This is a genomic window from Elioraea rosea, from assembly GCF_007644105.1.
GTDB classification, from domain to species: domain Bacteria; phylum Pseudomonadota; class Alphaproteobacteria; order Acetobacterales; family Acetobacteraceae; genus Elioraea_A; species Elioraea_A rosea.
This window is the reverse complement of sequence record NZ_VFAC01000017.1, coordinates 1-87291: the sequence shown is the minus strand read 5'-3', so window position 1 is coordinate 87291 and position 87291 is coordinate 1. Positions and strand designations below refer to the sequence as shown.

The window sequence follows — 87291 nt, the reverse complement described above, 5'->3', positions numbered from 1 at the left end:
GGCGGCGGCAGCGGCTCCTCGCGGCGCGGGGCGATTCGGGCTGGCTTCTCCTCCGCGACGCGCGGTGTGGAGGCAGGCTGGGCCGGCGGGGCCGCGGCGGCGGCCGGCGGCGGCGTGGCCTCCGCCAGCGCCGTCGTGCCATGCGGCTGGGCCTCGGGAAGGGCCGCGATCACCTGCGGCTGCACGAGCTGGGCGGGGCGAACCGGCACGAGGTCGAGATGCCGCGTCGCGAGCGCACGAAGCCTGTCAGGCTCGTTCAGCAGCGACCATTCCGCATGCAGCACATGGATGCGCTCATGCGTCGCGGCGATGGCGCGGTTGGTTCGCGCCAGATGCTGCTCCAGCCCCTGCACCTCATGCTTGACGTTGTAGAGAAGCAGCCCGACGGCGACGGCGAGCGCAAGCCAGAACAGGGTTGCGAGGCGCAGCATCAGGCGGCCTCCGCGAGGCGCTCTGCCGCACGCAGCCTTGCCGAGCGTGCGCGTGGGTTGGCCCCTATTTCCGCCTCCGACGGCATCACCGCGCGCGGCGTGAGGAGCCGGAAACCTGGCCGCGAGGGCGCTGCTGCGAGCGCCGCGGGGTCGTGCCGCGAGGGGTTTCCGGCTCGGCCGGACACCTCAGCGAGCCGGCGCTTCACGATCCGGTCCTCGAGCGAATGGAACGACACGGCAACGAGACGCCCGGCCGGGGAGAGAAGCGACAGCGCCGCCTCGAGCCCGCGCGTGAGCTCGCCGAGCTCGTCGTTCACCGCGATGCGAAGCCCCTGAAAGCTGCGCGTCGCGGGGTCGATTCCGTCGCGCGCGGGCGGCACGGCGGAGCGCACGATGGCGGCGAGCCGCGCGGTCGTCTCGATCGGCGCTTCGGCGCGGGCGCGCAGGATGGCGCGGGCGACGCGGCGTGCGTGCCGCTCCTCGCCGAACTCGAGAAGCAGCTCCGCGAGCGGGCGCTCCTCGAGCGTGTTCACGAGATCGGCCGCCGTCGGGCCGGCCCGGCCCATGCGCATGTCGAGCGGGCCTTCCGCGCGGAAGGAGAACCCGCGCCCCGCCTCGTCGAGCTGGAAGGAGGAGACGCCGAGATCGAACACGACGCCGTCGAGCGCCGTGACGCCTTCGGCCTCGAGCAGCGACACCATGTCGCCGAACCGGCCCTCGATGAGGTGCAGCCTGCCCGGGTGGCGCGCGGCGAGGCTCGCGCCGCGGGCGATCGCATCGGGGTCGCGGTCGAGCGCGAACACGGTGCAGGGCGCGGCCTCGAGGATGGCGCGGGTGTAGCCGCCGCCGCCGAAGGTCGCGTCGAGATAGGTGCGGCCCTCGCGTGGCGCGAGATAGGCGAGCACCTCGGCGAGCATCGCCGGGAGATGCCCTCCGCTCATGCCGGGCCTCCGGCGCGGCCGCGCGGCACGGTGAGCCGCCGCTCGAGCGAGCGGGTGCGTGCATCGGCGACGAACTCGTCCCCGGCATCGGGGCGCCAGAGCTGGAAGCTGTTCCCCATGCCGACGAAGGAGACGAGGTCGGACAGCCCGGCATGGGCGATCAGCCGCTCGGGAAGCATGATCCGCCCTTCGCCGTCGGGCATTGCGGAGGTGGAGCGGGCGAACAGCGTGGCGGCGAGGTCGTCATGGTCGTCGGAGAACACGTCGAGCGTGTCGAGGGCGGAGGCGATCTGGCGGAACACGAGGTCGGGCCTCGCGTCTATGCAGGGGCGCTTGTGGTTCGGCGAGAGGATCAGGTCGCCGGCATTCATCCGCTCGAGCGCCGCGCGGAAGGGGGCAGGGACCGAGACGCGGCCCTTCTTGTCCAGCCTGTTCGTATAGGTGTCGTAGAACTGGGTCATCCAGGCTCCGACACGGCCTCCACTGCTCGCTCCACCGCCAAGCGCGGCGCCGCCTAACGCCCCGCCACGCCGTGCCACGATGGGTGGGACGAGGGCGTCCCGACGCCGCGGCTCATGGTTGGTTATGGGATAACACGGGTATCCATGGGTTACAAATGGAAACAGCCCGTCAATACGTGGGCGCAGGCGCCCGCGAGCGGTTCCGGCGGCACAACCGGCGGTCAGGACTGGCGACGTACAATATTCACGTTTTGTTCCACAATGTCGTTGCTTGAGCGGCACGAGTGCCGCGGCGCTCCTCGCATGCGAAAGACGGGTCAGGCGGCCTGTAAGCCGGGTTCTGTCCAGGGCCTCGCGGCCCCTGGACGGCCATTCCTCTGCGACGTCCGTCGCCGGACGCCTGACGCGACCTACCCGGGCGGAAAGCGCGGGAACGCGCCTGTGGCCTGCCGGTCTCCCGGCTTCCACGGTCCGCCCCTATTCGGTCTTGCTCCCGGTGGGGTTTGCCGTGCCGCGGCCGTTGCCGGCGCGCGCGGTGCGCTCTTGCCGCACCGTTTCACCCTTGCCAGCAGGCCGACAGGGCGAACCCCGGCGGCGTGATGGCGGTCTGTTCTCTGTGGCACTGTCCCTGGGGTTGCCCCCGCCGGGCGTTACCCGGCACCGTGTTCCCGTGGAGCCCGGACTTTCCTCACCCCGCGCCCTTTCGGGCCCTGCCTTCCTTGCGGAAGGGTGCGGAGCGCGGCCGTCCAGCCGCCTGACCCGGGCGTGACATGGGGCCGTGGCGGCCGTCGCGTCAAGCTCCGCGCACCCGCCCCTCTGCGAGGCCCAGAACGCGGCCGGCACGCCAGCGCGTCTCTCCGTCGGCCACGCCATCGGTCCGGTGCTGCGCCCAGTGCCTCTGGAAGGCGGTGACGGTCACCGCAAGCGTGCGGTCATGCGCACCTTCCGGCACCACGCGGTAGCCGATGCGGCGCAGCGTCTGGCGGAGCGCGCGGACGCCGGGGCCATCCTCGCCGATCATGATCGGGGGGAGCGCGCGCGCCTCCTCCGGCGCCTGGCCTGGCCAGAGGCCGATGCCGGCTTCGGCGAGCCGCTCCCAGGGGAAGCGTTCGCCGGGGTCATCCTTGCGTTCGGGCGCGATGTCGCTGTGCGCGACGACGTTGCGGGCGGGGATCGGGTGCCGGCCGAGAATGCCGCCGCAGAGCGCGATCACCGCCTCGATCTGGGCGGGCGGGAAGTCGCGATAGCCCCACTCATGGCCCGGGTTGACGATCTCGATGCCGATCGACCGGTCGTTCAGCGACAGATGCCCCCGCCACCAGGACAGCCCGGCATGCCAGGCACGGCGCGCCTCCGGCACGAGCGCGAAGACGCGCCCGTCCTCCTCGACAACGTAGTGGCTCGACACCTTGGCCGCCGGGTCGCGAAGCCGCGCGATCGCTGCCTCTCCCGTCTGCATGCCGGTGTAGTGGAGGACGAGCGTGTCGACCGCGCCACCTTCGGGCCGCGCATCGTGGTTCGGGCTCGGCGCATCGAAAACCGCGAGGCTCAGAGTCCTCGTTCCTTCTTGATGCGGTTCCAGGCGGCATTGAACTCGGTGACGCGCCGCGTGGCATGCTCGATGAAGTGCGGCGGAACCCCGCGGGCGGCGAGCGTGTCGGGGTGGTTCTCGCGCATGAGCTGGCGCCAGGCGGCGCGGATCTCTGCATCGGAGGCCGAGCGCGAGACGCCGAGCACCTCGTAGGGGTCGGGCCCCTGCGGCTCGGCACGCGCGGTGTTGCCCGACCGAGCATTCTCCCAGGCCCGTTCGTTCAGCGCGAAGCGGCGCCGCACATCGGCGAGGAACTTCTCTTCCGCGACGTTCAGGGGCCCGTCCGACCGCGCGACGGCGAACAGGCTCGCGAGCACCTCCTCGAGCACGGTGCGGTTGTCGGCGAAGGCCTCGGCGAGCTTGTCGGCGAAGGGCTCGTAGCCGGAGGCGCTGTCGCGCGCGCCGTCCCAGAGCTTGGCAATGTCCTTCGCGTTCTCGGGCGCGAAGCGGAACAGCCGCTTGAACGCGTCGATCTCCGCCCGCTTCACCGGCCCGTCCGCCTTGGCGAGCTTGGCTGCGAGCACGACGACGGCGATAGAAAAGACCGTGTCGCGGCTTCCCATCATCGCCGCGATCTCGGTCATGCGCAGCGGGTCTGGCGGGCCGAGCAGGTCGGCCGGGCTCGCGCCCGTCACGCCTGGGCCGCCCTTCTGGTCCGCCGCATGGCCGAGGGCTGCGCCAAGCACCGCGCCCATCGGGCCGCCCATCGCGAACCCGGCGACACCGCCGAGGATCTTCCCCCACACGCTCATCAGGCCGTTCCAGCAAACCCCTCAAATCCGGCCGGCATGCCCCTGCCTTGCCGTCGTCGTGCGCGAACGCTACCACGCCGGGTGGGGCCGCGCATACGCGCACGCGGCGCGAGGCAACGGGGCGAGACGAACGTATGCAGAAGGCCGTGCAACAGGCGGGCTGGCAGTTCTGGGTCGATCGCGGCGGCACCTTCACCGACATCGTCGCCCGCGCCCCCGACGGTGCGCTGACCACCCACAAGCTGCTCAGCGAGAACCCGGAGCGCTACCGCGACGCGGCGGTGGCCGGCATCCGCGCCGTGCTCGGGCTAGAGCGCGACGCTCCGATCCCGACAGGCCTCGTCGAGGCCGTGAAGATGGGCACCACCGTCGCGACCAACGCGCTTCTCGAGCGCAAGGGCGAGCGCACGCTGCTTCTCGTCAACCACGGCTTCGCGGACACGCTGCGCATCGGCTGGCAGACGCGGCCGCGGCTGTTCGACCTCGCGATCACGCTTCCCGAGATGCTCTACGAGCGCGTCGCGGAGATTCCCGGCCGCCTGATGGTCGACGGCTCCGAGCGCGAGCCGCTCGACCTCGACGCCACCCGCGCGGCGCTCGAGGCCGCGCTCGATGACGGCATCCGCGCGGTGGCGATCGTTCTGATGCATGCCTGGAAGAATCCCGGGCACGAGCGGCGGGTTGCGGCACTTGCGCGCGAGATGGGCTTCGGCCAGGTGAGCGCGAGCCATGAGGTGAGCCCGCTGATCAAGTGGGTCGGCCGCGGCGACACCACGGTGGCAGACGCCTATCTCTCGCCGATCCTCCGGCGCTACGTCGAGCAGGTGGCGGGAGAGCTCGGCGACACGCGGCTCTACTTCATGCAGTCGAATGGCGGGCTTGCCGAGGCCGGCGCCTTCCAGGGCAAGGACGCGATCCTCTCGGGGCCGGCGGGCGGCATCGTCGGCGCGGCGCGGACCGCCGGGCTCGGCGGCTTCGAGCGCATCATCGGCTTCGACATGGGCGGCACCTCGACAGACGTCGCGCTCTATGACGGCGCGTTCGAGAGGAGCTTCGAGACGCTGGTCGCGGGCGTCCGCATCCGCGCGCCGATGATGGCGATCAACACCGTCGCTGCCGGCGGCGGCTCGATCCTGCATTTCGACGGCTCGCGCTATCGCGTCGGCCCCGACAGCGCAGGTGCTGCGCCGGGGCCTGCCTGCTATCGCCGCGGCGGGCCGCTGACCGTGACCGACGCCAATGTCTGCGTCGGCAAGATCCAGCCCGCGCATTTCCCCTCGATCTTCGGCCCGGGTGGCGACCTGCCGCTCGATGCCTCGATCGTGCGCGAGTGCTTCCTCGCCCTTTCCGCCCGCATCGCGCGCGACACCGGCACGAAGTTGCGCGACCCGCGCGAGGTGGCGGAGGGGTTCCTGCGCATCGCAGTCGCCAACATGGCGAACGCGATCAAGCAGGTCTCGATCGCCAAGGGGCATGACCCTGCGCGTTTCGCCCTGCAATGCTTCGGCGGCGCAGCGGGCCAGCACGCCTGCCTGGTGGCCGACGAGCTCGGCATGGGAACGGTGTTCATCCACCCCTTCGCCGGCGTGCTGTCCGCCTACGGCATGGGCCTCGCCGACCAGAGCGCGATGCGAGAGGCCGCGGCGGAGCTGCCGCTCTCGGGCGAGGCGATGGACGAGCTTGCCGGCAGGCTCGATGCGCTCGCCGCCGAGGCGACGGCCTCGCTTGTCGCGCAAGGGGCGGAGGCGGGGCGCATCGCCGTCACCCGCACGCTGCATCTCCGCTACGAGGGAACAGACACGACGCTGCCCATCGCCTTCGGCGCGCATGCCGAGGTGAGGGACGCGTTCACCGCTGCGCATCGCGCGCGCTTCGGCTTCGCGACCCCGGAGCGGGCCCTGGTCGCCGAGGCGGTCTCCGTCGAGGCGACCTCGCCTGGCGAAGCGGTGCGGGAGGAGCGCCATCCCGCGCGCACCGAGGCGGACGGCACGCTTGCGCCCATCGACACGGTCGAGATGTTCACCGCCGGGCGGGCGTGGGAGACGCCTGTGTTCGACCGCGACGCGCTGCGTGCGGGCGACATCGTCAAGGGCCCCGCCCTGATCCGCGAGGCGACGGCGACGACGGTGGTCGAGCCTGGCTGGCAGGCGCGGGCGACGGAGGCGAACCACCTCGTGCTGACCCGTACCGAGGCGCGTCCTTCGCGCATCGCCATCGGCACGGGCGAGACGGGCGAGGGGGCCGACCCCGTGATGCTCGAGCTCTTCAACAACCTCTTCATGTCGATCGCCGAGCAGACCGGGCTCGTGCTCCAGAACACCGCGCAGAGCGTGAACATCAAGGAGCGGCTCGACTTCTCCTGCGCTGTTTTCGACGAGAGCGGCAACCTCGTCGCCAACGCGCCGCACATCCCGGTCCATCTCGGCGCGATGGGGGAAAGCGTGCGCACCGTGCTCGCGACGCGGCGCGACACGCTGAAGCCGGGCGATGTCGTTGCCCTGAACAATCCCTACAACGGCGGCACGCACCTGCCCGACATCACCGTCATCACGCCGGTGTTCGACGAGGCGGGGCGCGAGCTCCTGTTCTTCGTCGGCTCGCGCGGCCACCACGCCGATGTCGGCGGCATCACGCCTGGCTCCATGCCGCCGCTGTCGCGCACGCTCGAGGAGGAGGGCGTGCTCGTCGACAACATGCTCCTCGTCGACGGTGGGCAGTTCCGCGAGGCCGAGTTCCGCGCGCTGCTGACCGGCGCGACCTGGCCCGCGCGCAACCCCGAAATGAACATCGCCGACATCAAGGCGCAGGTGGCGGCGAACGAGAAGGGAGTGCAGGAGCTTCGCCGCATGGTCGGCCAGTTCGGGCTCGACACGGTGCGCCGCTACATGAAGCACGTGCAGGACAATGCCGAGGAGAGCGTCCGCCGCGTCATCGGCCGTCTCGGCGACGGGTCGTTCGACTACCGGATGGATGACGGTTCGCCGCTCCGCGTCGCCGTCCGCGTCGACCGCGCGGCGCGGAGCGCGGTGATCGACTTCACCGGCACAGGCGCGCAGAGGAACGACAACTTCAATGCCCCCCCGGCGGTGACGCGCGCGGCAGTGCTCTACTGCTTCCGCTGCCTCGTCGGCACCGACATCCCGCTGAACGACGGCTGCCTGAAGCCGATCACCATCGTGCTGCCGGGCGGCTCCTTCCTCTCGCCCCGGCCGCCTGCGGCGGTCGTCGCGGGCAACGTGGAGGTGAGTCAGGCGGTGACCAACGCGCTGTTCGGCGCGCTCGGCGCAATCGCGTGCAGCCAGGCGACGATGAACAACTTCACCTTCGGCGACGGCGCGTTCCAGTACTACGAGACGATCTGTGGCGGCACGGGTGCGGGGCCCGGCTTCGACGGCACTTCGGCCGTGCAGACCCACATGACCAACACGCGCATGACCGACCCCGAGGTTCTCGAGCTCCGCTATCCCGTTCTGCTCGAAGAGTTCGGCATCCGTCGCGGCTCGGGCGGGAAGGGCAAGTGGCGCGGCGGTGACGGCTCGGTGCGCCGGATCCGCTTCCTCGCGCCGATGACGGCCGTGATCCTCGCGAGCCGCCGCAACGTCGCCCCCTTCGGCCTCGAAGGCGGCGAGGACGGTGCGGCCGGCCTGCAGCGCGTCGAGCGCGTCGATGGCCGCGTCGAGGTTCTGACCGGCACCGACAAGGCCGAGCTCGAGCCGGGGGACGTGTTCGTGATCGAGACGCCGGGCGGCGGGGGGTACGGGACGCCTTAACCGCTTGTTCTCCAAGGCTCCGTCTGGCAAGTCGGAGCGGTGGGTGCCTTCCTTCGTCCTCTGGCCTGGATCTCGGCCTTCGTCGCCGCGCTCGCCGTGCTCGCGGCCTGGCTCGTGCCGCCGCGGCTCGACTGGACGGCCTATCGCGACGCGCTCGAGCAGATCGCCTCCGCCCAGCTTGGCCGCGAGTTCCGCATCGAGGGCCCCTTCGCGATGACGCTCCTTCCCGCGCCGCGGCTCGTCGCGCGCGGGGTGAGGATCGGCGAGGAGGGCGAGAGCTTCACCGGCTCTGCCGAGGAGCTGCGGCTGACCCTCGCGCTCGGTCGGCTGCTGATCGGCGAGGTGGCGGTCACGGAACTGACCCTCGTCGCGCCGCACCTGATGGTGCGCGACCTTCCCGTGCCGCTCTGGGCCGCGAGCATCCGCCCCGCGCCCTTCCTCGCCGGCACGCGGGTGACGCTCGAGCGCGGCACGGTGATCGTCGGCGGCGTCACGCTTGCCGATGTCTCGGCGAGGCTCGCCGCGCAGGGGCCGCTCGGCCCCTACACGGTCGCAGGCTCGTTCGGGCTCGGCACGCTTCCGGTCGAGGCGCAGCTCACCCTCGGGCGGGCCGGGCTCGATGGCGCGGCGACGCTCGAGGCGGCCTTCGCCAGCCGCGGCGCGCGCGTAGCCGCTTCCGGGCTCGTGCTGCATGGCGGCTTCGTGTTCTCCGGCGAGATCGAGGCGGAGGGGCCTGACCTCTCCGCGCTCCTTCCCGCGCCGCCGCTTCCCTTCCGTGCAGAGGCGAGGCTCTCCGTGGAGGGCGGGGCAGGCAGCGCCGACCAGCTTCAGCTCCAGCTCGGCCAGTCGCGTCTCTCGGGTGCGGTGTCGTTCGCGACCCAGCCCGAGCCGCGCGTCGATGTCGCGCTCGCGGGCGTTCGTTTCGTTCTCGACCCATGGATCGCGCCCTCGCGCGGCGCGCTCGCCGCCCCGCCCTTCCCCATCGGGCTCGACCTCTCCTTCGAGGCGGCCGAGATCGGCGGCGGCACGCTCCGCTCTGTCCGCGCCTCGCTGCTGATCGCCGACCAGCAGGTGGCGGTGAACGAGGCCGCAGCCGTCCTGCCGGGAGGCGCGGCGCTCGCGCTTGCCGGCGCGGTCGCGGTGGTCGAGCGTGGGCCGCGCTTCGAAGGGCTGATGGAGCTCGAGGCACCGGACCTTCGGGCCCTGCTCGCCTGGCTCGATGCGAATCCCGCCTGGGCGGGCCCCGATGCGCTCCGCTCTCTCATGCTGTCGGCCCGCATTGCGGCGGAGCCCGGGGTGCTGCAGGTCGAGCAGGGGTTCGGCCAGCTCGACGGCGTTGCCATCGAAGGCGGGGTGGTGATCCGCCCCGCCGGTGCGCCAGGACAGAGGATGCAGTTGGGCGCGGGGCTTCGGCTTGCCCGGCTCGACCTCGACACGCTGTTCGGCGGCGACACAGCGCAGCTCGGCACAAGCGGCCTCGCCGCATTCGACGCCAATCTCCGGCTCGAGGCCGATGCGGTGACGGTGCAGGGCCTGAGCGTCTCGCAGCTCGGGCTCGACGCCACCCTCGCGGATGGCAAGCTTGCGCTCCGTCGTCTGACCGCGTCCGGCATCGCGGGCGGGCAGCTGACGCTGTCCGGCACGGCCGACACGGGCGAGGCGGCGCGCATCACCGGCTTCGATCTTGCCGTCTCCGGCTCCGATGCCTCGCGCCTCGGGCTGCTGTTCCCGCGCTCGGAAATCCTCGCCGCGGCAGCGCCCGTCTGGCAGGGCGGGTTCTCGCTGCGCGCCGCCGGGCGCGCGGCGGGCGAGCAGCTCGAGATCAACGCGGTCGCGGAGCTTCTCGATGCGCGCATGGAGGCGGTCGGGCTTGCCGATGCCGGCTTCGCCGGCGCGTCGGGCCGCGTAGCGCTCCGCCATCCCGGCGCGCCACGGCTCCTCGCCTCGCTCGGCTGGGCAGACACCGAGCCGTGGCTCGGTGCGGGCTCGCTCGCCGTCGTGCTCGAGGGCGCGCTCGCGGAAGGGACCATCACGCTTCGCAGCGCCGAGGTGGTGGCGGGGCGGCTGCGCGCGCGCGGGTCAGGCGAGATCGCGCCGGCCGAGGCGGGGGGGCGGTTCCGTCTCGCTGTCGAATCGGAAGTGCTGCCCCTGCCTGGCGTGGACTGGGAGCAATCCGCGCCCGTCTCGCTCGACCCGCTCCGGGGCTGGACGGGAACGCTCGCGCTCCGCGCCGCGGCGGTGCCGATCGGCGCCGGCAACGGTCTGTCGGAGGTCGATGCCCGCGTCGAGGTGGATGATGGCGCCGTGCGCATCGCGGCGCTGCGCGGCCAGCTTCGGGGCGGGGCGCTCACCGGCTCGGCGAGCCTGCGGCCCGAAGGCGCCTTCGCCGCCGACTGGGTTCTCACCGACGCGGTTCTCGATGCGCCGCTGTTCGGCACGCCGTTCGACGTGACGGGGGGAAGCATCGGCGTGACGGCGAGCGTGCGCGGCGAGGGGCTCAGCCCGGCCGTGCTCCTCGCGACGCTGTCGGGCGAGGCGCGCGTCACGGCCAGCTCCGGCGTGGTTGCTGGCTTCGATATCGCCGCCGCGGCCGAGGCGCTGAGCGCGCCGCTTCCCGACGCCGAGGCGCTGGCGCGCATCCGCGACGCGCTCTCGGGCGGAGCGACGGCATTCGAGCAGATGGCGCTTCTGCTCCGCGCCGACACGGGAATCGTGACGATGACGGAAGGCTCGCTGCGCGCGCAGTCGGGCAACGTCGCCGCGACCGGCGAGATCGACCTCCGCGCCCAGGCGCTCGGCCTCTCGATCTCGATCACCCCCGTCGGCGGGGCTGAGACGCTGCCTGATCTCGGCCTGCGTGCGTCGGGCGCGATCGGCGAGCCGCGCCGCGTGGTCGAGACCGCCGCCGCCGCCCGCCACCTCGCCGAGCGCGCGCGCACGCGCAACCGCTAAACTTAGCCTCGTCGCAGTTCGAGGGCGTGCAGCCTGAGCGCGCTTGCGAGCGGCATGGCGGGGGTGACGCGCGAGGCGTCGATGCTGCGCACGAGCGTCGCGAGGCTCACCCCCTGGCGTGCCGCCGCTTCCTCGAGAGCGCGCCAGAACGCCGGCTCGAGCGCGACGGAGGTGCGGTGCCCGGCGAGGCTGAGCGATCGCTTCTCGAGATGGCCCGCCATGCTATCCGCCGCCGCCCGGAAGCGTCGTTCCAGGCACCACCATCTGCTCGGGCCTGATCCATTCGTCGAACTGCTCGCCGCTGACATGACCGGAGGCGATTGCGGCCTCGCGCAGCGTGATGCCTTCGGCCAGCGCACGCTTGCCGATCGCGACCGCGCGATCATACCCGATGCGCGGGTTGAGCGCGGTCACAAGCATCAGCGAGTTCGCGACGTGGCGGGCGATCTGCTCGCGGTTCGGCTCGAGCTTGTCGACCATGTTGACGGCAAAGCCTTCCGCCGCATCGGCGATCAGCGTGCACGACTGCAGCACGGCGTGGATGATCACCGGCTTGAACACGTTGAGCTGGAGGTGGGAATGGCTTGCCGCGATCGTCACGGTCGTCGCATTGCCCATCGCCTGAACGCACACCTGCGTCAGCGCCTCCGCCTGTGTCGGATTCGTCTTGCCTGGCATGATGGAGGAGGAGAGCCCGTCCGGCGGCACGACGAGCTCGGCGAGCCCCGCGCGCGGGCCGGAGCCGAGCAGCCGGATGTCGTTGCCGATCTTCATCAGCGACACCGCGAGCGTGTTCAGCGCGCCGGAAAGCTCCACGAAGGCATCGTGCGCGGCCATGCCCTCGGCCTTGTCTGGGTTGGGCTCGAAGGGCAGCGCTGTAAGGGCGGCGATGCGTTCGCAGAACACCTCGTCGAACCGCGCGTGGCGGTTGAGGCCGGTACCGATGGCCGTGCCGCCCTGGGGCAGCAGGAACAGGCGGGGCAGGGCATCGCGCAGCCGCGCGATGCCGTTCTCGACCTGGTGCGAGAACGTGGCGAACTCGCCACCCAGCGTCATCGGCACCGCATCCATCATGTGGGTGCGCCCGAGCTTCACGATCGACGCCCAATCCTCGGCGCGGGCGGCAAGGCTGTCGCGCAGGTGCCGAAGTGCAGGGATCAGCCGTTCGGTCACCGCGATCGCGGCGGCGACGTGCATCACGGTGGGGAAACTGTCGTTGGAGGACTGGCCGCGATTGACGTGATCGTTCGGGTGGATCGGGTCGCGGGAAGCGAGCGGGCGGCCGAGAAGCTGCGCGGCGCGGTTGGCGATCACCTCGTTGGCGTTCATGTTCGTCTGGGTGCCGCTTCCGGTCTGCCACACCGGTAGCGGGAAATGCTCGTCGAGGCCGTTCGCGGCGACATCGGCCGCGGCGGTGATGATCGGCCGGGCGATCGCCTCGGGAAGCTCGCCGAGCGCGAGGTTCGCCTCCGCCGCAGCCTGCTTCTGCAGGCCGACCGCTCGGATCAGCACCGGCGGGAAGCGTTCCGTGCCGATGCGGAACAGCCGCCGCGCTCGTTCCGTCTGCGGCCCCCAGAGCCTGCCTTCCTCGATCTCGACCGTGCCGAGACTGTCGGTTTCCGTGCGCGTTCCGCTCATTCCGTCCTGCCTTCCAGCCTCGCGAGCGCCCATGCCCCCGCCTCGGCCACCACGGGGTCGGCATCCCCTGCCAGCAACGCAGCGGAGGGGCGGAGGGATGCATCGGCGCTGTTGCCGATCGCGATGGCGACGTTGCGCGCCATCCGCTTCCGCCCGCTGCGCTTGATCGGCGTGCCGGCGAAGCGGGCGCGGAAGCCTGCGTCATCGAGTGCGGCGAGCTCGGCCAAGGGCGGGGCGAGGAGGTCGGCCCGTGCGGCGAGCTTCGCCTCTTGCGTCGCCCTGGCGAACCGGTTCCAGGGGCAGACGGCGAGGCAGTCGTCGCAGCCGAACACGCGGTTTCCCATCGCGGGCCGCAAGGCTTCGGGGATCGGCCCGTCATGCTCGATGGTCAAGTAGGCGATGCAGCGCGTGGCATCGAGCCTGTAGGGCCCGGGGAAGGCGTCGGTCGGGCAGATGTCGAGGCAGCGGCGGCAGCTTCCGCAGTGGTCGCCGTGCGGCGCTTCCGGGGGGATCGCCAGCGTCGTCATCACCTCGCCGAGGAACAGCCACGACCCGTGGCGACGCGAGACAAGGTTCGTGTGCTTGCCCTGCCAGCCGAGCCCGGCGGCCTGCGCAAGCGGCTTCTCCATGACCGGGGCCGTGTCCGCGAACACCTTCACGCCTGCCCCGAAGCGCCGGGCGATGAACTGCGCGAGATGCTTCAGCCGGCCCTTCAGGATGTCGTGATAGTCCCGCCCGCGCGCATAGGCGCTGATCGTCCCCACCCTTGGCTCGGCGAGCGGGGCGAGCGGGTCGTCCTCCGGCGCGTAGGAGAGGCCGAGGCTGATCACGCTCACCGCCTCGGGCCAGAGCGCGCGTGGGTCGGCCCGCTGGTCACGCCGTGCTTCCATCCAGCCCATGGTGCCGTGGTGGCCTGCGGCGAGGAATGCCTCGAGCCGCGTGCGTGCCTCCAGCGGCAGGGTCGCCGCGGTGAAGCCGACGGCGTCGAAGCCGAGGCGTATCGCCTCGGCGCGGATCCTCGGCCGCGGGTCGGCCTCAGCCGCGCCCACGGTAGGGTGCGACGCCCTGTTCCGGCACCCAGACGCCCTCGGGGGGGGCGCCCGTCTGCCAGAACACGTCGATCGGGATGCCGCCGCGCGGATACCAGTAGCCGCCGATGCGCAGCCAGGCGGGATCGAGAAGCTTCACGAGCCGCTTGCCGATGCCGATGGTGCAGTCCTCGTGGAAGGCGCCGTGGTTGCGGAAGCTCCCGAGATAGAGCTTCAGCGACTTGCTTTCTACGATCCAGGCGCGCGGCACGTAGTCGATCACGAGATGCGCGAAGTCCGGCTGGCCGGTGAGCGGGCAGAGGCTGGTGAACTCGGGTGCCACGAACCGCACGAGGTAGGCCGTGTCGGCATGCGGGTTGGCGATGCGCTCGAGCAGCGCCTCGTCCGGGCTCGCGGGCATCGGCGTCTGCCGGCCGAGCTGGGTGAGCGTGTCGGTCATGTCTCTTCCGCTTCCATCTCTCCTGCGGTCCAGGCGGCGTGCAGGGCGGCGGTGTGGTCTGCGAGGCGGTGCTCGAGGATCGCTTCGCGGAGGCCGCGCATCAGGTCCTGATAATAGGTGATGTTGTGCCAGGTGAGCAGCATCGGTCCGAGCATCTCGCCCGCCTTGAACAGGTGATGCAGATAGGCCCTGCTGTGCCGTGCGCAGGCCGGGCACGCGCATTCGGGGTCGAGCGGGCGTGCATCATCCGCGAAGCGGGCGTTGCGCAGGTTCATCTGGCCGTGGCGCGTATAGGCCCGCGCGGTACGGCCCGCGCGCGTCGGCATCACGCAGTCGAACATGTCGATGCCGCGCGCGACGGCGCCGAGGATGTCGGCCGGCGTGCCGACGCCCATCAGGTAGTGCGGCCGGTCGCGCGGCAGGAGCGGCACGGTGGCGTCGAGAACCGAGAACATCGTCTCCTGCCCCTCGCCGACGGCAAGGCCCCCCACCGCATAGCCCTCGAAGCCGATGCCGGTGAGCGCGGCGACGCTCTCCCCGCGCAGCGTCGGATAAACCCCGCCCTGGACGATCCCGAAGAGGCCATGGCCCTCTCGGGGGATGAAGGCCTCGCGCGCGCGCAGCGCCCAGTCCATCGAGAGGCGCATCGAGGCTGCCGCCTGCTCCTCCGTCGCCGGAAAAGGCGTGCACTCGTCGAGCACCATCGTCACGTCCGCCCCGAGCGCGTGCTGGATGGCGACGGCGCGCGCCGGTGTCAGCCGATGCTGCGAGCCGTCGATGTGGGAGCGGAACGTCACCCCGTCGCGGTCGATCGTGCGCAGCTGGCTGAGCGACATCACCTGGAAGCCGCCGCTGTCGGTCAGGATCGGGCCGTGCCAGTCCATCACCCTGTGCAGCCCCCCGAGGCGGGCGATGCGCTGCTCTCCTGGGCGGAGCATCAGGTGATAGGTGTTGCCGAGCACCATGCGCGCGCCGGTCGCTCGCACCGCATCGGCCGTCATCGCCTTCACGGTTCCGGCCGTACCCACGGGCATGAACACCGGCGTTGGGACATCGCCGTGCGCGGTGTGCAGGACCCCGGCGCGGGCCGCGCCATCCGTGTCCGCAAGGGTGAAGGAGAGCGTCATGCGTCGCGTTCCAGCAGCGTCGCGTCGCCGTAGCTCGCGAAGCGGTAGCCCGAGCGCAGCGCGTGCCCGTAGGCCGACATGATGCGCGCATGGCCCGCGAAGGCGGAGACGAGCACCATCAGGCTCGTCCGCGGCAGGTGGAAGTTCGTCATCAGGAGGTCGGCCACGCGGAACGCGAAGCCCGGCGTGATGTAGAGCGCGGTCTCGCCCGACCACGGCCGCACGGTGCCCGTCTCACGCGCGGCCGTCTCGATCAGCCTGAGCGCTGTGGTGCCGACCGCGACGATGCGCCCGCCTTTCGCCTTCGCCTCGGCGATGCGTGTCGCCGCCTCCTCGTCGAGCTCGCCGCGCTCGGCGTGCAGGTGGTGGGCGGTGATGTCGTCGGTGCGGATCGGCAGGAAGGTTCCGGCGCCGACATGCAGCGTCAGCCGCGCGAGGCCGACGCCGCTTTCGGCGAGGGCATCGAGGAGCCGGGGCGTGAAGTGCAGCGCCGCCGTCGGCGCGGCGACCGCGCCGGCTTCGGCTGCGAACATCGTCTGGTAGTCGGACGCATCGGCCTCCGTCGGGCCTTGGGGGCGGGCGATATAGGGCGGCAGCGCGAGCGTGGCCTCAGCCGTCGGGTCGCCTGCGAAGCGGAGCACCACCGCGCCTTCGCCGTGGTTGGCGACGACGGTCGCGGCAAGCCCATGCGGCAGCGCGAGCGTGTCGCCAGGCTTCAGCCGCCTGGCATTCCGCGCAAGCGCCGCCCAGATGCCATCGCCGAGGGGGCGGTCGAGCGTCAGCCCGATCGATGCCGCGCCGCGGCGTGCGTCGAGCTGGGCGGGGATGACGCGCGTGTCGTTGACCACGAGAAGGTCGCCCGGTGCGAGAAGCGCTGGCAGGTCGGAGACGCGGTGGTCGCCCAAGCCCTCGCCTCGGACATGCAGAAGCCGCGCGGAATCGCGCGGGCGCGCCGGCTCCTGCGCGATCGCCCGGTCGGGCAGCGCATAGTCGTAGGCCGAGAGGGAGGTCAGGTCAGCCGAGATAGGAGCTGATCTCGATCAGGTTGCCGTCGGGGTCGCGGCAGTAGACGGAGGTGATCGGCCCGAGCGCGCCATGCTTGGCGACCGGCCCGAGCTCGATCGTGACGCCGCAGGAATGGAGATGCGCGATCACGTCCTTCGCATCGACCGCGACGACGAAGCAGAGGTCCTGCGTGCCAGGCGCGGCGTCGATGCCGGAGAACCATTCGTCATGCGAGATGCCCTCCGGCCGGAGGTTGATCTTCTGCCCGCCGAAGCGAAGCGAGGTGCGCTTGTAGGGGCCGAAGGCCTCGCGCTCCATGCCGAGCACGCGCTGGTACCAGCTCGCCATCGTCTCGACGTCGCTGCAGGTGATGACGAGATGGTCCAGCCGGTCGACGGAGAAGCGCATCGGGTTCAGCCCTTCTTCGGCAGCTTCGCCGTCACCTCGATCTCGATGCGCATCGCATCGGTCTGCAGCGCGGCGTGGATCAGCGTCGAGGTCGGGCGGGCCTTGGCGAAGTGCTTCTTCATCACCGGCCAGCAGGGTGCCCAGTCCTCGCGCCGGGGGACGATGATCATGGCGCGGACGACATCATCGAGCGTGCAGCCGGCCTGGGCCAGGGCCGCGGCGATGTTGGCGAAGCACTGCTCCGCCTGCGCGACCACGTCGTCGGCGATCGTCATCGTCGCGTAGTCATAGCCGGTGGTGCCGGACACCCAGACGTAGTCGCCATCGACGACGGCGCGGGAGTAGCCGATCTCCTCCTCGAAGCGGGAGCCGGAGCTGATGAGGCGTCGCGTCACGTCGTGTCCTTTCGCGGTCGGTCGCCGTCCCGTACGAGGGAAAGCAGCAGGATGGCAAGGGCCGCGCCGATGAGCAGGGCATGACCGGCATGGCTCGCTTCCCACTGGCTGCGCCAGGCCGTCCAGTCCGGCGGCAGGGTTGCCGCGGTCCAGCCGTTCAACGCCGCGTTCACGGGCGCGGTGAAGAGGGCCCACAGGACGAGCCCGGCCACCACGAGGGCCGCGGCGGTGGCGGAAGTCTGCCAGGCCCAGCCGCGCCGCCATTCGCGAAGCGCGAGCGAGCCCGCAGCGAGGGCCGCACCCGGCTCGGCCAGTGCCGCGACGGGGGCGAAGGCGACATAGAGGTTCTGCTGCACGGCAAGCCAGGTCGGGCCATCGAGGCGAAGCTTGCCCCAGAGCTCGAGCGGATGGCTCGCCACCATCGCGAAGGTGACGATCAGCAGCCAGAGCGTGACCAGCCTGTGCGTGCGCAGTCCGCTCACTCGAGCCCGTCGTAGAAATCGTTGCCCTTGTCGTCGACCACGATGAAGGCCGGGAAGTCCTTCACCTCGATGCGCCACACGGCCTCCATGCCGAGCTCGGGGAACTCGAGCACTTCGACCTTGGTGATGCAGTCCTTCGCGAGACGCGCCGCCGGGCCGCCGACGGAGCCGAGATAGAACCCGCCATTGTCCCGGCAGCTCTCCCGCACAGCGCGCGAGCGGTTGCCCTTGGCGAGCATCACGAGCGAGCCGCCCGCCTTCTGGAACTCGGCGACGTAGCTGTCCATCCGCCCCGCCGTGGTCGGGCCGAACGACCCGGTGGCGTAGCCCTCCGGCGTCTTGGCGGGGCCGGCGTAGTACACGGGGTGGTTCTTGATGTAGTCCGGCAGCGGCTGGCCGGCGTCGAGCCGCTCCTTCAGCTTGGCGTGCGCGATGTCGCGCGCGACCACCATCGGGCCCGAGAGCATCACCCGCGTCTTCACGGGAAGGCGGGAGAGCGCGGTGCGGATCTCGTTCATCGGCCTGGTGAGGTCGATGTGCACGCTGTCATTGCCGAGATGCTCGTCGGTCGTCTCGGGAAGGTACTTCGCGGGGTCGGTCTCGAGCTGCTCGAGGAAAACGCCCTCGGGGGTGAGCTTGCCGAGGATCTGCCGGTCGGCCGAGCAGGAGACGCCGATGCCGACGGGGAGCGATGCGCCGTGCCGCGGCAGGCGGATGACCCGCACGTCATGGCAGAAATACTTGCCGCCGAACTGCGCGCCGATGCCGAGGCGGCGGCTGATCTCGAGCACCTTCATCTCCGCCTCGAGGTCACGGAAGGCGTGGCCTGCGAGCGAGCCGTGGCTCGGCAGCGCGTCGAGGTAGCGTGTCGAGGCGAGCTTGACGGTTTTCAGCGTGAGCTCGGCCGAGGTGCCGCCGATCACGATCGCGAGGTGATAGGGCGGGCAGGCGGAGGTGCCCAGCGACTTCATCTTCGTCTCGATGAACTCGTAGAGCCGCTTCTCGTTCAGGATCGCGCGGGTTTCCTGGAACAGGAAGGTCTTGTTCGCGCTGCCTCCACCTTTGGCGACGAACATCAGGTGCATCTCGTCGGCATGGTCGTCGCCCGGTGCGGCCATGATGTCGAACTGCACGGGCATATTGTTGGCGGTATTGACCTCGTCGAACATCGAGAGAGGCGCCATCTGACTGTAGCGGAGGTTGGTCTCGGTGAAGGTGCGGAACACGCCGCGGGCGAGCGCCTCCTCCTCGTTGCCCTCCACCCAGACGCGCTGGCCCTTCTTGCCGAACACGAGCGCGGTGCCCGTGTCCTGGCACATCGGCAGGATTCCGCCTGCGGCGATGTTGGCGTTCTTCAGGAACTCGAGCGCGACGTAGCGGTCGTTCGCCGAGGCCTCGGGGTCGTCGAGGATGGCGCGGAGCTGGGCGAGGTGGCCTGGTCGCAGCAGGTGGCTCGTGTCGCGGAAGGCCTGGGAGGCGAGCGCGGTGAGCGCGTCGGGAGCAACCGTGAGCACCCGCCTGCCTGCCGCCTCGATCGCCTTGACGCCGCCCACGTCGAGCTTCTTCCAGGGCGTGGCGCTGTCGCCAAGCGGATACATCGGGCTGTAGGCGAATGCGCCGGTGGCAGCGGCGCGCGTGGCGGGCGCGTTCATGCGCGTCTCCCTCGCTCCAGGGTCGGATCGCGCGGCTTATGGCATGGGCGGCCCCGTGGGGCCAGACGGGGGGCTCGGGCCCGGCGGGCAGGTCAGCCCTTCGGCGGGCGCTTGCGGAACGCGTCGAGGCTGACGACCTGCGGCGCGTCCTCTGTCGCGGGCGGCTCGCCCTCGGGCAACTCTGGCGCCGGAGCGAGCGCGGTGCCGGTGCCTGGCTGCTCCGCCCCCTCTGGCGCATCGAAGCGAAGCCCGAACCGGACGGAGGGGTCGGCGAACTGGGTGATGGCCGCCCAGGGGATCGAGAGCTGTGCCGGCACGCCCCCGAAATAGAGCTTCACCGAGAAGCCGTCGTCCGTCGTGCGCAGGTCGTCGAACTGGTGCTGCAGGACGATCGTCATCTCATTGGGATACTGCGCGCGAAGCCGGTCAGGCATCCCGACGCCCGGGGCATCGGTGCGGAAGGTGAGGTAGAAGTGATGATCGCCCGGAAGCCCCTCTCCCGCGGCGCGGTCGAGGGCGAAGCGGAGCACGCCGCGAAGGCTCTCCTGGATCCAGCCTTCGTAGGGGAGGAGGCTGTCCTTCAGACCGGGCTCGTCCTGCTGCGCCATGCCGCGTTCGCACCTTCCAGCGTCGTTCTCGCGCGAGGCAAGCTAGATCGAGGCAAGCCCGCCTGTCACGTCTCCGACTTCGTAACGCAGAGTGGGGGGCTTCTGTTGCCCGGTGCCCCCCGAACCGCGCTTACCTGACCTTAATCAGGCAGCGAGCGCCATACGGCTGTTGTCGTTGGCACCTGAGGATCGGCCCGATAACGGCGGAACCATGCCGGGCAAAAGGTGAGTCTTTACCACGCGCGTCGAGCCTGTTTCGCCCCCTCGGCCCCCTCAACAGCATCGGGGAGAGTGGTGGAGGCGCCGGGCACTGCCCCCGGGTCCGCAACGCTTATTCCAAACACCGTTTATCGCCATAGCCGGGTTGCCCCGGCACCGAGGAATATAGGAAACCGGAGGCGCCGACGGAAGACCCGCGACTCGGCATCCCCGGGGCAAGCCAGGCAGGAAAGCCACGCATGGACCTGACAGAGGCGCAGTCAGCCGAGATCGCCGAGGCGCGCGCGGACGCGGTGCCCACCCTGCGGCCGACCGTCCCGGCCCTCGAGGCGCTGCTCTACACGGCCATCCCCGTGCTCGATCACGGCTTCGTCCGCGTCGTCGACTACATGGGCGACGATGCCGCCGTGGTGCAGGCCGCTCGCGTCTCCTACGGCCGGGGCACGAAGCGGGTGCAGGACGATGCGGGGCTGATCCGCTACCTGATGCGCCACCGCCACTCGACGCCCTTCGAGATGGCCGAGATCAAGTTCCACGTGAAGCTGCCGATCTTCATCGCCCGGCAGTGGATCCGCCATCGCACCGCGAACGTGAACGAGTACTCCGCCCGCTACTCGGTGCTCGACCGCGAGTTCTACATCCCGGCCCGCCACGCGCTCGCCGCGCAGAGCGCCGTCAACCGCCAGGGCCGCGGAGAGGTGCTCGACGGCGGGGAGGCGGAGGAGGTGCTCCGCCTTCTGCGCGAGGACGCAGCCCGCTGCTACGACCACTATGCCTGGATGCTGAACGAGGGCGAGGGGGGCGAGCCGGCCGAGCCGGACCGGCAGGGCCTCGCGCGCGAGCTCGCGCGGATGAACCTGACCCTCAACACCTACACGCAGTGGTACTGGAAAACCGACCTTCACAACCTCCTGCACTTACTCTCCCTGCGCGCCGACGCGCACGCCCAGTACGAGATCCGCGCCTATGCCGAGGCGATGCTCGACGTGGTGAAGGCCTGGGTGCCGATCACCGCCCAGGCCTTCGTCGACTACCGGATGAATGCCGCGCTCCTCTCGGCCCAGATGCTCGCCGCGCTGAAGCGCATGCTGGCGGGCGAGCAGGTGACCGCGGAGACCTCGGGGATGAGCAAGCGCGAGTGGCGGGAGTTCATGGCCACGCTCGGCCGCGAGGCCTGATCGGCGAGAGGTGGGGCGATGATCCTCGTGTTCGGCTCGATCAACCTCGACCTGATCGTGCCCGTTCCCGCCCTTCCCGCGCCGGGGCAGACCGTGCTCGGCGAGGCGCTTCGTACCGAGCCCGGCGGCAAGGGCGGGAACCAGGCCGTTGCCGCGGCGCGCGACGGGGCCAGGGTGGCGATGGCCGGCGCGGTCGGCGAGGACGCCTTTGCCGAACCCGCGCTTGCCACGCTCCGCTCCGCCGGCGTCGATCTCTCCAGGCTCGCCGCCGTGCCCGTGGCAACCGGTGCGGCTGCGATCTGCGTCGACCCCGAGGGCCGCAATCAGATCGCCGTGGCGCCTGGTGCCAACCTCTCGGCCAAGGCGGCGCAGGTGGCCGACGGCGACCTCGGTCCCCGCACGACCCTCGTGCTGCAGAGGGAGGTGTCGAGGCAGGAGACGGAGGCGCTGATCGCCCGCGCGAGAGGGCTTGGCGCGCGGATCATCCTCAGCCTCGCCCCGCCCGAACCGCTCGCGCGCGCCGCGCTTGAGGCGGTGGACGTGCTTCTGCTGAACGAGGGCGAGGCGGCCGCCCTTGCCGCGATGCTCGGAACGGCTGACGGCCCCGCCGCCCTCCGTGCCGCGCTCGGCCGGCCTTCGGTGATCGTCACGCGCGGCGAGAAAGGGGCGGAGGCAGCGACCGAAGAGGGCAGCCTCCACCAGCCTGCCTTTCCCATCACCCCGCGCGACACCACGGCTGCGGGCGACACCTTCGCCGGCGTGCTCGCCGCCGCGCTCGACCGCGGGGCGTCGCTGCGGGACGCGATGCGTCGGGCGGCGGCGGCGGCGGCGCTCACCTGCACGCGGCCAGGCTCGCAGGGCTCCATCCCCGATGCGGCGGAGACCGACGCGCTTCTCGCGCGCGGTGTGACCGCGTTCACCGCGCCTTGACGGTTGGCGGAGCAGGATACCCCCATGAACATGCTCTTCCCGACAGCGCTTCTCTTCGCCCAGGCAGGCATGATCGCCGGCTTCGCCGCTGCCTTCGCGTTTCCCGCGATGGCGATGGGCGCGGCCCAGGCGATGACGCTTCCTCCGCGACGCTGAACCGCTACTCGACGATGATTTTCGGTGCTGCCGCCTCGCGGCGCGCCAGGACGGCCTCGCACTTGGCCCAGACGCGGCCGGCGATGCCGCGGTAGAGCGCGGCCTCCTCGCCATCGGGCATCGTCGCGGTGATGGGCGCGCCCTCGTCCGACGTCGTGCGGATGTCGAGCCTCAGCGGGATCTCGCCCAGGAATTCGGTGCCGAGTCGCTCCGCCTCCCGGCGCGCCCCGCCATGGCCGAAGATCTCGCTCCTGTGCCCGCAGTTGGGGCAGCAGAAATAGCTCATGTTCTCGATCAGCCCGAGAACCGGCACGTTGGTGCGCCCGAACATCGCGATGCCGCGCCGGGCATCGATCAGCGCCACGTCCTGCGGGGTGGAGACGATGACCGCGCCGGTCAGCGGCACGCGCTGGGCCATGGTGAGCTGGGCGTCGCCCGTGCCGGGGGGCATGTCGACCACCATGATGTCGAGCTCGCCCCAGAGGACCTGGCCCATCATCTGCTCGAGCGCGCCCATCACCATCGGACCGCGCCAGATCATCGGCGTCTCCTCCTCGACGAGGAAGCCGATGGACATCACCTTGAGCCCCCATTTCTCCATCGGCGCGATCATCTGCCCCGCCGCGTGCGGCCGGCCGCGGATGCCGAGCATGCGCGGCACTGAGGGGCCGTAGATGTCGGCATCGAGGAGGCCGACCCGGAGCCCGCTCTGGGCCAGGCCGATCGCAAGGTTGGCCGCCGTGGTCGACTTGCCCACGCCGCCCTTGCCCGAGGCGACCGCGACGATCGCCCGGCAGTTGCCGAGGAGCTGCGGCCCCTTGCCCTTGCCGGCCTGGGCGGCGGCGGCCTGCGCGCCCCGGGTGGCGGGCGCGGGCTGAGCCTGGGCCTTCTCCCCCCGCTCTGCCGTCAGCACCACCGTTGCATTCAGCACGCCTGGCAGCGCGTTCAACGCCGCCTCTGCCGCCCGGCGCAGGGGTTCGAGCGCTGCGGCACGCTCCCGCGGCACCTCGAGGGCAAGGGAAACCAGCCCATCCCTGACCTGCAGCCCCTGCACCATGCCGAGCGACACGATGTCCGCACCCCGCTCTGGGTCGCGCAGCCGGGCCAGGGCCGCGAGCACGGTTTCGGGTGTCACTGCGTTCATCACTTGAAAACCCCTGCGGACTGGACGATATCCGGGCGGGCCGAAGGGGCATGATCCCTCCGGCGTTTTGGCGCAACCATCGGGGCCGCGCTGCCGTGGCCGGATATGGGGCGCGGCAAAGAGGCTTCCAACAGCGAGAAGGCCGGGAACAGAGCACATGCCCTGGACCAACAACAGCGGGGGCGGGAGCCCCTGGGGCGGAGGCGGACGTCAAGGCGGCCCGTGGGGCGGCGGCGGTGGCCCGCAGCTCCCGCAGGCCCCGAATCTCGACGAACTTCTTCGCAAGGGCCAGGACTTCGTCCGCCGGTTCCTTCCTCGGGGCTTCGGCGGTGGCAAGGGCCTCGCGATCATCGGCGTGATCCTCGTCGGCATCTGGCTGCTTTCGGGCTTCTATCGCGTGCAGCCCGACGAGCAGGGCATCGTGCTTCGATTCGGCGCGTTCAACCGCATCACGGCGCCGGGCCTGAACTACGCGCTGCCCGCGCCGATCGAGAGCGTGCTGACGCCGCGGGTCACCCGCATCAACCGCATCGAGGTCGGCTTCCGCAGCCCGGAGGGCGCGAACATCCCGGTGACGGCGCGCCCCGTGCAGTCGCGCGACATCATCGAGGAGAGCATGATGCTCACCGGTGATGAGAACATCATCGACATCGACTTCTCGGTGCTTTGGCGCATCAGCAACGCCGCCGAGTACCTCTTCAACATCCGCAACCCCGAGCAGACGGTGAAGTCGGCCGCGGAGAGCGTGATGCGCGAGGCGATCGGCCGCACGCCGATCCAGCCGGCGCTGACCGAGGCGCGCGCGCAGATCGAGCAGGCCGTGCGCACCGGCACGCAGGCGATCCTCGACCAGTACGGCGCCGGCATCGAGGTTACCCAGGTGCAGCTGCAGAAGGTCGACCCGCCGCCTGCGGTCATCGACGCGTTCCGCGACGTGCAGCGCGCCAACGCCGACCGCGAGCGCCTCCGCAACGAGGCAGAGGCGTTCCGTAACGACATCATCCCCCGGGCCCGAGGCGAGGCAGAGCGTCTCGTCCAGGAGGCGCAGGGTGAGCGCGAGGGGCGCATCGCCCGGGCGAACGGCGAGGCGCAGCGCTTCGTCTCGGTTCTGACCGCCTACAGCGAGGCACGCGACATCACGCGCCTGCGCCTCTATCTCGAGACGATGGAGGAGGTTCTTCGCCAGAGCCCGACCATCGTGGTCGACGACAAGGTGCAGAACGTCGTTCCGTTCCTGCCTTTGAACGAGTTGAACCGCGGGGCACGCCAGGCGAACACCGGCGCCGGTTCGGCTGGCGGCACGGTGGTTGACCGGCCGCAGCCCACCCCCTCGGCCCGCGCGTCGGGAGCATCGCGATGAACCAGAAGCTTGTCATCGGAGGCGTCGTCGCCCTCGCGGCCGCCGCCTTCATCCTCTTCTCCACGCTGTTCACCGTCCACCAGACGCAGCAGGTCCTGGTGGTGCAGTTCGGCAAGCCCGTGCGGGTGATCACCGAGCCGGGGCTGAACGCGAAGCTGCCGATCGTGCAGAGCACGATCAGCTTCGACCGGCGCCTGCTCGACTACAACATGCCTGGCGAGGAGGTCATTCTCAGCGACCAGCGCCGACTGATCGTCGACGCCTTCACGCGGTTCCGCATCACCGACCCGCTGCAGTACTACCAGACGGTCGGGTTCGGCGAGGACGCGATCCGCGCGCGCCTCTCCTCGATCGTGACCTCGGCACTGCGCCGCGTGCTCGGCAACGAGCCGCTGCTCGCCGTGCTCTCGGCCGATCGCGGCCGGATCATGGGGAGCATCGCCGAGCAGGTGAACACCGAGGCGCGCCGCTTCGGCATCGAGATCGAGGACGTGCGCATCCGCCGCGCCGACCTGCCGGAAGAGAACACGCAGGCCATTCTCAACCGGATGCAGTCCGAGCGTGAGCGTGTGGCCCGCGAGGCGCGCGCAGAGGGCGCCGAGGTGGCCACCCGCGTGCGCGCCGGCGCCGAGCGCGAGCGGACCGTCATCCTCGCCGAGGCGCAGGCCCAGGCCGACATCCTCCGAGGCCAGGGCGAGCAGGAGAGCATCCGCATCCTCGCGGACGCGTTCCAGCGCGACAGCCAGTTCTTCGCCTTCTGGCGGAGCATGCAGGCCTATCGCGAGGCGTTCGGCGAGGGCGCCGAGGGCGGCCGCCTCGTGCTGACGCCGGACAGCGAGTTCTTCCGCTTCTTCAAGGACATCCCGCAGGACGTGCGGGCCGCCGGGGTGCGCTGAGGCCACCCCGCGCTGCCCACCCGGCGCCTTGGGCCGGCGGGATGACGCAGGCTTCCATTCTTCTGGCCCTCGGCCTCGTGATCGTGGCCGAGGGCCTTTTCTATCTTTTCGCTCCAGGCGAGGCGCGCCGGATGCTCGCCTCCGCCGCCGCACTTCCGGACGGCGCCGTCCGATTGCTCGGCCTCGCGGTCGTGGCGATCGGGGCTGCGGCACTTGCCGCCCTGGCGCTGGAGTGAGCTCCCACATCAGAAACCCGGGAGAGCCAGGCGGCCGCGCTTCCGGTTGCGCCGGATCGACCCCATACTGTGAGCAGCGGTGATGAGGACGCGGTGAGACCGCGCCCCGGTAACGATCACCCCTTTTCGACCTTGGCCTTCGAACCAGGCAGGATGCCCATGCGCTTCTCTTTCCGTCCCGCGGTCGCCCTCGTGGCGATCGGCCTGATGGCAGCACCGGTCGTGCTGCCCGCGCCCGTCGTGGCGCGGTCCGCGCCCGAAAGCTTCGCCGATCTCGCCGAGCGGCTTCTGCCATCGGTGGTCAACATCCAGACGACGCAGACCGTGCAGGCGCGCGGCGACCGTCAGGGCCCGGACGTGCCGCAATTCCCGCCCGGCTCGCCCTTCGAGGAGTTCTTCCGGGAGTTCTTCGACCGCCAGCAGCGCCAGGGCCAGCCGCAACAGCCCCAGCGACCCCGCCGGGCACAGAGCCTCGGCTCGGGCTTCATCATCGAGTACTCGAACGGCGAGGGCTACGTCGTCACCAACAACCACGTGATCGATGGCGCCGACGAAGTGAACGTGGTGCTGACCGACAACACCACCCTGCGCGCCGAGATCGTCGGCCGCGACCAGCGCACCGACCTCGCCCTGATCCGCGTCAAGAGCGAGCGCGCGCTGCCGACGGTCCGCTTCGGCAACAGCGACACGTCCCGGATCGGCGACTGGGTGGTGGCGATCGGCAACCCGTTCGGGCTCGGCGGCTCCGTGACCGCCGGCATCGTCTCGGCCCGCGGCCGCGACATCCGCATCGGCCCCTATGACGACTTCATCCAGACCGATGCCGCGATCAACCGCGGCAACTCGGGCGGGCCGCTGTTCAACATGGCCGGCGAGGTCGTCGGCATCAACACGGCGATCTTCTCCCCGACTGGGGGGTCGATCGGCATCGGCTTCGCCATCCCGTCGAACATCGCAACGAACGTCGTCACCCAGCTTCGCGAGTTCGGGCGCGCCCGCCGCGGCTGGCTCGGCGTGCGCATCCAGCAGGTGACGGACGAGATCGCCGAGAGCGTCGGGCTCTCTGGCGGCCCGCGCGGCGCGCTCGTCGCCGGGGTGAACGAGGGAGGCCCGGCCGACCGCGCGCGCCTGCAGAACGGCGACATCGTCCTGAAGTTCGACGGCACCGACATCCGCGAGATGCGGACCTTGCCGCGCGTCGTCGCCGAGACGCCGATCGGCAAGCAGGTGCCCGTGATCGTCTGGCGCTCCGGCCGCGAGCAGACACTGACCGCGACGGTGGGCGAGCTTCCGGAGGAGACGCAGCAGGCCGCGGCCACGCCGGGGCCGCAGGACAGGGGCGGCCGCCCGGTCGAGATCGCTGGGTTCGGGCTCCGCGTCTCGTCGATCACGCCGGAGATGCGCGAGCGTTTCAGCCTGAGCACGGAGGCCAAGGGCGTCGTGGTTGTCGAGGTGCTGCCGAACAGCCCCGCCGCAGAGCGTGGCGTGCGGCCCGGCGACGTGATCGTCGAGGTGCAGCAGGAGGCGGTGGCGACGCCCGCCGAGGTGCAGGAGCGGGTGGACCGTGCCCGCCAGGCCGGCCGGCGCAACGTGCTGATCCTCATCGAGGGCCAGCAGGGGCTCCGCTGGGTGCCGCTGCCTGCCGCGCCGGCGACCGGCCGCGCGCCTGGCTGAGGGACCGAGGCGCAGCGACCCTAGCGGGACGGGGCGGCGGCAGCGCCGCCCCTCCGGCTCAGCCCCGGGCGAGCACCCCCGTCGGGGTCGAGCGCACGAGCGCGAAGCGCGGGTCTTCGGCGAGGAAGGCCGCGACGGCCTTCGCGCAGCCGCCGAAGTCGTTGAAGTCGTCCAGAACGATGCGACCTCCCGCGGGCATCCTCGGCGCGAGCGATCTCAGCACGAGCAGGACGGGATCGTACCAGTCGCAGTCGATATGGGCGAAGGCGACGGTCGCGGGGAGCTCTCCCGGCATCGTGTCGCTGAAGAGCCCCCGCACGAGCCTGATGCCGCTGCCATCGACGGGCAGGCCATGCCGGGCGAACGCGGTCGTGACCTCGCCGAACAGGTCGTTGACGTACCCGTAATAGGGGCGGCCCGCGAGGCCTTCGCTACGGCCCTCCCGGATCACGGCGTGGCGCTGATGCGCCTCGGACGGGTCCATCTCCCCGGGGGGCGGGATCATGCCGAAGAGGTCGAAACCGGCGAAGCGTCGCCTGGGCCGGGCAAGCCTTGCGAGCACGATCGCAGAGCCGCCCGCCGCAACGCCGGCCTCGACCACGTCTCCCTTGACCCGGGCGGCGTCGACTTCGGCAAGCGCGCCGCGCAGAACGGAGAACCGGTCCTCGCCGAGATAGGTGAGACCGTCGGCGCGGACGGCGGCGATCAGCCGGTCTATCCGGCTACGGAACAACCGCGCAACGCGATCGCCCAGACCGAAACCAAACATGCCAGGCATCCTCGCCGGTTCTCCGACAGGACCACGGTAGAACCGATTCGACAGCGACGCGACCTGCCGATCCCATCACGGCTGCGCGACGATCTCTCCCGCCGTATAGCCCTGCGCCCAGAGAAGCGCGGTCAGATCACCATGGTCGATGCGCACGCGCGCGGCGGCTGCGACCACGGGCTTGGCGCGGTAGGCGACGCCGAGCCCCGCGGCCTGCAGCATCGGCAGGTCGTTCGCCCCGTCGCCGACGGCGAGCGCCGCGGCCAGCGGCAGGCCCTTCGCGGCGGCGAGGTGGCGAAGGGTGGCGAGCTTAGCATCCTTGTCGAGGATCGGCTCGGCCACGCGGCCTGCGAGCGTTCCCTCCTCGATGATCAGCTCGTTGCCCTGGTCCATGTCGAAGCCGAGCGAGGCGGCGACTCGGCCGGTGAAGTAGCGGAATCCGCCCGAGACCAGCGCTGCGTAGGCGCCGTGCCCGCGCATCGTCGCCACGAGCGTCGCAGCACCCGGCATCGGGGCGATCCGCGCATGCGTCTCGGCGAGCGCGCTCTCGGGAAGGCCTTTCAGCATCGCCACACGCTCGCGCAGCGCCGCGGTGAAATCGAGCTCGCCATTCATCGCGCGGGCGGTGATCGCGGCGATGCGCTCCTTCAGCCCGGCGAGCCCGGCGAGCTCGTCGAGCGTCTCGCCGACCACGATCGTGCTGTCCATGTCGGCGACGAGAAGCTTCTTCCGCCGCCCGGTTGCGGCCTGCGAGACGAGGTCGAGCGCTTCGCCGGCGAGCGCCTGCCGAGCGGCCGCCTCCGCCGCGTCGGGCGCGATGTCCTCGAAGGGGATGTCGGCCGCCTCGCCCTCCTTCAGCCAGCGCGGCGTGGCGGCGACGGCGCCGAGCGCGCGGATGGCCTCGCGCGCGCAGTCGAGCCGGGCGCGGGACAGCGTGCCGCTGCCTGGCGGCGCGATGACGGTCAGTACATGCTCCATGGCCGGACCATGGCGGCAGCTTCATGAGCGCGCAAGACGACGACACCCCGCCCGCGCTGATCGTCGCGGGGCCGACCGCAAGCGGCAAGTCGGCGCTCGCGCTCGCACTCGCCGAGCGGCTCGGCGGGGCGGTGATCAACGCCGATTCCATGCAGGTCTACCGCGACCTGCGGATCCTGACCGCGAGGCCGACGGCGGAGGAGGAGGCGCGCGTGCCGCATCTCCTGTACGGCGTGCGCGATGCGGCCGAGCCCGCCTCGGCAGGCTGGTGGCGGCGCGAGGCGCTCGCCTCCATGCGGCAGGTCACGGAACAGGGGCGCGTTCCCGTCCTCTGCGGTGGCACGGGGCTCTGGCTCGCCGCGCTCGCCAACGGCATCGGCGCCCTGCCCGCCATCCCGGACGATGTGCGCGGCGCGGCACGGACGCTCGAGGCAGAGATCGGCGCAGAGGCGCTGCATGCCCGCCTTGCCGCGGCAGACCCGGAGACGGCCGCCCGCCTCGAGCCTGGAGACAGCCAGCGCGTGATCCGCGCCTGGGAGGTTCTAGCAGCGACGGGCCGAGGCCTCGCCGCCTGGTGGCGCGAGGCGCGCGAGCCGCCCGCGCCCTACCGGTTCGCGATGATCCTCCTGAAGCCGCCGCGCGCCGAGCTGCGGGCCGCGATCGATGCTCGGTTCCTCGCCATGATCGAGGCCGGTGCGCTCGAGGAGGTGCGCGCACTCGCCGCGCGTCGGCTCGACCCCGCGCTGCCGGCGATGAAGGCGCATGGCGTGCCGAACCTCGCCGCCGCGCTCGCCGGGCGCATCCCGCTCGCGCAGGCGATCGCCGAGGGCCAGGCGATGGTGCGGCAGTATGCCAAGCGGCAGGACACGTGGTTCCGGCACCAGGAGGTCGTGCCGCAAACGGCGATGCATACGATCCATGCGCGCTTCGCAGGTCTGACGCAACTTTCGGAACAGGAAATGGCGGATTTGTTTGCGTTTATTGACAGAAACCGGTTGACGCACCGCATCAATCACGCCTAGATGCGCCCGACGGTGGCCTCGGCGATGACCCGCGGCCGCCGTTCGTGCTCGTGGCGCGCCGCCACGGCACGTGCGCAGGCGAACGGGGAAGAACCAGCATCATGTCCGCGACGGAACGGCCAGCCCAGGACCTCCTTTCGGGAGCGGAGATCGTCCTCCGCGCGCTGAAGGACCAGGGCGTGGACGTCATCTTCGGCTATCCGGGCGGTGCCGTCCTGCCCATCTACGACGCGCTGTTCCAGCAGAACGCCATCCGCCACATCCTTGTCCGGCACGAGCAGGCGGCCGTGCACGCGGCCGAGGGCTACGCGCGCTCGACAGGCAAGGTCGGCGTCGTGCTCGTCACCTCCGGCCCAGGCGCGACGAACGCCGTCACCGGCCTCGTCGATGCGCTGATGGACAGCATCCCCGTCGTCTGCCTGACCGGCCAGGTGCCGACGCACCTGATCGGCAACGACGCGTTCCAGGAAGCCGACACCACCGGCATCACGAGGCCGGCTACCAAGCACAACTACCTCATCAAGAACGTCGATGATGTCGGCCGCATCGTGCACGAGGCATTCTACGTCGCCCGCGCCGGCCGTCCGGGCCCCGTGGTGATCGACCTGCCGAAGGACGTGCTGATCAACAAGGGCAGCTATCGCGGCCGGCCCGAGGACGGCCATCGAAGCTACCGCCCGACCACCGAGCCCGACGCGGCTTCGATCCGCCGCGCGGTCGAGATGCTGAAGGCAGCGAAGCGCCCGGTGGTCTATGCGGGCGGCGGCGTGATCAATGCCGGGCCCGAGGCGTCACGCCTTCTGACCGAGTTCGTGCACCTGACGGGCTTCCCCTGCACCAACACGCTGATGGGCCTCGGCGCCTTCCCGGCCTCCGACCGCCAGTTCCTCGGCATGCTCGGCATGCACGGAACCTACGAGGCGAACCTCGCCATGCATGGCTGCGACGTCATGCTGAACATCGGCGCGCGGTTCGACGACCGGGTGACGGGCCGGCTCTCCGCCTTCAGCCCCGGCAGCCTGAAGATCCACGCCGACATCGACCCCTCCTCCATCAACAAGAATGTGCGGGTCGATTGCCCGATCGTCGGCGATGCGGAGAAGATCCTGCGCGCGCTGATCGCAGCCTGGAAGGCCGACGAGACGAAGCCCGACACGGGCGCGATCGCGGCCTGGTGGAAGCAGATCGAAGGCTGGCGCGCGCGCGACTGCCTGCGCTTCCGGCAGGCGACGTCGGCAGACGCGATCATCAAGCCGCAATACGCCATCCAGCGCCTCTACGAGCTCAGCCTGGAGACCCGGAAGGACACGTTCATCACCACGGAGGTCGGCCAGCACCAGATGTGGGCCGCGCAGTACTGGAAGTTCGAGAGGCCGAACCGGTGGATGACCTCCGGCGGGCTGGGCACGATGGGCTACGGCCTGCCGGCGGCGATGGGCGTGCAGATCGCGTATCCCGACGCGCTCGTCATCGACATCGCGGGCGAGGCCTCGATCCTAATGAACATCCAGGAGATGTCGACGCTCGCGCAGTACCGCCTGCCGGTGAAGGTGTTCATCCTCAACAACGAGTACATGGGGATGGTGCGGCAGTGGCAGGAACTGCTGCATGGCGGGCGCTATTCCGAGAGCTATTCCGCCGCGCTGCCCGATTTCGTGAAGCTCGCCGAGAGCTTCCACGGCGTGGGCCTGCGCGCGACCAAGGTGGGCGAGCTCGACGACGTGATCCGCGAGATGCTCACCGTCGACCGTCCGGTCATCGCCGACATCTGCGTCGACCAGAAGGAGAACTGCTTCCCGATGATCCCCTCCGGTGCTGCGCACAACGAGATGCTGCTCGGCCCGGAGGACGAGGCGCCGAAGGGAGCCAGCAAGCCCGGCGTGACCGAGGAGGGCATGGTGCTGGTCTGACCGGCTCGGGCGGGGCAGGTTCTCTTTCCTTGGTGAGTATCCTCAGATGACAGAGACGACGACACGCCAGGCGGTGATGGCCGTTCTGGTGGAGAACGAGGCCGGCGTGCTCGCGCGCGTGATCGGCCTGTTCAGCGGACGCGGCTACAACATCGACAGCCTGACCGTCGCGCCCGTGGACGAGACGAAGCATCTCTCCCGCATCACCATCGTCACTTCCGGCACGCCGATGGTGATCGAGCAGATCAAGGCGCAGCTCGACCGCCTGGTGCCGATCCACACCGTGTCGGACCTGACGCTCGAGGGGCCGCACATCGCGCGCGAGATGGCGCTGATCAAGGTGGCCGGCACGGGCGAGCGGCGCGTCGAGGCGCTCAGGATCGCCGATGCGTTCCGCGCCCGCGTCGTCGATGCGACGACGGAAAGCTTCATCTTCGAGATGACCGGCTCGACCGACAAGCTCGACGCCTTCATCAACCTGATGCGGCCGCTCGGCCTCGTCGAGGTGAGCCGCACGGGCGTTGCCGCCATCGCGCGCGGGCCGAAGGGAATCTGAGGCGCGGCCGACGCCTGCCGGATCTTTCAGACCCGCGCTTGTCAGGCCACTGGGGCGACGCTAGACCCCGTGGCCAGCGTTCCGAAACCGAGACACCGACCGAGAGAGGGGAGGGAAAACCGATGCGCGTCTACTACGACCGCGATGCCGACGTGAACCTGGTGAAGGGCAAGAAGGTGGCCGTGATCGGCTACGGCAGCCAGGGCCATGCCCACGCCAACAATCTGAAGGACAGCGGCGTCGCCGAGGTCGTGGTCGGCCTGCGCAAGGGCTCGGGCGGCGTTGCCAAGGCCGAGGGCGCCGGGCTGAAGGTGATGGACCCGGCGGATGCCGCGAAGTGGGCCGACCTCGTGATGGTGCTGACGCCGGACGAGGGCCAGGGCGATCTCTACCGCGAGAAGCTCGGGCCCAACATGAAGGAGGGCGCCGCACTCCTGTTCGCGCACGGGCTCAACGTGCATTTCAACCTGATCGAGCCGCGCCCGGACATGGACGTGCTGATGGTCGCCCCGAAGGGGCCCGGCCATACGGTGCGCTCGGAGTATCAGCGCGGCGGCGGAGTGCCCTGCCTCGTGGCGGTGGCCCAGAACGCCACGGGCAACGCGCTCGAGCTCGGCCTCTCCTATGCATCCGCCATCGGCGGCGGCCGCGCCGGCATCATCGAGACGACCTTCAAGGAGGAGTGCGAGACCGACCTCTTCGGCGAGCAGGTCGTCCTCTGCGGCGGCCTCGTCGAGCTGATCAAGGCCGGCTACGAGACGCTGGTAGAGGCGGGCTACGCCAAGGAGATGGCGTATTTCGAGTGCCTGCACGAGGTGAAGCTGATCGTCGACCTCATCTACGAGGGCGGCATCGCCAACATGAACTACTCGATCAGCAACACCGCGGAGTACGGTGAGTACGTGACAGGCCCGCGCATCATCACGGATGCGACGAAGGCCGAGATGAAGCGCGTGCTTTCCGACATCCAGACCGGCAAGTTCACGCGCGACTGGATGCTCGAGAACAAGGTGAACCAGGCCTCGTTCAAGGCGACGCGGCGCAAGATGGCCGAGCACGACATCGAGGTGGTGGGAGAGAAGCTCCGCGCCATGATGCCGTGGATCAAGAAGAACGCGCTCGTCGACAAGAGCAGGAACTGATCGGAGGATCCGTGGCCGGCCAGGTCGTCGCCTTTCCCCGCCGGGACAAGCCGGCGGACGCGCAGGGTGACGGGCTCGAGCTCCTTCTCTCGGGGCCCGAGGACGAACGGCCGGCCACGGTTCTCTTCCTGCACGGCGCCGCCGCCGGCGCCTGGATCTGGGCCGAGCATCTGATGCCGGCCCTTGCGTCATCCGGCTGGCGCACAGCGGCCGTGTCGTTCCGCGGCCATGGCGCCTCCTACGGTCGGGGGCTTCTCCACACCTGGGGGCTGCTCGACTACCTGATCGATGCGCGGACCGCGATGGCATCGCTCGAGGGCCCCATCGTCATCGTCGCGCATTCGCTCGGCGCGCTCGTCGCGCAGATGCTGCTCGGCGACCCGCGCATCCGCGCGATGGTGCTGATGGCGCCTGTGCCGGCGGAAGGGCTCGCTGGCGCCAATGTGCGCCTCGCCTTCACTGACCCGATGCTGTGGCAGGAGGTGGCGCGCATGCCCTTCCTCTCGCCCGACACGAAGCCCCCCGAGCGGCTTCGCCATGCCCTCTTCAGCGAAACGCTGGATGACGCGCGCGCGGGCTCGCTTCTCTCGCGCATGCAGCCCGAAAGCCTGCGCGCCCTGGCAGAGGCGCAGTGGCCGCGCCCCGTCGGCTCGGCGCGGCTTCTCGGCGTGCCGATGCTCGTGCTCGGCGCAAAGGCCGACCCGCTCGTGCCGCAGGACGCCGTGATGCGCACCGCCTGGTTCCACGGCGCCGACCGCGCGATGCTCGAGCGCATCGGGCACGCGATGATGATCGATGCGGGCTGGGAACAGCCCGCTTCCCTCGCCCGCGCCTGGCTCGAGGGGCTGTCGCTCGGGCGCTGACAACCCGAAGCCTGCCTGAGACTGCGCTGCCGTGGCCTGGATGGCGCGGGTTCCGAGAACCGGAGCGGAGCGGTCTTGAGGGCGGCCTTCAGTTCCAGCGCGGGTTCAGAATGATCAGCATTCCGAAGAACACGACGTAGCCGACCGCAGGAATCGCGAGCAGGGACAGCACAGCGCTCGCAAGCCCGGGCCGGCCGGCGCGGCGAAGCGCGATCCCGCCGCCGATGACCGCGGCGATGCCGCCGAGAAGAAGGAACCACGCTCCCGGCGCATAGAGCGCGGTTCCGTCGGTGAGCCCCCAGAGGAAGAAGAACAGCGCGACCGCTGCGGCGGCAAGATCGATGCCGAGGAGCGCGCGGTAGAGCATCACGCGTTGCGCCGAAGCACCTCGGGGTTGACGACCACATGCGGGTCGAGCGTGCCCGCGAAGCAGGCGAGGATGCTTTCGGCGCAGCTCATCGCCATGCGCCGCATGCCCTCCTCGGTTCCGGCGGCGGAATGCGGCGTGCCGATGACGTTGGGAAGCTTCAAGAGCGGGTTGGTCGCCACGGCCGGTTCCTCGACGAACACGTCGAGCCCCGCGGCGGAGACGCGCCCAGCCCTGAGCGCGCCCGCCAGAGCGGGCTCGTCGACGAGCGTTCCGCGCGCGGTGTTGATCAGCATCGCGCCGGGCTTCATCGCGCCGAGGAACTGGGCATCGACGATGCCCCTGTTCTCGGCGGAGCCGGGGATGTGCAGCGTCACCACGTCGGCTTCCGCGAGCGCCGTGCGGAGGTCCTCGACCGGCGTGTAGCCGAGGCCCTTGATCGTGTTCCACGGCACGGCCGGGTCGATCACCGAGACGCGCATCCCGAAGGCGGAGCAGAGCTTCGCCACCCTCGTGCCGATGCGACCGAACCCGATGATGAGCACCGAGCGGCCGGCGAGGTCGACCGTCGGCATGTCGGGCACCAGCCCCCAGGCGAGCTCGCGCAGCCTCTGATCGTAGCCGGTGACGCGGCGCGCGCAGGCGAGCATCAGCATCAGCGCGTGCTCGGCAACGCTTCCCGCGTTGGCCTCCGGGGTGATGGTCAGTGGAATGCCGCGCGCGGTGAGCGCGGGAACGTCCACCGCGTCGTAGCCGACGCCGTGGCGCGCGACGATCTTCAGCTTCTTGCCCTTGGCGATCAGCGGCGCGTCGATCCTGGCGAGCCGGACAGTGATGGCGTCCGCCTCGCCGATGCGGGCCTCAAGCGCCTCGGGCGTCACGGGGTCGAGCACCTCGACCGTGACGCCGGGCGCGGCCTTCATCAGCGCGATCGCATCCGGGTGGATCGCGCGCAGGCAGAGGACATGGGGCATGATGAAACGACCTCAGGCGTTCTTGCGCAGCACTTCGGGGTTCACGAGGTAGCCCGGGTCGATCTTGCCGTCGAAGCAGTCGAGGATGTTCTGGGCCGACCGCTTGGCCATCTTCGCGAGGCACTCGTCCGGGGTCGCCGCGTTGTGCGGGGCGAGCACGACGTTCTCCATCGCGAACAGCGGATGGTTCGTCTGCGGCGGCTCGACGACGAGCACGTCGAGACCGGCCGCGGCAATCTTCTTCGCCTTGAGCGCCTCGATCAGCGCCGGCTCGTCGACCACCCCGCCGCGGGCGGTGTTGATCAGCCACGCGCTCGGCTTCATGCGCGAGAACACCTCGGCGTTCACGAGGCCCTTCGTGCCGGGATGCAGCGGGCAGTGCAGCGTCAGCACGTCCACCTCGGGGAGCACGGCCTTCCAGTCGGGCGCGGGGATGTGCCCGTCCGCGGCGATGCGGGGGGTGGGGAAGGCGGGGTCATGCACCATCACGCGCATGCCGAAGGCCTGGGCGAGCTTCGCCACGCGCGTACCGATGCGGCCATAGCCGACCACCAGCACCGTGCGGCCGGCGAGCTCGTGCATCGGCGGCATCTGCCCCTGGCGCCATTCGCCGCGGCGCACCTTCGCGTCGTACTCCACCGTGCGGCGGGCGACGGCGAGCATCAGCATCATCGCGTGCTCGGCGACGGAGAGGTCGTTCGAGCCGTTGGCGACGGCGACGGGAATGCCGCGTCTCGTGCAGGCGGCGATGTCGACCGTGTCGTAGCCGACGCCGTAGCGTGCGACGACCTTCAGCCGCGGCGTCGCCTCGAGCACCGCCTCGGTGATCGGCTCGAGCCAGAGCAGCACGGCATCGGCCTCCTTCACCCGCTCGGGGAACTCGGGCGAGCCTGGCCGCAGCGTCTCGAAGGTGACGTCGGGGCGGGCCTCGAGCAGAGACAGACCGGCCTTGTGCAGTTGGCCTGCGAGCAGCACGTGCGGCATGGAGCGGCGTTCCCTTCCTCGGATGGATTGTCGTTCGGGTGGCGGCATCCTGCTTCCGCCGCTCCGTTCCGGCAACGGGGGGCGCTTGCCGAATGGGGCCGGTTTGTGGATAATCCGCCCCATGAGCGACTGGCTGAGCCGCGCCCGCCTCCCTGCGCCCGCATCCGCGGGCGGCGCGCTCGCGTCGATTTCCGGCCTTCTCCTTCGACTTAGCCGCCCCTGGGCGTGACGCCGGCGCGGAGGTCCCGCGCTGCACCGCTCAGGGGATCGTCCCCGGCCTAGTCGTTCACCCAGAGGAAGAAGCGCCATGTCCGCCACCCCCACGCCCCAGGCTGCAGACCACCCGACCGTCGATCACCCATCCTTCGGCAGCGTCGATCCCGCGCGCGTGATCGTGTTCGACACGACGCTGCGCGACGGCGAGCAGAGCCCCGGCTTCTCGATGAATCTCGAGGAGAAGCTGCGCATGGCCGAGGCGCTCGAGGATCTCGGTGTCGACGTGATGGAGGCTGGCTTCGCCATCGCCTCGCCTGGCGATTTCGCCTCGGTGAAGGCGATCTCGGAGAAGATCCAGGGAGCGGTGGTGTGCTCGCTCGCCCGCTCCGCCCGCGCCGACATCGATGCCGCGGGAGAGGCGCTGAAACCCGCGCGCCGCAAGCGCATCCACACCTTTATCAGCACCTCGCCGCTGCACATGAAGTACAAGCTGCAGATGTCGCCCGAGGCGGTGCTGGAGGCGGTGACGAACTCCGTCACCCATGCTCGCAAGTACGCCGACGACGTCGAATGGTCGGCCGAGGACGGCTCGCGCACCGAGGCCGATTTCCTCTGCCGCTGCGTCGAGGCAGCGATCAAGGCGGGTGCGACAACGATCAACATCCCCGACACGGTCGGCTATGCCGTGCCGGAGGAGTTCGGCGCGATCTTCGCCATGCTGCGCGAGCGCGTGCCGGGCGCGGAGAAGGTGATCCTGTCGGCGCACTGCCACAACGACCTTGGCCTCGCGGTGGCGAACACGCTCGCGGCCGTGAAGGCCGGGGCGCGGCAGATCGAGTGCACGATCAACGGCATCGGCGAGCGCGCGGGCAACGCCGCGCTCGAGGAGCTCGCCATGGCGCTGCGCACGCGCGCCGACGCGATGCCCTATGCCAACGGCATCGTGACGCAGAACATCACGCGCACCTCGCGCCTGCTCGCGACCATCACGGGGTTCGACGTGCAGCCGAACAAGGCGATCGTAGGGCGCAACGCCTTCGCGCACGAGGCGGGCATTCACCAGGACGGGATGCTGAAGCACTCCGGCACCTACGAGATCATGACGCCGGAGAGCGTCGGCCTCGCCAAGTCGTCCCTCGTGCTCGGCAAGCATTCCGGCCGCGCGGCGTTCCGCGACAAGCTGAAGCAGCTCGGCTACGCCGATATCGGCGACAACGCGCTGAACGACGCGTTCCAGCGTTTCAAGCGCCTCGCCGACGTGAAGAAGGTCGTGTTCGACGAGGACGTGGTCGCGCTCGTCGATGACGAGGTGGTGCGCGCGCACGATGCCGTGCGATTCGTGTCGCTCGAGGTCTGGGCCGGAAGCAAGGCGCCGCAGCGGGCCATCCTCGAGCTCGACATCGACGGCGAAACGAAGCGCGCCGAGGCGACCGGCGACGGCCCGGTCGATGCCACGTTCAAGGCGATCCGCATGCTCTTCCCGCACGAGGCGGAGCTGAAGCTCTACTCCGTCGGCGCGGTGACGGAGGGCACCGACGCGCAGGCGAAGGTGACCGTCCGGCTCGAGGAGGCGGGCAAGCTCGTCGATGGCCAGGGCGCCGACACCGACACGCTGGTCGCCTCCGCGCGCGCCTATGTGCATGCGCTGAACAAGCTCCTGGTCAAGCGCGCCCGCACCGCGCCTGCCGCCCTCTCTGCCTGATCGCCGCGCCGGACCGGTCTGTGCACACGCGCACAGACCGGCTCCGCACCCTCGCTGTACCGTCGCCGTGTCCGGGATCGTCTTCCCGAACGCGACAGGCCCGGCAAGTCCTGCCGGGTGGTCAACCGGTCGTTAACCGTTCGCCGTTAACCTCTGTTTCAGGCCTTGTCGCTGTGGACGAGACGGCCCTAGCAGCTCTGTGCGGAGGAATGGATGGCGCACGCCGACGCCACGACGGTCACGCATGTCGCCTTGCCGGCCGACCCTGGCTTCGCGGCGCAATGGCACCTGCTGAACCCCGGCGGCGTGGACGCCAACGTCACCCCGGTCTGGGCTGACTATACCGGCCGCGGCGTGCGCATCGGCATTGTCGATGACGGGATCGAGCTCGGCCACCCCGACCTTGCCGGCGCCTTCGGCGCGGGAGGCTGGGATGCGCGCGGCAATGACGCGAACCCGGCCGCCGAGGCGGGCGATATCCACGGCACGGCCGTCGCTGGGGTGATCGGCGCGAATGCCGACGGCGCCGGCCTTGTCGGCGTGGCGCATGATGCGACGCTCGTCGGCTTCCGCATGGGCTATGGCGCCGCAGGCTCGACCGCGCAGATCGCGACCCAGCTCCGCAACCAGGCGGGGGTGGACGTCTCGAACAACTCCTGGGGCTTCGGCGGGCTGTTCACCGACAATTTCGCCTCCCCCGCCTATGCGCCGATCCGCGATGCCCTCGTGCACGCGACCGATGTCGGCCGCGGCGGGCTCGGCACGGTGTTCGTCTTCGCCGCGGGCAACGCGCGGGCGAGCGGCGACAGCGTGAATCACCACGGCATCCAGGCGGCTCCCGAGGTCATCACCGTCGGCGCTGTCGATGCCGAGGGCAAGGTCGCGTCCTTCTCCAACCCCGGCGCTGCGCTGCTCGTCTCCGCGCCCGGCGTGGCCATCACCACGACCGACCGCACGGGCGCGGAGGGCTACTCGGCCGGGAACACCGCCACCGTCTCCGGCACGAGCTTCGCCGCACCGGTCGTCAGCGGCATCGTCGCGCTGATGCTCGAGGCCAACCCCGACCTCGGCTGGCGGGATGTGCAGGAGATCCTCGCCCTCTCCGCGCGCAGGACGGATGCAGCCAACGCCTCGTGGACGACCAACGGCGCCGGCACCTGGAACGGCGGGGGCATGCATTTCTCGAACGACTACGGCTTCGGCCTGGTGGACGCGCGCGCCGCCGTGCGGCTTGCCGAGACCTGGGATGATGTCTCGCACAGCCAGAACCTCGCCAAGGTCAGCGCCGCCTCGGCGCCGCGCATGGCCATTCCCGACGCCTCGCCTGCCGGCCTCACGAGCACGCTCAGCCTCGCGGACGGGGTCGCGATCGACCGCGTGCAGGTCTCGCTCGACATCCGCCATACCTGGATCGGCGATCTCCGCGTCTTCCTCGTCTCGCCCGAGGGAACCGAGAGCGTGCTGATCGACCGTCCCGGCCGGTCGCCCGCGAACAGCTCCGGCTATGGCTCGTCTGCCGACGACATCGTCTTCACCGTCACGTCCAACGCGTTCTGGGGCGAGGGCTCCGGCGGCGCATGGACGCTTCGGGTGGTCGATTCCATGGCAGGCGACATCGGCCAGCTCGTCTCCTGGTCGATCACCGCGCTCGGGGACGCGGCGAGCGAGGACACGCTCTACGTCTTCACCGACGAGTTCGCCGCCGCACGGGCCGCCGACCCCTCGCGCGGGCTGATCGTCGACATGGCCGGCTTCGACACCATCAACGCCTCCGCCGTCACCGGCCGCGTCCTGCTCGACCTTGCTGCCGGCGGCGGAACGATCGGCGGCGCGGAGCTCGCCCTCGCCGTCGGAACGACGATCGAGGCGGTCCATGGCGGCGATGGCCATGACGTTCTCGCAGGCGATGGCTTCGCCAACCGCCTGACCGGGGGCCGAGGCAACGACATCCTCTCCGGCGGCGGCGGGGATGACTGGCTCGAGGGCGGCTTCGGAGACGACATCCTCGACGGCGGGGCCGGGTTCGACACCGCTGCCTTCGCCATGGCCTGGACGGCGGCGTCCTATGGCTGGGATGCGGGCGCGCTTGTGGTCTCCCTCGGCGCGCTTGGCACCGACAGGCTCCCCGGCATCGAGCGCCTTGCCTTCAGCGACCAGTTCGTCCTCGTGTCGGACCTCGTGATGCCGGCTGCGCCCCTCGTCCTGCCGAAGCTTCTGCTCGGCAATGGCGCGGCCGGGACCGGCTGGTCGGCCACGGCAGGGGCGGATGCGACGGTTACCGCCGCGCAGCACGGCATCGCCGGTGCGACGGTGGCGGTGGACTGGGGGCCGGGCGATGCCGTCTCCGCCACCGTGACGAGCGCCTGGAACACGCTGAAGACCGTGACGGTGCGCGACGACGATGGCGCCGATGTCCGGCTCGACAATTTCGTCGATGCCCTGGTCGAGCTCGGCGGAACGGCGGCAAGCAGCGTGGCGCTCAGCGGCATCAAGCGCGGCACCGTCCGCACCGGCTCGGGCGACGATGTCGTCACCATCACCGCCTTCTCGAACGGCGCCGACGCCGATGGCTGGGGCAATGGCTTCGTGGTCTCGACGGGCGCCGGCAATGACCGCATCACCGTGACGGGCTGGAATGGCTGGTCCTACGCCACCATCGAGGCCGGGGCGGGGGACGATGTCGTGATCGGCAGCTCTGGCGCCGACAGGATTCGCGGCGGCACGGGCAGCGACACGCTCACCGGCGGGGCGGGGCGGGACCTCTTCCTGTTCGCGCACGGTGACGGGGCAGACGTGATAACCGATTTCGCCGTCGGCGCAGACAGGCTCCGCTTCGAGGGGATCGCCGCCGGGGCGGTCAGTTGGGCGGTGCAGGAAGGCGGAACGCTGGTGCAGTATGGCGCGGGCGACCAGCTGCTTCTTGCCGGCGTGCTCGCCGGGTTCACCGCCGCCGACCTGGTCTTCGCCTAATCGGCCACGGCGGGCGGAGTGGCCCTGCGGCATGGCTGCCACGCCGGCCGGAATCCCGGTTGTCGCCGGAAGCGTCGCGCCGTAAACCTTGCGGCCTCCATGCGCCCGCATGTGGTGGTACCCGCTTTGGTTGCGGCCCGTGGCTGCCCCGCCGGGCCGCCCGGGCCTGAGGCCGCCAAGGCTTCCGTGGCGCTTGGCACGTAGGAAGGTTGCCGATCGATGCTTTCTCGCCTGCTCGGGTTTCTCTCGGCCGACATGGCCATCGACCTCGGCACCGCGAACACCCTCGTCTATGTGAAGGGGCGCGGGATCGTGCTCGACGAGCCCTCCGTCGTCGCGATCGCCGATGTGCGGGGCAAGAAGCAGGTCCTCGCCGTGGGAGACGAGGCCAAGCAGATGCTCGGCCGCACGCCGGGCAACATTTCCGCCATCCGCCCGCTCCGCGACGGCGTGATCGCCGATTTCGAGGTGGCGGAGGAGATGATCAAGCACTTCATCCGCAAGGTTCACAATCGGCGAAGCTTCGCCTCGCCGATGATCATCGTCTGCGTGCCCTCCGGCTCCACCGCGGTCGAGCGCCGGGCCATCCAGGAGAGCGCGGAGAGTGCGGGCGCCCGCAAGGTCCTGCTGATCGAGGAGCCGATGGCCGCGGCGATCGGCGCCGGCCTTCCGGTGACCGAGCCGTCCGGCTCGATGGTCGTCGATATCGGCGGCGGAACGACCGAGGTCGCCGTGATCTCGCTCGGCGGCATCGTCTACTCGCGATCGGTCCGCGTCGGCGGCGACAAGATGGACGAGGCGATCATCTCCTACATCCGCCGCAATCATAACCTGCTGATCGGCGAGTCGAGCGCCGAGCGGATCAAGATCGAGATCGGCGCCGCCTGCCCGCCCGACGACATGGACGACGGCCCGCTCAAGGAAGTGAAGGGGCGGGACCTGATGAACGGCGTGCCGCGCGAGGTCGTGGTCAGCCAACGTCAGATCAGCGAAAGCCTGTCCGAACCCGTCTCGGCGATCGTCGAGGCGGTGAAGGTGGCGCTCGAGAACACCCCGCCGGAGCTTGCCGCGGACATCGTCGACAAGGGCATCGTGCTCACCGGCGGCGGCGCGCTGCTCAACCGGCTAGACTACGTGCTGCGCGAGGCGACTGGCCTTCCCGTCTCCGTCGCGGAGGATGCGCTCTCCTGTGTCGCCCTGGGCACAGGTCGGGCGCTCGAGGAGATCAAGAAGCTGCGGAACGTGCTGAGCTCGATGTACTGAGGTTAACCTGTTTGCCCCAACCTGCGGCGGCTCTGCCGAGGCAGGCGATGGGCCGGGAGGCAAGGCATCCAGGCATGCGGCTAAACCCAGGCATTCCGCGGGGCAGCGCGTGATCCGCCTCAGCGTTCCGTTCCGCCAGGCCCTGGCGCGACTCGTGCTGCCGCTGCTGATCGCGGCGAGCTTCGGGCTGATGCTGCTCGGCAAGGCCGATACCGTGATCGCCGAACGGGCGCGCGTCGCGCTCGCCGACTTCCTCGTGCCTGTCTACGATGTCCTGTCCCGCCCCGTCGGCGCCGTGCAGGATGCCATCGAGGCCGTGCGGGGGATCGCCGACATTCACGCCGAGAACGCCCGTCTCAGGGAGGAGAACGCGAGGCTCCGCCGCTGGCATGACGTGGCGATGGCGCTGGAGGCGGAGAATCTTGCGCTGCGCGCGGTGCTGAACGCGCCGGCGGAGCCGACGCCCGGCTTCATCACGACCCGCGTCGTGGCCGACACGGGAACCTCCTACGCGCGCTCGGTGCTGCTCTCGACCGGGCCGCGCCATGCCGTGCGCAAGGGCCAGGTGGCGCTCGACGAGAACGGTCTCGTGGGGCGCGTCAGCGAGGTCGGCAGCCGCTCTGCGCGCATCCTGCTCGTCACCGACATCAACAGCCGCATCCCCGTGCAGATCGAGCGCACGGGCCACCGCGCCATCCTCGCAGGCACGAACGGGCCGGCGCCGCGGCTGCAGCACTGGGCGGAGGGCAGCCAGCCCCAGCCTGGCGACAGGGTGGTGACGTCCTCCCAGGCCGGCGCACTTCCGGCCGGGCTTCCCGTCGGCACGGTTCGGCAGGGGCACGGCGGCGTGCTCGAGGTCGAGCTCGCGGCCGACATGAACAGGCTGACGTTCGTGCGGCTGCATGATTTCGGCCTCTCCGGCATCCTGCCGCCGGAACAGGTCGCGCGGCCCGAGCCGCGCCGGCGTCCGGGGAGCTGAGCCGGTATGGCCGTCGGGCTTCCCCGCCAGACCCTGCTGCAGCGCCTCGACACGGCGGCGCACGAGGCCGCACCCGCCGCACTCGCCGTCGTCCTGGTCATCGCCTCCTGCCTGCCCCCGCTCGTTCCCGGCCAGCCCGGGCTCATCCCCTCCGCCGCGCCGGCCGCGGTGTTCTTCTGGACGCTCTATCGGCCGCGGCTGATGTCCCCGCTCGCCGTGTTCGGCCTCGGCCTGCTGTGCGACCTGCTCGCTGCCGCACCGCTCGGGCTCAACACGCTTCTTCTGCTCCTGCTGCACGGCATCGTGCTGACGCAGCGCCGGGTGCTGGCGCGGCAGTCCTTCCTGCTGGTCTGGATCGCCTTCGCCCTGCTCGCCACCGCGCTGTTCGCCGTCGGCTGGGTGCTGCATGCCGCGCTCGCCTTCCGGGTGCTGCCGGTGCTCCCCCCGCTCGTCGAGCTCGGCCTCGTCATCGCCGTCTATCCCGCCTTCTCCTGGCTGTTCGTCCGCCTCGAGCGGACGCTGCAGGCGGCATGAGGGGGCGGCGATGAAGAAGGAGAAGGGCCAGCGCACCGTCTTCACCCGCCGCCTCGTCATGCTCGGCCTCGGCAAGACGGCGCTGCTCGGCGCGCTCGGCGTGCGGCTCTGGCAGCTCCAGGTGAAGGAGAGCGAGCGCTACGCCGTGCTCGCAGACGAGAACCGCATCTCCATGCGCCTGTTGCCTCCGCCGCGGGGGCGCATCACCGACCGGTTCGGCGTTCCGATCGCGGAGAACAGGCTCAACTGGCGGGCCATGCTCGTGGCCGAGCGGACCGACGATGTCGGCGCGACCCTCGCGACCTTCTCCCATGTCGTGCCGCTCACGGAAGCCGAGAGGACCCGGATCGAGCGCGACGTGCGCCGCCGCCGCCGCTTCGTCCCCGTGCTGGTGCGCGAGTTCCTCGACTGGGAGGACATGGCGCGGCTCGAGGTGAACGCGCCGGACCTGCCAGGCATCGTGACCGATGTCGGCCAGAGCCGCACCTACCCCTACGGGGAGGAGTTCGCCCACCTGATCGGCTACGTCGCCGCCCCGGCCGAGGCCGACCTCGACGGCGACCCGATGCTCCAGCTTCCGGGCATCCGCATCGGCCGGGCCGGACTCGAGCGCGCGCATGACCAGGCGCTGCGCGGCCGGGCGGGGCGGGTGCAGCTCGAGGTCAACGCCGTCGGCCGCGTCATCCGCGAGCTCGAGCGCGAGGAGGGCACGCCCGGCCAGGACGTGACGACGACGCTCGATGCCGGGCTGCAGCAGGCCGTCTCCCGCCGCATCGAGAACGACAGCGCCGCGGTGGTGGTGCTCGATGCGCGCAACGGCGAGGTCATGGCCATGGCCTCGACCCCGTCCTTCGACCCCAACGTGTTCGCCGAGGGTGTGTCATCCGCCCAGTGGCGGGCCTGGACGTCGAACCGGCGCAACCCGCTCGTGAACAAGGCGGTGGCGGGGCTCTATGCGCCAGGCAGCACCTTCAAGATGGTGGTGGCGCTCGCCGCCCTCGACTCCCGGCTCGTGGCGCCGGGCGAGCGCATTCCCTGCTTCGGGGTCACCCAGCTCGGCGATTCGAAGTTCCACTGCTGGAAGCGCGGCGGGCACGGGTGGCTCGACATGCGCGAGGCCATCAAGCAGTCCTGCGACTGCTACTTCTACGAGACGGCCAAGCGCGTCGGCATCGACCGGATCGCGACGATGTCGCGCCGCTTCGGCCTCGGCGTCGAGCTCGACCTCGAGCTTCCCGGCGCCCGCTCGGGCCTCATCCCCACACGGCAATGGAAGATGGCCACGCAGGGCGTGCCCTGGCAGCAGGGCGAGACGCTCGTGCACGGCATCGGCCAGGGCTTCACCCAGGTCTCGCCGCTGCAGCTCGCCGTGATGACCGCGCGGATGGTCAATGGCGGGCGTGCGATCCAGCCGCACCTGACCCGCGCGGTGGGCGGGGCGCTGCAGAAGGGCCACCGGGCGGAGGACTGGCCGGCGCTCGGCATCCCCGAGCCGCATCTGAGGCTGATGCGCGAGTCCATGTCGGGCGTCGTGAACGAGCGCGGCGGGACGGCCTGGGCGAGCAGGCTTCCGGCCGAGCTCGGCGTCGCGATGGGCGGCAAGACGGGAACGACGCAGGTTCGGCGCATCACCATGGCAGAGCGCGAGCGCGGGCTGAGGCGGCAGGAAGACCTTCCCTATGAATGGCGCCACCATGCGCTGTTCGTCGGCTTCGCGCCGGTCGAGGAGCCGGTCTACGCCGTGGCGGTGATCGTCGAGCATGGCGGCGGCGGCTCGGCGGCGGCCGCGCCGGTCGCTCGCGACGTGATGCTCGAGACGCTGACGCGCGACCCCGCGCGGCGGACGAGCCCGCCGCCGCCCCCCACCCGACCCGACCAGCAGCGCGTCGCCGAGGCCGCCGCGCCTGGGCCTGCGCGGACCGAACGGCCATGATGCAGCGGACGCTCACGCGCGACCGCGGCATGGGTTTCGGCGAGAAGCTTGCCTCGGTGAGCTGGCCCTTCATCGTCCTGCTCTGCCTTCTCGCCGGCACGGGCTACGCGATGCTCTATTCCGCCGCCGGCGGTAGCCCGGAGCCCTGGGCCTTCCGCCACGGCCTGCGCTTCGGCTTCGGCGTGCTGCTGATGCTCTCGATCGCGCTCGTCGACATCCGCCTGATCCTGAAGCTCGCCTGGCCGCTCTATCTCCTCGGCATCGGGCTTCTCGTTCTCGTCGCGCTGCATGGCGCGGTGGGCAAGGGGGCGCAGCGTTGGCTCGATCTCGGCCCGATCCAGGTGCAGCCCTCCGAGCTGATGAAGATCTTCCTCGTGATCGCTCTCGCCTCCTGGTTCCACCGCGCGAGCATCGAGCGGGTGGGGAACCCGCTCTTCCTGATTCCGCCGCTGATCGCGGTGGCCGTGCCGGTCGTGATGGTCCTGCGCCAGCCCAACCTCGGCAACGCGCTGATCACCTGCATGCTCGCGGGCGTGATGCTGTTCGTCGCCGGCGTCAGGCTCTGGAAGTTCGCGCTCGTCGGCGGGGCCGTCGCCGTCGCTGCGCCGATCGCCTACGAGAGCCTGCACGACTACCAGAAGAACCGGATCCTCACCTTCCTGAACCCGGAGAGCGACCCGCTCGGTACCGGCTATCACATCATCCAGTCGAAGATCGCGCTCGGCTCGGGCGGCATGTTCGGCCAGGGCTTCGTGCAGGGAACGCAGAGCCAGCTGAACTTCCTGCCCGAGAAGCAGACCGACTTCATCTTTACCATGCTGGCCGAGGAGTTCGGCTTCGCCGGTGCCGCGGCGCTGCTCGGCCTCAACCTGCTCGTGGTGCTCAACGGGCTCGCGATGGCCTTCTCCTGCCGCCACCAGTTCGGCCGGCTGGTGGCGGTGGGCATCACCACCAATTTCTTCCTCTACGTTTTCGTCAACATCGCGATGGTGATGGGGGCGATCCCGGTCGGTGGCGTGCCGCTTCCGCTGGTCAGCCACGGCGGGTCGGCGATGATCACGGTGATGATCGGCTTCGGCGTGCTGATGAGCGTGCACGTGCACCGGGACGTCGAGATCGAGGGCGAGCAGCAGGCCTGACCTGCCGCTCGGGCGTGCCTGTCGCCTCCCCCGGCACTCGACACGCTGGGGGGGCTTTGCTATAGCGCCGGGCCTTGCGGGGGTCTCGGCCCCTGCCGGGGGCGCATAGCTCAGTTGGTAGAGCAGCTGACTCTTAATCAGCGGGTCCAAGGTTCGAGTCCTTGTGCGCCCACCATTCCCCGGCGACGGCGACAGCACGGTTATCCCCAGCGGACCCTGAGCGGACCCCCATCCCGTCGGGGACGGCTGCCAGCCTCCCGCCTATGCCCCCGTCACGCGCCAGATGACATCCCCCACGTCGTCGGCCATCAGGAGGGATCGGTCCGGCCCGAGCGTGACGCCCACCGGCCGGCCGTAGGACACCGACTCATCGGGCGCGAGGAAGCCCGAGAGGATGTCGCGGGCCGGGCCTGAGGGGCGGCCGTTCTCGAACGGGACGAACACCAGCTTGTAGCCGCTCAGCGTGCTGCGGTTCCACGAGCCGTGCTGGCCGATCGCCATGCCCTCGGGGAACCCGGGCAGGGTTCCGGCCGGAACCCAGCAAAGGCCGAGCGAGGCGGTGTGGCCACCGAGCGCGTAGTCGGGCGTGATCGCGCGGGCCACCATCTCCGGATCCTGCGGCACGCGGTCATCCACCACCCTGTCCCAGTAGCAATAGGGCCAGCCGTAGAACCCACCCTCCTGCACCGAGGTCAGGTAGTCGGGCGGCGTCTCGTCGCCCAGGCCGTCGCGCTCGTTCACAACCGTCCACAGCACGCCGGTGCGCGGCTCCCAGGCGAGCCCGACGGCGTTGCGCAGCCCGTTCGCGAAGATGCGGCTCGCGCCTGTCTCGAGATCGAGCTCCCAGATCGCGGCCCGGCCCTCCTCCACCTCCATCCCATTGTCGCCAATGTTGGAGAGCGAACCGACGCCCGCGTACAGCTTCCGCCCGTCCGGGCTCGCCAGGAGGCTTCGCGTCCAGTGCCCGGCGGGCTTGAAGTCGACGATCTTGCGGCCTGGCGCGGTGATGCGGTCCGCCCCCTGCGCGTAGGGGAATTCGACCACGCCGTCGGTGTTGCCGACATAGAAGCGATCGCCGAGCTGCGCCATGCCGAAGGGCTGGTTCAGCCCCTCCAGGAACACGAGCTGTGTCTCGGCCACGCCATCGCCGTCGCGGTCGCGAAGGAGCGTGATGCGGTTCGCGCTCTCGCCCGTCGCCTTCGCGCGGCGCAGCGTGCTGACCATCGCGTAGTCGAACACGTTGCGCATCTTCGTCCGCGGCACGCTCGAGGCCTCGGCAACCAGCACGTCCCCATTGTCGAGCACGTGGATCCAGCGCGGATGCTGGAGCCCCCGCGCGAAGGCATTGACCTTGAGGCCCGGCGCGGCGACCGGCGCCTGGCCGTCGTCCCAGCCGCGCGCGGTCGGCATCTTGAGCGTGGGGATGGCACCTTGCGGCTTGCCCTGCGGAATGGTCGGCGCCTCGCCCCAGGCGGGCGTCGGTTCGCCGTCGCGCATACGGCGAAGCCGCAGTGCCGTACCGCCGACGACCGCGACGACCTGCGCAAACATGCTCGAGAAGCTCACCATGCCATCTCCGTGGGGAAGGAGACGGAAGGCTACGCGATGCGCCGCATGGCGCAAGCGAGGCACGGCCGTGCGGCCGGCTCAGCGCGAGGCGGGAAGTCCGATTGCCGGCTGGCGGTCGAGCACGAGCCTCGCCGCGGCCATGCCGAGGACCATCGCTGCGACGAAGGCGATGCCCTTGCCGCTGCCGATGCCGAGCGTGACGAAGGCAGGGCCCGGGCAAAGGCCCGCGAGCCCCCAGCCGATGCCGAACAGCGCCGGCCCGATGATCAGCTGCCGGTCGACCTGCGCCGAGGGTGGGGCGGGAAACGCCCCGGCGAAGACCGGGCGCCCCGTGCGCCGGGCAAGGCGGAAGCCGATGAAGGCGACGGCGACACCGCCACCCAGGACGAAGGCGAGACTCGGGTCCCACAGCCCCGTGGCGATGCCGCCGAGGTCGAGGAAATTGAGCACCTTCGCGGGGTCCGCCATGCCGGCAAGGATCAGCCCGAGGCCGAAGACGAGCCCGGCGACGAACTGCGCGGCGATGGAGAGCGCGCCCCTCACAGCACGTGCCTCGTGAGGAACACGGTGGCAAGCCCGGCTGCCATGAACACGGCCGTCGCGACCAGGGAGCGGACGGAGAGCCGCGCGAGGCCGCACACGCCGTGGCCGGAGGTGCATCCGTTGCCGAGGACAGCCCCAAACCCGACGAGCAGCCCTGCCGCGACCAGCACCGGTGTTGCCGCAGCGATGGTCTGGTGCACCGCCTCGCCGCTGGCGGCGGCGACGAGCATCGGCGCGGCCACGAGGCCCGCGATGAAGGCGAACCGCCCCCATCGGTCACCGCCCGGCTCGGGCAGGATCAGCCGCGAGGCGATGCCGCTGATGCCGGCGATGCGGCCGTGGCTTGCGAACAGCATCACGGCGGCGAGGCCGATCAGCCCGCCTCCGAGAAGCGAGGCGAGCGGTGTGAACTCCGTCGCCGTCACGTCAGGACCTGCCGATCTCGCAGGTGCGGATGCCGAACAGCGAATAGGCGGGGCAGACGCGCAGAAGGGCGGTGAGAATAAGGACTGCGCCGACGGCCGCGACCGCGTAGCGCCAGGCGCCGAGGTTGGCAAGCGCGGCGGCCGCCGGGGGAACGAAGGGGGCTGCGAGCAGGACCGCCCCGAGCACGAAGCGGACCGTCCTGTCGAGCGAGCCGATATTGGCGACCATGCTGGCCTCCTCTGATGAACCTATAGATTAGTATCTGCGAATATACTAAGGTGTCAAGATGAAAGCTGCTTCCCTCCCTGTCTCGCCGTCGGCGATCGAGCCACGGCTCGCGGACGCCTCCCGCCTGCTTGGCGCGCTCGCCAATGGTCGGCGGCTCATGGCGCTCTGCCACCTGCATGGCGGCGAGAAATCCGTCGGCGAACTCGCAAACCTCGTCGGCCTCGCCCCGGCGGCTCTGTCGCAGCATCTCGCCCGGATGCGCGCCCTTCGCCTCGTGGCGACGCGCCGCGAGGGCCAGACGATCTACTACCGCGTGGCGAACGACGAGGTCCGGGCGATGCTCGACACGCTGCATCGCCTCTACTGCGCATCGGAGGCCTGAGTTCCCCCGCCGGGGTCATGACGAAACGCTGCGTGCGCGGCATGCTGCGGCACGCAACGGGCACGAAGGGGGGCTGATGGTCGCCACGCGGAACCTCGATCTGGTCGAGAGCGATGCCTCTCTTCCCGCGAGGGCGGATGTCGTGATCATCGGCGCAGGCATGATCGGGGTCGCCGCCGCCTATGCGCTCGCCAGGCGCGGCCACTCGGTCGCGCTCCTCGAGAAAGGTGTCGTGGCGGGCGAGCAGTCGAGCCGGAACTGGGGCTGGTGCCGCACCTTCAACCGAGACGAGCGGGAGATCCCGCTCATGCAGCACAGCCAGGAGCTCTGGGACAGGCTGCCGGCCGAGATCGGCGCCGACATGGGGCTCCGCCGCAACGGCAATGTCTACGTCACCAAGGACCCGAAGCAACTCGCCGCGTGGCAGGCCTGGCTCGACATGGCGCGCGCCTACCAGGTGCAGGCGCGCATCGTCGGGCCGGAGGAGGCGAAGAGCCTCACGCCCGGCAACGAGCAGGACTGGATCGGCGGCGTCGTCTCGCCGCGCGACGGGCGCGCCGAGCCTGCGATGGCAGCCCCCGCGTTGGCCCGCGCGGCGCGCGCGCTCGGCGTCACGCTCCACCAGAACTGCGCCGCGCGTGGCCTCGACACGACCGGCGGCCGCATCTCGGGCGTGTTCACCGAGAAGGGGCGGATCGGGGCGGATGCGGTGATCCTCGCCGGAGGGGCGTGGAGCTCGATGTTCCTCCGCCGCCACGGCATCGACATGCCGCAGGCCTCCGTGCACTCGACCGTTTTCGCAACGACGCCGGTGGAGCGGGTGAGCGCGGGCGGCCTCAACACGCCAGACTTCATCCTCACGCCGCTGCTCGACGGCGGCTACATCGTCGCGGCGAAGGCGCGCGGGCGGCTCGAGCTGACCCCGGCCGGAATCCGCCACGCGCGCCACTTCCTGCCGACGCTGTTCAAGCGCTGGAACCTCGTCGAGCTCCGCCTCGGCAGGTCGTTCTTCGAGGGGCCGGATGCGTGGCACGGCACGTGGTCGTTCGACCGCCCGACCGTGTTCGAGAGGATCCGCGTGCTCGACCCCAGGCCCAAGGCGAGCATCGTCGAGCCCGCGCTGCGCGAGATCGTCGCGGCCTATCCCAAGCTCGCCGGCATAGGCGCGGCCCGGCTCTGGGCCGGCTGGATCGACCAGACGCCGGACGAGGTTCCGGTGATCTCGCCGGTCGACGCGCTGCCGGGGCTCGTCGTCGCCTCCGGGTTCAGCGGCCACGGCTTCGGCATCGGCCCAGGCGCGGGAAGGCTTGCGGCCGATCTCGCGACCGGGGCGCCGCCCGTCGTCGACCCGTCCGGGTTCAGGCTCCAGCGCTTCCGGTAGCGCCACGGGGGGCGTCGCCGGGCGCGACGCGATCCCCACCGGCGGGCGCTCCCCGCCCGGGGCGCTGCAGCAGGAGCGTGAACGGGATCGCGGCCAGCGCGAGCAGGCTGAGCCGCCCGAAGTCGCGCGCATAGGCGATCGCGCGCGCCTGTCGGAACACCTCCTCCGACAGCGCCATCCGCCCCCCAACCGTGTCGAGGTTCCAATGCTCCGCGACGCCGGGAAGCCGAAGCGCGGGGTTGAACGGCGTGACGTGCGCGACGAGGCCGGCCTGGATCGCCTGGGTGTCGCGCACGAGCAGGAAGATCACCACCGCGATGCCGATGCTTGCGCCGAGATTGCGCATCAGGCTGTACATCGCCGTGCCCTGGTTGCGCAGGTCCGCAGGCAGCGTCGAGAAGGTGATGGTCGTCAGCGGAACGAACAGGAAGCCGAGGCCGAAGCCCTGGATCATGCCGATGACGATCAGCGTGGTCTGCGACACCTCCGGCGTGAAGCGCGCCATCTCCGCGAGCGACACGGCCGCGCAGGTGAAGCCGAATCCGAGCAGGAGCCGCGGGTCGAAGCGCGAGATCAGCCGGCCGACGAGAAGCATCGACAGCATCGTGCCTGCCCCGCGCGGAGAGGTGATCAGCCCCGCCGTCAGCACCGGGTAGCCGAGCATCGACTGCAGGAACGGCGACAGGAGCGCGATCGTCGCGAGCAGGAGGATGCCGACGACGAAGATGAACCCCATGCCGAGGACGAAGTTGCGGTCCTTGAACAGGCGCGGGTCGATGAAGGGGCGCCTCGCCGTCGCCGTATGCACGACGAAGAGATAGAGCCCGAGCGCTGCCAGGGCGGCGAGCGTGACGATGAGCGAGGAATCGAACCAGTTCAGGCGCTCGCCACGGTCGAGCATCAGCTGGAACGAGCCGACGGCGATGCCGAGCGTTGCGAAGCCGAACCAGTCGAATCCGACGCGGCTGGGCGCGCTGCGCGGCATCACCGTGGAGATGCCGAGGAACGCCACCGCGCCGACCGGCACGTTGATGTAGAACACCCAGCGCCAGTGCAGGTATTCGGTGAGGATCCCACCCAAGGTTGGCCCGAGCACCGGCCCGACCATCACGCCCACGCCGAACAGCGCCATCGCCGAGCCGTGCTGTTCGCGCGGGTAGCTGTCGAGCATCGTCGCCTGCGACAGCGGAACGAGCGGCGCGCCGAACGCGCCCTGCATCAGCCGGAACACCACCATCTGCTCGAGCGAGCCCGCCATGCCGGACAGCATCGAGCTGATCGTGAAGCCGGTGATCGTCACCATCAGGACGGTGCGGCGCCCGAAGCGGCCCGCGAGATAGCCGCTGAGCGGCGTCGAGATCGCGGCGGCGACGATGTAGGAGGTGAGCACCCAGTTGATCTGGTCGATCGTCGCGGACAGCGAGCCCATCATGTAGGGCAGCGCGATCGTCGCCATCGTCGTGTCGAGGATCTGCATGATCACGGCGAGCATCACGCAGAGGCTGAGCACGCCGCGCCGCGCCGGGGGTGGGGGCGGCTCCTGCATCGGCCCTAGAACGGCGCCTGCCGGCGCAGCCAGTCCAACAGGCCTCCCAGACTTCGTGTCTCGCCCGTATCGACCTCGACCGTGACGCTCATCCCCGCGCGCAGCGTCGGCCCATCCTCGGGCAGCTCGAGCGCGAGGCGTACGGGGATGCGCTGGACCACCTTCACCCAGTTGCCGGAGGCGTTCTGCGGCGGAAGCACCGCGAACTCCGCCCCCGAGGCCGGGCTGATGCTCGCCACACGTGCGGCGATCGGGCGGCCGGGATAGGTGTCGACGCGCACCGTCGCGCGGTCGCCGACCTTGACGTGGGTGAGAGCGGTTTCCTTCGGGCTCGCCTCCACCCAGAGCCGCTCCGTCGCGACGAGCACGAAGGCTGCGCGCTCGGCAGGGAGGTAGGCGCCCTCGGGCAGATGGTCGACGCGGGTGACGATGCCGGCAACAGGGGCGTGGACGCGCGTGCGGCGGAGATCACGCTCCGCCCGGCCGACGGCGGCCTGCGCTTCCTGCACCCTCGGGTGGCGGTCTGGCGAGGCATCGGGCGTGCCGCCGAGAGCGGCGAGCGTCACCTCCGCCTGGCGTTCGGCCACCAGGACGCGCGCATGGGCGGCATCGACATCGCGCCGCGCCTGGTCGAGCGCTGCCTGGGCGGCGACGCCGCGGCCGGACAGCTCCTGCTGGCGGCGGAACTGCGCCTCGTAGAAGGCGACATCGGTGCGCGCCTGGGTGAGCTCGGCGAGCTTGCCGCGATAGGTCGCCTGGAGCGTGGTGATCTCGTTGCGCACCCCATCGAGCCGGGCGAGCGCGCCGGCGAGAGCGATGCGGTAGGGCTCGTCGTCGAGGCGGAACAGGAGCTGGCCTTCCGCGACCGCCTCGTTCTCGCGCACGGCGAGCTGGGCGACGAAGCCCGGCACGTCGGTGGCGATGTCGATGCGCTCGGCCCGCACATAGGCATTGTCCGTCGTCACGAAGCGGCCGCCGGAGAGGTAGAGATGCAGCCCCACCACGGCGAGCACGAGCGGGCCGAGGACCAGGAGCGCGATCCGCCTGCGCTGGCGCTGCGCGACGCTCGGCCTGGCCGGGGCAGCGGCATCGGGTGCGGGAGCATCCGCCTCGCGCAGGCGTGCGAGCGTCCCTTCCGCCCGCTCGTCCGCGTCGCTGACCGGGCGGGCGCGTGATCGTGCGTCAGCCATCGCCGGCCCGCCGCCGGCAGAGGCGCCAGCACCGCGCCCTGATCGCGTCACGGGCGAGGCCGCCTCGGATGTCGCGCTCGTCCAACCCGTCCCGTCTCCGGCCCTGTGGGGCGACTGTCCAGGCGCCACGATAGCCCTCCACCACCGCGTGTCGAGTGGCGGGGGCCATCGCGCAGGCCTTGCGATCGCCCCCGCCTATCGCTCCGATGAGGATTGTTCATTTGCCGCCGACGGGTGATCGTGCGGCCATCGTGTTCCCCTCAGCGAGGAGCCCCCTGATGAAGCGCAGAACCCTGCTCGGCACCGTTCCCGCCCTTGCCTCCGCAGCGCTCGCCCGCCCGGCGCTCGCCCAGGGCGCGCGGGCGACGACTCTCAAGATGATCCCCCAGGCGGACGTCTCGACGATCGACCCGCTGGCGACGACCTCCTACGCCGTGCGCAACCATGGCCACCTGGTGTGGGACACGCTCTACGGCATCGACGTCGAGGCGCGGCCCTACCCGCAGCTTGCCGAGGGCCACACGGTCAGCGACGACGGCCTGCGGTGGACGATCACGCTGCGCGACGGGCCGCTGTTCCACGACGGCGAGAAGGTGCTGGCGAAGGACGCCGTCGCCTCAATCAAGCGTTGGATGCCGCGCGACACGCTCGGCCAGACGCTCGCGTCCCGGCTCGACGAGATCCGCGTGCTCGATGACCGGCGCTTCGAGATCAGGCTGAAGCGGCCCTACGCCCTGCTCATCGAGTCGCTCGCCAAGCACTCCTCCTACCCCTGCTTCGTGATGCCCGAGCGCTTCGCCAACACGCCGGCGACGACGCCGATCACCGAGATCGTCGGCTCGGGGCCGTACCGGTTCGTCGCCTCCGAGCGGCGATCGGGTGCGCTCGTCGTCTACCAGAAGTTCGACCGGTACTCGCCGACGCCTGTCGGGCCGGTCAGCGTCACGGCGGGGCCGAAGCTCGCACAGTTCGAGCGCGTCGAGTGGCACATCATCCCCGACCCCTCGACGGCAGCCGCCGCCGTTCAGGCGGGCGAGATGGACTTCTACGAGCGCGTCGCGCCCGACCTGCAGCCGCTTCTCGCGCGCCAGCGCAACGTGGTGGTCGACCGAATCGAGGACAGCGGCACGATCGCCATGCTGCGGCCGAACCACCTCCACCCGCCCTTCGACGACCCAGCGGTGCGCCGCGCGGTGCTGCCCGCGCTCACCCAGTCGGACTTCATGCAGTCGATCCTCGGCGACGACCGCGAGCGCTGGCGCGACGGCATCGGCTGCTTCCCGCACGGCACGCCGCTCGCCTCCGATGCGGGACTTTCGGCCATCACCACGCCGCGTGACCTCGAGGCGGCGAAGCGCGCCCTCGCCGCGACCGGCAAGGCCGGCGCGAAGGTCGTCGTGCTGAACCCGGCAGACCAGGTGGTGAACTCCACCCTCACCCTCGTCGCCATCGACATGTTCCGGAAGATCGGCCTCGACGCGGAGGCCGCGACGTCGGACTGGAGCTCGATGCTGCAGCGGCGTGGCAACAAGAACCCACCGGACCAGGGCGGCTGGAACGCGGTGATCGTCCTGTTCGGCGGCGACGACCTCTCGAACCCCGGTGGCCACCCGCTGCTTCGCGCCAACGGCCAGAATGCGTGGTTCGGTTGGCCGACGAGCGAGCGGCTCGAGACGCTGCGCGACGAGTGGTTCGAGGCGCCCGACCTCGGCGCCCGCCAGGCCGTCGGCCGCCGCATCCAGGAGGCGTTCTTCCAGGACCTGCCCTACTGGCCGGTGGGCCAGTACTACGTCTCGGCCGCGTACCGGCGCGGGCTGAAGGTCGAGCGGCGCGGGCTTTCCCTTCCGCTCAACATGTCGCGCGAGGCCTGAGCGGTGTTCGTCGCGTCGAACCGGTTCCGCGTCATCCCGGAGGAGGCGGCGGCCTTCGAGGCCGCCTGGCTCGGCCGCGAGAGCCACCTGCACGAGCTCGACGGGTTCGTGGCCTTCCACCTCCTGAAAGGCCCGGCGGTGGAGGACTACGTCCTCTACAGCTCCTGGACGCTCTGGGCGTCGAAGGCGCATTTCGAGGGGTGGACGCGGTCCGAGCAGTTCCGCCGCGCCCATGCCGGAGCCGGGCAGTCGAAGCCGATGACCCGCGGCGGGCCGCAGTTCGAGGGCTTCGAGGTGTTGCAGACGATCGGCGCCCATCCCGCAGCGGTGGGCTGACGCGCCGCCAAAAAAAGGGCCGTTCCCCGCGAGGGGAACGGCCCGGTCTGCGAGGGCCGGCCGGGCCGGCCCCGCCTTGCTCACATCTCGCTGTAGGCGCCGTTGCGCCAGACGTAGAACACGTAGTCGGGCACCGTCACGTCGCCCTTGGCGTCGAAGCTGATCGGGCCGAGCACCGTCTGCCACGGGCCAGAGGCCTTCATCTCCTGCGCGACGCGCTGCGGGTTGGTGGTGCCCGCCTTCTTCGCGGCCTCTGCCCACACCTGGATCGCGGCGTAGGTGTAGAGGACGTAGCCCTCGGGATCGACGTTCTTGGCGCGGAACTTCGCCACCACCTCGGCAGCGGTCGGACGCCGGCGCGGGTCGGAGGAGAAGGTCATCAGCGTGCCTTCGCCGGCCGGCCCGGTGATCTGCCAGTACTCGTTGGTCACCAGCGCGTCGGCGCCGATCGCCACCGCGTTGAGGCCGCGCTCGCGCATCTGGCGCACGATCAGGCCGGACTCGGTGTGATAGCCGCCGAAGTAGACGACCTGGATGTTGGCCTGCTGCAGTCGGCTGACGAGGGCGGAGTAGTCACGCTCGCCCGCCACGTAGGCCTGGTAGATCGTCTCCTGCAGGCCGGCGGCGTTCATGTTCTTCTTCACTTCGTCGGCCAGGCCTTTGCCGTAGGCCGAGTTGTCGTGAAGGATGGCCACGCGCTGGCCAGGGAAGGTGCGGGCGATGAAGTTGCCCGCGATCAGGCCCTGCTGGTCGTCACGGCCGCAGACGCGGAACGTGTTCCAGCCACCCTCGTCGGTGAACCGCGGGTTGGTGCTCGCGGGGCTGATCTGGAGGATTCCCTCCTCGGCGTATACCTTGCTGGCCGGGATCGAGCTTCCCGAGCAGAAATGGCCCGCGACGAACTGGACGCGGCGGCTGGCGAGGTTGTTGGCGACCGACACGGCCTGGCGCGGGTCGCAGGCATCGTCGCCGATCTCGAGCGCGAGCTGCTGGCCGAGCACGCCGCCGGCGGCGTTGATGTCGGCGATCGCCTGCTCGGCGCCGGCGCGCATCTGGGCCCCGAAGGCGGCGTACTGGCCGGTCATCGGCCCTGCCGTCGCGATCCGGATCTGCGCCTCTGCGGCGCCGGTGCCGGCGATCAGCGCGCCTGCGGCCGCGGCCGCGACGAGCGTTCTGCGGAACATTGTCGTCTCCCTCCGTGATGATGGCCGCGTGAACCGCGGCCTGGGGTGAAGCCTAGAGAAAGAACGGGGGGGCGGGGAAGAGGCAAGCCGGGCTTTTGCCGGTTCGCCTCAGTGGCGCCCGCCCTCGAGATAGGCTGCCCGAACCTCGGGCCGGGCAAGGAGATCGGCGCCCGTGCCGCTCATCGTGATGCGCCCATTGACGAGAACGTAGCCGCGATGGGCGAGCCGGAGCGCATGATAGGCGTTCTGCTCGACGAGCAGGACGGTCAGCCCCGTGGTTCGGTTGAGGTCGCGGATCGCGGAAAAGATCTGCCGCACCACCATCGGCGCGAGGCCAAGCGAGGGCTCGTCGAGCAGAAGGAGCCTCGGCCGGCTCATCAGCGCCCGGGCGATGGCGAGCATCTGCTGCTCGCCGCCAGAGAGCGTGCCGCCGCGCTGCGCCAGCCGCTCCTTCAGGCGCGGGAACAGCGTGCAGACCTTCTCGAGGTCTTCCTCGAAATGCTGACCGCCGATCACCTCCGAGCCCATGCGCAGGTTCTCGAGCACGGTCATGCGCGGGAAGATGCGCCGCCCCTCGGGCGACTGGGCGATGCCGCGGCGCATGATCAGGTGCGTCGGCATGCCCGCGATGTCGGCTCCGTCATAGATGACGGCTCCCTCGCGCGGTGCGGGGCTGCCGCAGATCGTCATCATCAGGGTGGACTTGCCCGCCCCGTTCGCGCCGATCAGCGTGACGATCTCGCCGCGGTTCACCTCGATGGCGACGTCGCGCAGCGCGACGATCGAGCCATAGGCCGTCGTCACGCCCGAGAGCGACAGCATCGGCTCGGCGGCGGCCGTCACTGCTTCTGCAGCGCGGCGTCGACCGCCAGCGCCTCCTCCTCGTCCACGCCGAGATAGGCGGCGATCACCTTCGGGTCCTCGCGGATCGCGGCCGGTGCGCCATCGGCGATCTTCCGCCCGTAGTCGAGCACGACGATGTGGTCGCTGATCGTCATCACCACCGACATGTCGTGCTCGATTAGAAGCACCGAGCAGCCGCGCCCGTCCGCCCCGGTGTCGCGGATGAACAGGATGAGCTCGTTCAGCGCGTCGCTCTCGCGCGGGTTCAGCCCCGCCGCGGGCTCGTCGAGGCAGAGAAGCTGCGGCTCGGTGCACATCGCGCGCGCGATCTCGAGCCGCCTCTGCGCGCCGTAGGGAAGCGAGGCGGCGGCATCGTCTGCGCGCTCGATCAGCCCGGTGCGCTCGAGCCAGAAGCGCGCGCGGTCGACCGCCGCGGCCTCGCGGCGCATGTACGGTCCGAAGCCGACGAGCGCGAGCGGCAGCCTGGCACCTTCGCGCATCAGCCTGTTGTGCTGCGCGACCATCAGGTTCTCGAGTACCGTCATGCCGCCGAACAGGCGGATGTTCTGGAAAGTCCGCGCGATGCGCGCGTCCCGCACGATGTGGTGCTGCGGCAGCCGCTCGAGCCGGAAGGTCTCGCCGTTCTCGTGGGTGACGGTGATGCTGCCGCCCGTCGGCCGGTAAAAGCCGGTCAGGCAGTTGAACACCGTGGTCTTGCCTGCGCCGTTCGGTCCGATGATCGCGGTGATCTCGCCGCGCGCCGCGGAGAGGGAGAGCTGGTCGACGGCAAGCAGTCCGCCGAAGCGCATCGTCAGCCCCTCGACGGCGAGGATGGGCGCGCTCATCCCTTGCCCTCCGCGACATGCTCGGCGCCGACATTGCGGCGCGCGCCGAGGCTCACGGACGGCTCGCGCGAGGAGATGAGCCCGCGCGGCCGCCAGACCATGATCGCAACCATCGCGAGGCCGAACACGAGCATGCGGTACTCGTCGAGCCCGCGGAACACCTCGAACCCGCCGATCATCAGGGTCGCGGCGATGGCGACGCCGAGCTGGCTTCCCATGCCGCCGAGCACGACGATGGCAAGGATCAGCGCGCTCTCGATGAAGGTGAAGCTCTCCGGGCTGATGAAGCCCTGGCGGGTGGCGAAGAAGGCGCCGGCGAAGCCGCCGAACATCGCGCCCGTGGCGAAGGCGGTGAGCTTCACAGCGACCACCGAGAGGCCGAGCGCGCGCGAGGCGATCTCATCCTCCCGTAGCGCCTCCCACGCGCGGCCGACGGGATGGCGGCGCAGCCGGATGGTGACGAAGTTGGTGATCAGGGCGAGCGCGAGGATGATGTAGTAGAGAAACATCACCCGGTGGATCGGCGACGGCTCGAGCCCGAAGAAGCCCGCGAAGGTTCCCTCACCCCCCGACATCGAGAAGGGCAGGCCGAAGAAGGTCGGGCGCGGAATGCCGCTCATCCCGTTCGGCCCGCCGGTCAGGCTCGTCCAGTTCAGCAGGACGACGCGGATGATCTCGCCGAAGGCGAGCGTGACGATGGCGAGATAGTCGCCCCGCAATCGCAGCACGGGGAAGCCGAGGATGATGCCCCAGGCCGCGGCGAGCAGCCCCGTCAGCGGAAGTGCTGCCCAGAAGGAGAGGTCGAAGAACTTGGCCAGAAGCGCGTAGCCGTAGGCGCCCACGGCGTAGAACGCGACGTAGCCGAGATCGAGCAGCCCCGCGAGGCCGACGACGATGTTCAGCCCCCAACCGAGCATCACATAGGTCAGCACGAGCGTGCCGAGGTCGATCTCGTAACGTCCAATGCCCGGCAGCACCGGCATGAGCACGGCGAGGGCAAGGAAGGCAGGGGCGACCATCTTGCCGACGCGCTGCATCGGCGTGAGCCCGATGCGCGGCGGCGCGTCGGCCGCGCGGCGTGCGGCGCTGCGTGCTGCGCTGCGCCGGTTGGCGAGGAAAAGCCCGAGCAGGAGCCGCCCGACAAAGACCGCGCAGACCGTGGCGAGAAGAAGCCCTGGCCTCGTAACGAGATCGAGCCCGCGCTCGCCCGGCACGGTCTGCAACCCAAGCAGCGGCGCGCCCACGCCGAGCGCGACAAGGGCCGCGAGCCCGGCATCCTTCACGATGGCAGGGAAGCCGGCCTGCGCCACGGCCTCAGACCTTCTCGACGTCGTGGCGGCCGAGCAGCCCCGAAGGCATGAACAGCAGTGTGAGCGCGAGGATCGAGAAGGCCGCGACATCCTTGTACTGGACCGAGAAATACGCAGACCAGAACGTCTCGATCAGCCCGATCAGCAGCCCGCCGAGCACCGCTCCGGGAAGGCTGCCGATGCCACCGAGCACGGCCGCGGTGAAGGCCTTCACCCCGGCGACGAAGCCGATGAAGAAGTCGATCACCCCGTAGTAGAGCAGGTACATCATGCCCGCCACGGCGGCGAGCGCCGCACCGATGACGAAGGTGAGGCTGATCGTGCGATCGACGTCGATGCCCAGAAGCTTCGCCATGCGCTGGTCCTGCTCGCAGGCGCGCATCGCGCGTCCGAGCGGCGTGCGCGCGACGATCAGGGTGAAGATCGTCAGCACCACGAGCGTCGTCAGGATGATGATGATCTGCATCGCCGAGATGGTGACGGTGAAGGTCCCGCCCTCCATCAGAACAATGCCGCCGGTGACCACGGGCTCGAGCGGCTTGACGCGCGCGCCCTGCGCCACCTGGACGAAGTTCTGCAGGAAGATGCTCATCCCGATCGCCGAGATCAGCGGCGCGAGCCGGAAGGAGCCGCGGAGCGGCCGGTAGGCCACGCGCTCGACCGCGAACCCGTAGAGCGCTGTGAAGCACATCGCTATGGCCAGCACGAGGACGAGTGCGATCGGCACCGCCGTGATCCCGCCCATTCCGAGAAGAATGAAGGAAATCAACGAGATGAAGGCGCCGATCATGAACACGTCGCCATGGGCGAAGTTGATCATGCCGATGATGCCGTAGACCATCGTGTAGCCCAGCGCGATCAGACCGTAGATCATGCCGAGTGTCAGCCCGTTCACGAGCTGCTGCAGCGCGTAGTCCACGCGCGGTCTCCCTTTCACAACCCGGTCCGTGTCGCGACCCAGGTCCTTCCCTGTACCCGACGCGGCAACGCAGGACCCGCGCCGCCGCCCGCATTCGAATGGCAGAAGCGCCGATACTTCGCAACTGGACCCGATGGTCGATTGCCCCCTCCCTAGCTGAGACATGGCGCTGGCACGCGCGGCGGCCGCGCTGCTAGGCTCCCGCCTTAATGCATCGTTCACGATGCGGGGGCCTTTTCAGATGGTTGCCATTTCGGTCGAGGCGGGGCGCGCCCGCCCGCTCGCCATCGTTCCCGCCGTCATCGCCGCCTGTCTCGGTTTCGCGGCCGGCGCGCTGCCGCTGCTTCGCCCGCCGGTTGTGGTGTTCTCCGCGATCACTCTTGCGCTCGGGCTGGGGATCGCGCTGCTTGCCCTGCGCGCCGCACGCGGCGACACGCGGCCGGAGCTCCAGGAGCGGACGGCGCGATGGCTCACACTGCTGCTGCCCCTGCCGGCGGGCATCCTGGCCGCCATCGTTGCGCTGGCAATACTGCGGGGATATCCCAACAGCGCCGACGAGTACGGCTACATGTTCTTGGCCGACACGCTTGCAGCGGGGCGGCTCTGGAACGATGTGCCCAACCTGGCCGAGGTGTTCGACTTCTTCTACATCGTCCGGGAGGCGGGGAAGTGGGTCAGCCAGTACCCCCCAGGCTTTCCCGCCATGCTTGTGGCGGCCGACCTCGTCGCCTTGCCGCGTAGCTTCGTCAATCCGCTTCTGGGCGCGGCAACGACCGCGGCGCTCGTCGCTGCACTGCGGTTGAGGGGTGCAGCCTGGGCAGTGGTTCTGCCCCTCGCGGCCATGGTGGCGCTCAGCCCATTCGCGGTGTTCAACGCCGCCAGCCTCTTCACGCACCAGCTCTCGGCGTTCGGTGTCGTCGCCATCGTCGCTGCGCGGCTGTGGGCCGAGCGGCGCGATGCGTGGTGGAAGCACGTCATGATCGGGGTGCTGTTCTCGGTCCTGCTCGTCACGCGCTACGAAGTGTTCGCGATTGCCGCCCTGGCCCATGTCGCCGACGGGCTGTGGCGACGCCGCGTGGCGTTCATTCCCGAGGCGCTGCTTTCCGCGGCGGGCGGCCTGCCGATCGGCCTGGCCTTCCTCGCCTACAATGCCGCGATCACCGGCGACCCGCTGCAGACGGTGCTGGCCTGGGGGTTCCCCGATCTGCGGATCGGTCTCTGGGGAACGGGCGTGGACGGCGCCCACTATCGGGCCCGCGCACTGCAGTACACCGCGCGGTGGTTGCTCGCCTTGGTGGCCTTCGCAGGGCTTACCCTCATCGGGCTCTGGGTCCTCGGATTGAGCGGTGCGATCCGGGCACACGCGTTGCGCCTCGATGACCTCCTGTTCCCGGCTCTCGTTGTATTCTTTGTATTCTACCCCGACTACGGCGGCTTCCAGTTCGGGCCACGCTACTGGTACGCGGCCTTCCCGTTGATCGCGATGACAGCCGCTGCCTGTGTGCGCTCGCCTCCAGCCGTCCCGGTCGCGGCGATCGCCGCTGCCGCGATCGTGCAGACGGCGGCCAATCTCGGCTTCATCGCGGGCCATTCCGCCTTCGCGCATGCACTCGTCGAGGCGCGGAGCGATCCCCTGGTTCTGGCCCGGGCGCTCGAGAGGGGCATCGTGCTCGTGCCCACCCACCCCGTGCATGTCAGCCGATGGCAGATCCGCCCGCTGGAAGCCAACTCGCTCGACTACCCGCGGAACGGGATCGACCTGGAGAAGCCCGTGCAGATCGCGCGCGACCTCGGCCGCGCGCGTGACGGCGCGCTCTGTGCGGCCTATCCCGGAACGCCCCTCTACCGTTACGTGCCCGAGGGGAAACCGACGCGAGGACGCCTCGAGCCCCAGCCCTGCCCCTGAGGAGCCTCAGTACACCACCACCGAACGGATCGACCTGCCTTCGTGCATCAGATCGAAGGCGGTGTTGATCTCCTCGAGCGGCATGGTGTGGGTGATCAGGCTGTCGATCTCGATCTTCCCGTCCATGTACCAGTCGACGATCTTCGGCACGTCGGTCCGCCCGCGCGCGCCGCCGAAGGCCGTGCCCTTCCACACCCTTCCGGTGACGAGCTGGAATGGCCGTGTCGAGATCTCCTGTCCTGCGCCGGCAACGCCGATGATGATGCTCTCGCCCCAGCCGCGATGGCAGCACTCGAGCGCCTGGCGCATCGTCGTGGTGTTGCCGATGCATTCGAAGGAAAAATCCGCCCCGCCGCCGGTGAGGTCGATCACCGCCTGGACCACCTTGTCGCGGCCCACCTCGTCGGGGTTGATGAAGTGGGTCATGCCGAAGCGCTCGGCCTGCTCGCGGCGTGCGGGGTTGAGGTCGATGCCGATGATCCTGTCGGCGCCGACCATGCGCGCACCCTGGATCACGTTGAGCCCGATGCCGCCCAGGCCGAACACCGCGACATTGGCGCCGGGCCACACCTTGGCCGTCCACAGCACCGCGCCGATCCCGGTCGTCACGCCGCAGCCGATGTAGCAGATCTTGTCGAAGGGCGCGTCCTCGCGGACCTTGGCGAGCGCGATCTCGGGCAGCACGGTGAAGTTCGCGAAGGTCGAGCAGCCCATGTAGTGGAACACCGCGTTGCCCTCGCAGCGGAAGCGCGAGGAGCCGTCGGGCATCAGCCCCTTGCCCTGGGTGGCGCGGATCGCCGTGCAGAGATTCGAGCGACGGGAGAGGCAGGTTTTGCACTGCCGGCACTCGGGCGTGTAGAGCGGGATGACGTGATCGCCGGGCTTGAGCGTCGTCACGCCGGGCCCGACCTCGCGCACGATGCCCGCGCCCTCGTGGCCGAGGATGGCGGGGAACAGCCCCTCGGGGTCGGCGCCGGAGAGCGTGTAGGCGTCGGTGTGGCACACCCCCGTCGCCATCACCTCGACGAGAACCTCGCCCTCCTTCGGGCCGCCGATCTCGATCGTTTCGATGGTGAGAGGCTTGCCTGCCTCCCAGGCGACGGCGGCGCGCGTCTTCATGCGTCTCTGTCCTCGGCTCTGTTGGCTGACTGGCTGGCGACCTGGGGGGGTGAGCTGGGCGGGTGACCTGTCGTCGGGCGGGCCACCACGATAGGGTGGGGGGCCGAGCACCGCCAAGGGAGGATTGCGATGAACCTTCACGCCAAGCTGCGCGCCCGCGAGGCGTCGGGCAAGCCGGTGCGCATCGGGCTCATCGGGTGCGGCAAGTTCGCCTCGATGTTCCTCGCCCAGGTGCCGCGCAGCCCGGGCCTTCACGTCGCCGCGATCGCCGACCTCGCGCCTGACCTCGCGCGGGCCAACCTCGCGCGCATCGGCTGGGAAAAGGGCCGCGCCGACGCGCCCTCGCTCGATGCCGCGCTGTCGGGGCGCACCACCTGGCTCACCGAGGATGCGATGGCCATGCTCGCCGATCCGCGCCTCGAGGTGGTGATCGAGGCGACGGGCCATCCGTCTGCCGGCATAGCCCACGCCCGCGCGGCGATCATTGCGGGCAAGCATGTCGTGATGGTCAATGTCGAGGCGGACGTGCTGGCCGGCCCCGCGCTCGCCGCCGAGGCGGCGAAGGCAGGCGTCGTCTACAGCCTCGCCTATGGCGACCAGCCGGCGCTGGTGTGCGAGCTCGTCGACACGCTGCGCGCGTCGGGGTTCCCTGTCGTCGCTGCCGGAAAGGGGACGAAGTACCTTCCCATCTACCATGCCTCGACGCCGGAGACGGTGTGGGGCCATTACGGGCTCAGCCCGGAGGCGGCCGCGGCGGGCGGGATGAACCCGCAGATGTTCAATTCCTTCCTCGACGGTACGAAGAGCGGCATCGAGATGGCGGCGATCGCCAACGCCACCGGCCTCGATGCGCCGGAGGATGGCTTGCTTTTCCCGCCCTGCGGCGTCGATGACCTGCCGCTCATCCTGCGCCCCGCGTCGGAGGGCGGCGTGCTCGCGGCAAAGGGGATGGTCGAGGTCGTCTCGTCCCTGGAACGGGATGGGCACGGGGTGTTCCGCGACCTGCGCTGGGGTGTTTATGCCGTGTTCGAAGGCGAGACGGAATATGTGCGCCGCTGCTTCTCCGAATACGGCGTGCACACCGACCCCTCCGGTCGCTATGGCGCTCTCTACCGGCCCTATCACTTCATCGGGCTCGAGCTCGGCATCTCCGTCGCCTCCGCTGCCCTGCGCGGCGAGGCGACCGGAGCGCCGGAGGCCTGGCGTGCCGATGTCGTCGCGGTCGCCAAGCGCAACCTTTTTCCTGGCGAGATGCTGGATGGCGAGGGCGGCTCGACGGTCTGGGGCAAGGTCGTTCCGGCCGCGCGATCACTGTCCCTGGGTGGTCTGCCGATCGGGCTCGCGCATGGCGTGGCGCTGACGCGGCCGGTCGCCGCGGGCGCGGTCGTCGGCTGGGCGGACGTGCGCGCCAAGGACGACGAGGCGACCCGCTATCGTCGCGCCATGGAGGCGCGCGCGGGCGAGCGCGCCGCTGCCTGAGCCGGGGTGATGCTCGCGCGCTGGCAGTGGCTCGCGATCGTCGTATCGCGGCAGTTCTGGTTCCGCGCGGCGCTGTTCAGCCTGGCCGGCATCGTGGCCGCGGTCTCGGGCATCGTGCTGGCCCCCTTCGTGCCCGACAGCATGACGACGAAGATCGGCGCGAGCGTCATCGACGACATCCTGAACCTGCTCGCGAACAGCATGCTCGCTGTCGCGGTGTTCTCGCTGTCGACGATCGTCTCGGCCTACGGCGCGGCGACGAATTCCGTCACGCCGCGCGCGACGAAGCTGTTGATGGACGACACGACGAGCAAGAACGTCGTCGGCACCTTCGTCGGCGCGTTCCTCTACAGCCTCGTCGGCATCATCGCGCTCGGCACGGGGCTCTACGGGTCGCAGGGGCGGGCGATCCTGCTCGTCTTCACCATCCTGCTGATCCTTCTCGTCGCGGTGACGCTGCTGCGCTGGGTGGACTATCTCGCGGGCTTCGGGCGAGTCGTCGAAACGATCGGCCTCGTCGAGACGACGACCCGGGAGGCGCTCGACAGGTGGCTGGAACACCCCAATCTCGGCGCGGCACCGCTCGAGGCGGTCCCTGACGATGCCGAGCGGTTGCACGGGCCGATCGGGTACGTGCAGCACATCGACATGGGGGCGCTGGAGGCCTGCGCGAAGGAGCATGACGCGACGATCTATGTTCTGGCCGCGCCGGGAAAGTTCGTCGATGCGCTGAAGCCGCTCGCCGCGGTGCAGGGTGCGGATGCGCAGGCGCTCGAGGAGACGGTGCGCGCCGCCTTCGCCATAGGCCCCAATCGTACCTTCGAGCAGGACCCCCGCTTCGGCCTCTGCGTCCTCGCCGAGATCGCCTCGCGGGCGCTGTCGCCCGCCGTGAACGATCCCGGCACGGCGATCGACGTGATCGGCCGCGGCGTGCGGCTTCTCTCCGGCTGGGGCGAGGGCCGCGCCGAACGGCGCGACGAGGCGCCGCGATGCCCGCGTGTCCGGCTCGCCACGTTGAGGCTCGAGGACCTGTTCGACGACGTTTTCGCGCCCATCGCGCGCGACGGCGCAACGCATGTCGAGGTGCAGGTCAGGCTTCAGAAGGGGCTCGGCGCGCTCGCCGCGACGCGGTGCGAGGGCTTCGCCGAGGCGGCGGCACGCTCCTCGGCACATGCGCTGGCGCATGCCGAGGCGGCGATGCGGCTCGAGGAGGAGAAGGCAAGGGTCCGCGATCTCGCCGCGGCGGTGTGCGGCAGGGCGCGTGCATCGGGCGGGCTTCCGCGCGACGGGTGATCGTTGCCTGGGCGGTCGATTTGCCCTCGATCAAGAAACCCTGTCGGCTGGCATGCGATACCGGCCTCACGCTGCAAAGCCGGGAGGAGACACCCATGCCGAAGATGAAGGCCGCGATCTTCGCCGAGAAGGGCCGTATCGTTCTCGATGAGAAACCGATTCCCGATGTCGGCCCGCTCGATGCGCTGATCCGCATCACGACGACCACGATCTGCGGCACCGATGTGCACATCCTCAAGGGCGAGTATCCGGTGGAGAAGGGGCTGACGATCGGCCACGAGCCGGTCGGCGTGATCGAGAAGCTCGGCTCGGCCGTGAAGGGCTACCGCGAGGGCGAGCGCGTGATCGCCGGCGCGATCACGCCGGGCTTCACCTCGAATGCCTGCCAGTGCGGCCGCTGCGCCCAGGATGGCGCGGGCACGCGGCATGGCTGGAAGCCGATGGGCGGGTGGCGCTTCGGCAACACGATCGATGGTTGCCAGGCCGAGTACGTGCTGGTGCCCGATGCCGCGGGCAACCTCGCCCCGGTTCCCGACCAGCTCACCGACGAGCAGGTTCTGATGTGCCCCGACATCATGTCGACCGGCTTCGCCGGCGCCGAGAGCGGCGGCATCGGCATCGGCGATACGGTTGCGGTGTTCGCCCAAGGCCCCATCGGCCTCTGCGCAACGGCAGGAGCCAAGCTGCTCGGCGCGACGACCATCATCGCGGTGGACCGCCTTCCCGAGCGGCTGGCCATGGCCCGGAAGCTCGGGGCCGACCAGGTGGTCGATTTCTCGAAGGCCGACCCAGTGAAGGCGATCATGGAGCTGACGGACGGGCGCGGCGTCGATGTCGCGATCGAGGCGCTCGGCACCCAGGCGACCTTCGAGGCCTGCCTTCGCGTCCTTCGCCCCGGCGGCACGCTGTCGAGCCTCGGCGTCTACTCGTCGGACCTGCGCATCCCGCTCGATGCCTTCGCCGCCGGCCTCGGCGACCACCGGATCGTGACCAGCCTCTGCCCGGGCGGCAAGGAGAGGATGCGGCGGCTGATGTCCGTGATCGCCTCGGGCCGCGTCGATCTCGGCGCGATGGTCACCCATCGGTACGGGCTCGACCAAATCGAGGAGGCTTACGAGCTCTTCGCCAACCAGCGCGACGGGGTGTTCAAGGTCGCGATCACCCCCTGAGGCGGCTCAGGCGGGCGGGCCCGGATGGTCGGCGGCGACGAGTCGCCGCCAGCCTGGCTCGCCGAGGCGTTCGCGGATCCCGCTGATGCCGAAATAGGGAAGCAGGATCAGCCAGAGAAGAATGACGGTCGCGGCGAGTTCCCACCCCCGGTTGGTGGTGGCCTCGCGCAGCGCCATGGCCGGGCCGAGGCCGTCCAAGGCGCCGCGGATCACCTCCTCGACGACGCTGAGGGCGAGCAGAAGCAGCAGGAACAGGCCCGAGCGGTAGAGCACGATGATCGCGAGCGGCCACGTTCGCGGGGTCGCACCGAGGCGAAGCATGTGGCCGAGCAGGATGAACTTGGCGAGCACGAGCGCCTTGACCGCGGCGATGCCGAGCGGGGCGAAATGCAGGCCGTGCTCGGCGAGCACGGCGGCGCGATAGCCGAGAATCGAGACGAAGCAGATGAACAGGTAGGCCGACAGGAGGAGGTAGCTTCGCAGCTCCGACCGTGCACGGTCCCGCACGCTGCGCGCGCCGGATGGCGTTTCCATGCTGCCACCCTCCACCATCACGCCCCCCGATCTGCCGGCACGACACGGGAACGAGCATGGCAGATCTGGGCCGGAAATGGCACTTGGCGGCGCGTGTTCCCGGCTATGTCCGGCACTGGCGGTGGCTGGGGGACCTGGATTCGAACCAAGGCTGCCCGGTTCAGAGCCGGGAGTTCTACCGCTAAACTATCCCCCAATCCCGCGCGTGGCCCTCGCGAACCACCTGCCGGAGGCGCGGCCGATAGCACAGGGCGGGGGCGGGGGGCAACCGCCGGGTCGGCGCCCCAGCCGCCTCGGTCACCGACAGGCCTTGCAGAGCAGTGCGCAACGGCCTGATCATGGGCCGGTCACAGAAGGTGCCTGACCGCCCCATGCCGCCCCATGCGCCCCATAGCGCGCTGCTCGCGGACCATCATGGCCCCCCGCTTTACGGGGCGCTCGATCTCGGCACCAACAATTGCCGCCTTCTTGTCGCAGCGCCCACCCCGCACGGGTTCCGGGTGCTCGACAGCTTCTCGCGCATCGTCAGGCTCGGCGAGGGGCTCGCGACCACCGGTGCCCTCTCGGCCGAGGCGATGGACAGGGCGGTCGCCGCCCTTTCCATCTGCGCCGACAAGCTCGAGCGCCGGCCGGTGCGCCGCCTCCGGGCGGTCGCCACCGAGGCGTGCCGGCGTGCGGTGAACGGCCCGGGCTTCCTCGCCCGCGTGCAGGAGGCGACGGGGCTTGCCTTCGAGGTGATCGGCCCGCGCGAGGAGGCCGAGCTTGCCGTCGAGAGCTGTGCCGCGCTTATCGCGGGGCCGGAGCAGCGGGCCCTGCTCTTCGACATCGGAGGCGGGTCGACCGAGCTTGCCTGGCTTCGCATCAGCCCCGAAGGCGACATCGCCCTCATCGGCTATGCCTCCATCCCGCTCGGCGTCGTCACCCTGTCGGAACGCTGGGGGCCTGCGGCCTTCACCGCCGAAGGCTTCCAGGCGATGACCATGGAGGCGATGGCGGCCCTGCTTCCGTTCGATGCCGTGCACTGCATCTCTGCCGAGGTGGCCCGCGGCGCGGTGCGGCTCGTCGGCACCTCCGGGACGGTAACGACCCTCGCGGGCGTCTCGCTCGGCCTCGAGCGCTACAGCCGCGCGATGATCGACGGGCAGATTCTCGCCGGCGAGCGGGCCGACATGGCGCTCGGGCGCATCCGGGCGATGGGCCGCGAGGGGCTCGTCCAGCACCCGTGCATCGGCCCCCAGCGCGTCGACTTCGTTCTGCCCGGCTGCGCTGTCTTCTCGGCGATCCGGCGTCTCTGGCCGGTGGACTCCATCGTGGTGGCCGACAGGGGCCTGCGCGAGGGCATCCTGCTCCGGCTCATGCGGTCTGACAGGGGGGAGGCGCGGCGCAGGCCCAGTTTCGCCCGGGCCTACGGCCAGCGCGGCTTCGCGCTCCGCCCGAACGCCTGAGCGATGGCGCGCAAGCAAGGGGGCCCGCCCGGTGGCGGGCGGCAGCTCAGCGTCACCGTCCGTTCCGCGCGCAAGCGGGACCCTTCGAGCACGCGCTGGCTGCAGCGGCAGCTGAACGACCCCTACGTCGCGGCGGCCAAGGCCCAAGGGTATCGCTCGCGCGCCGCCTTCAAGCTCGTCGAACTCGATGACCGGTTCGGCCTCCTGAAGAAGGGCGCGCGCGTTCTCGACCTCGGCGCGGCGCCGGGTGGCTGGACGCAGGTGGCCGTCGCCCGGACGGGGGAGGGCGGCCGCGTCGTCGGCGTCGACATCCTGCCCGCCGAGCCTGTTGCCGGCGCAACCATGATGCAGGGCGACCTGACCGACCCCGCGGTGGCCGATGCCGCCATCGCCGCGCTCGGCGGCAAGGCCGATGTGGTTCTCTCGGACATGGCGCCGAACACGGTCGGCCATGCCGCGACCGACCATCTCCGCATCATGGCACTCGCCGAGGTCGCCGCCGACGTGGCGCTGAGCACGCTCGCCCCGGGCGGCGCCTTCGTCTGCAAGGTGCTCCAGGGCGGTACCGAGCGGGAGATGCTCGTGATGCTGAAGAAGCACTTCGCCCAGGTGCGGCACGCCAAGCCGCCGGCCTCGCGCAAGGACAGCGCCGAGACCTACGTGGTGGCGCAGGGGTTCCGGCCGGCCCCGGGCTGAAGCGGCGCATGGCTGGCCCGCGCCGCCGCGGCATGACGTGGGTGTGACCGACGCGGCACGGCGCTTGCGGCAGAGGCGCGCGCGGGTTACGAGACGCCGCCAAGGTTGCGGACGAAAGGCTCCCACCATGGCCCCCGACTCTCCTGGACCCGACACGACGCCCCCGGCCCTGCCGGGCACCGGCGCGACCGCGCGCACGCCCGGCCCGGTGCCCGACCCTGGCCGCGGCCGGATCGAGGAGGCGCTCGCCTTCGACGACATCCTGCTCGTCCCGGCCTACTCGCAGGTCCTGCCGAGCCAGGTTTCGGTCGCCACACGGCTGACGCGGCGCATCGGGCTTACCATCCCACTTCTTTCCGCCGCGATGGACACGGTGACGGAATCGCAGATGGCGATCGCCATGGCCCAGGCTGGCGGCATCGGGGTGATCCACAAGAACCTCGAGCCTGAGGAGCAGGCCGCGCAGGTCCGCCGCGTCAAGAAGTTCGAGAGCGGCATGGTGGTGAACCCCGTCACCATCCACCCCGACCAGACGCTGGCAGACGTGCACGCCCTGATGGCGACGCACCGCATCAGCGGCATTCCCGTGGTCGAGCGTGGCACCGGCCGGCTCGTCGGCATCCTGACCAACCGCGACGTCCGCTTCGCGCAGGACCCTGCGCAGAAGGTCTACGAGCTGATGACGCGCGAGAACCTCGTCACGGTGCGCGAGCACGTGGCGGCGGAGGAGGCGCGGCGGCTTCTGCACAAGCACCGCATCGAGAAGCTTCTCGTCGTCGATGACGCTTATCGCTGCGTCGGCCTCATCACCGTCAAGGACATGGACAAGGCGACGGCCTATCCCACCGCCTGTAAGGACGAGATGGGCAGGCTTCGCGTCGCCGCTGCCACGGGCGTGGGCGAGGACGGGCTTCGCCGCGCCGAGCTCCTGGTCGCCGCCGAGGCGGACGTGATCGTGGTCGACACCGCGCATGGGCATTCGGGGGGCGTCCTGAAAGCGGTCGAGCGCATCAAGCAGCTCTCGAACTCGATCGACGTGATCGCGGGCAATGTCGCCACGCCCGAAGCGGCTGCGGCGCTGATCGAGGCGGGCGCGGATGCGGTGAAGATCGGCATCGGGCCAGGCAGCATCTGCACCACGCGCGTGGTCGCCGGCGTCGGCGTGCCGCAGTTCACCGCGGTGCTCGAGACGGCCGCCGAATGCCGCGCGCGGGGCGTGCCGGCGATCGCCGATGGCGGCGTGCGCACCTCGGGCGACGTGGCCAAGGCGATCGCTGCGGGTGCCGATGCGGTGATGATCGGCAGCCTCTTCGCCGGCACCGACGAGAGCCCGGGCGAGGTGTTCCTCTACCAGGGCCGCTCCTTCAAATCCTATCGCGGCATGGGCTCGATCGGCGCGATGCGGAAGGGCAGCGCCGACCGCTACTTCCAGCAGGACGTCGGCGAGGCCGACAAGCTGGTTCCCGAGGGCATCGAGGGGCGCGTTGCCTACAAGGGACCGGTCGGCGCCGTCCTGCATCAGCTCGTCGGCGGGCTTCGCGCCGGCATGGGCTATGTCGGGGCCGCGACCGTGCCGGACATGCAGGCGAACACGCGCTTCCGCCGCATCACCGGCGCGGGCCTGCGCGAGAGCCACGTGCATGACGTGGCCATTACGCGCGAGGCACCGAACTACCGGCTCGAACAGTGATCGGCATGCCGTGACCACCCCGCCGCGCGTCGTCGTCTTCGACGCCTACGGCACGCTGTTCGACGTCCACGCCGCGATGGCGGGGCACGCACGGAAGCTCGGCGCGGGCTGGGAGAGGGCGAGCGCGCTCTGGCGGCAGAAGCAGCTCGAGTATTCCTGGGTGTGCTCGCTGACCGGCCCCGAGCACTGGCGCGACTTCGAGGCGATCACGCGCGATGCGCTTCTCACCGCGCTGAACTGGGATGGCGGCGCGGATGGCGCGCTCGTCGAGGCGCTGATGGACGCCTATCGGGCGCTGCCGCCGTTCGACGAAGTGCCGGAGATGCTGCAGCGCCTGCGCGAGAACGACATCGCCACAGCGATCCTCTCGAACGGCAGCCGCGCCATGCTCGACGCCGCCGTGAAGTCCGCGCGGCTCGGCCATCTCCTGAACGAGGTGCTGTCCGTCGATGCCGTGCGGGTGTTCAAGCCCGACCCGCGCGTCTACCGCATGGCCGAGGATGCGTTCCACTGCCACGCCTCGGAGATGATGTTCGTCTCCTCCAATGCCTGGGACGCGCAGGCCGCCTGGGCCTACGGGTTCCGCACCGTCTGGGTGAACCGGATCAACCAGCCGACCGAGTTCGCGCTCTCCTCGGTCGCCACGGTGATGGACGATCTCTCCGCCATCCCAAGCCTTGTCCTTGGCGGCGGGCCGGAGGCGACGTGACGCCGCCTGCCCGCGTCCAGGCGGGGATCGACCTGCTCGAGGCGACGGCCGCGGCGCCGCGCGCGCCAGCCGATTCCGTCGCCAACTCCTATTTCCGGGCGCGCCGCTACATCGGCGGTGGCGATCGGCGTGCGATCGCAGACCGGCATTGGGCGATGCTGCGCAACGAGGCGAGGCTCGCCTGGGCGCTCAAGCGCGTCCGCGCACCGATCACGTCGCGCACCCTGATGCTCGCCCAGCTCGTTGCCGAAGGCACGGGCGCGGACGCCATCGCCGGCCTCTTCTCCGGGGCGCAGCACGGGCCCTCGCCGCTCGCCGACGCAGAGCGGCGGGCGCTGCACGCGTTGGCAGAGCTCGGGCGCGACGCTGCGATGCCGGCGGAGGTGCGCTTCGGGGTTCCGTCCTGGCTTCTGCCGCGCCTCGAGGCGCGCTTCGGCGCGGCGCTCGAAGCCGAGATGGCGGCGATGGACGCCCCGGCGCCGACCGATCTTCGCGCCAACCTTCTCAAGTCCACGCGCGAGGAGGCCCGCGCCGCCCTTGCCGCGGAAGGCATCGAGGCCGAGCCGACGCGCTTCTCGCCCTGGGGGCTCAGGCTCGAGGGCCGCAGGCCTGTCACCGCGACGGCTGCGTTCCGCGACGGCATCGTGGAGATCCAGGACGAGGGAAGCCAGCTCATCGCGCTTCTCGTCGATGCGCGGCCTGGCATGCGCGTCGTCGATTATTGCGCCGGTGCTGCGGGCAAGACGCTCGCGCTCGCGGCGACGATGGGAAACCGTGGCCGGCTTGTCGCCTGCGATGTCAGCGCGCAGCGTCTCGATGCTGCCGTGAAACGGTTGCGCCGCGCGGGCGTTGGCAACGTCGAGCGTCGCCTGCTCGGGCCGGGCGAGCGATGGACGAAACGATCCGCCGAGGCGTTCGATCGTGTGCTCGTCGATGCGCCCTGCACCGGAACCGGAACGTGGCGTCGCAACCCCGACGCGCGAACGAGGTTACGCGAGGAGGATCTCTCGGAACTCGTGGCGAAGCAGGCCGCGATCATCGATCGCGCATCACGGTTGGTGAAACCGGGCGGGTTGCTGGTCTATGCTACCTGTTCTTTACTGTCGGAGGAGAATGAGGCGCAGGTGATGGCGTTCTGCGGGCGCAACGGAGGCTTCGGCGTCGTGCCGTTGGAGGAGGCCTGGAAAACGGTCGCTGACGGCGTTCCGCCCTGCGATGGCAACTTCCTGTCGCTGACGCCCGCCCGCCACGGAACCGATGGCTTCTTCGCTGCCGTGCTGCGCCGCAGCAGCGGCGCGCCTCCGCCCGCCGATGGTGGTGCCGCGTGATCGCGATCCGCCGCGCGCGCCCGGGCGACGCTGATGCGATCGGCGAGGCGCATGTGGCGGTGTGGCAGTCGAGCTACGCGGGAATTCTGCCCGAGCGCTACCTGGCCGAGATGTCGTCCTCCCGCCACGCCGCGCAGTGGCGACGGCTGCTCGCCTATCCCGTCGCGGGCCATGCGGTGTTCGTCGCCGTCGCCACCGGCCCGGATTCGCCCGATGGCGAGACCGGCGCGCCCCGGGTGGTGGGCTTCGCCTCCGGCGGGCGCGCGCGCTCTGGCGTGCGCGAGGCAGGCGAGATCGAGACGCTATACCTCCTCGAGGACTGGCGGGAGCGTGGCGTCGGCCGGCGTCTCATGCGGGCGCTCGCTGCCCACCTCAACGCGATCGGCTGCCGCTCGGTCATGCTCTGGGTGCTGAAGGACAACCCCTCGCGCTGGTTCTACCAGCATCTCGGCGGCCGGCCCGTGGCCGAGCAGACCATCCGCTTCGCCGGCGAGCCCGTCATCCAACTCGGCCTTCTGTGGGAGCCCATCACCGTGCTGCTCGCCGCCACCGCGCCGACGGCCGACCAGTAGCGCGACCCTCACCCGCCGCGGTGCGCCTTCCCTTTTCCGCGCGTTTCTGTATCAGTCCGCCATGACGGACCGAATCCTCATCCTCGACTTCGGCAGCCAGGTCACCCAGCTCATCGCCCGCCGCGTGCGCGAGAGCGGTGTCTACTGCGAGATCTGGCCCTTCTCCGCAGACCCCCAGCGCATCGCCGATTTCGCCCCCCGGGCGATCATCCTCTCGGGCGGTCCGGCCTCGGTGACCGAGGGAACTTCCCCCCGCGCGCCGGCCATCGCCTTCGAGCTCGACGTGCCGGTGCTCGGCATCTGCTACGGCCAGCAGACGATGATGGCCCAGCTCGGCGGAGAGGTGCAGGGCTCCGACCATCGGGAGTTCGGCCGCGCCTTCGTCGACGTGACCGACGAATGCGCGCTGACCCAGGGGGTATGGGCCAAGGGCGCGCGCGAGCAGGTATGGATGAGCCACGGCGACAGGGTGACGCGGCTCGCGCCAGGCTTCCGTACGGTCGGCGTCAGCGAGGGCGCGCCCTATGCCGTGACCGCCGACGACACGCGTCGCTTCTACGGAGTCCAGTTCCACCCCGAGGTGGTGCACACGCCGCATGGTGCGCAGCTCCTGCGCAACTTCACCCATGGCATCGCCGGCTGCACCGGCGACTGGACGATGGCCGGGTTCCGCCAGGCCGAGATCGAGAAGATCCGCCGCCAGGTGGGCGAAGGCCGCGTGATCTGTGGGCTCTCCGGCGGCGTCGATTCCTCCGTCGCCGCAGTGCTGATCCACGAGGCGATCGGCGACCAGCTCACCTGCATCTTCGTCGACCATGGTCTGCTGCGCGCGGGCGAGGCCGAGCAGGTGGCCGAGACGTTCCGTGACCGGTTCAACATCAGGCTCGTCCACCGCGACGCCTCCGATCTCTTTCTCGGCCAGCTCGCCGGCGTGACCGACCCTGAGGCGAAGCGGAAGACGATCGGGCGCCTCTTCGTCGAGGTGTTCGAGGAGGAGGCGGCGAAGATCGGCGGCGCCGATTTCCTCGCGCAGGGCACGCTCTACCCCGACGTGATCGAGAGCGTGAGCTTCACGGGTGGGCCGAGCGTGACGATCAAGAGCCACCACAATGTCGGTGGGTTGCCGCAACGGATGCGCATGGGCCTCGTCGAGCCCCTGCGCGAGCTGTTCAAGGACGAGGTGCGCGCGCTCGGCCGCGAGCTCGGAATCCCTGACGCGATCGTCGGCCGCCACCCGTTCCCGGGGCCGGGCCTTGCCATCCGCATCCCCGGCGAGGTGACGGCGGAGAAGGTGAGACTCCTGCAGAAGGCGGATGCGATCTTCCTCGAGGAGATCCGCGCAGCCGGTCTCTACGACGCGATCTGGCAGGCTTTCGCCGTGCTTCTGCCCGTGCGCACCGTCGGCGTGATGGGCGATGGCCGGACCTACGACCAGGCCTGCGCGCTGCGCGCGGTGACGAGCACCGACGGCATGACGGCGGATGTCTATCCGTTCGACATGGCGTTCCTGATGCGTGTGGCGAACCGCATCGTGAACGAGGTGCGCGGCATCAACCGCGTGACCTACGACATCACCTCCAAGCCCCCCGGCACGATCGAGTGGGAGTGAGGGGAGGGCCGACCTAGGCGCCGAGCAGATGTTTCGCCGTAGCAGCGATCAGGTCCTCGACGAGGTCCTTGTCGGCAATCGCCTTTGCCAGAGTCGCTGCCCCGACAAGGCCGGCATAGACGGCCAACGCGCGGCTTCGCCTCACGCCGGGTAGCTCGTCGGGGAACAGACTCTCGAGCAGTTCGAGCTGCAGCGGCAGGGCCGTCGCGGCCGCAACGCGGACGTCGTCCTCGGCGCGCGCGAGGTCGGATCCCAACGCGGCGAAGGCGCAGCCGACATCGCCTTCGCTCGTGTGATCGAAGGCAAGGTAGCCGTCGATGATCGCCGGGAGCGGCGTCTTCGGGTTCGCGGCGACGACGGCGCGCCAGTCCTCGGCCGCCTTCGCGATCATCGAGGCTATGGCTTCCGCCTCGATCTGACGTTTCGTTTCGAAGTGGCTGTAAAACGCGCCATGGGTGAGCCCCGCATCGCGCGCGATGTCGCTCACGGTCACGCTCGCGAAACCGTGCTGGCGGAAGAGCCGCCGCGCGGCGAGAACCAGGGCCCGCCTGTTCTCGGCCGATTGCTCACGACTAACCTTCATCGGAACGTCCGTTGACCGTAATTATTATGAATGTAATCAATAGCACTGCGGGCGCCCAGCGGCAACGAACCGTGCGCCGTTCGAGGCTTGGAGATCCGCGAGCCGCAGTGGGGCGGGCGCGGATGCGGTAGGATTGGAGGTTGGTGCCACCGTGGAATGCTCCGCTCAGCCAGCATACGCGCCCCGCTCCGATCCGGCGGGCGCCCGCGCCAGCTCATCACCGTACCGGTGCGCCCTCGCACCGACCAGGGGCGTGGAGGCCGGTGGCGTCCGCTACGCCTATCGGTCCCTGGGTGCCGAGCGCGGAGTGCCTCTTGTCATGGTGAACCGCTTCCGCGGCAGCCTGGATCATTGGGATCCTGCCTTCCTCGACCGTATCGCTGACAAGCGGCATGTCGTCATCTTCGACAATGCGGGCGTAGCCCGGTCCTCCGGCGAGGCATCGTTGCGACTGTCGGGATGGGCCGACAGCGCGGCGACGTTCATCCGCGCGCTCGGCCACGACCAGGTCGACCTGCTTGGCTTCTCGTTCGGCGGGCTCGTCTCGCAGGAACTCACTCTGCGGCATCCAGCTCTTGTCCGCCGCCTGGTGATCGTCGGCAGCGGCGCGGGCCATGTCCAAGGCGCCCCGCTGCAGAGGAAGGCGATCGAGATCGCCACCAAGCCATTCAATTCCGATGCGGACTTCCTGTACCTGTTCTTCAAGGACACGCCGACGAGCCAAGCCGCGGGGCGCGCGCACCTCGCACGCCTGCAGCAACGCGCCGATGCATTCGCTGCGGAGGTGAGCGAAGCGGCTTGGAAGGCGATGCTGTCGGCAGGCAGCGATGTCGGAACACCGGAGACATCCCTGCTCACTCGCGTCGGCGCGATCACGCAGCCCGTGCTTGTCGCGAACGGCAATGACGATGTGATGATCCCCACGTTCCAGTCCTATGCGCTCGCGCAGGCACTGCCGAACGCACGCCTGGTCATCTACCCCGATTCCGGCCACGCCTTCATGTTCCAGTACCCCACGACCTTTGGCGACGAGGTCGTCCGCTTCCTCGAGGCGGATGCGAAATCCTGAACGCCGGTCCGGCAGCGCCGGTCGCTCCCGATCCCTTCCCGTCGTCTCCCCCCAAGCCACAAGCGAGCAAATGCCATGCCTGCGATCACGACCAAGGACGGCACGTCGATCTACTACAAGGACTGGGGCGCGAAGGACGCGCAGCCGGTGGTCTTCCACCATGGATGGCCGCTCAGCGCCGATGACTGGGACGCCCAGATGCTCTTCTTCCTGCATAAGGGGTTCCGCGTCATCGCCCATGATCGCCGCGGCCATGGGCGCTCCACCCAGACCGCGCACGGCAACGAGATGGACACCTATGCCGACGACATCGCGGAGCTCGCGGCATCGCTCGATCTCCGAAACGCCGTGCATGTCGGCCATTCCACCGGAGGCGGCGAGGTGGCCCGGTATTTCGGGCGACACGGGACGTCTCGCGCCGCGAAGGCTGTACTCATCGGTGCGGTGCCGCCCATCATGGTGAAGTCGGAGGCCAATCCGGGCGGCATCCCTATCGAGACCTTCGATACCTTCCGCGCTGCCGTCGCGGCCAATCGCGCGCAGTTCTACGTCGATGTCCCGTCAGGACCGTTCTACGGCTTCAACAGGCCGGGGGCGCAGCCATCGCAGGGCATCATCGACAACTGGTGGCGCCAAGGGATGATGGGCGGGATCAAGCCCCAGTACGACTGCATCAAGGCGTTCTCGGAGACGGACTTCACCGACGACCTGAAGCGGATCGACATCCCGGTCCTCGTGCTTCACGGCGATGACGACCAGATCGTGCCCTTCGCCGATTCCGCGCCGCTTTCCGCGAAGCTGCTGCCCAGAGGAACGCTCAAGGTCTACGAGGGCTTGTCGCATGGCGTCTGCACGACCCACCCCGATCTTGTGAACGGAGATCTCCTGGCGTTTATCAGGAGTTGAGGTTCACGCCAGCGCCAGGATCGGCCCGTCGAGGAGGTCCATCAGCTCGCCGAAATAGCCGGCCGAGCGGGCGGGGCCTGACATGTCGGAGGTGATGGCCACCGCAAGCCGACGCTCGGGGTTCGCCGCGATCACCTGCCCGCCCCAGCCGCGCGCGATGATGTAGCCCGAGGGGCTGAGGAACCACCCATAGCCGTAGTCGAGCCCGGAGAAGGGCGAGCGCGTGCGCGGCTCGAGCGAGGCGCGCATCCACGCAGGCGCGATCACCTGCGTTCCCTCGTAGCGCCCGCCGTCACGCATCATCACCGCGACGCGCAGCATCGCGCGCGGCGTCAGCGCCATCTCGTTGCCGCCGAGAAAGAAACCCTGCGGGTCGCGCGTCCAGGCTGGAACCTCGAAGCCGAGCGGATCGCCGAGCCTGTGCCGCGCGAGCGTGAGCAGGCTCGCCCCCGTCGCCCGCGCCAGCGCAGCGCCGAGCACATGCGTCGTTCCCGTGGAATAGATCATCCGGGCTCCCGGCCGGTCGATCATCGGGCGGGTGAGCGCATAGGCAACCCAGTTCGGCGCGCTCACCCATGCTCCGTAGTTCCGCCCGGACGTGCCTTCGAGGCCGGCGCGCATCGTCACCAGGTCCTCGATCGTGATGTCGGCGACGCCCGCCGGGGCGCCTGGCGGGATGAGCCGCGGCGCGACGTCCCCGAGACGCGCGCCGACGCTTGCGATCTCGCCGCGCTCGACGGCGGTGCCGAGCAGGAGGGCGAGGATGCTCTTCGAGCAGGACTTGATGTTGGCCGGCCGGTCGGGGCCCGGGCCGCGCGGCGAGGCCGCGACCAGCAGCTCGTCTTCGCGCTGGACCAGAAGCGTGTGGAGGCGGCCCTGGCCTTCGACTGCGCGGCGGAGGTCATCGGCAGGCGCGGCCGAGGCCTGGCGCGCAGGCGGCACCGCCATCGCGGCGAGAACGGCGGCGGAGAACAGGCGTCGTGACGGCATGCGGGGTTGAGCTCCGGTCTCGGTCGGCGGCATCGTGGCAAAGGCGTAGGCCGCGCCGTGCATCACGTTGCGCGGAGCCTTCGCCGCCACCTTTCGCAGGAGCGTGATCAGGCATGGCCACCGGTATCGTCGTCCACGGCATCAGGAATTGCGACACGATGAAGAAGGCGCGCGCCTGGCTCGACGCGCAGGGCATCGAGTACGCCTTCCATGACTACAAGAGCGCGGGGATCGACCGCGCGACGCTCACGGCCTGGGCACGGAAGGTCGGCTGGGAGGCGCTGCTGAACCGCGCGGGCACGACGTTCCGCAAGCTTCCCGAGGCTGACCGGGAGGGGCTCGATGAGCCGCGCGCCATCGCTCTGATGCTCGCGCAGCCTTCCGCGATCAGGCGGCCTGTGCTGACGATGGGCGATGCCATTCTCGTCGGCTTCGACCCCGGCCGGTATGCGGCCACGCTCAAGGCCTAGGCCCGGGCGCCGAGCCGCACCCGCCCGTGCGGGGTGGTGAAGTCGATCGTGGGGCCGGCCGGCACGATGCCTGTCGGGTTGATGCTTCGATGGCTCTCGTAATAGTGCCGCTTCACGTGCTCGAGGTTGACCGTGCCGGCGATGCCAGGCTGCGCGTAGAGGTCGCGCACATAGGCTGACAGATGCGGATAGTCCGCGATGCGGCGGAGGTTGCACTTGAAGTGGCCGACATAGACGGCATCGAAGCGAAGCAGCGTCGGCAAAAGCCGCCAGTCTGCTTCCGTGATCGTGTCGCCTGTCAGGTATCGCCGTGTCGCGAGCCGGTCGTCGAGCCAGTCGAGCGTTGCGAACAGAGGCGCGATCGCCTCGTCGTAGGCCGCCTGCGTCGTGGCGAATCCGGCCTTGTAGACGCCGTTGTTCACCGTCTCGTAGATGCGCGCGTTCAGCGCATCGATCTCCTCGCGCAACGGCTCCGGGTAGTAGTCGCCCGGCTGCGCGCCGCATCCGTCGAAGGCGGAGTTCAGCATGCGGATGATCTCGGAGGATTCGTTGGAGACGATCGTGCCGCGCGCCTTGTCCCACAGCACCGGCACGGTGGCGCGGCCGGTGTAGTTCGGGTCGGCCTTCGTGTAGACCTCGTGGAGCGCACGCGCGCCGTTCACCGTGTCGGGCACGACGCCGGGGCCGTCATCGAAGGTCCAGCCATTCTCCGCCATAAGCCAGTGGACGACGGAGACGCTGATCGCCCCCTCGAGCCCCTTTATGGCGCGGTAGATCAGCGTCCTGTGCGCCCAGGGGCAGGCATAGGCGACGTAGAGGTGGTATCGGCCCGGCTCGGCGCGGAATCCGCCCTCTCCGGTCGGGCCCGGCGCGCCGTCGGGCGTGATCCAGTTTCGGAAGGCGGACTTGGCGCGCACGAAGCGCCCCTCCTTCGCATCCGGCAACGCATTCCGCTCGCTCCAGCGGCCATCGACAAGCAGTCCCATCCCGCACCTCGTGCCTGCTTCTTTTCTCGCAGGCAGATGGGGGCGGGGAGCGGCCCTGGCCAGGGCCCGGGCCATCAGTGAAAATCGCGCGACCGGGGCAGGATGCGGACGTTGCGTGGGTGTGACGATTGCCCGCGCGGATGCTGCGGGTGAAGGAACTCGTCCGCGCGGGAAAGCTCCACCGCCGTCTCGTGCGTCTCCGACAGGCGCCCGAGCATCTCCGTCCGGTCGGTCACGCGCGCGGCCATCAGGTGCACCACCCCCTCGGGGCTCTTCTGCACCTCGCCTTCCACGAGGAGGAGCCGCGCGGCCATCACCGCGCGGCGATAGCGCTCGAACAGCCTTGCCCAGAGAACGACGTTGGTCACCCCCGTCTCGTCCTCGAGGGTGATGAAGATCGCGTTGCCCTTGCCCGGCCTCTGGCGCACGAGCACCACGCCTGCCGTGCGCGCCGTCGCCCCGTTCGCGCGCGCGGAGGTCTCGGCGCAGGTGAGCACGCGCTCTGCCCGGAAGTGTGGGCGGAGGATCTGCATCGGGTGGCCCTTCAGCGACAGCCGCGTCGTCTGGTAGTCGGCCGCGACGTGCTCGCCGAGCAGCATCTCGGGCAGCTCCGCCGCCGGCTCCTCGCCGAGCTCGCGCGCCTCGGCCGCGGCGAAGAGCGGCAGGGGCGCATCGTCCGGCAGGCGGCGGACGGCCCAGAGCGCCTCGCGCCGCCCGAGCCCGAGCGAGCGCATCGCATCGGCATCGGCAAGCCGCCGCAGCGTGCGTGCGGGAAGCCGCGTCCTCCGCGCCAGGGCCTCGACGCTGTCATAGTCCGCCCGGCGTGCCGAGACGATCGCCCCGCCCGCCTCCTCGCCGATGCCGTCGATCAGCCGGAAGCCGAGCCGCAGCGCGAGCGCGCCGTCATCGCCCCGCTCGAGCGTGCAGTCATGCAGGCTGCGGTTCACGTCGACCCCGCGCACCGCGACGCCGTGCTCGCGCGCATCGCGCACGATCTGCGCCGGCGCGTAGAAGCCCATCGGCTGCGAATTGAGCAGCGCGCAGGCGAACACCGCCGGGTGGTGGCATTTGATCCAGGAGGAGATGTAGACGAGCTTGGCGAAGGAGGCGGCGTGGCTCTCGGGAAACCCGTAGGAACCGAAGCCCTTGATCTGCTCGAAGCAGCGTTCGGCGAAGCCGCGCTCATAGCCACGCGCCACCATGCGCTCGACCATCATCGCCTCGAACCGCCCGATCGTGCCGACATGTCGGAACGTCGCCATCGCCTTGCGGAGCTGGTTCGCCTCCGTGTCGGTGAACCTGGCAGCGACCATGGCGAGCTTCATCGCCTGCTCCTGGAACAGCGGCACGCCCTTGGTCTTGTGCAGCACCTGCAGGAGCTCGTCCGGCGGCCCATGCTCCGGCGCGGGCGAGGGGAAGCTCACCTCCTCGAGCCCCGCGCGACGCTTCAGGTAGGGATGCACCATGTCGCCCTGGATGGGGCCTGGCCGGACGATCGCGACCTGGATGACGAGGTCGTAGAGCTCGCGGGGCTTCAGCCGCGGCAGCATGTTCATCTGCGCGCGGCTCTCCACCTGGAACACGCCGAGCGAGTCCGCCCGGCACAGCATGTCGTAGACGGCCGGGTCCTCGCGGGGCACCTCGTGCAGCGCGAGGTCGCCGAGCCCATGCGCCCGCATCAGGTCGAAGCTCTTGCGGATGCAGGTGAGCATGCCGAGCGCGAGAACGTCGACTTTCATCAGCCCGAGCGCGTCGATGTCGTCCTTGTCCCACTCGATGAAGGTGCGGTCGGCCATCGCGGCATTGCCCACCGGCACGAGCTCGTCGAGCCGCCCCCGCGCGAGGACGAAGCCGCCGACATGCTGGGAGAGGTGCCGCGGAAAGCCGAGCAGCCTGCGTGCGAGGCCGAGCGCCCGGCGGATCAGCGGGTTCGCGGGGTCGAGCCCTGCGTCGCGCACATGCGCGTCCTGGATGTCGCTTCCCCAGCTTCCCCACTGCGTCGAGGCGAGGCGCGCGGTGACGTCCTCCGTCAGGCCCAGCGCCTTGCCCACCTCGCGCATCGCGCTGCGCGGGCGGTAGGAGATCACCGTCGCGGCGATGCCCGCGCGCGCGCGGCCGTATTTCGCGTAGATGTGCTGGATGATCTCCTCGCGCCGCTCATGCTCGAAATCGACGTCGATGTCGGGCGGCTCGCGGCGCTCCTCCGAGATGAAGCGGGCGAAGAGGAGGTCATTCTCGGCGGGGTCGACGGCGGTGATGCCGAGCACGTAACACACAGCCGAATTGGCGGCCGAGCCGCGGCCCTGGCAAAGGATGCCCTTGTCCTCGGCGACGCGGACGATGTCGAGGATGGTGAGGAAGTAGCGTGCGTAGTCGAGCTTGCGAATGAGCGCGAGTTCCTCGCCGAGCTGCCTCTCCACCTTCTCAGGAATGCCCTGCGGGTAGCGCATCGCGGCAGACCGCCAGGTGACCTCGGCGAGCCAGTCATCGGCGTCCCAGCCAGGCGGCACGGGCTCGTCCGGGTAATCGTAGCGGAGTTCTGAGAGCGAGAAGCCGATGCGGGACAGCAACGCCTCCGTCTCGGCGATCGCCTCCGGCGCGTCGCGGAACAGCCGCGCCATCTCCGCCGGCGGCTTCAGGTGACGCTCGGCATTCGCTTCGAGGAGCCGCCCCGCGCGGTCGATCGTCACGCGCTCGCGGATGCAGCTGAGCACGTCCTGCAGGTCGCGCGCCTCGGGCTCGTCGTAGAGCGCGTCGTTCGTTGCCAGGAGCGGCACGCCCGCCGCGCCGGCAGCCGCCTTCAGCCGTGCGAGGCGGCGGCGGTCATCGCCGCGCCGGTGCATCGCAGCACCCAGCCAGACCGCGCCGGGTGCCGCCTCGCCGAGCCGGCCGAGCACGGTTCCGAGCGCCTCGAGCCTGCGCGGCGGCACGACGATCAGCAGAAGCCCCTCTGCAGAGGCGAGCAGGTCCTCGAGATGGAGGATGCAGTCGCCCTTCCTCGCCCGCCTGTTGCCGAGGCTGAGCAGGCGGCAGAGTCGCCCCCAGGCCGCCCGGTCGGACGGGTAGGCGACGATGTCGGGCGTGCCGTCGGCGAAGGCGAGGCGCGCGCCGACGGCGAGGCGGAACGTGCGCGCCCGTTCCTTCAGCGCCGTGCGCGTGATGGGCAGCGACGCGGCGAGCGGGTGGGCGACGAATGCGACTTCGCCGGGGCCTGAGCCTTCGCGCAGCCGCTCGGGCGGCGGCGTGCCGTCCTCCCTCAGGTCCTCGAGCGCGCTGTGGGCGCGCACCACGCCGGCGACGGTGTTGCGGTCGGCGATGCCGAGGCCGCTCATGCCGAGCAGGAGCGCGCGCAGCACCATGTCCTGCGGATGCGCAGCCCCGCGCAGGAAGGAGAAGTTCGTCGCCGCGACGAGCTCGGCATAGGGCGGGCCAGGTTTCATGCAAAGCCGGCTCATGCGAAGAGGCCGTGCAGGTACCAGCGCGGCGCTTCCGCCTCGTCCTCGTGCAACCCGGCGCGGAACAGCCAGAAGCGCCGTCCCTTGCGGTCCTCCACCCTGTAGTAGTCGCGCGTCGTGCCCGGCCCGTCGCGCCACCATTCCGCGGCGATGCGCTCCGGCCCCTCGGCCCGCGTCACGTCATGCACGACGCGGCGCCAGCGGAAGCGGATCGGCGGGCCGTCGGGCACCTCCGCGAGCGTCTCGATCGGCTGCGGCGGGTGGAACAGGCGCAGCGGCCGCAAGGGGGGCTCGCCCGGGTCGGGAACCTGCCAGGCGGCGGCGGGCTCGGGCGCTTCCGTTGCCGGGGCGAGGCGGGCGCCGCGCACGGGGTCATGCGTGTCGGCGGCGACGAAGCGCAGCACGCGCCGCGATCCGAGCCGCGCGACCAGCCTGTCGAGCAGGTCTGTCACCTCGTCCTCCTCCACCGCGCGGCCGTCGAGGCCGGGCTGGGCGGGGGCAAGGTCTTCCGTGCGCGGAACGGAGAGGCGGATCAGGTCGAAGCCGAAGCCCGGGTCGATCGGTTCGGCAAGCGCCTCGATCGCCTCGCGGAACAGGCGCCACAGCGCCGCGGGGTTCCGCGAGGAGCGGGCGGTCGTCACCGCGAGGCGCCGCACCGCGCCGTCGGTCCGGAACAGGCTCGCCTCGAACACCCGGCCGCCCTGGCCGCGCTCCTCGAGCAGCACCGCGACGCGCGCGACCAGGCGCTGGAGGCTCGCCTCCACGTCCTGCAGGCGCGCGATCGGCTCGGCGAAGGGGTGCTCGACGAGGCAGGCGGGAAGCGGGCGGTGCGGCGTGATGCGCCGGTCCTCGCGGCCGAGGAGGCGGGCGAGGCGGCGCGGCATCGCCTCGCCGAACCGCGCGGCGAGCGAGGCG

Annotated in this window: 78 protein-coding genes, 2 tRNA genes, 2 other RNA genes and 1 pseudogene; 40 read left to right on the top strand and 43 right to left on the bottom strand. The window is 70.3% G+C overall.

The window, feature by feature from the left end; all coding sequences use genetic code 11:
* From ftsL to FIF60_RS12235, 6 genes are all read right to left on the bottom strand, one after another.
* Positions 1-431, bottom strand: a 431-nt coding sequence (ftsL, locus tag FIF60_RS12260) for a cell division protein FtsL (protein ID WP_456305149.1), incomplete at its 3' end; no start/stop codon positions are given.
* Entirely contained in the window at positions 431-1372 is a 942-nt protein-coding gene (gene rsmH / locus FIF60_RS12255) for a 16S rRNA (cytosine(1402)-N(4))-methyltransferase RsmH (protein WP_144186371.1), read from the bottom strand. The genes ftsL and rsmH, both read right to left, overlap by 1 nt.
* Positions 1369-1833, bottom strand: a complete 465-nt coding sequence (locus tag FIF60_RS12250) for a division/cell wall cluster transcriptional repressor MraZ (RefSeq protein WP_144186370.1) — start codon at positions 1831-1833, stop codon at positions 1369-1371. The genes rsmH and FIF60_RS12250 overlap by 4 nt, the downstream gene beginning before the upstream one ends.
* A gap of 313 nt (positions 1834-2146) precedes the next feature.
* Positions 2147-2591: RNase P RNA component class A (gene rnpB / locus FIF60_RS12245), an RNA gene on the bottom strand.
* A 35-nt stretch (positions 2592-2626) separates the two neighbouring features.
* Positions 2627-3385, bottom strand: a complete 759-nt coding sequence (locus tag FIF60_RS12240) for an N-acetylmuramoyl-L-alanine amidase (protein ID WP_144186375.1) — start codon at positions 3383-3385, stop codon at positions 2627-2629.
* Positions 3382-4176, bottom strand: coding sequence for a TerB family tellurite resistance protein (locus tag FIF60_RS12235; RefSeq protein WP_144186369.1), 795 nt, complete (start codon positions 4174-4176; stop codon positions 3382-3384). The genes FIF60_RS12240 and FIF60_RS12235 overlap by 4 nt, the downstream gene beginning before the upstream one ends.
* 134 nt (positions 4177-4310) lie before the next feature.
* On the opposite strand from FIF60_RS12235, the gene FIF60_RS12230 reads away from it, so the two are divergent.
* Both FIF60_RS12230 and FIF60_RS12225 read left to right on the top strand, forming a co-directional pair.
* Entirely contained in the window at positions 4311-7946 is a 3636-nt protein-coding gene (locus FIF60_RS12230; protein WP_144186368.1) for a hydantoinase B/oxoprolinase family protein, read from the top strand.
* Positions 7947-7985: 39 nt separating this feature from the next.
* On the top strand, positions 7986-10898 hold the full coding sequence (locus FIF60_RS12225; RefSeq protein ID WP_144186367.1) for an AsmA family protein: 2913 nt from the start codon (positions 7986-7988) through the stop codon (positions 10896-10898).
* A gap of 2 nt (positions 10899-10900) precedes the next feature.
* Here the strand turns inward: FIF60_RS12225 and FIF60_RS12220 are convergent, their stop codons facing one another.
* From FIF60_RS12220 to ssrA, 12 genes are all read right to left on the bottom strand, one after another.
* Positions 10901-11119, bottom strand: coding sequence for a ribbon-helix-helix domain-containing protein (locus tag FIF60_RS12220; protein ID WP_144186366.1), 219 nt, complete (start codon positions 11117-11119; stop codon positions 10901-10903).
* Between the two features lies 1 nt (position 11120).
* On the bottom strand, positions 11121-12536 hold the full coding sequence (locus FIF60_RS12215) for a class II fumarate hydratase (RefSeq protein WP_144186365.1): 1416 nt from the start codon (positions 12534-12536) through the stop codon (positions 11121-11123).
* A complete protein-coding gene (queG, locus tag FIF60_RS12210) occupies positions 12533-13585 on the bottom strand; it encodes a tRNA epoxyqueuosine(34) reductase QueG (protein ID WP_144186364.1) in 1053 nt (350 codons plus the stop codon). Before queG ends, FIF60_RS12215 begins: the two co-directional genes overlap by 4 nt.
* The gene (gene queF / locus FIF60_RS12205; protein ID WP_144186363.1) at positions 13572-14024 is read right to left on the bottom strand and encodes a preQ(1) synthase; all 453 of its coding nucleotides are present in this window, start codon (positions 14022-14024) and stop codon (positions 13572-13574) included. The genes queG and queF overlap by 14 nt, the downstream gene beginning before the upstream one ends.
* Positions 14021-15151, bottom strand: a complete 1131-nt coding sequence (tgt, locus tag FIF60_RS12200; protein ID WP_144186362.1) for a tRNA guanosine(34) transglycosylase Tgt — start codon at positions 15149-15151, stop codon at positions 14021-14023. The genes queF and tgt overlap by 4 nt, the downstream gene beginning before the upstream one ends.
* Complete coding sequence (gene queA, locus FIF60_RS12195; RefSeq protein WP_144186361.1) at positions 15148-16164, bottom strand: tRNA preQ1(34) S-adenosylmethionine ribosyltransferase-isomerase QueA; 1017 nt, start codon at positions 16162-16164, stop codon at positions 15148-15150. The genes tgt and queA overlap by 4 nt, the downstream gene beginning before the upstream one ends.
* Position 16165: 1 nt before the next feature.
* The gene (locus tag FIF60_RS12190; protein WP_144186360.1) at positions 16166-16564 is read right to left on the bottom strand and encodes a VOC family protein; all 399 of its coding nucleotides are present in this window, start codon (positions 16562-16564) and stop codon (positions 16166-16168) included.
* A gap of 5 nt (positions 16565-16569) precedes the next feature.
* Positions 16570-16959: a RidA family protein gene (locus FIF60_RS12185; protein WP_144186359.1), complete on the bottom strand. Its 390-nt coding sequence runs from the start codon at positions 16957-16959 to the stop codon at positions 16570-16572.
* Positions 16956-17441: a hypothetical protein gene (locus tag FIF60_RS12180; RefSeq protein ID WP_144186358.1), complete on the bottom strand. Its 486-nt coding sequence runs from the start codon at positions 17439-17441 to the stop codon at positions 16956-16958. Before FIF60_RS12180 ends, FIF60_RS12185 begins: the two co-directional genes overlap by 4 nt.
* Positions 17438-19093, bottom strand: coding sequence for a fumarate hydratase (locus tag FIF60_RS12175; protein ID WP_144186357.1), 1656 nt, complete (start codon positions 19091-19093; stop codon positions 17438-17440). Before FIF60_RS12175 ends, FIF60_RS12180 begins: the two co-directional genes overlap by 4 nt.
* Positions 19094-19185: 92 nt before the next feature.
* Complete coding sequence (locus tag FIF60_RS12170) at positions 19186-19701, bottom strand: SspB family protein (protein ID WP_144186356.1); 516 nt, start codon at positions 19699-19701, stop codon at positions 19186-19188.
* Between the two features lie 90 nt (positions 19702-19791).
* Positions 19792-20115, bottom strand: a transfer-messenger RNA (tmRNA) gene (gene ssrA, locus FIF60_RS12165).
* Between the two features lie 44 nt (positions 20116-20159).
* On the opposite strand from ssrA, the gene thyX reads away from it, so the two are divergent.
* The 3 genes from thyX to FIF60_RS22265 are packed head-to-tail and all read left to right on the top strand — an operon-like array spanning position 20160 to position 22184.
* Positions 20160-21098 (top strand): FAD-dependent thymidylate synthase, encoded by a 939-nt coding sequence (gene thyX / locus FIF60_RS12160; protein WP_144186355.1) that lies wholly within the window; start codon positions 20160-20162, stop codon positions 21096-21098.
* Positions 21099-21116: 18 nt separating this feature from the next.
* Positions 21117-22028 (top strand): ribokinase, encoded by a 912-nt coding sequence (locus tag FIF60_RS12155; protein WP_144186354.1) that lies wholly within the window; start codon positions 21117-21119, stop codon positions 22026-22028.
* A 24-nt stretch (positions 22029-22052) separates the two neighbouring features.
* Positions 22053-22184 (top strand): hypothetical protein, encoded by a 132-nt coding sequence (locus FIF60_RS22265; RefSeq protein WP_275426716.1) that lies wholly within the window; start codon positions 22053-22055, stop codon positions 22182-22184.
* Between the two features lie 4 nt (positions 22185-22188).
* On the opposite strand, the gene FIF60_RS12150 is transcribed toward FIF60_RS22265, so the two are convergent.
* Entirely contained in the window at positions 22189-23328 is a 1140-nt protein-coding gene (locus FIF60_RS12150; RefSeq protein WP_144186353.1) for an Mrp/NBP35 family ATP-binding protein, read from the bottom strand.
* A 157-nt stretch (positions 23329-23485) separates the two neighbouring features.
* Here FIF60_RS12150 and hflK point away from each other — a divergent pair, with 157 nt between their 5' ends.
* The 4 genes from hflK (at position 23486) to FIF60_RS12130 (ending at position 27494) form a co-directional block, all read left to right on the top strand.
* Entirely contained in the window at positions 23486-24688 is a 1203-nt protein-coding gene (hflK, locus tag FIF60_RS12145) for an FtsH protease activity modulator HflK (RefSeq protein WP_144186352.1), read from the top strand.
* On the top strand, positions 24685-25584 hold the full coding sequence (gene hflC, locus FIF60_RS12140; RefSeq protein ID WP_144186351.1) for a protease modulator HflC: 900 nt from the start codon (positions 24685-24687) through the stop codon (positions 25582-25584). The genes hflK and hflC overlap by 4 nt, the downstream gene beginning before the upstream one ends.
* Before the next feature lie 41 nt (positions 25585-25625).
* Entirely contained in the window at positions 25626-25820 is a 195-nt protein-coding gene (locus tag FIF60_RS12135; RefSeq protein ID WP_144186350.1) for a DUF2065 domain-containing protein, read from the top strand.
* Between the two features lie 159 nt (positions 25821-25979).
* Positions 25980-27494 carry a Do family serine endopeptidase gene (locus FIF60_RS12130; RefSeq protein ID WP_144186349.1) on the top strand — a complete coding sequence of 505 codons (1515 nt, stop codon included), beginning with the start codon at positions 25980-25982 and terminating at the stop codon, positions 27492-27494.
* 58 nt (positions 27495-27552) lie between these two features.
* On the opposite strand, the gene FIF60_RS12125 is transcribed toward FIF60_RS12130, so the two are convergent.
* Together FIF60_RS12125 and serB are read right to left on the bottom strand one after the other, a co-directional pair.
* Positions 27553-28263: a TylF/MycF/NovP-related O-methyltransferase gene (locus tag FIF60_RS12125; protein WP_158639186.1), complete on the bottom strand. Its 711-nt coding sequence runs from the start codon at positions 28261-28263 to the stop codon at positions 27553-27555.
* Positions 28264-28338: 75 nt separating this feature from the next.
* Positions 28339-29241, bottom strand: a complete 903-nt coding sequence (gene serB / locus FIF60_RS12120) for a phosphoserine phosphatase SerB (protein ID WP_144186347.1) — start codon at positions 29239-29241, stop codon at positions 28339-28341.
* 23 nt (positions 29242-29264) lie between these two features.
* On the opposite strand from serB, the gene miaA reads away from it, so the two are divergent.
* The 5 genes from miaA to FIF60_RS12095 all read left to right on the top strand — a co-directional run bounded on the left by miaA (position 29265) and on the right by FIF60_RS12095 (position 34734).
* Positions 29265-30263, top strand: a complete 999-nt coding sequence (gene miaA, locus FIF60_RS12115; RefSeq protein ID WP_144186346.1) for a tRNA (adenosine(37)-N6)-dimethylallyltransferase MiaA — start codon at positions 29265-29267, stop codon at positions 30261-30263.
* Between the two features lie 101 nt (positions 30264-30364).
* Entirely contained in the window at positions 30365-32173 is a 1809-nt protein-coding gene (locus tag FIF60_RS12110) for an acetolactate synthase 3 large subunit (RefSeq protein WP_144186345.1), read from the top strand.
* A 46-nt stretch (positions 32174-32219) separates the two neighbouring features.
* Positions 32220-32729: an acetolactate synthase small subunit gene (gene ilvN, locus FIF60_RS12105; protein WP_144186344.1), complete on the top strand. Its 510-nt coding sequence runs from the start codon at positions 32220-32222 to the stop codon at positions 32727-32729.
* 122 nt (positions 32730-32851) lie between these two features.
* Complete coding sequence (gene ilvC, locus FIF60_RS12100) at positions 32852-33871, top strand: ketol-acid reductoisomerase (protein ID WP_144186343.1); 1020 nt, start codon at positions 32852-32854, stop codon at positions 33869-33871.
* Between the two features lie 11 nt (positions 33872-33882).
* Positions 33883-34734, top strand: coding sequence for an alpha/beta hydrolase (locus FIF60_RS12095; RefSeq protein WP_158639185.1), 852 nt, complete (start codon positions 33883-33885; stop codon positions 34732-34734).
* 88 nt (positions 34735-34822) lie between these two features.
* Here FIF60_RS12095 and FIF60_RS12090 read toward each other — a convergent pair whose 3' ends face one another.
* From FIF60_RS12090 to FIF60_RS12080, 3 genes are read right to left on the bottom strand one after another with little or no spacing between them, the layout of a single operon-like run.
* Entirely contained in the window at positions 34823-35104 is a 282-nt protein-coding gene (locus tag FIF60_RS12090) for an osmoprotectant transporter permease (protein ID WP_144186341.1), read from the bottom strand.
* A complete protein-coding gene (locus tag FIF60_RS12085; protein WP_144186340.1) occupies positions 35101-36075 on the bottom strand; it encodes a hydroxyacid dehydrogenase in 975 nt (324 codons plus the stop codon). Before FIF60_RS12085 ends, FIF60_RS12090 begins: the two co-directional genes overlap by 4 nt.
* Positions 36076-36087: 12 nt before the next feature.
* A complete protein-coding gene (locus FIF60_RS12080; protein WP_158639184.1) occupies positions 36088-37059 on the bottom strand; it encodes a hydroxyacid dehydrogenase in 972 nt (323 codons plus the stop codon).
* Positions 37060-37366: 307 nt separating this feature from the next.
* On the opposite strand from FIF60_RS12080, the gene FIF60_RS12075 reads away from it, so the two are divergent.
* The 8 genes from FIF60_RS12075 (at position 37367) to FIF60_RS12040 (ending at position 47970) form a co-directional block, all read left to right on the top strand.
* The gene (locus FIF60_RS12075) at positions 37367-38977 is read left to right on the top strand and encodes a 2-isopropylmalate synthase (RefSeq protein ID WP_144186338.1); all 1611 of its coding nucleotides are present in this window, start codon (positions 37367-37369) and stop codon (positions 38975-38977) included.
* A gap of 213 nt (positions 38978-39190) precedes the next feature.
* Positions 39191-41947 (top strand): S8 family serine peptidase, encoded by a 2757-nt coding sequence (locus tag FIF60_RS12070; protein ID WP_144186337.1) that lies wholly within the window; start codon positions 39191-39193, stop codon positions 41945-41947.
* A gap of 219 nt (positions 41948-42166) precedes the next feature.
* A complete protein-coding gene (locus FIF60_RS12065) occupies positions 42167-43210 on the top strand; it encodes a rod shape-determining protein (RefSeq protein WP_144186336.1) in 1044 nt (347 codons plus the stop codon).
* Positions 43211-43319: 109 nt separating this feature from the next.
* Positions 43320-44189, top strand: a complete 870-nt coding sequence (mreC, locus tag FIF60_RS12060) for a rod shape-determining protein MreC (RefSeq protein WP_144186335.1) — start codon at positions 43320-43322, stop codon at positions 44187-44189.
* A 6-nt stretch (positions 44190-44195) separates the two neighbouring features.
* Positions 44196-44723 (top strand): rod shape-determining protein MreD, encoded by a 528-nt coding sequence (gene mreD / locus FIF60_RS12055; protein ID WP_144186334.1) that lies wholly within the window; start codon positions 44196-44198, stop codon positions 44721-44723.
* 10 nt (positions 44724-44733) lie between these two features.
* Complete coding sequence (gene mrdA, locus FIF60_RS12050) at positions 44734-46656, top strand: penicillin-binding protein 2 (protein WP_144186333.1); 1923 nt, start codon at positions 44734-44736, stop codon at positions 46654-46656.
* Positions 46653-47795, top strand: coding sequence for a rod shape-determining protein RodA (rodA, locus tag FIF60_RS12045; RefSeq protein WP_144186332.1), 1143 nt, complete (start codon positions 46653-46655; stop codon positions 47793-47795). The genes mrdA and rodA overlap by 4 nt, the downstream gene beginning before the upstream one ends.
* Before the next feature lie 99 nt (positions 47796-47894).
* Positions 47895-47970 (top strand) — tRNA-Lys (locus FIF60_RS12040).
* Positions 47971-48056: 86 nt separating this feature from the next.
* On the opposite strand, the gene FIF60_RS12035 is transcribed toward FIF60_RS12040, so the two are convergent.
* From FIF60_RS12035 to FIF60_RS12020, 4 genes are all read right to left on the bottom strand, one after another.
* Entirely contained in the window at positions 48057-49364 is a 1308-nt protein-coding gene (locus tag FIF60_RS12035) for a PQQ-dependent sugar dehydrogenase (protein WP_144186331.1), read from the bottom strand.
* A 78-nt stretch (positions 49365-49442) separates the two neighbouring features.
* Positions 49443-49907, bottom strand: a complete 465-nt coding sequence (locus FIF60_RS12030) for a DUF6691 family protein (RefSeq protein ID WP_144186330.1) — start codon at positions 49905-49907, stop codon at positions 49443-49445.
* Entirely contained in the window at positions 49904-50332 is a 429-nt protein-coding gene (locus FIF60_RS12025) for a YeeE/YedE family protein (protein WP_239451603.1), read from the bottom strand. Before FIF60_RS12025 ends, FIF60_RS12030 begins: the two co-directional genes overlap by 4 nt.
* A gap of 1 nt (position 50333) precedes the next feature.
* Complete coding sequence (locus FIF60_RS12020) at positions 50334-50561, bottom strand: YgaP family membrane protein (protein ID WP_144186329.1); 228 nt, start codon at positions 50559-50561, stop codon at positions 50334-50336.
* Positions 50562-50619: 58 nt separating this feature from the next.
* Between FIF60_RS12020 and FIF60_RS12015 the strand changes: the two genes are divergently transcribed.
* Positions 50620-50943 carry an ArsR/SmtB family transcription factor gene (locus tag FIF60_RS12015; protein WP_144186328.1) on the top strand — a complete coding sequence of 108 codons (324 nt, stop codon included), beginning with the start codon at positions 50620-50622 and terminating at the stop codon, positions 50941-50943.
* A gap of 76 nt (positions 50944-51019) precedes the next feature.
* Positions 51020-52324, top strand: coding sequence for an NAD(P)/FAD-dependent oxidoreductase (locus tag FIF60_RS12010; protein WP_144186327.1), 1305 nt, complete (start codon positions 51020-51022; stop codon positions 52322-52324).
* On the opposite strand, the gene FIF60_RS12005 is transcribed toward FIF60_RS12010, so the two are convergent.
* Positions 52302-53870, bottom strand: a complete 1569-nt coding sequence (locus tag FIF60_RS12005; protein ID WP_144186326.1) for a DHA2 family efflux MFS transporter permease subunit — start codon at positions 53868-53870, stop codon at positions 52302-52304. The genes FIF60_RS12010 and FIF60_RS12005 overlap by 23 nt on opposite strands.
* Before the next feature lie 5 nt (positions 53871-53875).
* Complete coding sequence (locus tag FIF60_RS12000) at positions 53876-55060, bottom strand: HlyD family secretion protein (RefSeq protein WP_144186325.1); 1185 nt, start codon at positions 55058-55060, stop codon at positions 53876-53878.
* Positions 55061-55338: 278 nt separating this feature from the next.
* Here FIF60_RS12000 and FIF60_RS11995 point away from each other — a divergent pair, with 278 nt between their 5' ends.
* Both FIF60_RS11995 and FIF60_RS11990 read left to right on the top strand, forming a co-directional pair.
* Positions 55339-56931: an ABC transporter substrate-binding protein gene (locus FIF60_RS11995; protein WP_204251178.1), complete on the top strand. Its 1593-nt coding sequence runs from the start codon at positions 55339-55341 to the stop codon at positions 56929-56931.
* Between the two features lie 3 nt (positions 56932-56934).
* Positions 56935-57267, top strand: a complete 333-nt coding sequence (locus FIF60_RS11990; RefSeq protein WP_144186324.1) for an antibiotic biosynthesis monooxygenase family protein — start codon at positions 56935-56937, stop codon at positions 57265-57267.
* Positions 57268-57347: 80 nt separating this feature from the next.
* Here FIF60_RS11990 and FIF60_RS11985 read toward each other — a convergent pair whose 3' ends face one another.
* From FIF60_RS11985 to FIF60_RS11965, 5 genes are all read right to left on the bottom strand, one after another.
* Positions 57348-58451 carry a branched-chain amino acid ABC transporter substrate-binding protein gene (locus FIF60_RS11985; RefSeq protein ID WP_144186323.1) on the bottom strand — a complete coding sequence of 368 codons (1104 nt, stop codon included), beginning with the start codon at positions 58449-58451 and terminating at the stop codon, positions 57348-57350.
* Between the two features lie 108 nt (positions 58452-58559).
* The gene (locus tag FIF60_RS11980; RefSeq protein ID WP_144186372.1) at positions 58560-59273 is read right to left on the bottom strand and encodes an ABC transporter ATP-binding protein; all 714 of its coding nucleotides are present in this window, start codon (positions 59271-59273) and stop codon (positions 58560-58562) included.
* A 17-nt stretch (positions 59274-59290) separates the two neighbouring features.
* A complete protein-coding gene (locus tag FIF60_RS11975; protein ID WP_144186322.1) occupies positions 59291-60139 on the bottom strand; it encodes an ABC transporter ATP-binding protein in 849 nt (282 codons plus the stop codon).
* The gene (gene livM, locus FIF60_RS11970) at positions 60136-61449 is read right to left on the bottom strand and encodes a high-affinity branched-chain amino acid ABC transporter permease LivM (protein WP_239451602.1); all 1314 of its coding nucleotides are present in this window, start codon (positions 61447-61449) and stop codon (positions 60136-60138) included. The genes FIF60_RS11975 and livM overlap by 4 nt, the downstream gene beginning before the upstream one ends.
* A gap of 4 nt (positions 61450-61453) precedes the next feature.
* Positions 61454-62368 (bottom strand): ABC transporter permease subunit, encoded by a 915-nt coding sequence (locus tag FIF60_RS11965; RefSeq protein WP_144186320.1) that lies wholly within the window; start codon positions 62366-62368, stop codon positions 61454-61456.
* Positions 62369-62609: 241 nt separating this feature from the next.
* Here FIF60_RS11965 and FIF60_RS11960 point away from each other — a divergent pair, with 241 nt between their 5' ends.
* Positions 62610-64274, top strand: coding sequence for a hypothetical protein (locus FIF60_RS11960; protein ID WP_144186319.1), 1665 nt, complete (start codon positions 62610-62612; stop codon positions 64272-64274).
* 6 nt (positions 64275-64280) lie between these two features.
* Here the strand turns inward: FIF60_RS11960 and FIF60_RS11955 are convergent, their stop codons facing one another.
* Positions 64281-65393, bottom strand: coding sequence for an S-(hydroxymethyl)glutathione dehydrogenase/class III alcohol dehydrogenase (locus FIF60_RS11955; protein ID WP_144186318.1), 1113 nt, complete (start codon positions 65391-65393; stop codon positions 64281-64283).
* Positions 65394-65522: 129 nt separating this feature from the next.
* Between FIF60_RS11955 and FIF60_RS11950 the strand changes: the two genes are divergently transcribed.
* The 3 genes from FIF60_RS11950 (at position 65523) to FIF60_RS11940 (ending at position 69334) form a co-directional block, all read left to right on the top strand.
* The gene (locus FIF60_RS11950; RefSeq protein WP_144186317.1) at positions 65523-66872 is read left to right on the top strand and encodes an NAD(P)H-dependent oxidoreductase; all 1350 of its coding nucleotides are present in this window, start codon (positions 65523-65525) and stop codon (positions 66870-66872) included.
* Between the two features lie 9 nt (positions 66873-66881).
* A complete protein-coding gene (locus FIF60_RS11945) occupies positions 66882-68165 on the top strand; it encodes a DUF2254 domain-containing protein (RefSeq protein WP_144186316.1) in 1284 nt (427 codons plus the stop codon).
* A 95-nt stretch (positions 68166-68260) separates the two neighbouring features.
* Entirely contained in the window at positions 68261-69334 is a 1074-nt protein-coding gene (locus tag FIF60_RS11940; RefSeq protein WP_144186315.1) for an NAD(P)-dependent alcohol dehydrogenase, read from the top strand.
* Between the two features lie 6 nt (positions 69335-69340).
* Here the strand turns inward: FIF60_RS11940 and FIF60_RS11935 are convergent, their stop codons facing one another.
* On the bottom strand, positions 69341-69868 hold the full coding sequence (locus FIF60_RS11935) for a hypothetical protein (protein ID WP_144186314.1): 528 nt from the start codon (positions 69866-69868) through the stop codon (positions 69341-69343).
* 122 nt (positions 69869-69990) lie between these two features.
* Positions 69991-70064, bottom strand: a tRNA-Gln gene (locus tag FIF60_RS11930).
* Between the two features lie 175 nt (positions 70065-70239).
* On the opposite strand from FIF60_RS11930, the gene FIF60_RS11925 reads away from it, so the two are divergent.
* The 7 genes from FIF60_RS11925 to guaA all read left to right on the top strand — a co-directional run bounded on the left by FIF60_RS11925 (position 70240) and on the right by guaA (position 77917).
* A complete protein-coding gene (locus FIF60_RS11925; protein WP_144186313.1) occupies positions 70240-71313 on the top strand; it encodes a Ppx/GppA phosphatase family protein in 1074 nt (357 codons plus the stop codon).
* A gap of 3 nt (positions 71314-71316) precedes the next feature.
* Complete coding sequence (locus tag FIF60_RS11920; protein ID WP_144186312.1) at positions 71317-72009, top strand: RlmE family RNA methyltransferase; 693 nt, start codon at positions 71317-71319, stop codon at positions 72007-72009.
* Between the two features lie 127 nt (positions 72010-72136).
* Entirely contained in the window at positions 72137-73699 is a 1563-nt protein-coding gene (gene guaB / locus FIF60_RS11915; protein WP_144186311.1) for an IMP dehydrogenase, read from the top strand.
* A 10-nt stretch (positions 73700-73709) separates the two neighbouring features.
* Positions 73710-74408 carry a haloacid dehalogenase type II gene (locus FIF60_RS11910; protein ID WP_204251177.1) on the top strand — a complete coding sequence of 233 codons (699 nt, stop codon included), beginning with the start codon at positions 73710-73712 and terminating at the stop codon, positions 74406-74408.
* Positions 74405-75736, top strand: coding sequence for an RsmB/NOP family class I SAM-dependent RNA methyltransferase (locus FIF60_RS11905; protein WP_144186309.1), 1332 nt, complete (start codon positions 74405-74407; stop codon positions 75734-75736). Before FIF60_RS11910 ends, FIF60_RS11905 begins: the two co-directional genes overlap by 4 nt.
* Positions 75733-76308, top strand: a complete 576-nt coding sequence (locus FIF60_RS11900; RefSeq protein WP_144186308.1) for a GNAT family N-acetyltransferase — start codon at positions 75733-75735, stop codon at positions 76306-76308. The genes FIF60_RS11905 and FIF60_RS11900 overlap by 4 nt, the downstream gene beginning before the upstream one ends.
* A 61-nt stretch (positions 76309-76369) precedes the next feature.
* Complete coding sequence (guaA, locus tag FIF60_RS11895) at positions 76370-77917, top strand: glutamine-hydrolyzing GMP synthase (protein WP_144186307.1); 1548 nt, start codon at positions 76370-76372, stop codon at positions 77915-77917.
* A 13-nt stretch (positions 77918-77930) separates the two neighbouring features.
* Here guaA and FIF60_RS11890 read toward each other — a convergent pair whose 3' ends face one another.
* Complete coding sequence (locus FIF60_RS11890) at positions 77931-78500, bottom strand: TetR/AcrR family transcriptional regulator (RefSeq protein ID WP_144186306.1); 570 nt, start codon at positions 78498-78500, stop codon at positions 77931-77933.
* A 319-nt stretch (positions 78501-78819) separates the two neighbouring features.
* Here FIF60_RS11890 and FIF60_RS11885 point away from each other — a divergent pair, with 319 nt between their 5' ends.
* Positions 78820-79569 carry an alpha/beta fold hydrolase gene (locus tag FIF60_RS11885; protein WP_144186305.1) on the top strand — a complete coding sequence of 250 codons (750 nt, stop codon included), beginning with the start codon at positions 78820-78822 and terminating at the stop codon, positions 79567-79569.
* A 75-nt stretch (positions 79570-79644) separates the two neighbouring features.
* A complete protein-coding gene (locus tag FIF60_RS11880; protein WP_144186304.1) occupies positions 79645-80475 on the top strand; it encodes an alpha/beta fold hydrolase in 831 nt (276 codons plus the stop codon).
* A 3-nt stretch (positions 80476-80478) separates the two neighbouring features.
* On the opposite strand, the gene FIF60_RS11875 is transcribed toward FIF60_RS11880, so the two are convergent.
* A complete protein-coding gene (locus FIF60_RS11875) occupies positions 80479-81465 on the bottom strand; it encodes a serine hydrolase domain-containing protein (RefSeq protein WP_144186303.1) in 987 nt (328 codons plus the stop codon).
* Between the two features lie 113 nt (positions 81466-81578).
* On the opposite strand from FIF60_RS11875, the gene FIF60_RS11870 reads away from it, so the two are divergent.
* Positions 81579-81935 carry an ArsC family reductase gene (locus FIF60_RS11870; RefSeq protein WP_144186302.1) on the top strand — a complete coding sequence of 119 codons (357 nt, stop codon included), beginning with the start codon at positions 81579-81581 and terminating at the stop codon, positions 81933-81935.
* Here FIF60_RS11870 and FIF60_RS11865 read toward each other — a convergent pair.
* From FIF60_RS11865 to FIF60_RS21590, 3 genes and pseudogenes are all read right to left on the bottom strand, one after another.
* The gene (locus tag FIF60_RS11865) at positions 81932-82921 is read right to left on the bottom strand and encodes a glutathione S-transferase family protein (protein WP_144186301.1); all 990 of its coding nucleotides are present in this window, start codon (positions 82919-82921) and stop codon (positions 81932-81934) included. The two genes, FIF60_RS11870 and FIF60_RS11865, sit on opposite strands and share 4 nt — an antisense overlap.
* A 74-nt stretch (positions 82922-82995) precedes the next feature.
* Positions 82996-86361 (bottom strand): error-prone DNA polymerase, encoded by a 3366-nt coding sequence (locus FIF60_RS11860; RefSeq protein WP_204251176.1) that lies wholly within the window; start codon positions 86359-86361, stop codon positions 82996-82998.
* 11 nt (positions 86362-86372) lie between these two features.
* Positions 86373-87291, bottom strand: a pseudogene (locus tag FIF60_RS21590) (hypothetical protein); the annotation flags it as partial.

Coding starts and splice junctions, on each gene's coding strand:
- FIF60_RS11950 (WP_144186317.1), top strand. CDS start 65,523: ATGAACCTTCACGCCAAGCTGCGCGCCCGCGAGGCGTCGGGCAAGCCG.
- FIF60_RS12230 (WP_144186368.1), top strand. CDS start 4,311: ATGCAGAAGGCCGTGCAACAGGCGGGCTGGCAGTTCTGGGTCGATCGC.
- serB (WP_144186347.1), bottom strand. CDS start 29,241: ATGGAGCATGTACTGACCGTCATCGCGCCGCCAGGCAGCGGCACGCTG.
- rsmH (WP_144186371.1), bottom strand. CDS start 1,372: ATGAGCGGAGGGCATCTCCCGGCGATGCTCGCCGAGGTGCTCGCCTAT.
- FIF60_RS12075 (WP_144186338.1), top strand. CDS start 37,367: ATGTCCGCCACCCCCACGCCCCAGGCTGCAGACCACCCGACCGTCGAT.
- FIF60_RS12220 (WP_144186366.1), bottom strand. CDS start 11,119: ATGGCGGGCCATCTCGAGAAGCGATCGCTCAGCCTCGCCGGGCACCGC.
- FIF60_RS12170 (WP_144186356.1), bottom strand. CDS start 19,701: ATGGCGCAGCAGGACGAGCCCGGTCTGAAGGACAGCCTCCTCCCCTAC.
- rodA (WP_144186332.1), top strand. CDS start 46,653: ATGATGCAGCGGACGCTCACGCGCGACCGCGGCATGGGTTTCGGCGAG.
- FIF60_RS11955 (WP_144186318.1), bottom strand. CDS start 65,393: ATGAAGACGCGCGCCGCCGTCGCCTGGGAGGCAGGCAAGCCTCTCACC.
- FIF60_RS11945 (WP_144186316.1), top strand. CDS start 66,882: ATGCTCGCGCGCTGGCAGTGGCTCGCGATCGTCGTATCGCGGCAGTTC.
- FIF60_RS12005 (WP_144186326.1), bottom strand. CDS start 53,870: ATGCAGGAGCCGCCCCCACCCCCGGCGCGGCGCGGCGTGCTCAGCCTC.
- mreD (WP_144186334.1), top strand. CDS start 44,196: ATGGCCGTCGGGCTTCCCCGCCAGACCCTGCTGCAGCGCCTCGACACG.
- ilvN (WP_144186344.1), top strand. CDS start 32,220: ATGACAGAGACGACGACACGCCAGGCGGTGATGGCCGTTCTGGTGGAG.
- FIF60_RS11940 (WP_144186315.1), top strand. CDS start 68,261: ATGCCGAAGATGAAGGCCGCGATCTTCGCCGAGAAGGGCCGTATCGTT.
- hflC (WP_144186351.1), top strand. CDS start 24,685: ATGAACCAGAAGCTTGTCATCGGAGGCGTCGTCGCCCTCGCGGCCGCC.
- FIF60_RS12250 (WP_144186370.1), bottom strand. CDS start 1,833: ATGACCCAGTTCTACGACACCTATACGAACAGGCTGGACAAGAAGGGC.
- FIF60_RS12235 (WP_144186369.1), bottom strand. CDS start 4,176: ATGAGCGTGTGGGGGAAGATCCTCGGCGGTGTCGCCGGGTTCGCGATG.
- FIF60_RS11865 (WP_144186301.1), bottom strand. CDS start 82,921: ATGGGACTGCTTGTCGATGGCCGCTGGAGCGAGCGGAATGCGTTGCCG.
- guaA (WP_144186307.1), top strand. CDS start 76,370: ATGACGGACCGAATCCTCATCCTCGACTTCGGCAGCCAGGTCACCCAG.
- FIF60_RS11885 (WP_144186305.1), top strand. CDS start 78,820: ATGGTGAACCGCTTCCGCGGCAGCCTGGATCATTGGGATCCTGCCTTC.
- FIF60_RS12135 (WP_144186350.1), top strand. CDS start 25,626: ATGACGCAGGCTTCCATTCTTCTGGCCCTCGGCCTCGTGATCGTGGCC.
- FIF60_RS11995 (WP_204251178.1), top strand. CDS start 55,339: ATGAAGCGCAGAACCCTGCTCGGCACCGTTCCCGCCCTTGCCTCCGCA.
- mrdA (WP_144186333.1), top strand. CDS start 44,734: ATGAAGAAGGAGAAGGGCCAGCGCACCGTCTTCACCCGCCGCCTCGTC.
- FIF60_RS12110 (WP_144186345.1), top strand. CDS start 30,365: ATGTCCGCGACGGAACGGCCAGCCCAGGACCTCCTTTCGGGAGCGGAG.
- FIF60_RS12085 (WP_144186340.1), bottom strand. CDS start 36,075: ATGCCCCATGTCCTCTGCCTGCGCGCGATCCACCCGGATGCGATCGCG.
- FIF60_RS12015 (WP_144186328.1), top strand. CDS start 50,620: ATGAAAGCTGCTTCCCTCCCTGTCTCGCCGTCGGCGATCGAGCCACGG.
- FIF60_RS12065 (WP_144186336.1), top strand. CDS start 42,167: ATGCTTTCTCGCCTGCTCGGGTTTCTCTCGGCCGACATGGCCATCGAC.
- FIF60_RS12080 (WP_158639184.1), bottom strand. CDS start 37,059: ATGCCGCACGTGCTGCTCGCAGGCCAACTGCACAAGGCCGGTCTGTCT.
- FIF60_RS12215 (WP_144186365.1), bottom strand. CDS start 12,536: ATGAGCGGAACGCGCACGGAAACCGACAGTCTCGGCACGGTCGAGATC.
- queF (WP_144186363.1), bottom strand. CDS start 14,024: ATGACCGACACGCTCACCCAGCTCGGCCGGCAGACGCCGATGCCCGCG.
- FIF60_RS22265 (WP_275426716.1), top strand. CDS start 22,053: ATGAACATGCTCTTCCCGACAGCGCTTCTCTTCGCCCAGGCAGGCATG.
- FIF60_RS11875 (WP_144186303.1), bottom strand. CDS start 81,465: ATGCCGTCACGACGCCTGTTCTCCGCCGCCGTTCTCGCCGCGATGGCG.
- FIF60_RS11935 (WP_144186314.1), bottom strand. CDS start 69,868: ATGGAAACGCCATCCGGCGCGCGCAGCGTGCGGGACCGTGCACGGTCG.
- FIF60_RS11880 (WP_144186304.1), top strand. CDS start 79,645: ATGCCTGCGATCACGACCAAGGACGGCACGTCGATCTACTACAAGGAC.
- ilvC (WP_144186343.1), top strand. CDS start 32,852: ATGCGCGTCTACTACGACCGCGATGCCGACGTGAACCTGGTGAAGGGC.
- FIF60_RS12190 (WP_144186360.1), bottom strand. CDS start 16,564: ATGCGCTTCTCCGTCGACCGGCTGGACCATCTCGTCATCACCTGCAGC.
- FIF60_RS12175 (WP_144186357.1), bottom strand. CDS start 19,093: ATGAACGCGCCCGCCACGCGCGCCGCTGCCACCGGCGCATTCGCCTAC.
- FIF60_RS12000 (WP_144186325.1), bottom strand. CDS start 55,060: ATGGCTGACGCACGATCACGCGCCCGCCCGGTCAGCGACGCGGACGAG.
- tgt (WP_144186362.1), bottom strand. CDS start 15,151: ATGACGCTCTCCTTCACCCTTGCGGACACGGATGGCGCGGCCCGCGCC.
- FIF60_RS12130 (WP_144186349.1), top strand. CDS start 25,980: ATGCGCTTCTCTTTCCGTCCCGCGGTCGCCCTCGTGGCGATCGGCCTG.
- FIF60_RS12125 (WP_158639186.1), bottom strand. CDS start 28,263: ATGTTTGGTTTCGGTCTGGGCGATCGCGTTGCGCGGTTGTTCCGTAGC.
- FIF60_RS11985 (WP_144186323.1), bottom strand. CDS start 58,451: ATGTTCCGCAGAACGCTCGTCGCGGCCGCGGCCGCAGGCGCGCTGATC.
- FIF60_RS11960 (WP_144186319.1), top strand. CDS start 62,610: ATGGTTGCCATTTCGGTCGAGGCGGGGCGCGCCCGCCCGCTCGCCATC.
- FIF60_RS12155 (WP_144186354.1), top strand. CDS start 21,117: ATGATCCTCGTGTTCGGCTCGATCAACCTCGACCTGATCGTGCCCGTT.
- hflK (WP_144186352.1), top strand. CDS start 23,486: ATGCCCTGGACCAACAACAGCGGGGGCGGGAGCCCCTGGGGCGGAGGC.
- FIF60_RS11920 (WP_144186312.1), top strand. CDS start 71,317: ATGGCGCGCAAGCAAGGGGGCCCGCCCGGTGGCGGGCGGCAGCTCAGC.
- FIF60_RS11975 (WP_144186322.1), bottom strand. CDS start 60,139: ATGAGCGCGCCCATCCTCGCCGTCGAGGGGCTGACGATGCGCTTCGGC.
- FIF60_RS11890 (WP_144186306.1), bottom strand. CDS start 78,500: ATGAAGGTTAGTCGTGAGCAATCGGCCGAGAACAGGCGGGCCCTGGTT.
- FIF60_RS12035 (WP_144186331.1), bottom strand. CDS start 49,364: ATGGTGAGCTTCTCGAGCATGTTTGCGCAGGTCGTCGCGGTCGTCGGC.
- thyX (WP_144186355.1), top strand. CDS start 20,160: ATGGACCTGACAGAGGCGCAGTCAGCCGAGATCGCCGAGGCGCGCGCG.
- miaA (WP_144186346.1), top strand. CDS start 29,265: ATGAGCGCGCAAGACGACGACACCCCGCCCGCGCTGATCGTCGCGGGG.
- FIF60_RS12150 (WP_144186353.1), bottom strand. CDS start 23,328: ATGAACGCAGTGACACCCGAAACCGTGCTCGCGGCCCTGGCCCGGCTG.
- FIF60_RS11980 (WP_144186372.1), bottom strand. CDS start 59,273: ATGCTGTCGCTCTCGGGCGTGACGACGGCCTATGGCTCGATCGTCGCG.
- FIF60_RS12070 (WP_144186337.1), top strand. CDS start 39,191: ATGGCGCACGCCGACGCCACGACGGTCACGCATGTCGCCTTGCCGGCC.
- FIF60_RS11860 (WP_204251176.1), bottom strand. CDS start 86,361: ATGAAACCTGGCCCGCCCTATGCCGAGCTCGTCGCGGCGACGAACTTC.
- guaB (WP_144186311.1), top strand. CDS start 72,137: ATGGCCCCCGACTCTCCTGGACCCGACACGACGCCCCCGGCCCTGCCG.
- FIF60_RS12010 (WP_144186327.1), top strand. CDS start 51,020: ATGGTCGCCACGCGGAACCTCGATCTGGTCGAGAGCGATGCCTCTCTT.
- FIF60_RS11870 (WP_144186302.1), top strand. CDS start 81,579: ATGGCCACCGGTATCGTCGTCCACGGCATCAGGAATTGCGACACGATG.
- FIF60_RS11925 (WP_144186313.1), top strand. CDS start 70,240: ATGCCGCCCCATGCGCCCCATAGCGCGCTGCTCGCGGACCATCATGGC.
- FIF60_RS12020 (WP_144186329.1), bottom strand. CDS start 50,561: ATGGTCGCCAATATCGGCTCGCTCGACAGGACGGTCCGCTTCGTGCTC.